This is a genomic window from Flagellimonas meridianipacifica (assembly GCF_003001695.1).
Classification (GTDB): Bacteria; Bacteroidota; Bacteroidia; order Flavobacteriales; family Flavobacteriaceae; genus Flagellimonas; species Flagellimonas meridianipacifica.
Map to the genome: position 1 here is coordinate 115343 of NZ_PVYX01000001.1, position 115343 is coordinate 230685.

The following is a 115343-nucleotide window of genomic DNA, read 5'->3' on the forward strand; positions in this document are numbered from 1 at the left end:
GCACTTACATAAGCGCCAGCCTCAAAGGCATTTTTCTGGTCTAATATCAAAGGGTTAACTGAAGAACTTGGGGTAGACGGCACGATCTCTCCTGGATTTAAATTATAGGAAATACCATTAAGGCCAAAATCTATTTTTAATTTATCGGTTGCATAATAGTTAAGGTCGTACTTTACATTGAAATTCTCTATATCTGAGATCCAATCCAATTGATCAAAATCTAGTATTATTTGATAATCGTACTTACTGTAAATAAGCGATAAGTTGGAGAAAAGTTTGTCATTAAAAATATGATTCCAACGCAGGTTGGCAGAGGCGTTACCATAATTACTGTCTAAAAGACCAGAAATATTAAATACATCCCTACCAAAATAACCTGACAAATAGACCTTATTGTTTTCGTTAATTTCATAGTTGGTTTTGAGATTTAAATCGTAAAAACTAATATTACTATTTCCCAAATCGTCCAACAATCCAGAAAAAAGCTGAGCATAAGTGGTTCTTCCTGCCAAAAGAAAGGAACCCTTTTTATTAAACATTGGGCTTTCTACTGCAAGCCTACTTGAAATTAATCCAATACCACCATTGAGTGCTAGGTCTTTATTATTACCTTCTTTCTGTCTTACATCCAATACCGAAGATGTCCTCCCTCCAAATTTTGCTGGAATGTCACCCTTATAAAGCTTCACATTTTTTATGGCATCATTATTAAAGACAGAAAATAATCCGAAAAAATGAGATGTGTTATATATAATGGCTTCGTCTAAGAGTACCAAATTCTGGTCTACTGCGCCACCTCTTACGTTAAAGCCTGCTGAACCTTCTCCATTGTTTGATACTCCCGGCAGAAGCTGTATGGTTTTTATAAGATCTACTTCACCCAATACAGCAGGTGCTAATTCAATTGTTTCCGCTTTTAAGGCAACAACTCCCATCTGCGGCTTTCTTACATTAAGTTTCTCTATGCCTTCATCTGCTGTAATAATTACCTCTTCTAAAGTGTTTGAGGCCTCTTCAAGCTCAAAATTTAACTTTATATCCTCGGTAAGTGATATTTCTTTCTTAATCTCTTTGTAACCTAAATAGGAAACAATTAGTGTATATGTCCCTTTTGGTGCTGTAATAGAATAAAAACCATACTCGTTTGTGGTTGCTCCTATAGTGGTTCCTTTTAAGTAAACCGATGCTCCCAATACTGTTTCGCCATTAATTATATCACTGATACTTCCCCGTATGGTATATTTCTCTTGGGCAAATAACGTGGTGTTAATTAAGATAAAAAGTAATGATAAAAATGGTTTCCTGAATAATTGAGTGGGATGTTTCATTTACAGTTTAATTGTTTTAAATTAGAATTATTTTACTCTGACACTAATCAGACAATAAAAATTAGATCATTGACTATTATGACGTGCTTAATAGACTTTAAAGAACGACAGGTAAGTGCACCAGATTATTTGCCTGTTGTCCAGAATGCTTATTCTGTACCGATTATCTTATTTTTAGGAATTGAATTCTTTAATTGTGTAGGCGTCAATCCCTTGACCTTCTTAAAAGTAGCATTGAATGAAGACTTAGAGCTAAAACCAACTTCCGGTGTGATTCCGAAAAGAGTATAATGCGCATATTGGTCTTTCGCTGGAGATTTTTCGCAAACGATTGGCTTTTTGGCTTTAGTGTGAAAACAACTATTAACTTCTTACAACCTATTTTAGAAGATTGCCTCCTTGATTCTTTCTAATATCTCGTTTATTTTAACAGAATTAGTATCTAAGGGTATGTTGTTACCTCCATAAGGTCCATAGGTTTTTGGGTCGGTAACATTAAACAAACCAAATGTAGTCGTATTTGTGGACGATGATAAATGCATTATACCGCTATCTGCTCCAATGAAAACAACAGAATTTTCAATTACCGAGGCTATTTCCCTAAGGTTATTACTATAAAAATGCACACTCTCGTAATTGATTTGAGATACATTTTCATTTGGCAATATTTCTAAAACGTTAAAATTGGTAAACTCAGTTTTTAGTTCTTTATAAAATTTTAACCACCATTTTTTCGATAGACATTTATTTCCTGTAGCAAAAGTGAAAATGCAAATAGTTTTTTTGTTGCTATTAAATAAGGCTTTAATTCGTTGATTTCCTTTTTCTATTTCTTGTCTAGATAGTTTTATTGATAGCTTCGGATACCTATCGGTGAGATAGTCTGATGGATCCAAAAATTTTCTTAAATTATAGATAGGGATTTTTGCAATATGTTCAGGTCTATTGAGCTTGGTAGTACCTGAGTTGTAAATCTTGAATTTAGCTCTTGACAACTTAACAAATATTTTGCTTGAATTCGAATCCTCACATCCCACAATTGCAATGTTATATTGATTTGAGATTAGGCTTATAGACTTTATCAAATAGTCTATAATATTATTAAATGGCTTTTTAGGAAGGTTAAAAATTGTCTCTACACAATGATAATTGGAGAGCAATATGTAAGAAAGGTTTCCATTGACTATTAAATGTATTTTACAGTTAGGAAATTGTTTATTAATCTCTTGTATTAAAGGGGTTATTAAGAGTTGATTACCTAACCTATGATTTGGTCTTGTAATTAAAACTTTAATTTCTGAATCTCTAGGAAGACTTTCTAATAGATTGATTCTTTTGGAGTTTCTAAAAGAACCCGTTAGTACCTTAAATATTTTATTTTTTAATGGATTTAGCTTTTTAATTGACAATTTTAGAAGGATTTAAATTCCTTCAAAGAACGACATCCAAGTATACAAGATTATCTGTCCGTTGTCCAGAATACTTATTCTATACCAGTTTCATTTTTTTTAGCAATGGAGTTCTTGAATTGCGAAGGGGTCAATCCCTTGACCTTCTTAAAAGTAGCATTAAATGAAGACTTAGAGCTGAAGCCAACTTCTGAGGCAATTCCGAAAAGAGTATAATGAGCATATTTCTTGTTTTGTAGGTTAACGACAAAGGCTTCAATCCTGTATCCATTAACAAAATCCTGAAAACTAATATTCATATGTACGTTCAGAACTTCAGAAATATATTGCCTTGGAATATTTAATTTTTTTGATACACTATGGATCGATAACCTAGGATCTAGATAAAGCTTTTCTTTTTCCATTATCTGTATCAAATCATTTTTATAGCTTTTAATTGATTCTGGTTTTAAGTTTGAGGACTTGTATTTGGTAATCTTGGTGCTTGGAATAAGCTCTTTAGGTTTCATTATTAAATAGAACGTTATTGCATAAAACAAGAATGCTACGATGAGAATCAAATAGGTGTTAAAATTATCATCATCAGAAAACACTATTGGCTCCATCTCAAACAAATCGAAAACACCATTTATGTATGAAATGCTCATTATTAAAATAATAGGAACAACGAAATACAAAACCCTATTAGCCCTTTTAGTTCTAAGCAAATTGTATAAGATATGGACTAAGTAACCCAAAAACACAAACTCGATCAATGTCTCTGCGATCTCTAAAAGATCGTTTTCCCGTTCTGAAAAAATTTCCAATGTTTCACTTAAGAATAAAAATATACTAGGTAAGAAAAACAAATAGTCCCTTTTTAAAAAAACCTCTTTATCAGAATTTAAATACTTGAAGTATAAAAAAAGAAATGTAAGAAATAATGAGCTGTCAAAGAAGAACCAATCTGCATCTTCGACGAAAAGGTTATTATCGTCATCACCAACTATGTATAACAGCACTGATATGATACTTCCACAAAAAAGCCAAAAGGTTATTTTTCTATATTTTCTTTTGTTCTTGTAAAAAACCAGGAGGAGGAAAAGGCCTTGTACCAAGGCAACTATTTGAATGATTTTAAGCATTGATTATAATTTAATTATACCACATTTGAACATTGTATAGCAGAAGCTTTTTAATAAAAATCTTGAACAAGATGCCTTTCACAAATCATTATGAGAGGCATCCATTTTGTGATAGACAAAAGTGTCCCAATTCAAATCTATTCTATAATTACATTAAAAGGTGCTGCAATGTCTGTATTACCGCCTGCATCATCAAGACCTGTGTTTGGTTTGATTGGCAAATGGCGTAGTGTAAAGGTCAACACTCCTGAACTTGCTGTCCCTGCAGTAAGCGTGAATTCTGTGCCAAGTGGATTGCCGTTACTATCAAAATTACCATACTCCGTTGTTACATCAAGTCCACCAGCAACTGTATAAAAAAATTGATGGTCTACATCTTCTTCTTCTATTTCTTCTGTTACATTTTCTGGTGGATTAACCGTTTCATTAAGAATTACAATCGTACCATTGTAGGTAACTCCAGCAGTTAGGTTGCGCGAAACAGTAACTACTGGTGGCTCTGGACCTTCGTCATCCAAGTCACGGGTCTGCAATGTAATGGTTGTTCCACCGCCTTGTGGTTCAAGTGTAACCGTTAAGGTTGTTAGCGGTTCTTCTTCATTTACCGGTTCTGGTGTATCATCATCATTCGAACAAGATGCGAACAAGATAGTTGCAAATATTACAGTAGCTAAAAGTTGTACATTTTTCATTTGTTTTTGATTTAAAAGGTTAAAATTTGTGTTCATTCTAAAAGGTTTAAAATTCATTTGATTATGTTTTAATGGTTGTTAGGTTATTCAAAAAGTTTTGCTCTCATATTTTTAATTGTTGTAATGATTAATAATTGAATTTCAGATTTAACAAAAAGTTCCTACCCAAATCATCTGCATAAAAGCGTAGGCGGTTTAAGTAGTTTCTGTAGCTGATATTTAATAAGTTTGAAATGCCAAAGCCTACCGTAAGTGTTGATTTTTTGTTGACTTTAAAATCAATACTGGAATTGAAATTGATTAAATGGTATGCCTCTGGCGGTGTACTCACATCCACAAGTTCCATTGTTTCTGTCTCTGGTATGAATACCTCAAAATTGTTGTTAGGAAATTCATTTTGTCGGAAGTAATACTCACTCTGTAACGACAGCCGAATGTTGTTGAACTCTGTTTTTTGATAAACGATTTCGTTCTTTATATTCAAGGGTGGCATACTAATCAGTGGCTCGTCTCTATTACGGTCGTAGCCCTTTACTAATGAAAACTGACTGTTGATTCGATAGTTTTTGGCGAAAGCGTAAAACGCATCAACATCTACACCAAGCAATTGGGCATTGGTTTGGCGGTATTCCCATACCTGATAATTACCCCTGATTGTTTGTCTAATCTCAGTAGGTTCAATGACGATAAAGTTTGAAATCGAATTGATAAACGGATTTACTGAAAAGCTAAACAAGCTATTATCCCTTTGAAATGTCATAGATACTTTGTGCCCTATTTCAGAATCAAATCTCAAATCACCCAGTTCGATTCTGGAAGCGGAATGGTGCAGACCTTCACTAAAAAGTTCTGAGGGATTGGGTGCACGTGATGCAATGGAATAATTAAAATAGAGATTGTAATCATTACCAAAAGAATAGGTTGTACCCAATGTGCCAGAAGCATTGTAGAAATTTAACTGGGGATTGGTCAGAATCTGATTTTCAAGTTCCTCAACAACTATTTCAGGAAATACTTGGTCATAATTGCGCGATTCCCAAAAAGAGGTTCGGTAGAATTTGAAAACGTCCATATAGATATAATCAAAACGTCCACCTGCTTCAAGAAGCCACTGGTCATTCAATCTATAATCTGCTATGGCATATAAACCCAAATCATATTTATCATAGTCCGGTATCAATCGCCGCACACCAGTATCTGGGTCTGCAAAATTGTTTTGATATCTTCCCATCACACCCGCTTTTAGATTTAATTCATCAGCTAAGCGTGAATTTAGGTCTAGCAATAGCGTGTGGGTGTCGAGCTGCAAATCCAACGATGCTCTTCCTCTGCCATCACCACGCCTGATATCGAATTCAAGACGATTATTTCTTTGAAAATCATACTGCAAGTTCAACTTTCCCAAGCCATCAACTCTTTTGAAGGCTTTTATTCTTGCCAAATGATGGGTTACATCTTGTTTGGGTTCATTGATTTCATATGTGAAATCGTTGACGATTAATGGTCTGAGGCTATTGATAGCTCGAATCTGGTCTCTTGCACCGCCTGCAACGGAAGCTCTTAAAATGCCGATTTCGTTTTTAAATAATGAATAATAGGCCTCTATGCCATAGTTAAAGCGGTTGATCCCCACTTGCAAAGAAGCGTTTCGTGCAAAAATACCCGTGTTGCTCAATATGTAATCCGGTGCCTCAAAATCCCCAAAGCGTTTTAATGTTCCCTGAACTGATGTATACCAGCCGTTTTGATAACTTTTGGTTAATTGGGATGTAATAGACGAACCACGTCCATTGTTAGCAGCAATAAGTAGCGTTTTGCCATAGAGGCTATCTTTTACAGGGACTTTTAAAGCTTCTGCTACAATTACGCCACCCACCGCATCACCACTGTATTGTAATGCCCCTGCTCCTTTTATCAAGGTTAGATTGCCAACGGCATTGATATCAACGTTGGGGGCGTGTTCTGCACCCCATTCTTGATCTTCCATTCGCACACCATTATTGATGATTACAACACGACTGCTGTGAAGACCATTTATAAGCGGTTTTACAACAGTGTTTCCTGTATTTAGAGAAGAAACCCCGCTTAGGCTATTAAGGGCATCGCCAAGCGAACCGCTACTAAAATTTTCCAAATCTTCTTTGGCCAGGGTGTTCTCAAAAGTTGTTTTGGATTTGTTACTGTAGGCCTTGCCTGCAACTACTACTTGGTTAAGTTCTTCAATATGATGTTCCAGCTTAAATGATGTGGTCGTGTTGCCTACTACCTTGACTGTAAAACCTTTGGTCAAACAGAAGGGGTGGGACACCTGTATGGAATAGGTGCCATCGCATAGGTTTGAAATAGCAAATCTCCCATCCAAACCTGTTTGCACAGCCTGTTCAGTACCCGCAACAATAAGGGTAGCCCCCACGAGCAATGAACCATCGTGAAGGTCGGTTATGGTACCAGAAAGTATATTATCACAATTTTGAGACAATGATGTAATACTGCTTAAGAGCAATATTAACAGTGCATATTTACACATATGATTCTTTGATTAAGTTGAAACTGATTTGTTCGCCTTTTAACAAAAGAATGGGGGTGCGCGTAATTGTGTGTTGGTTCTATTAAAGGAATGGAACTGTGATAAAACAAAGGCTTTGTGAACCTTTTCAAAAATTCTACTGAGCAATAAATCTGGATACTCGATTAGGTCGTAGTCTATGGAGGTTAGGTGGAAATTGCATATCTCACATTTTGTAACGGTTTCATGGATATGTGTCACTTTTTCTGCACAAGTGATATGCTCGTGACCTTCGAACATATGAAAAAACCGGATGGCGGCAGGTGCCATTAAGGCTAAGGCGAGCAATAACGCAACAATATTTTTTCCAATCTGTTTTTTGTATTGCATCGTTTTTCTAACGGTTAGGAAGAATTGGTTTCACATAATTAAGAACACCTACGGCAGATCTTGCTCCTTTACAAGGGAATTTATTAGTGTACTTCATCCAAAGAATTTCTGTTTTGAATGGCACTGTTCTTAAATTTCGTTGGTGTCATCCCAGTGATTTTTTTGAATTGGTTGCTTAAATAGGCAACACTACTGTAATCCAATTGATAAGCAATTTCTTTTAAGCTCAGCTCATCATAAATCAATAATTCCTTGACCCTTTCAATTTTTTGATTTATGATGTATTGTTCAAAAGTGATGCTCTCTACTGAAGAAAACAACGAGCTTAAATACTTGTGATCTAGATTCAATTCATCTGCCATATATTCGGGCCACTTCACACCATCGAGTGATTTGGAATGATGAACCTTATTTATAACCAAATTTTTCATCTGTTCAATGAGCTGTCCCTTACGGTCATTGATGATTGTAAATCCGATTTTTTCAAGCCTATTTTTTAATTCTTCCTTAATTTCACCCATAAGTTCATCTTTTAACGTTATTTCACCCAAGGTGACATTGGTATACGGAATTACCATTTTATCCAAAATTTCTTCAATGGCCATTATACACCGAGGGCAGACCATATTTTTTATGTATAAAATCGACTTCATACTATTTAAAAACTAAAATCCGTACTTAGCTCTGAATTCCCATATGGCCTTAAAGAAAATGGCAATTAGCGCTATAATAAAAAACAACACCAAGGCCAAAATACCGTATATTTTTGTCCTCCTGTCCTTTCTTTCCTTCTCAGGGTTTGGTTTGACTTTTTTTAAATCCCTCTCCTCCTTTCTTCTGTTTCTTCTACTATCGCTCATTATTCAACTATTTATCCTACAAATTGTAATCAGGGCCATCTTCCACGATTCTCAATCGCAACGCTCCGTAACATCTCCGGTGAATCAAAAATTTTACTTCCCGAAAAGGGCAAATAGAATAAGCGTAATCGTTAAGTATATTCCAAATAGTATAAGGATTGAAACAAAAAGATAGAGGCCCTCCTTTTGCCAGGAAACCCTTTTTGAGGACACCGGTTTCTTTCTCTTTTCATTTTCTTGACACTTATCTTCCATAACAAATCACTCTTCCCATACCGTTTTGAATTCTTCACATTAAGCTTCAAATCACTTTTTTGGTCTTTTTCAACCTTCTTACAGTTGGTGAACTCACGAACCACAACAAGAATCCGCTCAGAACCGTAATCAATCCAAGTAATGAAAATGCCCTTAGCAGAGTGGTGTTGAAATCATCACGTGTTTGATAGTCCATCGTATGGGTCATCCATAAAAAGTCGAACCATCTCCAGTTTCGGTGTCGAACCGTTTGGAATGCACCATTTTTCACCGCCACGTAGGCTTTAAGGTTCTGAGGAGTGTCGTAACTAATTTCGTAAGCAGGCAGGAGCCTACCACGGTATTCATGTTGGTCTCCCACCGTATTGATTATTTGAATCCCAGCCACTTGAAGTTCTGGAAGCATATGCCTTTCTGCAACCTGTAAAGCTTCTTGCTTCGTAACTTTAGTTTTCAATTTACCTGTTTTCGCGTCGTGGAGCTTGGATTTGTTGATCCAGTAATACGGCTTCCCGGCAATTTCAAGCAACTCCAATGATTCTATTGGATCCTGTAGTTGAAGACTTTGTGTACCCAACAGGTTACTGAATCCGGTTTGGCTTACTTTCTCCTTTTTGAAATGGTCACCATGTATCTCGTCGATGTCCGTCCAGCTAAAATACATGCCACTTATGGTCCACATCAGAAACTGGATTCCTAAGAAAATTCCAAGATACCGATGTACTTTTCTTATTTTCAGGGCTGAGTGCCTATTTACCATATTAGTTATTTACCTTAAAATTGAATTCTACAGATACTCTCTCCCAACTCAATGAAATTGCACCTTCTTTATCATTAACCTTGTTGATTTGATATTCTAGATGTTCGGTCAATTCATCCGAAATCAAGGGTTTTACCTTAAAACGAAGAACATCCTCCTTTTCATCGTACTCATCTTTTCCGTGTTGGTTCCAATTGGAATTGAAAATGATGGTCCATTCTTCTTTTGATGGAATCGTAAAAAAACCATATTTCCCGGCCGGAAGTATTTTATTATCGATTAGTAAATCTTTATTTGTTTCTATCCAAGTAGCCATATGCGCTCCTGCTTGCCAGACCTGGTCATAAGCCAATAAACCACCAAATATGATTCTACCCCTGACCCCTGGAGATGAATAGTCCATGTGTATGTGAGCATCACCTATCATTGCCATTGTTGAAGTAAGTGGGCTTAATACTTTTTTTGGAGGTTCGGTCGTTATTGCTCCTTTCGATTGCTCTGGCAATGATTTGGTTTTCTGCTCTTTACAATTTGCAAAAAGAAGGCCAAACACTACGATGCCTAAATAAATATATCGACTCATTTACTGTTACTTTTTATTTCTTGAAGATGAGTGGGTTTTAATTATTTTCCATTGGTCATCAGTTTTTTTCAATATTGAGGTGGCCACCCCTTTTCTATTAATAATGCGGGGTGATGCGCCTTTTTCAGCTTGAAGTTCTATGGTATAGGTGTACGTTTCCGTAGTAAATGCATAAGGAAGACCTACCTCGACTTGAATCATATAATCGGAGAACTCAAATCGATTGAAGTGTGAAAGTTCAGGCCCTAGGTGATGTTCGATATAATTCGCATAGGTACCCTCAATGCCTCCCTGCTCAAACACCTTTGAATCTGCGGAGAACAGTTCAAAAGTGCCTTCGGTGGTTTTGTTCTGTAAGGCCTCCTTGTATTTCTTCATGATTGCGACCACAGCCTCTTCTTCTGAGGATATCGTAGGTTCTTGGGCGTTGACCGCTGTTACTGCCAGTACCGCCAGCAATGGCAAGAAAATGATTTTGATTCTTTTCATTTTTATCGTTTTAAGGTTATTCATTATTTTTCTTATGTTTTGTAAATTATCAGTACTTCTAAACCCTACAAAAACTTGGTTTTTTCCCCTGATAATAGCAGTAGCTTCCAATTTTTGTGTTTACGTGGCCCACTTCTGCCACGTTTTCAAACCCAGCAGCCACCATAAAATCCGGTATAAGTCCTTTTACGTTGTCGGCCGTGGTCGCAAAACCGTCAAGAATTTGGACCGAATAGAACATACCTCTCATCAACCTGGATTTAGGTTTTCCCCAATCCCCAATGAGTAGTGCCCCATCGGGTTTGAGCACCCTGCAAATTTCATTTAGACAGGAAATCTTAGCCTCTTTGTCCAGTTGGTGGAACACCAACGAACTGAACACCTTATCATAGGTATTATCAGGATACGGAAATACGCCGCCCCCGTAAAGATCCAGCTGGATTTCAATATCATTTTTCGTGAACTTCTTTTTAGCAATATTTTTGACCTTGGGGTCAATATCCAAACCAATATAATTGGCATTTCCATTTTTAGTATTGGCCAAAATGAGATTCTGCCCGGTACCGAACCCAAATTCAAGAATTTCCTCACCGTCCAAAGGATCTAAAAAATCCATCAATTTATTTCTGAATTTCCTTTCAGGCATGGTGAACCTTATGGCCAAGTCATAGAACCCGGTCAACCAGTCATGGCCCAAAGCGGGAATAAATTCTTTTTTATCGTCCGTCATCCTACCCAATTTGACATCAATTTGCCGGCATTCACGTTTCAGTTGCTGCCGAATTGCTGGATTAGTGCCCAAAGGACTAAAAATCCTATTATGGCATAGAGGAAATAGTCCAATAGCCTTTTTAGCCTGTATCTATCTTTTTTACTGTTATCTCCCGACTTACAACAATCTTTCATAATGCTTAAATTTCATTGTGCCTGTCAAGGGAAGGGATTGCATACACCAATAATCAATTAGAAATCTCCCCTCCCATAACAGGACTTTGACTTTATAATTTTGCCTAGGTATCCATCAACATTGTCAACTAACTAATCAACCATTTTTACTTACAATGCGACAGCTACCTAGGGTTTTTTCATCTTTTTTACCACAGCTGAAAATATCAACCACGGCAATAGTGCAAACTGCACCACAGGGGATACCCCTACCTTTACAAAAGGAAGAAGGGGCATGTTGGCCGCGTAGGTCCAATCTCCTCTACTGGTATGCCATATTTCAGCCAAAATTGCGCCTATGGTTCCTACCGTGACCAACACTACCAAGCGCGGTATGTTCAGTTCCCCGAACCAATAAACATCCTTGTACAGGATGGCAAAGCCAAAAAAAAGCAGGAGCACCATGAGCATATCAGCAACCGAGGCGAGGGCACAAAATGTAATCTGTTTCAGGTCATATTCAAATCCTTTGTACAAAGTGCCATGGGCAATTTCCCAAAGCAGGTTTACCACAAAGGCAGTCGAGGCTATGTTAAGTACATACCGCCCATATTCTTTTACATCGGTGACTTTTCCCTGAAAATGAACATAAGCCAACACCACTAATAGGAGGACAATGGTCGGGATAACAAAAATATCTATGCTCAGTGCATCCATACTGGTTCAGGATTTTGGTTTTGATTACAAATTTTTCGCGTTATACCAGTTAAAGTAAGGGCTTCTGTGACCAATCGACTTCTAATCTTCCCTTCCCCAACAGATGTGCCTATCATTGGATTACTTCTTCTACCTTTCCACAGCTTAACATCCGCGCCCCATAGTAGGGATTGCGGATATTTTCAATAGAAGAGAGCCAATAAGCCCCTCCATTGAGTGCCATTGGGCAGAAATCCTTATAGATTTTTCCCGATGTAACGGTTCCTTTCAACAAGGCTTCCATTTCATTACTTAAATCGGAAAAAGCCTTTCGCTGTCTCTTTATATTATCCGTAGCAGCGATTTTTTGCGTGGCCGATAATGCAGCATCGGAACCCTCGACTTTTTCGAGTGCTTCGTTCAACATTACCGCTCCCTTTTGGGCATCGCCCGAATTAGAGCCGACCAAGTCATTTTTTATATGCACGTATTGTTCGTAGGCATTGGCGATGTTTTTGTCGTTAAATTCCAACTCGACCAGTTTGATTTCCATCTTGCTATGGTCATGGTTCAGCTCTATTTTGTGTTGTGCGTAGCCCATTGTAGTCCCCAACATGAGCAGGGTTACTGCACCATTTTTTAAATTCTTCATTTGTTGAATTTTTAGTTTATAAACTGTCCTTTAATTTTGAAACCCAATCGAGAACGGTGTTCCTCTCGTCCTCCAAAAGTTTTGCTTCCCTATGAATTAGTGTGTAAGACCAAAGGGGCATTTCTCCATTTTCTATCTGACTTATGATTGATTTTAACTTGCTGTTCTTTCTTCTGTTTGAATAATCAGCCCATTCGTTAAAATTCAATTCTTCCTTGCCATGGGTAACATGATCCTCCAAAAACCAGGCAACGGGTTGCACTTTGTTGTACCAAGGATAATCCGTGTTGTTGCTATGGCAATCATAGCAAGAGGTTGTGATGATGCGCTCCACTTGTTTCGGTACATCGTTTACTAGTATAAAATCAGTTTTTGGTATTGTGTTGCTTTGGTTTTGGGAAGTGGGAAAAAACTGAATCCCCACAAATCCGAGCAAAAGCACAAACACTATTATTTTTAGGCTTTTCTTCACTTAGTTGATTTCCTTTTGTACACTTCCGCAGCTCAACATTTTAGCCCCATAATATGGATTCTTTATTTCCTTCGTAGCACTCAACCATTGCGCTCCTTTGTTATTATTGTACATGGGGCAATAGGCCTGATAAAGCGTTCGATCTGAGCCTGTGATCGCCAAAAAGTCAATGACATCTTTGCTCAAGACGTCAAAATGCTCCCGCTGGTGCCCAATCTCACTTTTCGCAATATGCTCGGCGTGCTCGGTGGCGTCTTCAATGATTTCGTTCAACTCAGCCTGTTGATTACTGGTAAATTTGCTAGAATTAAAGCTTTTTAAGCTGCTCTCGAGTCTTTCCCCTGCCATCGCTGCCCCGTCTTGATCGTCAGACGCCAGGGCATTCTTTAGTGCAAGGTAGTCAGTTACTATATCAGACGATAGCATTGTCATTTCGTTATGAGGCATATCACCGTGATCCATTTGGGAGTGATCTTCCATAGTCCCGTCCATGTGGCCACCCTCCTCCATTTGTTCGGTATGGTGCCCTTCTTGGCCTTCCTGCTCTTTTTTCTTGTCTTTACAAGATGTGGCCGTTAGGGCTATCATCACTATGGCCAAAATTCCAGTTTTTACGTTTGCTTTTTTCATTTTGATTTGATTTATGATTAATATCGATTGTTTAAAACGTTCCTCAATTTTTTGTTCATACAGGTCCATAAAGGCTAAAATCGGACCAATAGACCACCACCCCAGCCATATCGATTGTTATAATTCCCTTGTAAGGAAAAGTTGCGGGAAAGGATATATGAAACTCCCACCAACCATTGTGTTTCACTTTCATAAGAGCTATCTCCTAAATCATTGACCCATCCAAAGTCTGCTCTATATTCATACTCACCTTCCAGAAAAATTCTTGGAAAAAGCAAAATTTCCCTGTCCAGACGTACTCTTGGGCGCAGTTGATGGTCCATACTCACATCTATATTGAACCTGTAAGGGGAAAAATATTTTACACCAACAAGACCAACTGTATTGAATTCATCAAAAGAATTTGGTAATTCTGTTTCTGTATTAACACCTACATAGAGACGTACCCAATCATTTAGGTATCTATCATAGTTCACTTCGGCTTCAAGATTTCTATCATAATCGAACTCTGCCCTTAAACCAAATCCATTTCGGATATTGCTTGACATAAAAAAGAGTTCGTTAAAATTTGAGCCTGCACGCAACAATCCCCAAGAATAGTAATGGTCTGTTTCATCAACGAGGTTTTGAGCGGGAAAATCCTTCATCCTTACATCCCTTGGGGTATCATAACTGAATACTCTTGCCATACCACCCATCATATGATATAGGACGTGACAATGAAAAATCCAATCACCATATTCTTCGTTGTAGAACTCGATGACCACTTTTTGCATTGGTGGCACATTAACGGTGTGCTTCAATGGTGAACGTTCGCCATTTTCGTTAATTACCCTGAAAAAATGTCCGTGAAGGTGCATCGGGTGGTGCATCATTGTTAGGTTGTTAAGCGTAATACGGGTCACCTCGCCACCCTTGATTTTAATATTATCGGTCTCTGAAAGTGGTACGCCATTCATACTCCAAACATAGCGTTGCATATTTCCGGTAAGGTTTAACAGAATATCGTTTATGAGTAAATCAGCCTTGTAGGTGGTATTTTCCTTCGCTTTTAAGAAATCATAGTTAAAATAGGTTTTACGTGTGCTGTAATCAAAGGATGCGGTATCCTTCTGCATCATAGACATATCGTGACCCATATGGCCATCCATCTCATGCGACGGTTGGGTGGATTTCATTGACATCGTATCTTTTTTCATTCCTGCCATACCGTCCATCTTTTTATCCGTCTCCATATGCATATGATTTTTATTCATATCCATAGGTTTTTGGTCTTCCATTTTCATTTTATCGTCCATTTGACCATTATTCATTGACATCTTATCGAGCATTCCCATTTGCATCTGCCCATCCTTCATATTCATCTTCATTCCGTACTTCTGCATCAAATATTTGGGTGTGTTCTTCTTTTTGTTGCCAGCCATTGCAGGTGCCCCCATTTTCATATCCATTTTGGCCATTTGCTTCATCATTGCGACTTTGTCCGGTCTCTCCATTCTTTTTGCTGGATATAGCGTTCCCTGACCCAATCGTAAGGAAGTGCTTCCAGACCCGTCCTGTGTTGTAGCGGTAACTTCTAAAGTACCATCGGGAATGGTTACGATAACATCGTAGGTTTCGGCAATACCAAATAGAAATCGGCTTTTGGATACGGGTTCCACATCGATACCGTCACTTGATACAACCATAGGGTTGCCACCGCCAAAGTCCATCCAATAATAGGTAGAGGCAGATGCATTGATAAAGCGAAGCCTTACTTTTTCACCTGGTTTGAATTCTGGATATTCTGCTAACGACTTTCCATTGGTTAGAAAGGCGGGATAGTAGATATCGCTAATATCAGCTCCTTCCATACGGTCTCTCCAAAATTTCAGTTGAGCACCAAAAGCACCTTCTGAAATGACTCCACTCAATGGTATTGCTGTACCTTTTTTAACTTGATACCACTCGTTACCTCTTTTAAGGTTTCGTAACACGTTCAATGGTTTTTCGTTAGTCCAATCAGAGAGTAGCACCACCAAATCTTTATCATATTCCAAAGTTTTTTCTTTTGGACGAATGATAATAGACCCATACACACCTTTCTGTTCTTGCAACATTGTATGGGAATGGTACCAATAGGTACCTGATTGGTTGATTGGGATTCTGTATTGAAAAGTCCCTCCTGGTTCTATTGGTGGTGTATTCAAATAAGGGACACCATCATAAAAATTGGGAAGGATTAAACCGTGCCAATGCACTGAGGTTTCCACGGCCATTTTATTGGTAACGTTGATTATGGCAAGGTCTCCCTCGTTAAACTCTAAAACCGGTCCGGGAATACCACCGTTGATGGTCATCGCATTGGCAGTGACCCCTCCAAGCATCATTTTATTTTCTTCAATGGTGAGGTTATATTCCTTAATAGGTCGTCCTTCTTCTTTTCTATCTTGCCCGTTGGTTCCTACTTGGGCAATAATTCCCGAACTTGAAATGAGGAGTCCCATTGACATTGTAATTTTCCTCAACATATTTTTCATTTCAATTTTCAAATTCATAATACCCCTTCGTTTGTATATCTATTGTCTTAATTACTATTGAAGTTGTCTCTTTTACTTTCTGTACTGAAAACATAAGCTTGGGGTGGGCAACCTTTCTTTTCAATCAAAGGCTTTTTTATCACTTGGAACGGTTTAACCATCCCTTATACTTGCCCCGGCTAATGAGATTATCAACACGAGGACACCAACGCCCAAAGCCCACCAGTACATGTCCATCATATCATGTTTTGTGTTCTTTTCTAATCATTTTTAGCATGTTTTTGTAAGATGGTAATCGAAAAAATTCCAATTTGCTATGGAAACTTCTCTTAATGGTTCATTCGGCCAACTTCTTTGAACTTTTTAAAATTATCCTCTGATTCGAAATAGGCCACTTTACCTTCAACGTCCATAAGCACAATAAATGCCTCGGTTTTATCTACTCTTTGTTTGCTAAAAGGGTCTATGCCAATTCTAGCTTCATCATTGTTGTTCAACGTCTTAACGCACATTTGACAACAACCATAGTAAGTCTTTCCATTGACGGGAACAGGCATCTGTAGTTTTCCCATATAGGCATCGTTCACCATACAGACCAGTTCAGTGGGCACTTGTGATCCTACCCGATAATTTTGGGCCATAGTCATCTTGGGCTGCGCCTCTTTGTTCTTGTTTTCGACCGTTGTCGGCCGTGGGTCCTCTGTATTCTTTGTTTTTCCTGTCTCAGTTTTACAGCCCATTAGAGCAACGGCGGCAAATGCATAAACAATTACATGTTTTATCATATTTTTAGGTTTATTTTAGGACTTATTGATCTATAGTCGATTCTGTCGTGCCACAGGTCAACATTTTGCCTCCCATGTAGGGATTTTGAATCGCCTCTTCCAGGCTGAGCCAATAAGCTCCCTTGTTATTGTCCGCCATCGGGCAGAATTGTTCATAGATCTTTTGGTTGACCCCGAACAGTCTAACACCTTTTGACAAATGGGCCGATAAGTGTTTGAAATGCCCCCGCTGTTCTTCAATATCCGCGGTTTCACTTATTGATTTCGAAGAACTCTTTATTTCCTTTGAGATTGTCATCCAATGATCGTGGGCGCCATGATCCGTCAATAATTTCATATCTACTTTCGCAAGGAAATCCAAGAGTGCCCCGGCCTGCGTTTTGGCCATATCCCCGTTATCCTTAACAAGGGCATCCTTGATACTCAAATAGGTATCAAACACATTTTCCAATTGTCCCTTAAATGTCTCAGAGACCTTTAGACGCCTATCCATCGCCGAATGGTCCGTCTTAGTTTCCATTTTGGAATGGTCCATGGAGGAATCGTCATCCATGGTCCCCTTTGTGTTGTTTCCATCACCCATATCCATTGCCCCATGGTTGTGTCCGGTCATCACGACTCCGCCCTCGGGATTCATCATGCTCTTTTGCCCTACCAGTTGAGCGGAGGCATCGATTCGAAAGACCCCATTTGTGGCAACGACCTCACCGGCTTCCAATCCCGATTCAACGATATAGTAATCCCCCATGTCCGCACCTAGTTCAATTTCTCGAAACACGAATGATATGGTTCTCTCGTGGGGCACTTTGACATATACCACGGCCCGCTTTCCCGTCCAGAGTACCGAGGATTTTGGTATTATAATGGCGTCCTCAACATTGGACATCTCTGCCGTGATACGACCATTGGCATACATTTCCGGCAACAATTTATTGTTGGGGTTTTTTACTTCCACCCTTACTTTTGCCACTCGGGTACTCGAAGAAACAAAGGGGTCCACATAGGTGACCTTTCCAGTAAAGGTCTTTCCAGGGAGTGCCTGTATCGCGAAAGTCACCTTGTCATCGATATTGATCCAAGGAATATCGGATTCATAGGCTTCGAACATGACCCAAACCGTACCCAAGTTGGCAATTTCAAAAAGCGTCTGTCCTTCCATGATGTAATTCCCCAATTCAACGTTACGTTGCATAACGTAACCCGAATGGTCTGACAAAATATCTATCTGCTCCTGAACTTTTCCAGATTTTTCAATGGCATCAATTTGTGCGTCGGACAGCTTCCAAAGCTTCAGTTTGTTTCTTGAAGCTGCATATAGTTGAGGATACACCTCCTTGGATTTGATGGTTTCAAAGAGTTCTTTTTGTGCGGAGATCAGTTCCGGGGAATAAATGCGCACAATCTTTTGCCCGGCATATACCTTTTCCCCAGTAAAGTTCACATATAAGCGCTCTATCCTACCAGGAATATGGGAAACTTGGGAAAATAAAAGACGTTCGTCAGGTTTTACCCGGCCCAACAAATGGATCTCTTTGGCTGCATCCGACTCTTTGACGACCGTGGTCTGTATGTTTGCCAATTGTATGGCTTCCTCCGTCATCACTATTTCATTGGAAGCGATACTTTCCGAAGCATCCGATTCCTCAAGAGGAATCAGTTCCATGCCACAAATGGGACAATTACCAGGTTTTTCCATTTTAATCTGTGGATGCATGGAGCAAGTCCATAGTTGGGTCTCCGGGTCCTGGACATATTCATGTTCACCATCTTTATGGGAATTCTCGGAACCTCCTCCTGAAAAAAGACTCCCTATAAGTATACCAACAATCAGAATGCCGGCAGCGATGAAATAATTTTTGTATTTCTGAAAGTATTCCATGTCTTGATTTTTTAGCGTTTAATTTCCTAGTAAGTAATATATGAATGCCACTGCGGCATTTTTATCCGTTAATGCCTTTTGATAGGCCAGTTCATATTGCAACAATTGCCTTTCTATTCGCAATACCTCCTCAAAATCCTTGGAATCCGTGGAATACGAGGTAATGAGGATGTCCAGTACCTTCTTGGCAATTTCAGATTGCCTTTTGTTAAGGGCAATCCTTCTATCCCCGTCATTGAAGTCCTTGGAAGTGTTCTCGTATATAGTGTTGAGGCTGTTTTTCTTGTCTTCCTTTTTTAGCATCTCGCCCTCTTGTAAATATTGCGCTTCCTTGACCATGGCCCTGTACTTTTTGCGGTACAGGGGAATCGAAATGCCGACCGATGGGAACAAAAAGGCATCTTCTCCGTTATCCGCCGCCGTTGACAAGGGGTTTTCCCCGACAATGGTGTAGCTCAATCCCACATTGAATTTGGGCATCCCCTCTTTTTTAGCTACCACTTCTTGATTTACAAAAGCATTTAACCTATGTTCAATGGCCTTCAATTGATGATTGGACGTATATATCTCATCAACGATATCCAATTGGCCTTCTGGCAGCCCGTCTTGCCACAAAACCTCCGGTATTGCTATTGGGTCCTGTGCATCTGTATTCAATAAATTATTGAATTTTACCTGTAAAGCGTATTTCATATCGCGGAACAAGGCCAATTGGTTTTCAAGGTCGTTCAGTTCTAGTTCCACTCTGAGCTCATCCACCACAGAGGCATTCCCCGCCTCTATTTTCACCAAGGACAAATTTTTGAAAATCTTGAGGATTTCTATATTCTCCTGGGTAATCCCAATGGCTTTTTCTATAAAATAATAATTATAATAGGCTGTTTTAACCTCAAAGAAGAGATTGGACTTTGAGTTCTCAAATTCCTCAAATTTGGCATTTGCCAACTCCGTGGCCACATCTTCTCTTGCGTTCAATAAACCAAACCATGGAAAACTTTGCGCCAGATTAAAACGCCATTCCTGGGGACCTACCCTAGTCTCCACGGGCTGTATAAAATATCCAAAGGCGACGGTGGGATCGGGCAAGGAGCCCACTTGGGGAACCTTTTCCATTGCCGCCATATAGTCATTGAACTTTCCTTTTAGTCCGGGATTTTTTTCAGCCGCAAGCTTTAGGTAGCCTTCGAGTTCAGATTGCCCGAATACGCAAGAACCTAATGCAAAAACGAATAGCATGAAAACAATGGTGTCCTTTATTGAAATAATCTTTGTTGATCTAAACATCGCTTTCTTTTAATTGTTTTATTAAATTTTTCTCTTTCCACATACTGTATAGTACCGGCACAACGAACATGGTCATTACCTGTAACAACATGCCACCGAAGGTCGGAATGGCCATGGGAATAACTACGTCCGAACCTTTACCGGTAGCGGTAAGAACGGGAATCAGAGCGATAATTGCAGTAGCTGCTGTCATCATTGCCGGACGGACCCTTTTGGAGCCCGCGTGCAGAACGGAAGTCCGTATTTCCTGTATGGTTTTGGGCTTTTCCTTTTCAAAGGTCTGCATGAGGTAGGTCCCCATAATGACTCCATCGTCCGTGGCGATGCCAAATAGTGCTATAAAGCCGACCCAGACGGCTACGCTCAGGTTTATCGTGTGCAGTTGGAACAGGTTTCGCATTTCTACACCGGCAATACCGAAGTTCAAGAACCAATCCTGGCCATAGAGCCAAATCATGATAAAACCACCGGCAAAAGCAACGAATATTCCCGTGAATACCATTAGGGCCGGGGTCATTGATTTAAACTGGAAATACAATATCAACAAGATGACGATCAATGAAATCGGCACCACAATCATCAATCGTTTTGAGGCCCTTATCTGATTTTCATAGTTGCCCGTAAAACGATAGGTTACCCCCGCAGGCAGCTGGAACTCACCACTTTCCATTTTTGCTTCGATCAACTCCTGGGCATCCTCTACTACATTCGTCTCGGCATAACCTTCCTTCATATCGAAGATGACATAGCCGGTCAAGAAAGTGTCCTCACTTTTGATGACCTGGGGGCCTCGGACGTATTCTATATCCGCTAATTCTCCCAGTTCTACCTGAACACCTGCGGGGGTAGGAATCAATATTTTCTTGAGGTCATCAGGGTTGTCCCTAAACTCCCGAGCATAGCGAACCCGAACAGGAAACCGCTCCCTACCCTCTACCGTAGTGGATAATTGTCTACCTCCTACTGCCACGGACAGTTGCATTTGCATGTCTTTGATTGTCAAGCCATATCGTGACATCGCCTGTCTGTTCAACTTCATTTCCAAATATGGTTTGCCAACCACCCTATCGGCAAAAACGGTAGGCGGGTTCACACTAGGGACTTCCTTTAGGATATTCTCCAGTTCAAAGCCCACTTTTTCGATAACCTCCAACGTAGGTCCGAATACCTTAATGCCCATAGGTGCTCGCATACCCGTCGAAAGCATGATCAATCTGGTTTGTATGGGCTGGAGTTTTGGTGCCGATGTAAGCCCGGGAAATTTGGAGTGCTTGACGATTTCATTCCAGATATCGTCAGGTCTCTTTATCTTTTCCCGCCATTGCCTGAAATTTTCTCCGTCCTTATCCAGTATGAGCTGCTCAACGCCAATTCTCCTAAATTCATCTTCCCCGTATTTATAGGTGGACCCATCCTTCAGTACAAAGGCATCTTCATCGTTTACCTTAAAGCGCATCCGATGGCCATCCTCGTCCAAAATATATTCGGGCAAATAGTTAATGGTGTTCTCGTACATGGAGGTGGGCGCAGGGTCCAAAGCAGAATTTACACGTCCCCATTTGCCCACGGCGGATGCAATTTCCGGTATGGAATTCAAGTGTTTGTCAACTGTTGCAATGACTTCCATGTTTTCAGTAATGCTCGAGTGCGGCATGGTGGTCGGCATCAATAGGAAAGAACCCTCGTCCAGTGCGGGCATGAACTCTTTGCCCAGCCCAGGGAACGTTTTGTCCAATTTATCCCAGACAACATTGTTTTTAGCAAATTCGGGCATAAACCCAAGAACTTGACCAAACCCCAACCAAATGTTCATCCCAAGGAAGACAACAAAGATGGGAATGAACAAAAACTTCCATTTATTGTTCAAACACCAAATCAAGATTCTCTGATAGAAATGCACGATTGCCATCAAGGCCCCAAGGACCAATCCAACAACCAAGATTACAAACATGAAGTTGATAAATGTCGAGTTTGCGACTCCCAAAGGCATCCATTCGATGGTCAATAGGTACACCAAAACAACAATGGCAATTGCAATGTTGATGTAATTGGCCAGTTTTTCAGAATAGGGCAATCTGATTTTCCCGCCAAAACCGTTCCAATTTGGTACTTGGGTCAATAGATTATTTATCCCAATGGCAATTAGGGCTATTGAAAGAAAGCTGCCATATGCAATAAGGGAAACAAGCCCAAAACCAATTAGAATGGCATTGAAAACCCTACTGGTTCTTTTGGTGTCTATTCTGATCGAAAACATAACTTTTGCCATCGCCGGAATGAACATGATCCCGATGAACAACGCTGAGACCAAGGCAAAGGTTTTGGTCCATGCCAGGGGCCTGAACAATTTTCCTTCGGCTGCCTGCATGGCAAATACAGGCAAGAAACTCACCACCGTAGTGGCGAGCGCCGTAATCACAGCGGTTGCCACCTCCACAGTGGCCACATATATGAGTTGAACCAGTTTCTTCCCCTTGGCCCCACGGTTTTCAGGCATTTCCAAATGCCTGACTATGTTTTCGGTAAAGACTATCCCGACATCGATCATTACGCCAATGGCAATGGCAATGCCCGATAAAGCCACAATATTGGCGTCCACCTTAAAATATTTCATCAGGATGAACGTCATCAACACTCCGACAGGCAATATACTTGAAATCAATACCGATGCCCTGAGATTAAGTACCAGGACGATTACAACCAGAATGCTTATCAATATTTCATGGGAAAGGGCCAATTCCAAAGTCCCCAAAGTTTCTTGGATAAGCCCTGAACGATCATAAAAGGGAACAATGGTTATCTTTGAAACCGTTCCATCGGCCAGGGTTTTTGATGGGAGACCTGGAGCCACTTCCGCTATTTTGTCCTTAAGGTTGTGGATTACCTCCTGTGGGTTTGCCCCGTACCTGGCAACTACGACCCCACCAACGGCCTCAACACCACTTTTGTCGAGACCGCCCCTTCGTCCCGCTGGGCCAAATTGTATTTTAGCAACGTCCTTGATACGAATGGGAACATTGTCCCTTACGGTGACAACGCTTTCCTCAAGATCCGATAAGTTTTTGATATACCCTAAGCCCCGAACTAGATATTCGGCCCTGTTGAACTCCAAAGTCCTCGCGCCGATATCAAGGTTGCTGTTCTTGACAGCGTTCATGATCATCCCTACATCGACATTGTTGGCCTTCATGGCATCGGGATCGATTTCAACCTGATACTCCTTTAAGAATCCACCGATGGAGGCCACCTCTGAGACACCGCTGGCCGCAGTTAGGTAATAGCGCACGTAAAAATCCTGGATTGTCCTAAGTTCCTGTGGGTCCCATCCACCTGCGGGCTTCCCGGTTTTGGGGTCCCTACCTTCCAAGGTGTACCAGTACACTTGGCCCAGGGCCGTGGCATCGGGTCCTAAGGCAGGGGTTACTTCATTGGGCACTGTACCTGGCGGCAGCGAATTCAGTTTTTCCAATATTCGGGTCCGACTCCAGTAAAAGTCCACATCGTCATCGAAAATGATATAAATACTGGAAAGACCAAAAATGGAATTGCTCCGGATGGTCTTTACCCCTGGAATACCCAATAACGCGGTGGTAAGCGGATAGGTAACTTGGTCCTCTATGTCCTGAGGTGATTGACCCATCCATTCTGTAAACACAATTTGTTGGTTCTCACCTATATCGGGAATGGCATCAACAGGTACCGGACTTCTGTCCATCCAAGAAAGTTCCCAGTTGAACGGGGCCGTTACGATTCCCCCAAAAACAAAGGCAAGGAGGAGCATAAATGTTATCAACCTGTTCTCAAGAAAATAACGGATTGTTTTATTTAGCATGGTATTTGATTATTAAATAATTGAAACTTGTGTTGAAAAATTCAACAAAAACGTACGTAGCCCCTGACGGTCAATCAACGGGCAATGTATTCAACTATTTAAGATCAAATAAGGAAAGTCTGGTCCAGAATCAAAATATCCTTTACCAACAAAGGTGGTGGATAAGTATTAAAAGATGTGTTGTTGTCAGTTGATTTGACGAACAGATTAAGAAAGGAATACGCATAGGAAGCAAGGAACTGTAGTTGCTCAAAGCTTAGACTTTCAAAGGTTATGTTTAATTTGTCCTGTCCATCAACCGCAAGTAGTTCGTCCTCACAACAGTCTTTTTTTGAAAAACCTGTTCCATCCGAATACATCAGATTTGAACCTTCGATATTACAAGATTCCGCTTCGCCAAAGAAGGAGAAATCAACCAAAACATCACAACAATAATGTTGCTTTACCGTATAGGAAAAGGTAGAAAACAGCACAATCAGTGCCATTAGAAAGGATGATATTTTAAATAGAATCCTCTTCATTCAAGTGACAAAACTACAAAAATTTTAACATGAAAACCGTGTTTAACATAATTTTAGAAACGGGAGGACGGTCGTATCATTCCTTTTGAACAACAGATTCAGCGATATTCAACACAAATTCCACAAGATCTTTGATTTCCTCTGGAGGGTTGCCATGATCAAAGCCGGGGGATTCGTAGGTGCGCTTTTTTAAGGAGATTTTTAATTTGGCGTGGGGGGCACCGTCAGCCAACCTTTTATCCGACGGGGGCTTCAAATAAGGCATCCCTTTCAAGGGTAAGCCTTCCAACAGTTCAACCAATTTTGCCCGTTGTTCATTTTTGATTTCCAAACTATCGGCGGTCTTGTGATTTCGCGTGGCGTGATAGACAAATATCTTATGCTTAACCACTACTCTTCTGGACATTCCTCTGGCAATGGCCCGGTATTCTATGACATAATCATCAAGTTCCTCCTGTGAAAAAAGAGAGAAATTTAAAAAGAGCACCATAAAAAGGGCAACTTCAATTTTGGCCATCATTTTTGTTTTTTGTTTTTCAAAGGTAGCCAAACAAGAACGTCACTAATCATGATATTGGTCATGGTGGGAATTTCGCACCATTGAAAAAGAAGACCCAAAAAACTAGTCGGAATCCTTCAAAATTATTTTGCCGTCACTAAAAACATCCCTAGGTTTGCAATTTATTTTTATCTAATCTAAATAAATATTAAATGCGGAATTTCTTGTTATCGGCCTCTGCGGTCCTGTTGGTAGCGCATAATAGCGTTTCCCAAGAAAATGAAATGGAAAAGGATTCGACCACAACTGGAATCGAGATGCTTAATGAGGTGGTAGTCAATGGAAATGCAATACTGGGGAGCGAATTCGAAGCAAGGAACAGGACGGGATCGGCTCAATTTATTTCAGAAAAGGAATTGAAAAGATTTGGTTACACCGATATCAACAGAACGTTGAAACGAGTTCCCGGGGTCAACATATATGAGGAGGATGGATTTGGTCTACGACCTAATATCAGCCTAAGGGGCACTTCACCCGAAAGGAGCGCAAAAATCAACCTTATGGAAGATGGGGTCCTAATTGCCCCTGCCCCCTACAGCGCACCTGCGGCGTACTACTTTCCCACTCTTGGCAGAATGCAGGCCTTGGAAATTCTAAAGGGAAGCAGTCAGATCCAATACGGCCCAAATACGACGGGTGGGGCGATCAATATGATCTCGGCACGGATTCCCGATCAATTTGGCGGTCAGGTTTCCCTATCCGCTGGCAATTACAACTCAAGGAACACCCAAGTTGTCATCGGAAATGATTTTGGGAATTTTGGATTTGTAAGTGAGTACTACAATTACAATTCCGATGGTTTCAAAAATCTGGACGGGGGCGGTAATACAGGTTTTGACAAATCTGACTACTTGGCAAAATTCCGAATAAATACAAATGAAGATGCCAGAATCTACCAAGCACTTGTATTCAAAATCCAATTTTCCGAGGAACGGGCCAACGAAACCTATTTGGGCTTGACCGATGCTGATTTTGACCTTGACCCGTATCGAAGATATCGGGCCTCTTCCGAGGACGTCATGGATTCAGAGCACCAGCAGTACCAATTCACGCATTTTCTTAAATTTTCTCCGGTATTCAGTATCAATACCACTGGATACGTGAACAAATTTAAACGTAATTGGTATAAATTGGACGACGTCAACCTGGGGCAGCGCGTTGGAATAAGCACGGTGCTCTCAGACCCTACCACATATAACATGGAATACGCTGCACTGCTGGGAAATACGGATACGGCGGCCGACGTGTTTGGAATTAAGGCCAATAACAGAGCATACCTTTCTAGGGGCATACAGTCCATTGCCAAGCTGCGCTGGGGAACGGATTGGGTCCAAAGCCTGGAGTTGGGGGTCAGGTACCACTCCGACGAGGAAGATAGATTCCAATGGGTGGACAGATATGCCTTCTCAAATAATAATCTCATACGCACAACAGTGGGGGCCAAGGGAGCCAATGCAAACAGAATCAACAATGCCAAAGCACTTTCGGCCCATGCGTTGTACAAACTAAATATCGGTAGGTTCACATTGACCCCGGGCCTACGATACGAGAACATTAAGATGGGGAGAATAGATTATGGGACCAACGACCCGACAAGATCGGGCACGGAGCTTTCAGAGCGATTCAACAGAGTGGATGTTTGGATCCCCGGAGTAGGGGCAAATTATACCTTTACCAATAGCCTGTCCGTTTTTGGCGGGGCACACAAAGGATTTTCTCCTCCCGGAACCGTCGACGGCCAGGATGCCGAAAAAAGCATCAATTACGAACTGGGAACCCGTTTTAACCATAAGGGAATTCGTGGCGAGGTAGTTCTGTTTTATAATGATTACCAAAATCTGTTGGGCAGCGATCTAGCCGCTAGTGGGGGCACCGGCAGTCTGGATCAGTTTAACGCGGGGGCTGTGAGGGTCAGTGGGGCGGAACTGTTGTTGGATTACAATCTCCTGAAGAATACTTCTGAAAAATTCAGGCTTCCGGTGTCCTTTACCTATACCTTGACGGATACGGAATTTCTAAGCTCCTTTGAAAGCGACAACGACATATTTGGATCGGTCACCGCAGGAGATGAAATACCCTACATAGCGAAAAACCAATTCAATCTGAATTTGGGACTGGAACATGAGAGATTTGTCCTTGATGTAGGGGCACGTTACACGGATGCTTTCAGAACCCGAGCTGGAACTGGCACTATTGCACCAAATCTAAGGGTGGAATCGAATTTTGTAATCGATATGACGGCAAAATATTTTTACAACAAACATTTTGTGTTTTCCGCCAATATCATAAACCTGTTGGATGAAGTTTACGCGGTATCAAGGGTTCCTGCCGGTTTAAGGCCTGGACATCCCTTTGGGGTCAATTTTTCAATGGCCTATGGGTTTTGACATATGGGAAGTTGTTGAACCGGGATATGGGACCAGTCGATGGTTTCCAGCAGCTTAGTACAAACGTCTGACGGCCAAAAATAGCACTTGGATTTTTTCATTTAACCTGTCCCTTAACGTCCTTAGAGCTTTGGTCAGATGCCCCTCCACAGTTTTTACGGAGATGCCCAAGTGTCCGGCAATTTCTATGTTGGTCAGACCTTCCATCTTGCTCAACCTAAATATTTGGCCACACCTATTGGGAAGTAGGTCAATCTCATTTTCCACCATTCTTATTTTTCGCTGTATTTCTTCCTGTTGGGCTTTTGAAACAACATCGTCCAAAGTATCGGCGAATGCTTTTTCCAGTAAATGGGTTTCTTTCTTGTATTTTTTTATATGGTCCAAGAACCCGTTGCGAACTGTTTTGTACAACCACCCTTTAATCAACACACCTTCCTTTAAATTCTTCCTTTTATTCCATAATTTAAAGAATGATTCTTGCGTCAGGTCCTTTGCCAAGGATTCGTTACGGCATAAACTTTGGGCGTAGCCGATAACCTGATCATAATAGCATTCTATAATAATTTCAAAGCCTTTATCATCTATGGCAGAAGCTGTTACCGTTTCGAAATTCCCATTTTGCAACACAAAATCCATAGGCAATTTTAACAAAAAAAAATATCATTGACGTTTTTTATCGTAAAAAACGAGGGTTTTATGGTATTCAGTCGTTTAAGGGATATCTATTGATTTTTCTTTAAAATATACAGATGAAAAATAGGGATATAAAAATTATCATCCATAAGTTTTTAAACTATTCGGCCACGGAAAAGGAGATAGGGTTGTTAATTGATTGGGCCAAAGAAAATAGATTGGCCTTTCGCCAAGAAGTAGAACTTCACCATGTAATAACGGGGGCAACGAAAAAAGAAAAGGCGGAACATTTGAAAGAAGAACTTTTGAAGAACTTCCATCAAGTAAACGCGGTTAAAATACGACGTGGGAAGAACCGATTGTTCAAATACGCGGCCATCTTTGTCGGTCTCATTACGTTTGGCATGTATTCCTATTATACTTTTATCGATTCAAAAACGACTATCCCTACACAAGAAGTAACGATTACTTTGGAAGATGGTTCCACAAGGGAAGCCTTGAATGAAGAAAATTCTGGTATAGTTTCTAAATCAAACACTTACATCGTAGAACAAAAAGGCACTAAAATTTCCTACAAAAAACTGGCTTCCAATCAAAACAGTGAGGGTCCCCTGATATATAATACGTTGGAGGTGCCCTATGGGAAAAAGTTTCAGGTAACACTGTCCGATGGAACGGATATTTATTTGAATTCCGGATCTTCCTTGACCTACCCGGTGGTCTTTAATGATGGAGGACCCAGAAATGTAGCATTACGGGGCGAGGCATATTTTACCGTTACCTCAGACTCGCTAAGACCATTTTCGGTAAGCACAGGACATCTGGAAGCCAACGTTTTGGGAACTGAATTTAACGTTTCAAATTATGCCGACGACAGCCATGTGAAAATCGTATTGGTGGAGGGAAGCCTTTCTGTCGATCAAAGGGACGTTTCGGATGGCAAGGCGGTGTTAATGGAACCCAATCAATTGGTTTCATACTCCAATTCCAATAAGAAGCTGTTCCTGGAGAATGTCGACATCAGTAGCTATGTCTCATGGAAAGAGGGCGTATTGCTGTTCAAAAACGAAGATTTCCAGAACATTATTAAGAAACTTGAAAGACATTATGACGTCCTAATTGAGCTCAAGGATTTAGGAGTGGGCAAGGAAACGTATACCGGCAGGTTCAAAACGGAAACTATAGAGGAAGTTTTAGGTGCATTTCAAAGGATTAAGCACTTTGACTTCACTATCACTAAAGAGAAGATAACAATAACCCTAAAAAATAAGCCTATGAACTGAATAAACCAAAAAAAGAATCAGGGATTGCGCTAACAACCCCATGATTCCAAACAAAGTTAAAAAACTGATTGACCAATTTTTAAACTATCTCAAAAGTATGAAAAACGCACTATGTAAAAACTATTTTACGACCAAAATAGACCTGAAAATGAAGATTACCGCGCTGTTTTTGTTTATTGCATTGTTCCAATTACATGCAAACGACGCGTATTCGCAAAAATCCAAAATTTCAATCAATATGGAGAATGCCACAATTGGGTCCATATTTGATGAAATTGAGAAAAATACGGACTATAATATCCTGTACAAGACTTCAGTTTTGGACATTGACAAAAGGATTACGGTCAAAGCGGACAAGGTGAAAATCGATACACTTATGGACTTGATTCTTAGGGACACCAAAGTGTCATTTGAAGTCAGGCGAAAGCTAATCGTATTAGTTGAAATCAATGAGAAACCCTTGTCGGATCCATCGCCCTTACCTCCGCGGAGCACACACATTTCGCAACAAACTGTTACCGTTACAGGTTTAGTTACCGACCAGGGAAACGTTCCGTTAGGCGGGGTGAGTGTCGTCGTTAAGGGTACTACCAAAGGTGTTTCCACCAACTTTGACGGAGAGTATGAGATTGAAGCTTCCGAGGGGGATATACTTGTGTTCTCCTATATCGGTTTTGCCAAACATGAAGTGGAAGTGACGCAACAAACGGCCATTAACGTAATCATGAAGCCCGATATGATGGATTTGAACGAGGTGGTGGTCACAGCGACCGGTGTACGCCGTAAGGTGGAAATGGGAAACTCAATTGCCAATCTCAATGTGAGCGATGACGTGAAGCAAAGACCTATCGGCAATGTTTCCGATTTGCTCCAAGGCCAGGCCAGTGGTGTCCAAATTAGTAGCAGTGGGGGTTCTGCGGGCATGGGTTCGCGAATCAGAATCAGGGGATCCAATAGTGCATCATTATCCAATGAGCCGGTAATCTATATAGATGGCGTTTTGATAAACAATGAGGCAAATTCAATTTCGTTCGAGACCGGAGGGCAGTCCCCGTCACGTTTGAACGATATCAATCCGGAAGATATCGAATCGATAGAAATTATAAAAGGCCCTTCTGCGGCAACACTCTATGGGTCCATTGCTGCCAATGGCGTCATAAGAATCACTACGAAAAAGGGGAAACAGGGAGAGCCAAGATGGTCCGCATTTCTAGAAAGCGGCTTGGTTGAAGATGTAATCACGTACCCTAGAAACTACCAAGCACTTGACGCTGATGGAAATCCAGGCTTCAATTTTGAGGCAGCGGAAGGCACCTTTGTACCCAGTGTGATCAACTCCTTCCAACCTTTGAACGACCCTCGCACCTCGCCGTTTCGCACAGGGCAGTCTTATGGTGCCGGGCTTAGCGTTTCAGGAGGGTCGGAAGCACTCTCCTATTTCCTTTCAGGAAACATAACCGATTCCGAAGGCGTACTTCCCGTAAATAATATACAACGAACCAATTTCAGGGGGAATTTTGGGGCAAAGATTACAGAGAGTCTAAAGGTCAATTTGAGCACAGGCTATACGAACAGCGACCTTGAACTTCCCTTGAACGATAATTTCGCATTGGGTCTGATGGGGCAGGGCCTGAACGGTACACCATCAATTGATATCAACAATGGTTGGGGAGAGTTCACCCCAGAGGAACTATTTACTATTGATACCCGCCAAAGAATAAATCGCTTTACCACAGGACTTGAAACGCTTTGGCAACCGAATGAAAAACTAAATATCAGGATTGCAGGTGGGCTTGATTTCACATCGCGGTGGGACAGCCAGTTCTTTCCTACGGGTGAAGCACCTGATTTTCTAAATTACGATGAAGGGGCCCGGTTCTCAAACAGGTTCAATGATTTTGTCTATACCTTAGATGCCGTAGGCTCATTCAAAACCGATCTAAATGAAAACATAAACTCTCGTACCTCTCTTGGGTTCCAATATTTGCAGAATCTTTCGCAGGGTACTTTTGCAACGGGCTTACAATTGGTAGCTGGAAGCAATTCGATTGCCGGCGCCGCAGTTACCCAAAGCAATGAACAGACTATCGAATCACGTACAGTCGGGGTGTTTTTGGAAGAACAGGTAAGTTTTAAGGACAAGTTATTTGTCACAGGAGCCGTAAGGGCCGATCGAGGTAGCTCTTTTGGGGCTTCATTCAGTTCCATTTTTTATCCCAAAGTAAGTGCTTCCTGGCTAATATCGGAAGAAGATTTCTTCAACAACTCAGAAAAATTCGGCATCAGCTCACTGCGGCTCAGGGGTGCTTGGGGTGCATCAGGGGTGCAACCAGGGACCAATGACGCCCTAAGATTTTTCAATCCCATTGCCGCTACATTGGATGGCCAGAGCGTCACGGGAGTTACGATAGGTAGTGTGGGCAATGAAGATTTAAGTCCTGAGGCATCCACGGAACTTGAATTGGGCTTTGACGCCAAGTTGCTGTCCAATCGGGTAGGTCTAGAAATGACCTATTTCTATAAAAAAACACGTGATGCTTTAATATTCCGGCAATTACCATTATCCCTTGGAGTAGGCGAAGGTCGTTTTGAAAATTTGGGGTCTGTCAAAAACTCAGGGCTTGAAATAGCGCTCAACACCAGGATCATTGAGACGGATAAGTTTTTCCTAGGATTGGATATCGTGAGCTCATTCATTGACAATGAGCTGGTTGAACTGGGTGAAGGGATAGAACCGGTCATATTTGGCCAGCAACGCCATGTCGAAGGTTTTCCGCTCGGTGGCTATTGGGATGAAACGTATACCTTCAGCGATGCCAATGGTGACGGTTTCATTGGGCAGGATGAGATACAGGTAGGTGAAGTGGCCTATTTGGGCACCCCTTTCGCGACTACCGATATTTCCTTCACACCGGTACTAAGCTTTTTTGAAAATCAATTTGTAATAAAAGGGCTATTAAACTATCGGGGCGGGCAAAAGCTCTACAATAACACTGGTGCCTGGAGAAACGGGAACAGTAATAACCGTGAACTGAACGACCCAAATGCATCATTGTTCGATCAGGCGAGGGCCGTGGCCTCAAAATTTTTGGGTACCAATGCGGGGTATATCGAGGACGCCTCTTTTTGGAGACTTCGTGAAATATCTTTGACATACAATACACCCAACAGTTTTTCAAACAAATTGGGTTTTGACCGAATCAGCCTGACACTTTCTGGGCAAAACTTAGGTGTTTGGACCGATTATACCGGGCTAGACCCTGAAATAAGTTCTGAAGGGCAGGCCAACTTTACCACAGAGGAGTTTCTTAGCCAACCCCCTGTACGTTCCTGGAAAGCCAGACTAAACCTTTCGTTCTAACTAAAATTAAAAGAAAATGAAAAAGATGTTGAAAACAAAAAACAACCTAACCAATTTGTGCTTTAGTGCACTTGTACTAATATTCGTTACATTGTTGAGCATATCTTGCGATTCAATCGTAGAGGTGACCGATCCTGATATAGTTACTCCTGAGTCGCTTGACAATGAGGCTGGCTTACAGACCCTCCGTGCAGGATCCTTGGGCGATCTTGCCGTTGCAATGAGCGGATCGGCCGCAGGCCATGGGGCAACTACGGGACTTATTGTTATGAGTGGACTTATGGCTGATGAATATGATTACTCCGGTACCTTTCCCACCAGGCGAGAGGCTGATACCCGAAACCTTCAAGATATCAACTTTGATATGAACAGGATATATGGAAATCTTCATTTAGCCAGGTCCGGGGCCGAGACGACCATTGACCTTCTTGCCAATTTTGGAGGAGACCCTGAAATTGAAAGCGAAATGCAAAGTATAGTCGGCTTTTCCTATATTCTATTCGCAGAAACGTTCTGTGGCGGAATTTCTTTCAGTAAAGCTCCTGCTGATGGGGGTGACCTTATCTTCGGTGAACCATTGAGTAAACAAGAAATGTTCACGACAGCCATAGATTGGTTTGACCAAGCCATGACCAATGCAAGCGGTAACGACAAATTGGCCAACGTGGCCCGAGTCGGTAAGGCACGTGCATTATTGGGTCTTGGCCAGATTGATGATGCGGCTAACGAAGTGGCAACCGTACCTACGGAATTTGTTTACAACATAGAGCATTCAGACAACAGCCGAAGACAAGAGAATGGAATTTACATCATGACCACTGTTCGACGTCAATTTTCCATTGCAGATGGTAAAGGTGGCAACGGCTTGATGTACAGATCTGCTATGGATCTCAGAGTACCTTGGGACGGTGGAACGGAGTTTGGTCAAGATGATATTACCCTCTATTACAACCAACTGAAATTCAACTCCTCCAGTGCACCAGTTGCCTTGGCCTCGGGAATAGAGGCACGGCTAATCGAAGCGGAGGCGGCTGCGAATGCCGATGACGCCGGCACCGTCCAAGATATTCACAACGGGCTTAGGGCTACAATGGGTCTATCAGATTTAGACCTTACAGGAATTAGCGGCGATGACCTATTGTTGGCCCACTTCGCAGAACGTGCCTTTTGGTTGTTCAGCACTGCCCACCGGCAAGGGGATCTCAGAAGACTGGTCGATGTTCATGGAATGCCCGCGTCAGAAGTTTTTCCATGGGGAGATTATTTCAAGGGAGGGCAATACAGTGCAAACCTTAAATTTCCCGTGCCACAATCCGAATCAAACAATCCCAATTATGTGGGTTGTTTGGATTAGCGACGTTTTGGATAATATCAATAAAGAGGCCTTTAAAAAGGCCTCTTTTTAATTTATTTTTATTACGTTCCAAGTAGGACCTGGCACATATTTTTATGAATAAAGAAATTCGTACGAAAGCACCTTTATGTGCTGACCATTTTATTTTGCTTTGCATATTGTTCTTTCTCTCCGGTACTGCCGGCCTAATATTCCAGGTGATTTGGATGTACAGGCTGGGTCTTGTTTTCGGGAATGCGGCATATGCTACCGCCGCAACCTTGTCCGCTTTTTTTCTTGGGCTGGCACTTGGAGGATGGTTTTTAGGCCGTGCCTCTGCCAAATTTAGGAGGCCCCTTAAGATGTATGGACTTATGGAGCTGGGCGTTGCGTTGACGGCTTTGTTGTTTGTTCCGGGTCTGGAATTCTATGAAATGTACTATGCGGAGAGCATTTCTTTTTTAGGGAATTCAAAGGGGATTCTTTTGCCAATGAAATTTATTTTCTCGGCCTTACTGCTTATACTTCCCTCTTTTCTTATGGGAGGTACTTTCCCAGTCCTGTCCCAGTACATTGGAAAAAATCGTACTCAACTTTCAAAACGAGGGACCGCTTTATATGCAGTAAATACAGTTGGGGCCGCCCTGGGTGCATTGCTGACCGGATTTTACCTCATTTTGGAGTATGGGGTAAGCTTTACATACTACCTGGCCGTGGCCCTGATGTTCTCCATAGGCCTTCTTGCCGTTGTTCTGGATAGCCTGTCAACACCTACCACCGTTGTTCGAAAAACATCAAGGACCTCCATAGCTCAGGGAAAATCTTTTGGAGGTCCGTCCAAACTGGGCAACCTCCAGTTTATCATAGTGGCCTTTTCATCAGGGGCACTAGCATTGTCGGCAGAAACATTATGGACCCAGATGTTTGCCCAAGTTTTGCAGAATTCGGTGTATTCCTTCGCTCTAATCCTTGTGGTGTTCCTTCTGGCGTTGGGGATGGGGGGCTTTTTATCACATCTACTGGTAAGGTCAAGAATGGGGTCAAACCGCGTTATAGTACTTCTATTGAGCATAGCAGCGGTATTCATCGGAATTTCCCCAACTATATTCAACCTTGCCACAAACGGACTTGAGTATGTAGCAATGGGCGCCTCTTGGAACACTTATGTATGGGCCGTTTTTAAATTGGCTCTTTTAGTTGTTTTGCCACCTACGGTTGTTTTGGGCGCAGTATTCCCTTTCTTGCTGAAAGCAGCTCCGGTTACCAATAGGCCGGCAGGGCGTATTGTAGGTGTGCTGGTGTTTTTCAATTCGCTGGGTAGCTTTGCCGGCCCAGCAATTGCGGGCTTTGTATTGCTCGATATCCTTGGACTGTGGAACAGTGTAAAGGTTATTGCCATTTTCTATGGCATCCTTGCTGTTTGGGTGTTTTTTTCTTTTTATGGCGAAAAGAAAAATGTTCGGTTGCTATTGCCGATTTTAATTGTGTCGGGGATACTTCTTTTGAAAAATCCTCCGTTGTTGCGATTGGAAACCGATGAAAAACTATTGGATTCATGGCAATCCAGTGATGGAGTGGTTTCCATCGTACGTAAATCCAAAAATATTCAGATGCGTTTGGATAACTTTTATGTGCTTGGGGATTCGGAATCGGTTTTGGTCGAACAAATGCAGGCCCATGTACCACTCATGATACATCCCGCCCCGAAAAAAGTGGCTTTCTTGGGTATGGGCACGGGAATTACCGCTGGGGCGGCACTTTACCATGATGTGGAAAAGGTCGTGGCCGTGGAATTGGTATCCAATGTCATTCCCGCTGCACAAGGCTATTTTTCACCTTGGGCCAATGGGCTCTTCCAAGATAGTCGGGCGAGCATAGTGGCCGACGACGGCAGAAATTTTCTTTTGGGCACCAAGGAACAGTTCGATGTCATTGTGGGCGACCTTTTTACCCCTTGGCATGCTGGCACGGGAAGTCTTTACTCCCTTGAGCATTTTGGGCAGGCAAAAAAGCGGTTGGGGGCCGGTGGGGTCTTTGCCCAATGGTTGCCCCTATACCAGCTTACCCCTGAAAACTTCTATACCATAGCCGCCACATTTGCGGCAGTTTTTCCCCATGTGACACTTTGGAGGGCCGATTTTTCCGCCACCCGTGCAAGCATTGTGCTAATTGGCCAAGAAGCTGGTGTACAGTTGGACGAGGATACCCTACGCCGCAATATTGTGCATGTCACCGGGGGACAGGACAATCAGGACAAAAGTCACATGGCCGGCCTATTTTATTTGGGCAACCTGAACAACATTGGAAACCGTTTATCCCATGTTGAACTGAACACCGATGACAGAAGGGCGATCGAATTTAAAGCCCCCATATTATCACAACAGGCCAATGCCGGGCGTGCAAACTATATCGTGGGCAAGGAGTTGGCAAACCTGTTTGTGGAGATTTCAGATAACTTTTCCCGTAATGACCCATATCTTTCGGGCCTACCAATTGACGAAATTAAATTTGTAGAAGTAGGGGCTCTATACTTTCGCTATCTTCAATATATAGACCAGCGGAAAGATGTGATGGCAAAAAAAACATATGACAAGATACAAACATTGGCACCTGGCTTTTTAAAGAAGGATATAAAAGCCGGTGAATAACGGGTGACGAAGAAACTTGACGGACCCAACCAGTGCCCAAAAACCAGTTCAGGTTTTTTTCAAATGCTCCCTTAGCGTTTTAAAGGCATTGGATATATGACCTTCCACCGTCTTAATTGAAATCTTCAAATATTGTGAAATCTCCTCATTCGTCAGGCCCTCCCTTTTGCTCAATATAAAAACCTCCTTGCACTTTTTCGGAAGGGTTTCTATTTCTTTTTTCATTTTTTCAATAGCTGATTCCAATTGCATGGTATCTTCTTGAAAAAAGGCATTTAAGGCAGTTGTGGAAAGGGTGTCCAAATAGTTCATTTCCTTCTTCTTTTTCCTATGGTGATTGACAAATTCGTGATAAATGGATTTGTATAAAAAGCTTTTTAAAGAAGTACTTATGTTAAGCATGCCTTTTCTAGCCCATATGTTGAGAAACACATCTTGCAATAGATCTTCGGCAACAGATTTTTCCTTGGTAAGATTGAGCGCATATAGATATAGAACAGTGTAATATTTATGGACCAAAATTTCAAAGGCACGCCGATCCCCCTTATTAAGGCCAATAATCAAGTCATACTCGTCTCCATACTTTAAATTCATATACTCAAATAACAGAGTTTTTACAATATCCTAAATATTTATTAAAAAAACCAAGGGTACAAAACTATTTCCCCGTCTTACTATTGGATTCTATCTTTTAGCATTAAAATCTGTAAAATGATTAATAAAAAAATCGAATCATTGATTTTTAAATATTTGAACGACACGGCCAGCACCGACGAACTTCGAATACTTAGCGACTGGGTCAAGGAAAACGAAGAGGAGTTTGCCGAATATATTCAGGTGAGCGCTCTGATTAAGGGCTCTTTTGAGTTGGACAATGCAAAAAAAGGGAAAGATGTTCTAATTGAAGCAGTCAAACGAAAAAGCACTAAAGAATCTTACAGAAGGCGAACAACGCTCTTCTTCCGGTATGCGGCTTTGTTCGCTGTTATTTTTGGCCTAATGTTTTTGTACGAGAACTCCGTTTCTGAAACAGGCCCTTCCCTTCGGACGATTTCAACTAGTACCGATGATAACATCAAATTAAAATTGAGCAATGGGGAGGTAAGGGTCATTTCAGCTCAATCAAAGGACAAGATCCTTACCCAAGGTGGAAAAGTTATCGGAACACAAAGGGGAAACACGATTCTTTATGAAGATTCCCAGGCACCAAAAAAACTTGATTACAATGAGTTGACGGTACCTTATGGAAAAATGTTCGAATTGGTTCTCTCCGACAAAACCAGGGTATACTTGAATGCGGGAAGCACACTTCGATATCCTGTCACCTTCATGGAGCAGGGCCCTAGAGAGGTGTTTTTAACGGGAGAGGCCTATTTTTCTGTTACCAAGGACAAGAAAAAGCCATTTGTAGTAAATGCGGACCAAATAAACATTGAGGTATTGGGTACTGAATTTAATGTATCAATCTACCCAGAGGATATGGCCATCAATACGGTTTTGGTGGAGGGTGCCGTAAAAGTATCGCGATCTGGTCATACCAGACCACCCTTGCTACTTGCCCCAAATCAAATGGCTGCCTATAACAAGGAAAAGCATATCATGAGCGTGAGTGAGGTCGATACCGATATGTACACGGCCTGGAAGGACGGCATTCTGCTTTTCCGGGGTACCCCGTTCTCAAGTATCAAAAAGAAGCTAGAACGCCATTTCAATGTTTCCATAGAAAACAATTATGGCTTTTTGGACACCCAAGTGTACACAGCCTCTTTTTATCGGGAAGAGGGCATAGAACAAATTTTAAAAGTCTTTCAGGAGGACACACCTTTTGAATATCAGATTGAAAACAATAGGATAATCATCAGTAAACCCCTATTAGTTAATTAAAATTAATGGTAAACCTAAAATACAAAGGCCAATGAAATAAAGCATTCTTATTAAGCATGTGAATCGTCGTCAAAAAAATCGGAAAATGCGCCAACATTTCCCGATTGTAAGGTGATTCAAATAAAATTATTGAACCACAAATAAACTAATCAAAATTATGAAAAAATTAGTGCCAGGTGCGCTTTTTGCACTAAAAAGAGCGCATAAATTTGACTTGAAAATGAAGATTACAACTTTTCTATTGGTCATATCACTGTTTAAAATTCATGCGAACACCTACTCCCAAAACACAAAAATAACGCTAAAGCAGGAAAACGTATCACTTGAAAAGGTACTTGATAAAATCGAATCCTTATCGGAGTTCAAGTTCACTTATAACCACAGAAAAGTCGATGTCAACAGAAAAATATCGATCAATGTAGACAAACAAACCATTTCCGAAATTTTAAAACAAGTGTTTTCGGGAACCCATGTCGATTATGTGGTCAGAAAAAAATATATCATCTTAAAAATTAAGAAGAACATAGACGTCCGGCCGCAAAAAAAGTCAATTGAACAACAAATAAAACAATTATCGGGAACGGTCACTGACAAGCAGGGGGTTCCCTTGGCTGGGGTAAATATTATAATCAAGGGCACTACAAAGGGCGCATCCACGAATTTTGATGGCAAATATAAGATAGCTGCCTCAACCGGGGATTTTTTGATCTTCTCATACATAGGCTTTCAGACAGTTGAGGTGCCCGTTGGTCAAGATGATGTCATCAACCTGGAGATGGTACCGAGTGCCAATCAATTAAATGAGGTAATCCTCACGGCCATCGGGACGAGACAGCTCAAGGATGAAACAGGTGCAACGAGTTCTTCCGTAGAACCTGAGCGAATAGTAAAATCCGGGGAAACAGGGGTCATCAATGCCCTCTCGGGAAAAGTTTCCGGTCTTCGTATTGCCAGACAAAACGGGGATCCCGGGGCAGGGGCCAATATACAGATCAGGGGAATAAACTCTATTGAAGGTGATAGCAACCCCTTAATTATTGTTGACGGTGTCCCTATTAGCAATGATTCTTTTGATGATGACGGTATAGGAGGCAGTACAAGTGTCACCCAGCAATCAAGATTGAACGACATCAACCAGAATGATATTGAAAATGTCCAGATTCTAAAAGGAGCTTCGGCTGCCGCTTTATGGGGTTCACGGGCGGCCAATGGCGTTATTTTGATTACGACCAAGGGAGGATCTTTTAATAGACGGCCAACCTTTACATACAGTTCCACCTATTCAATTGATGACATATCGGTAAGGGTCCCCTTGCAGGACAAGTTTGGACAAGGCCGGGACGGTGTTCGGGCCTTGAACAGGACTGAATCATGGGGAGACCGCATAGCGGATCGAGCGGGAGGAGAAGATGACCTTGACACCAGTGGAGAGTATTTTGTTACTCCTTCAGGTGAACTTTATTATCCCATTGCCACCAAAAATTCAAGGCAAACTTTCATCGATGAGAATTTTGATGCCGTATTTAGAAACGGTTCGTTTCTACAGCACGATTTTTCAGTTGCCGGAGGTGGGGAAAAAGCCTCCTATTTTTTTAGTTATGGCATCCTGGAACAGGACGGGATTGTTAAAAATGCCGATTATAACCGTCAGAACATTAGATTGAACACCAAAGTAAATCTCACTGATTGGTTGGATATCAGGAATAATGTGGCCTATACCTACACAAAATCCAACAGGATACGAGGAGGTGGAAGTATCACGGGTCTATACATTGGGCTCTTGAGAAATCCTGCGGACTTTGATATCCGTGGTCACATTGGGACCTATGTCGATGGAAATGGCGATGTTTTTCAGAACAGACAGCGATCTTATCGAAATCAGATTGGGGCCTCCAACAATGCAGGGTACAACAATCCATTATGGACAATATACGAGCAACGAAACGAGACCAGGGTAGACCGTTTTTTAATGACTCCAGAAATAAATATCCGGGCTTCAAACTGGCTTGACTTTACCCTTCGTGGCGGATTGGACTATTATTCCGATGAAAGGTTGCAATTTTTGCCAATCAATACAGCAGGTGGGTCGCGATTTGGTGACATGCGTTCAACGGTGGCCGTAAGTAAGGAGTACAATTTTGACCTTCTTATGAAAACCAAGCATAATCTCACTCCGGACATAAATATGAACACAACATTGGGTTTTAACTTCAATAACAGAAAAAGAGCGACATCATCCATAAGATTGACCCCATTTGTAGTGGATTCCAGACAACCTATATCAGATTTGAATCCGGACGATGCTTCCACAAGCTGGAGCAGGAATTTACGTCAAATCCGGACCAATAGAGGTTATGCGCTCATCAATTTTGGATTGTTCGAACAGTTGTTCGTCAATGCATCCGCCTCCTTAGAAGCATCTTCCACAATTGAAGGGGCCTTCTTTTATCCTTCAGTGGATATGGCATGGCAATTCAGCGACCTTTTTGAAAGTGATGAGCAGTTTTTTGGAAAGTTGAGGGCATCTTGGGGAAAGGTCGGGATCCAACCTGGGCCTTATCGTTTCGAGACGCTAGCAACCACCAATTTCCAAGATTTTGGTGGTGTTTTCGAGGTTTCGGATGTTCGCGGTAACCGCAATCTAAGGCCAGAAATAAAAACGGAATACGAGATTGGTGCAGACCTACGTTTTTTCGGAAACAAACTGAACCTCGGGGTGACCTATTATGAAAATGAAATAGATGACATTCTGTTCGAGGTCAAGACCAATCCCAGTTCGGGTTTCAACAACAGCTACAGAAATGCGGGTATCATAGAAAACAAAGGCTGGGAAATTGATCTCTTGGGCAAACTCATCGAAAAAGAGGATTTTTCACTATCATTCAATGCCAATTTTAATAACAACGAGAATTTGGTGGTAGATATCTTTGGGGCGGAGACGGTAGATATCGGGGGCACTTCAAAGGCTGTCAAAGGATTTCCAATGAGTTCGTTCTGGCTCCCTGCTTCGGTCTTGAACGAAGATGGAACCCGTGCACTGGATGAGAACGGGTTTCCTGAGGTGGATACCGAAAGAAGGGTCATAGGAGATCCCAATCCCGATTGGAGGGGCGGTGCCGGAATGCAACTGAACTTCAAGGGTTTTGACTTTAGCTTTCTCTTTGAACACTCACAGGGCGGAGATTTCATCAACCGTGGAAGAATCGTTATGTATGGGTTTGGCACCCATGCCGATGTGGGCAACGAAATCACCCTAACCGAGGATTTGGTAAATGTGAATGGTGATGTGTTCAGTGCCGGAACTACGGTGAGAGGCAATGTAGCCGATTTCGGAGCGGGCAACGTATTGCTCGATGAATACTTCTATAGAACACGTGGTGGGGGCCTTGGGTTCAACAAACTCAATGACCTGTACATCGAGGATGCCACATGGACCAAACTCCGGAACGTTACTTTGGGATACACATTTGATAGAAATAGGTACAAAAACTTTCCTTTGAAGAGTTTGCGGGTATCCTTGACGGGAAGGGATCTTATCCTATGGACCGACATTATCGGATCAGACCCGGAAACCAGTTATTATGGCATCAGCAATGCGTCTGGCATGGACTATTTTACGAACCCGTCGACACGTTCGGTTCTTTTTAACATAACTGCCACATTTTAATCCACCAACACTAAAACAGTACAAAATGAAAAAAGTATATAACAAACATGTCCTCTTGATACTAATTATCGGTTTTTTATTTGTTGGATGCGAAAAATTGGTAGACGATATCAACGAGAACCCGAACAACTTCACTTTGGACGAACTTGACCCAGGTCTTTTTCTAAATGGGGCCGAGCTAAACTCCATAAACATATTATTAGGTTCGACCAGCCGAATGGCGGGCTATTGGTCCGGTCAGTTGATTGGTTTTGACCAAACAGAGTTGGAGCGATACAATTACAATGTAACCTTTACAGACTTTGATTGGGACGGCTATCAAGAGGTCGTTACTCCGTTACGGGAAATAAGGTCCCGTACCCCCGACAATAAACTATACCAAGGTATTACTGGGGTCTTGGAAGCACAGATTATCGGAAACTATGCCTCTATGTACGGGGATATTGTTTATTCCAATGCCTTATTGGACATCGACAATCCCGAATTTGATGGCCAGGCCGAAGTATTCGATTCCTTACAGTCCCTATTGGATGACGCCATCAGCAACCTATCCAACGTCACCCCGCAAGATGTGGTCTTGGAGGATTTTCTGTTCAATGGCAACGCTATGAAATGGCTGCAGTCCGCTTGGACCCTAAAGGCAAGGTTCTATATGCTTACCCGCCAATATGACCAAGCCTATGCAGCGGCACAGAACGGAATATCCCTGCAAGAAAACAGTATGATTTTTGTTCCCCTTGATCTAGAGGATGTCACGAGCACGAAAAATAAGTTTTGGATCATACTGAACAATGCACCTAGCGTTGGAACGGGCAACAGTTACTTGATTCAACTCTTGGATACGAACAGCGGTATTTCGAGGAACAATGCAAAGACCGATGAAGCGGCCAGACTGTCATATTATCGGATAGATGAGACGAATCCCGATGGTAATTTGGGTATTGCCAATGAGTTGGAGCCACAACCCTTGGTCACCTATGGAGAAAATCTGTTGATCCTGGCCGAGGCAGGTGCCCGTGCCCAAGGCTTCAATATTGGCTTGGGGCATTTAAATGCCTGGAGATCAGCATTGGGAACTGGAAATTTTTTCAATTCCAGTGTTGCGGGGGAACCCATTTTGTATGATGCATATACCGCTGCGGACTTCGCCCCAGGGGGTATGGAGAATGCTGACAGCATAGATTCAGATACAGCATTATTGAGAGAGATCATTGAGGAACGTTATGTTACGGGCTTCACAACATTTATGCCATTTGATGACGCCAGAAGACTGCGAACAGAGAACGAGGTGGCAGTGCCATTTCCCAATAATACCTCAACGGCCCCTGGCAGAGTGGAGCGGTTTTTATATCCCGAGGATGAAGTATTGGCCAATACCAGCGTGCCAGAGGACCCAGGTCTTTTTGTTCCAAATCCCATTAATCAATAATAAATATCAATTTTCTTAAAATTAAAATTAAATGAAAAAGCAAGTGAAAAGTTTTGTGTCTTTAGTTATGGTCCTTTGTGCCGTGTTCTTGTCAAACGCACAGGAAAAATCAAGTGAGTTTGAGGTGTTGGGCAATTGTAATGGTTGCAAAAAACGTATCGAGAAGGCGGCCAATTCCTTGGAAGGGGTGGCAAGTGCAACATGGAACAAGGATACGAAAATTTTACAGGTGGCCTATGATTCCAATAAAACCTCGTTGGAAGAGGTTTCCAAGGCCATCAATGAAGTGGGACACGATACCAAGTTCGGCAGGGCGAGCGACGGTGCCTATGACGCGCTGCCAGGTTGTTGCCAGTACGACCGCAAATCGGATAGTAGTTCGGTTTCCACCGAAACTGCGGTAGCTTCCTTTGATTTTCAGGTATTGGGCAATTGTGGCATGTGCAAAAAAAGAATCGAGAAAGCGGCTAGAGCGGTCCCTGGGGTTACCAGTGCAGAATGGAACAAAGAAACCAAAATGGTAAATATCGATGTTTCTGACAAGGCCGTTTCCAAGGACAAGGTTTCCGAGGCCATTGCGGCGATAGGCCATGATACCGAGTTCCACAGGGCAGAGGTGTCTACTTATGATGATTTGCCGGGTTGCTGCCAGTACGATAGAATGCAATAAATCCTTGGTATAGGGCTGTCCTCTTAGTTGAACATCCAAATTGGCGATTAAAGCATAGAGGCAGGAAGTTTTGCTACAGATTTTGATTGTTTGAGTTAGTTACCTAGTCAATCTTGGAGTTCAATTAAGCAAGGGCGGCCTTTTATTTTTTCAAAGAGAAATGATAGCACAGGAAAAAGAAACCTTGGAATCTTATTTTTGGGATTTCAGAAAGGATACCATCGGCATTGATACAGAGATAAAGACACCCTTCGGCACAAAACCTTTGGTATACGCCGACTGGATCGCCAGCGGCAGATTGTATGGTCCGATTGAGGAAATTATGCGTGAAAGAATCGGCCCCATGGTCGGGAATACCCATTCAGAGACCAGCTACACGGGTAAGTTGATGACGGGCCTCTATGAGACGGCCAAACGCCAGATCAAGAAACACGTAAACGCTTCGCAAGAGGACGTCATTATCACTAGCGATACGGGCATGACAGGAGTGTTATGTAAATTTCAGCGTATTTTGGGACTTAAGGTTCCTGAAAAACTAAAAAAATCCTTTACCATCCCGAAAAACGAACGTCCAGTTGTTTTTCTTACCCACATGGAGCATCATTCCAACCAAACTACTTGGTTGGAAACAATTGCAGATGTGGTTGTAATGCAACCTACCAAGGATTTGTTTGTAGATGCAAAAGCCCTGAAAGAAGAGTTGGAAAAGCATAAGGATAAAAAGCTAAAAATAGGCTCTTTTACGGCCTGTTCGAACGTTACCGGAGTGAGTGCACCCTACCATGAACTGGCCGAGGTCATGCATGCCCACGGAGGTTTTTGTTTTGTGGATTTTGCAGCTTCCGCACCCTATGTCCATATTGATATGCATCCCAAAAAAAAGACACAAAGATTGGATGCCGTCTTCTTTTCACCCCATAAATTCCTGGGAGGTCCCGGAAGTTCGGGAGTATTGGTGTTCAATAAGGCGCTATACCAAAACCGCATTCCGGATAATCCCGGTGGCGGTACGGTCACTTGGACGGACCCCTGGGGCGGCCACAGCTTCTTTGAAAGTGTAGAAGCTCGCGAGGATGGTGGCACCCCCGGTTTTTTACAGACCATGAGAACGGCCTTGGCGATACAGCTAAAGGAGAAGATGGGTGTTGAAAAAATTCAACAGCGTGAAAACGAATTGGTACGCAAATGTTATGAAGAATTGCCCAAAATCAAAGGGCTGCACGTATTGGCAAAAGATGTGCGCTATCGGCTCGGAGTTTTCTCCTTTTACATGGAACATCTTCACTACAATTTGGTGGTAAAACTGTTGAACGACCATTTTGGCATTCAGGTAAGGGGCGGCTGCTCATGTGCTGGTACCTACGGGCATCTTCTTTTGGAAGTTTCCAAAGAACAATCCCAGAAAATTACGAGCCGAATAGACCAAGGCGACCTTACCGAAAAACCGGGATGGGTACGCCTCTCGCTTCACCCCACGATGACCAATGAAGAATTGGACTATATCCTGTCAGCCATAAAAGAGGTATCGGAAAAGGGAACGGAAATGGGCAGCGAATATGAATATAATAAACACACCAATGCCTTTCTCCACAAATCCGAAAAACAAATAAAAGAAGATTTGGCCCATTGGTTCGATATATAAGACTAACCTGAAATCACATTAGCCGCATGATTACTTTGAAAAAATTAAACTTCACGATAAACTGTTTATTTCTTTTAACCTTTTTGGCCGTCCATGGCCAACAGACTTTTCCCAAAAACGATATTTCCGATGAACGGCCGAAAGCTTTTGCATTTACCCATGCCACAATCGTAATTGATCCGGCAACCACGTTGGAGGATGCCACGTTGATAATAAAGGGCGGGGAAATCGAGGCTGTCGGAACCCAAATCAGAGTACCTGATGGTTACGCTGAAATACGAGCGGAAGGACACTTCATTTATCCCTCCTTTATAGATATGTTCAGCAATTACGGACAACCGGAAGTTGTCATTCCGAGAAGGGGCAATCCATATGTTAAAAGGGAACAAATCCAATCGGATACCAAAGGGGGGTACAATGCTAATGAGGCCATAAAATCAGAATATAACGGTGCCCACAATTTTGAGGTGGACAAGAAAATGGCCAAAAAATTAAGGTCGCAAGGGTTCGGAACCGTGGCGACCTTCAGACCCGATGGTATTGCCCGCGGCACAGCGGCACTCGTTGTTCTAGGGGAGGGTCATGAGAACAATATGCTCTTACAACCTAAGGTAGCCGCCCATTACTCTTTTAACAAAGGGAGCTCTACCCAAGATTATCCTGTGTCTCCCATGGGTGCTATCGCCCTGTTACGACAAACATTTTACGATGCCCAATGGTATGCCTCCCAAGAATGGAAACCTTTTACAGATCTATCCTTACAGGCCATCATCGACAATCGTAACCTACCCCAAATAATCGATACGGAAGGTTGGTTAACCGCACTTAGGGCAAACAAGGTAGCCAAGGAATTTAAGCTAGATTTTATTATTATGGGTGGGGGCGACGAATACCAGCGCATCGAAGAGATAAAGAGTATGAACGCTCCCTTGGTCATCCCCTTGAACTTTCCAAAGCCATTTGATGTCTCTGATCCCTATCTATTGCCAAAAATATCCCTGACCGACCTGAAGCATTGGGAACTGGCCCCTTTCAATCCCCTACTTTTGGCGGAAAACAATGTTCAATTTGCCATCACATCCCACCCTATCAACCAAGCTACCGATTTTTTACGGAATTTAAGAAAATCGGTCCTCCATGGCCTTAGCCAAGAAAAAGCACTGGCCGCCTTGACCACAATACCTGCCAACCTCTTAAAAGTATCCAATAGAATCGGTACGTTGGAAAAGGGTAAACTCGCCAATTTTATCGTCTTGGATGGAAATTTGTTCGATGATGGCACCATGTTGCTTGAGAACTACATTAAAGGTGAGGGTCATGCTGTGGTTCAACCGCCCAATAAAGCTGTTCTGGGCGAGTACCAATTGGAAGCAAGGGGTTTGTCGGCCACTCTTAAAATCCAACCAAAAAACAAGGGTTATTTGGCACAATTGGAGGCCCCTAAAGGTACTGTTCAAAATATAACCTTTTCAATTGATGGCGAGATGCTGGGACTTGCATTTGAGATTGATAAAAAAAAATACAATTTGGGCGGGTGGGTTTCTACATCCGGAAACCAAACCGTTTTGAAGGGCAACGGAACCGTAGATCTTCATAGAAATATTTCATGGAAAGCCATCAAAAAAAGTGATGATACAAACAACGGTACGAAAAAAGAAGTTTCAAAAATAGCCGTCCAGAAGGGAAAAGTCATTTATCCCTTTATGGCTTTTGGATCTGAGGAAAAAATAAGGCCCAAAACCATCCTAATCAAGAATACAACGGTCTGGACCAATGAAAAAGAAGGCATTCTCAAAAATTCAGATGTTCTTCTGGAAAACGGTAAGATTGCCAAAATCGGGAACGACCTGACCGTAAAAAACGCCACAATAATCGATGGTACGGGCAAACACTTGACCCCTGGCATTATTGATGAGCATTCACATATCGCCATTAGTTCGGTCAATGAAATTGCGGCTAATTCGGGTATGGTCAGAATGCAGGACGTTTTGGATTCCGAGGATGCAAGTATCTACAGGGCATTGGCAGGGGGTGTAGTGGCCGCACACCTCTTGCACGGTTCTTCCGACCCCATAGGAGGTCAGTCGGCATTGATCAAGCTTAAATGGGGAGAGAGCCCTGAAAATCTAAAAATCCAGAATGCCGCGCCTTTCATAAAATTTGCTTTGGGGGAAAACCCCAAACGATCCAAAAGTGCACCATCCGTTCGCTTTCCCAGAAGTCTTATGGGACTGGAGCAGTTTTATTCAAATGCGTTTTCCGAGGCCTTGGATTACAAAAAGGATTGGGCCATTTATGATCAACTTGATAGAAAACAAAAACAGAATACCGCAAAACCGAGAAAAGATATCTTAAAGGAGGCCATGCTAGAGGTCGTGGAGGGCAACAGACATATTTCATGCCATTCCTATCAACAAAAGGAGATGTTGATGTTAATGGACGTTGCCGAACGGTATGGATTTACCGTGAACACCTTTACCCATGCCTTAGAGGGTTATCGCATAGCGGATAAGATGAAGCTTCATGGCGTCGGCGGAAGTACTTTTTCCGATAAATGGAACTTCAAATGGGAAACCCGGAACGCCATTCCCTATAATGCCACCATCATGAACAAAGAGGGTGTTGTTACGGCCATAAACTCCGATAGCCGTGAAACCATACGGCACCTAAACCATGAGGCCGCCAAAGCGATCAAATATGGAGGGTCAAGTGCCGAAGATGCCTTGAAAATGATTACCCTTAACCCAGCGAAGCTATTGCACTTGGACGATACCATGGGTAGTATTAAAACGGGAAAATCGGCTGATGTTGTACTTTGGTCCGCCTCCCCCATGTCAATCTATTCGAAACCTGAAAAGACCATTATCGAGGGAGCCGTTTACTTTGACATCGAAACGGACAAACGCTTAAAAAAGCAGAACCAAAAAGAACGTACCCGTATCATCCAACTCATGCGTTCTAAAGGTTCAGCAGGAACTAAGTCTTTGAAAATTTCCAATACCAAGCCTGAGTTTCATTGTGAATATATCGAACAGGCACAAGCCGAATAAATTTAATTATACCTAGATGATGAAAAAGAGCATATCCATACTTCTCCCATTCACGATTTTATTTTTCCATTGTTCCAATGAACTTGTCGGGCAATTAATGCCAAAACCTGCCCAAACCCAAACCGAACCTATACTGCTAGTGGGCGCTACTGTACATACCGGAACGGGAGAAATTATTGCCAATGGGGCCGTAGGTTTTAAAAAAGGAAAAATCACCTATGTAGGTTCTCTAGAGGGAATAGGGGAACAAAAAGCCGATTATAAGACTAAAGATGTGAGCGGTCAACATATATACCCAGGGTTCATACTGTTGAATTCGTTGATCGGTATCGAAGAGATCGGCGGCGTGCCCCATTCCAATGATAAATTGGAGGAAGGGGATATCAACCCCAGCCTTAAAACGGTTTTTGCCTTTGACACTGGGTCGGAACACATCCCTACCTTACGTTTCAACGGTATTCTACATGTAGAGTCCATCCGATCTGGAGGATTGATTTCAGGAACTTCCGCTGTAATGGAAATGGACGGATGGAGCTGGCAGGAAGCTATATTAAAAGAAGAGGCTGCCCTACACCTGCATTGGCCCTCTTCAATATCAACTTCCTACGATAAGAGTACCAATACCAGAAATATCAAGAAAAATAGTTCCTACGATGAAAAAGTAATGCAACTTGAAAATTTGTTTTCCGCAGCCCATTCCTACAAGTCCATTGATGGAAAAAGGACCAATCTGAAGCTGGAGGCCCTACAAGGTCTTTTTGAGGGCAAGAAAGTATTGGCAGTGCATGCCGAGGAACCCAAAGAAATTATAGAGGGCATTACGTTTGCTAAATCACATCAGGTCAAGAATATTGTTTTGGTCGCCACTTACCCCGTGCTTTCGGTAAAGGAATTTATCAAGGAAAACAAAATACCCGTCGTACTGCCTCCCACCTACGATTATCCCGACCATGACGGTATGGATTATGATGCCTACTATTCCTTGCCCCATTTGCTCTCTCAAGAAGGAATTACCGTGGCACTGAACCACTATGGAATGCTTTCAACCTCCCGAAACCTACCCTTTTATGCGGGAATGGCGGTAGCCTTTGGGATGGAAAAGGAAGAGGCCCTTAAATTGATCACCCTGAACCCTGCAAAGATATTGGGTGTTGATGACCGCATCGGATCGATAGCCGTTGGCAAGGATGCGAGTATCTTTGTTTCACGTGGGGATGCGCTGGACGTTCAAACTAACGCGCTTTCCATGGCATTTATCCGTGGCAAGGAGATTGTGCTTGATGGAGCTCATCAAGAAAGCTATAAACGGTATTCTGCGAAGTATGGGCATGGTGAATAGTGTTCTGAAAAGCGTTGAGAACACCATTATTGACCTTAGCAATTGGATTTGGGACCTGCCATTATTATTGTTGCTCATGGGGGGTGGGATATTCTTTCTATTCTATTCCAGATTGTTGCCTTTCAAACACTTTTGGCATGCAATAGCCGTCGTTCGTGGAAAATATGACAGCACTTCGGGTGTTGGTCAGATCAGTGCCTTCAAGGCACTATCCACGGCCTTGTCATCTACTTTGGGGATGGGAAACATTGCCGGTGTAGCACTGGCAATAAGCATGGGAGGCCCTGGTGCACTTTTTTGGATGTGGGTGAGCGCAATAGTCGGTATGGCCACTAAATACTACACCTGCTCTTTGTCCATAATGTATCGGGGGACAGATGATTCCGGAATTGTACAGGGAGGGCCGATGTACGTAATTACAGAGGGATTGGGGAAAAGATGGAAGCCCCTTGCCATATTTTTTTCAATAGCGGGCATTTTTGGTTCGCTGCCCATTTTTACAGCGAACCAGCTTACCCAGGTTTTGAACGATGTATTAGTGCCGGTTTTTGACCTTACAAGCTCGGTCGGATCCTCTTTGCTGATAGGGGTAGTGATTAGCATTCTGGTATCCATCGTTATTTTTGGCGGTATTCAAAGAATTGCAAACTATGCCAGCAAATTGGTTCCTTTAATGGTCGTATTGTATTTTCTCTCGGTATCTTATATCCTATTTGTCAACCATACTCAGATCCTACCGGTTTTTCAACAGGTATTTTCAGATGCCATGACCGGTAATGCGGTTCTTGGTGGTAGCTTGGGTTCCATAATTATTGTGGGGGTACGTAGGGCGGCCTTTTCAAACGAAGCCGGTATTGGTACCGCCCCAATGGCCCATGGGGCCTCAAAAAATGTGGAGCCCGTAAAAGAGGGGTTGGTAGCCATGCTCGGGCCCTTTATAGATACTCTTGTGGTATGTACCTTGACCGCGATTGCCATATTGGTCACCGATAGCTGGAAAGACCCGAATATTGGCGGCGTGACGGTCACCTTATCTGCTTTTGTCAAGACCATGCCCCAATTCGGAGCGGTACTCTTGGTGTTTATTGTATCCATTTTTGCCCTGACATCATTGTTTACCTACTCCTATTATGGCGCTAAGTGTATCGCATTTGTTTTTGGTACCAGGTACAAAAAATTCTATAATTACATTTATGTGCTCAGTATCAGTTTGGGAGCGGTTTCCAGTATGGCAGGTGTCGTTGGTCTTTTCGACATCAGTTTTGCCTTGATGGCCATTCCAACCATGTTATCCGCCATTAGCCTATCAGCAAAAGTAAATCAGGCAACACGGGAATATTTCAAGAAATTATCGATGAACACAAACGTTATTTAAGTCATTTGCTATGAAAAAAAAAGTACTTTTTCTCTATCTACTGGGCTTGGCAGCAACTTATGCTCAAGAGCAGCGATTTCAGGGTCAACCCCCAATCGCAGCGGTCCCAACCAAAACCAGGGCGGTACAAAAGCAGTGGAAGGGCAATTTCAAATTCGCCCGCAACGGTATTACCTTTTCCAATGATTTTGTTGGGTCAAGGCTCAATGGTATTGTTCAAAATAACGACAGCACCTATACGGTATTGATAACCCCTGAAAACACTCCGATTAACACCAGTCCGTGGTACGCCTTCAAGGTATGGGCAAACAACAGGACACAGGTCAATGTGGTGCTGACCTATCAAGAATCGGGGAAGCACCGATACTTTCCAAAGCTCAGCAAGGATGGGGTCAATTGGTCCCTCCTTGATTCCACGAGATACAAGGAATATGACAAAGGCGAAAGAGCGTTCGGCCCAGGTTCGCTTCCGGTCAAAGTAAATATGAAACTGGAAATAGGCACCGATACACTTTGGGTTTCGGGCCAGGAGCTCCACACTTCGCATCATGTTTCCCGTTGGGTGGAAGACCTATCGACCAAACCTTTTATCACAAAAAAGAAAATTGGAAAAAGTAGGGAAAATAGGGATTTGGGGCTGTTGGCGATTGGTGACGAAAATGCAAGAAACATGTTGATGGTCATTTCACGGCAACACCCGCCCGAGGTAACAGGTTATCTGGCCATGAAAACCTTTGTAGAAACCATTGCATCGGATACAAAGCTAGCCAAAAATTTCAGAAAAAAGTTTACGACCTATGTAGTGCCATTGATGAACCCTGACGGGGTCGACAACGGACACTGGAGACACAATGCCGGCGGAGTCGATCTGAATCGGGACTGGGCGAATTTTAACCAACCGGAAACACGTTCGGTCAAGAACTTTATGGAAGGGAAAGTGAAACAGACGAAAGGAAAGTTTTATTTTGGTATCGATTTTCATTCCACCTGGGACGATATCTATTATACTGTGGACTCCAAATTGGAAGGAAATATGCCAGGTTTGGTGACTGATTGGCTGTCAGAAGTTAAAGCTGAGCTCGAAGGGTACGACCCCAATATCAGGCCAAGTGACAAGATGCGGCCAACCAATGTATCACGGAATTATTTTTTTGTGGAACATGGGGCCGAGGCCTTGGTCTTTGAAATTGGTGACAATACCCCAAGGGACTTTGTAAAGAAAAAGGCCCGTGTAAGTGCACAGATTTTGATGCAATTGATGTTAAAACGTATAAAGTAAGACCTAATGAGACCATTATTCCATTCTCAAATTTCCTTTTGGATGCTTTTAGGACTGTTGGCCTTTTTGAGTCCAAACTTCGGATTGGGGCAAGAGAGTATCATTGATAAGGCCATAAGACATTCCGGAGCCGAAAAACTAAAAAATGCCGAAGTCTCATTTGACTTTAGGGAGTATCACTATATCTACAAAAGGCACAAAGGACGGTTTGAATATACTAGAATTGACCGACGGTCTGATGGCACCAAAATACGTGATGTCTATACCAATGACGGACTGTTCCGCTATGTGGCAGATACTTTGGTAAGCCTTAGCGAGAAAAGAAAAAAGGCCTATGCCAATTCGGTCAATTCAGTAATCTATTTCGCTTTTCTTCCCCTATGGCTCAAAGACCCCGCTGTCATGTTTGAAAATATGGGAATATCCAAAATCCAAGACAAAGAATACCATAAAATACGCGTTACCTTTAAAAAGGAGGGTGGTGGTGATGATTTTGAGGACGTTTTTCTATACTGGTTCGATGCAGACGACTATAGTCTGGATTATCTTGCTTACAAATACTTCACAGGTAAAGGTGGGATGCGCTTCCGTGAGGCCTATAATCCCCGTACCATCGATGGTGTCAGAATCCAGGATTACCGAAACTTTGCACCTAAATTAAAGGGAAGCATTGACTTTGAACAAATCGATAGAGCCTTCGAGGATGGTAAATTGGAGGAACTGTCGATTATTGCACTAAAGAAGATGACAATAAGAGTTATACCCTAAACCATAAAAAAAAAAGCTCATTCAAAAACACGCAATAAATTTCCTGTCAATTCCGTACTGAAAATTTTCAATGGATTGGGTGTAATAGCGTTCAAAGGTTTTCCGGTCTGATCGAATCTAGCACCATGGGTTGCACAACGATAGATACCCCCATCTTCGGTAATGAAACGCACTTCTTCCGTTTGTTGATGGCTACAGATCTGGCTGGCGGCCACATACTGCCCCTCCAAGTTTTTGGCCACCACCACAAATTGCTTCAAGATAAAGCCCCCATTATTCTGTAAAGGGGCACCTTCCTGAGAGTCAAGATCGACTGTAAAATCAATTCCTGTAGGGACTGGAAGCCCCCCCACCGCACCGTCTTTTGAACATCCGTTCAAACAGGGAAAAACAAGGGCAAAGGCTGCACCTGCCCCTAGATTCTGTAAAAATTTCTTTCGTTCCATAGCTATTGCATATACTAAATCCAACGCTTTTTAGGCAAAAATCGTATGTAAGGTAGCACACAACCTTACCCTGATTGCTTCCTTGTATTGGTTTTGAGCCTGATTCTCCACAAATATGACATTTATCATATTTCTGTCTAACCTTATCTTTTAAATTTACCATGCCTAATATCCCATTTTTGAATATAAAGTATTGATAACATGTTTTTTATGTATTTTTTGTTAAAATCAATCAAATAAAAAAGATTAAACATTTTTACCTAATTTTATATAGTGGAACACCTTAACCGTAAAATAATTGCCTTTTTCCTAACTTGTATAGTGCTGTTCGCAGGCTCTTCCTTCACTGCGGATATGCATTTCTGTTGCGATAAGTTGGTAGATCTTGCGGTCTTAGGCAAAGCGAAACCTTGTGACGAGAAAATTGAGCGGCAAGAAGAAAGGCCTTCAAAGGAATGCTCCTTAGCAACACAAGAATGTTGTAGCAGTCAGTCTTTCGTGAAGTCGATAGATGAAAACCTAAAAAATGCCCAATTGGAATTGGGCACTGATACGTTTGTCTTCTTACAAACGTTTTTCCATACCTATATAAATCTTTTTGAAGGACTTGATACCAACATTGTCCCCTTTCGGGACTATGACCCCCCATGGATAGAGAGGGACATTCTTGTACTTCACGAAACTTTCTTAATTTGATTTATTCCTCGAGCTAATTACCTTAGGGTAATCAGCACTTTCCGTATTTGGCCATAATCCTTATTGGGCCAACCTTTTGCCGAACTCATGGTTCAATGGCAAACATTTCAGGCAACATCATCAATAAGAGCTTTTAGACTCTTAATGGTTTATCAGACGGGTAACATTAACACTAATACATATGGAATCCAACAGAGTATACTGGATCAAGAATATGGTTTGTAGACGTTGCCTTAAGGTCTTGAAACAAGAACTTGAGGAAGTACATATAAAGGTGCTTTCCCTTGAATTGGGAAGACTTTCCGTACGCATAATCGAGGGTACAAACAAGGATATTGATAGCAAAGTGCTACAAGTGATTCATTCCAACGGATTTGAAATTGCAAAAAGCGAAGAGGAAATGTTGGTCGAGGAAGTGAAGCTTACACTTATAGAGCTCATACAGGAGCTGCCGACCCATGTAAAGGAAAAGACTTCGGAATACCTGGCATCCACAATACGTCGTGATTATAAGGTTTTAAGTAGACTTTTTTCCAAAACCGAAAACACCACCATAGAAAAGTATTTCATAAAGCTAAAAATAGAGAAGGTCAAAGAATTGATACAATTACAGCAATATACCTTCTCCGACATAGCTTATATGCTTGATTATAGTAGTGTAAACCATTTGTCCAGACAATTTAAGCGCATTACGGGAATGAGCATGACGGACTTTAAAAATTCAGAACATTTAGAGCGTAATTTCTATGACGAAATTATATAAATAATATAGAAAATTATGCAGATAAACCTGAAGCAATAAAAATAGATTTGATAACAGCTTAATACCAAAAAATGAACAAAAAAAGAATTTTGCCTAACATGATGGCAATTGTGGCTATGTGCTTTCTGTTCGTGGGGTTCAACTCCCATGCACAAGAGAAGTGGACGGCGCCCTCCAGCGCCGATAATTTGGTCAACCCATTAAAGGGTGACGCGGGTGCAGCGGCATCCGGCAAGAGGACCTATAGAATGCTCTGTGTGATCTGCCACGGAGCAAAAGGAAAGGGAGATGGCATGGGAGGTGCGGGCCTAACCCCAAAGCCTACTGATTTTACCGATTCAGACGTACAGGCCCAAACCGACGGCGCACTATACTGGAAACTAACGGAAGGGCGATCCCCAATGGCTTCCTATAAGACAGCTCTGCCCGAAAAGAAAAGATGGGAACTTATTAATTATATCCGAACACTTAAGAAATGAAAAAGCTACTAGTAGTACTAACAGCAGTTGTATTTGGTGGTCAAATGTACGGCCAGACCTACAACACTTTTGAACCGAGCAAGACACAATTCATGTTGCGTGGTTATGGCCACACTGGTTTTGAATACATGGATTCGGGAGATGAAACGGAATCCACTTTTCTGGGATCGGCCTTTGCCCCGATTTTTCTTTACAAGCATTCGGATAGATTGATGTTCGAGGCCGAACTTGAGTTTGTGCTGGAAAGCGATGAGTTGGAAACCGGTCTTGAGTATGCCGATGTGATGTATGTGCTCAACAAGAACATGACCGTTCGGGCAGGAAAATTTCTTTTGCCCTTTGGCACATTTATGGAAAGATTACATCCCGCATGGATAAATAGATTGCCAAATGCTCCCTTGGGCTATGGACATGACGGAATCGCACCCTCTTCAGGCATTGGTGTAGAACTTCGGGGTGCATTTGATTTGGGAGGCCCCAAATTGAATTATTCGGTATACTCCACCAACGGTCCACGAATCAAAGATGGTTCAGAGGAACCTGAGGAGGCGGGTATTCTAGAATTTGAGAACTATGAAGATACTAACTTGGCCAAGGCCTATGGGGGTCGCCTTGGTCTATTGCCTTTCCCAGATTCTTCGACAGAAATCGGTTTTTCGGCCTATTCGACAAGTGGAACGGGCGAAGAAGACTCGGAATACGAGGACATTGGGGCATTTTTGTTCGCCCTTGACTTTTCTTTTGTAAAACAGATATCCGCGATTGGGGGGATAGTGGATGTAAAGTCCCAATTCAACAACTCGAACGTGGATACGGCAACGTTTATAGAAACGCACGAAGATGGCGATGAGGAAGAATACTCATTTGACAACCAAAGTAATTCCTTTTATGGACAATTGAGTTATCGTCCCACCATGTCCGGAAACAAATTCATAAAAAATCTGGAGTTCGTAGCCAGGTATTCGGATTTCAAAGCACCCGAAGGCGCGGAGTGGGAAGAAAAATCCACGCAATACGCATTTGGTCTAAACTACTGGTTGAGTTGGCGATCTGTCGTCAAGCTTAGCTATCAGACCACCGAAACCGAAGGGGGCCACGATGGAGACGGACTGACCAATACAGATGGCCTGTTTGTGCATTGGGCCATAGGATTCTAATCGAGAAACAAAGGCTGGAAAACATGAAAGCGAAAAATCAGTTAAATATCAAAGGCTTTTTTTCTGGCCATACACCATGGGATTGTAATAAGACTATTTAAAATCGGGTAAGATGAAAATAATGAACAAAATAGTGATTGGGGTCATACTTGTGACAACAATCGGGGCTACAGTTGTAAGCTGTTCCTCAACAAAGAAAGGATATTCTGATATTCCGGATTCCGAGACGGTTGTCGCGGAAGAAGGGTTTAAACTAGAAAAATCAGGGGCACAACTCTGGGGAGAAACCTGTAATAGGTGCCATATCGCTCCATCCCCTGCAGATTACAATGATACGGATTGGGAAACGATCAGCCTTCATATGCGGATCAGGGCCAACCTGACCGAACATGAAAGCAAGAAAATCGAGGAGTTTCTTAAGTCAGCCAATTGACGAGAAAATTGCTCCCATGGTGAACAAGTCAATTTGTCCATGGGAGTAAAATTTCCCGAACATAATATGGCAGGGGTTAACGATGCCATACGGATGTCACAGGGCAATCAAAAGATGATGGACAGTATGATGCGAATGATGTGCGAAAAAGTATAGCGAGCTATGATAGTATACGTTCCCGCATGAAAATCATCGTCCAAAAAGGGAACGAACATTCACAGATTTGGTAATGATGGGTGATAACCTTATGAAAACCAATGGAGGTGACCATCCCCGATACCAAAGATAGGTGGAAATTAATTTTAAAAACTGGAAAATATGAAAGGACATTGGATTTGGATGGTCATCGGTTGTGGCCTTCCATTATTGTTGATTTTTTTCGCACCCGCATTGGGCATCACGGGATACAACGGGCTTTTCGCCTTTATCATCGTAATGTTTTTGATACACCTTTTTATACCACACGGTGGTCACGGGCATGGTAGTCACGGTAAGCCAGATAAGAGCAAAAACCATGATAACAGTAAAGAACAAGTTTCCACCGAGACCCAAGAAGAACATCGAGGACATCGGCACCATTAAAAATTATGCTATAGCGATGAAGCATAGGTATCAAATTAACGGAATCAGCTGCGGTGGCTGTGTCACAAGGGTAAAGAAGACCTTGGAAGAACACCCGAATATAGAAAATGTAGAAATTTTTTTACAGCCCGTGGGCGCAACCATTGTAAAAATGAACAAGAAGCTTACGGTCGAAGAACTGCAAGGGCAACTCAACGAACTTGACGGCTATACCATTGCAGAGATTAATTAAAATCATAGAAACCTTAAAATTAAAAATATGTTTTACAAAGATGGATTTTTTTGGGGCATGCACCTTATCTGGTGGGCAATTTGGATCGTGGCCTTAGGCTGGATCTTCTTTGCCCCGTCCAGTTCCTCTTCCGAAGAAATTGAGGGAGACGACCCACTAATGCTGCTCAAAATTCGTTTCGCCAAGGGCGAGATTACCAAGGAGGAATATGAGCGATCAAAGATACTTTTAGAATAGGACAGCTAGTCCAGGAACAAACAACTATTAACCTTTAAACCTAAAACTATGCATTTTTTCGATGGACACTGGGGCGGTATGCACTTCGTATGGTGGATCATATGGTTGATCCTCTTGATATGGATATTCTTTGTGCCATACGACATCCCTTACCGAAAATCAAAGAAGGAAGACCCATTCGCAATTCTCAAAAAAAGATTTGCCAATGGGGAAATCACAAAAGAGGAATTTGAGGAAACAAAAAGGATTCTAAAATCCGAATAGTGTCATTTCAGCTTTGATTTGACACTAGGAAGTGGCTGCAATTAGTAATACTTAAAATGAATCAAAATGAAAACAAAAATCAAAAAAACAGTAGGAATTGTATTGGCCGTTTTCACATTATCGGCCTGTGCACAAAAACAAGAAAGTGCTGTAAAGGATATGCTCAAGGACCCGTCACAACAAGAGGAGGTTTTGACCTTGATGGTCGAAGACCACGATCTGGGCAAAAAATACATTGCCAACATGATGGATAACGACCATGCTATGGGAATGATGGTGGACGAACTCGTAAAAGCAGCGGCAAAGGATACCATACTAGCGAACAAATTGAGCGATATGATTACTAGATATCCTGACCTTATGCTACTGACCACCCACCATTTTATGCCGGTCATTGCTTCGGACAGCCTTTTGACCGATTCTTTTTGTGATCACACGCTAGAACACGAGGATCTCGCCAAGGCCATGCACAATAAAATGGAATACAAAAAGAGCCTTGAGCGCAACCATTGACTCCAACTTTGGTTTTTGCACATGAACAAACTCATAAATGAATAATAACAACAATAAACATTAAAACAAGAATCATGAATCGTATCAATGTAAAAAAATTCGGTTTTGCCATGGGGCTGACCGCTGCAATCCTCTACGCCGGCTGCATGATTGTTTTGGCGACAGCAGGACAAGAAGGAAGCATAACCTTTTTCAACAGCCTGCTGCACGGCTTGGACACTACCAGTATAATACGGGTAGACGTGCCAATTTGGGAGGCACTTATTGGCATTGTCCAGACTTTTATCATTGCTTGGCTCACAGGTGCCCTGATTGCCGCATTTTACAACACACAGATTAAGAGTAGATAATCTGAACAATAGATCGGAGAGACTTTTTAGGAACCGGTGTCGCATCGACCACAGGCAATTTGTTGGCGGAAAGTGCCAAAGAACTGAGCAATTGACAATAGAATCCCGGAATTGAACCTGGAGTACAACCATATAAAGTAGAATAAGTGAATAGTACTGCAAGAAATATCAAAACAATTTTCACCCAAACGGTAATATGGGGGGGCATTTTCTATTTCCTTGTCCATCCTTTTACCATGGTGCTTTATTGGTTTGAATTTAGCAATACACCATTTTCATTTTCCCTGTTTTGGGACGTCTTAAAGTCGCAGTTTTTAGAATCTTTCACTTTTGATATGAGAGGGATGAGCGTCTCGCTTACAATCCTTGGCATTTTCCTAGGGATAGTTTCCGGTCTATTTTTCATAACCCTCAGGCGAAAGAACAAGCTTATAGGCACACAACAGCAGTTGTTACTGCGCGATTTAGAAGAATTGATAGAGGCGGGTGAGAATGAACGGGTAGAATTTAAGTCTTCCATCCGCTATGATTATTTTAGGAAAACCACCAACCGCGAACTGGAACTGGTCATAGCCAAGACCATTACCGGTTTTATGAATGCAAAAGGGGGTAAATTAATTATTGGTGTTGATGACGACGGAAGCGTTTTGGGCCTGGAAAAGGATTTTAAAACACTTAAGCATAAAAACAGGGATGGCTACGAGCGGGAGGTATACCGGATTATATCCACTCAGTTGGGGCATGAAGCCTGTTTCAGCAATCACATATCATTCTATAGTTTAAATGAAAAGGAGGTGTGCGTAATAGATATCGAACCTTCCAAAAAACCCATATATGTCAACTATACCGGGGCCACTACTTTTTACGTCAGGACAGGAAATGCTACATACCCATTGACGGTCAAGGAAGCGGTCGATTATTTAGAAGCCCGAAAACCATAAAATTATGCAATATGTCTGGTTTATATGGTCCCTTATTATTCTAGCCCTCTGGGGCGTGGTCTATCTAATGAAGAAAGATTCTCGAAGAGAAATGCTGAAGATGAGTTGGATAACCATGCCCTTTGGGCTTACCGAACCCCTTTTTGTTCCCGAATATTGGCATCCGCCATCGCTTTTCGATTTGGCGATAAAGACAGGGTTCGATATTGAAAGCCTAATCTTTTCTTTTGCCATCGGTGGTATAGGTACGGTACTGTACAATCTTATTTTTAAGCGAAGGTATGTTGAAATACCGCATACCGAGCGCAAACATGCAAGGCACCGGTTGCACCTATATATCCTTTTCGTCCCGGCGGTCGTGTTTTTGGTATTGGCCCTGTTCACACCGTTGAATCATATCTACTGTGGCATTGCGGCCATGTTTTTGGGTGGAATGGCCACGCTGTACTGTCGTCCGGACCTAAAGACCAAAATCTGGATAAGTGGATTTCTGTTCACGGCATTGTACTTTGTTTATTTCGGAAGTATTCTCCCATTCTATCCCGATTATGTAGAACTTTTCTGGAATCTGGAAAACCTTAGTGATATTCTAGTGACCGGCATTCCAATAGAAGAGCTTTTGTTCGCTTTTACTTTCGGGATGTACTGGTCAGGCTTATACGAACACTTGTATTGGAGAAAATTAATGAGACCTATTACCATGAGTTAGATGGTAAAGCAAGTAGTATGAAATAAGATTTATGAACAATTAGATATAAGAAGATGAAAATAGTATTGGCAATAGATGGCTCCAAATTCAGTAGAGCCGCCATTAATGAACTTGCAGCAATGCGCTTGCTGGGGGGCACTGAAGTATGTATACTAAGTGTTTTTGAAAATCCTTTGCTGACCGCTCCTGGAGCAGCTACCCTTGGTAGTCCACTTGGTAATTATTATGAAGAAGCGGTGTCCAATGCACGAAAGTCAGCGGAAACTATTGTGAAAAATGCAGCCAAATCAGTTAAGGATAAGAACCCTGAAATCTCAATAACCACCGAAGTTATCCATGGCCTTCCGAAAAGCGCCATTCTCGAAAAGTCAGAAAACTTTGGCGCAGACCTTATTGTTGTTGGATCCCAGGGCCATGGTGCATTTTCCCGCTTTTTGCTTGGTTCGGTCTCCCAATCCATTGCCATGCACGCCAGTTGTTCGGTTCTGATTGTTAGAAAAAAAAGTGAAAAATAAGTTAGTGTATAATTGCTATCAAAAGCTATACAAATACGCTTATGGCAAAAAACCTTAAAACCCAAATGGGCATGAAGAGTAATTGCATACCGGAAAACAGTACAGAGGCCAGTTGCATAGTAACAGATTCGGTTTGTCTGCCCAACACCGTACTGCCGCGTATCGTGGTGGTGGGTGGTGGCTTTGCAGGGCTGGCCCTGGTAGAAGGCCTTAAAAACAAGGAGGTACAGGTCGTGCTGATAGACCGTAACAACTTCCACCAGTTTCAGCCCTTGTTCTATCAAGTGGCCACCAGCGGACTTGAACCGGACAGTATCGTATTTCCCTTCAGAAAACAGTTCAAGGGTTATGGTAATGTGAGCTTCAGACTGGCCGAAGTGACGCAAATCGAACCCGCTTCCAACACGGTTGTCACGGATAAAGGCAAGCTCACCTACGATTATCTGGTCTTGGCCATCGGAACAAAGACCAATTTCTTCGGTATGGAAGAAGTGGAAAGAAATAGTTTGGGCATGAAGGATATCCGGGATTCCCTCAATATCCGCCACATGATGTTGCAAAACTTGGAGCAGGCCGCGATTACTTGCGATGAGGATGAGCGCGATGCGCTGACCAATTTTGTGATTGTGGGCGGAGGCCCTGCCGGGGTCGAAATGGCAGGTGCCTTGGCGGAATTCTGTAAGTACATCCTGCCAAAAGACTATCCAGAGTATCCGAATACTATAATGAACATTTTCCTCATTGAAGCGCTGGATGAACTCTTGGCTTCGATGTCCGACAAGGCTTCGATAAAAACGCTTCAGTATCTAAAAAATCTCAATGTGCAAGTGTTATTGAACGAGGCCGTCAGCGGATACGACGGCAATGTGGTATCAACCAAAAGCGGAAGGAAAATTAGTGCCAAAAACCTGATTTGGACGGCAGGCGTAACAGGCCAGATTCCAGAGGGCATCAATCAAAAACATATAATTAAAGGGAACCGTTTAAAAACGGATACCCATCTAAAAGTCGAGGGTATGGATAATGTTTTCGCCATAGGGGACATTGCCGGGGTAATCACAGACGAGACCCCGAAAGGGCATCCACAGGTAGCCCAAACCGCCATACAACAGGGCCGTCATTTGGCAAAAGTGTTATTGAACACCGTTCAATCAAAGCCTTCCAAACCCTTTAGGTACAAGGATAAAGGTTCATTGGCCACTGTCGGTAAAAGAAAAGCGGTCGCTGATTTAGGGAAGCTCCACTTCGGGGGGTATGCTGCCTGGCTTTTGTGGTCCGTTGTTCACTTGCTTTCCATCAGTGGGTTTCGAAACAAATTTTTGGTGGGCTTCAATTGGGCCATCAGTTATTTTACCTATGAAAAAAGCAACCGGGTAATCATAAGAAGTTTCAAACGTGATGCTTATATGAAAGCCTCCTTAAAATATAGTTCCAATAATGAATTGGAAAAGGATGTAAATCCCAAAAAATCCAGCATCGATGCCTAGACTCGACTCAAATAGGGGTATTAAAAAATTCTTCGGCAGCTCGGCCAAAGGACTCAATAACAGTGGCATTGTTCTCTTTATCACTGTTGTTATTGCTATGGTGTGGGCCAACTCGCCATGGAAGGGGTATTATATCGACCTAATGCAAACCGAAATTGCCTTTAGCGTGGGTACACTTCAGCTATCGGAGTCGCTACTGTTATGGATAAACGACGGCTTAATGGCCTTTTTCTTTCTACAAGTCGGTTTGGAGTTGAAACGTGAAATAATCGGTGGTAAACTGTCGTCCCCCAAGGATGCAATACTGCCCATCGGTGCAGCAATAGGTGGTATGGTGTTCCCTGCCCTTATTTATTTTATGTTCAACAACTCGGGCGAAGCTTCCAATGGTTGGGGCATTCCGATGGCCACGGATATTGCATTTTCATTAGGGGTTCTGGCCCTTGTCGGGAAAAGACTGCCTTCTGCATTGAGAGTTTTTCTTATTACGTTGGCCATAGTGGATGATTTGGGCGGTGTCTTGGTCATTGCCCTTTTCTATACCTCCGGTATATCCGAGATGGATCTACTACATGGGTTATTGTTCTTCGGAGCTTTGATCATCGGCAATTATGCGGGAGTGAGAAGCACTTGGTTCTATGCCATTATTGGTATCGGCGGTGTTTGGCTGGCCTTCTTTTTTTCAGGAGTACATCCAACCATTGCCGGGATTCTGACCGCATTTGCCATTCCTGGTAGGGTAAAAATTAAGGAGAATACCTTTTTAGAGCGTTTAGACCGTTTGCATAAGAGATTTCAAGAAACCAAGTCTATAAAGGGAACACTTATCTCAAAAACGCAATTGGAGATATTGGAGGATATAAAGACTGCAAGTTCCGAGGCCGAAACTCCACTTCAAAAATTGGAAAGGACTTTAAACCCAATAGTGGGCTTTGTAATTCTTCCCTTGTTCGCTTTGGCAAATGCCGGAATACATCTTCATGGAGATTTGTTGAAAGTACTATCCAGCCCCGTTAGCTTGGGGATTGGTCTAGGTCTCATTTTTGGCAAGTTTATCGGTATTACTGCTTTTTCAAGACTACTCGTTGCATTTAAACTCGCCAAGCTTCCGGAAAACGTGAATTGGAACATGATTTATGGGACAGCCTTTCTTGGCGGTATCGGTTTTACCATGTCGTTGTTTATAAACGAACTGGCTTTTAGAGACGAGTCCCTAATATTTACGGCCAAGGTAAGCATCCTATTCGCTTCATTGACAGCGGGGGTAATGGGTGCTCTATTATTATACAGAAACAGTAAACAATTAAGAACAGTTAAACATAAAAGAACATGAAAAACATTGCAGTAGTAGGATACGGAGTTATCGGAAAAAGAGTAGCCGATGCCATTAATGTACAAGATGATATGAGCCTTATCGGGGTTTGTGATGTCATCAGCGATTGGCGCATACAAAACGCTGTAAGAAAGGGGTATGATATCTATGCCGCAACTGTAGATGCCGAAAACGAAATGAAGGCCTCAGGTATTACGGTAAAGGGTAACATGCAGCAGTTACTGAAAAAAACCGATCTGGTAGTAGATTGTACCCCCAAGAACATCGCCGCAAAGAATGTGGAAATATACAAAGGGCAAGGGATCAAGTTTATCGTACAGGGAGGGGAAAAACACAAGACCACAGGCCACTCCTTTAGTGCCGAGAACAATTATAGCACTGCGGTAAATCTAGATGCTACCCGGGTGGTTTCCTGTAATACCACATCTATCTTGAGGACATTGACCGCTTTAAAAAGGGCAGATCTGTTGGATTATGGAAGGGGAACATTATTAAGAAGGGCAACCGACCCGTGGGAAAGCCACTTGGGAGGTATTATGAACACCATGGTACCGGAAAAGGACATACCCAGCCATCAAGGTCCCGACGCGCAAAGTGTCGATCCGGATTTGGATGTCATTACTTCTGCGGTCAAAGTTCCCGAAACCCTAAGCCATATGCATTACTGGAACGTTAAGCTACGAAAAAAAGCCTCAAAGGAAGAGGTATTGAACGCCCTCAAAACCTCAAGTAGAATCAAGTTTATTCACTATGATCAGGGTCTGGTCTCCAACAACACGATAAAAGAAATGTTTATGGACATGGGCAGACCATGGGGCGATATGTACGAGGTGGCCCTATGGGAAGACATGCTCAAGGTTGTGGGCGATGAACTTTTTTATGCCTACGTGGTAGACAATCAAGCGATTGTAATCCCTGAGACCATTGACGCCATCAGGGCACTCACAGGCATTGAAACCGATGCACACAGATCCATCGAAAAAACCAATGCAAGTTTAGGAATCGGATAAAATTTCATTATGAAAACGTATGATAACATAGTCGCGCATTTAGGGGACAAAGCATCTTTCTATTTAGATCATGTAAGCCAGAAGGTCACCAAGGATGAACTGCGGTTGCCCGATAAGAATATTGTGGACAACGTATTCGTCAATAGTAATCGAAGCCCACAAGTGCTTCGTAGCCTTGCCCAATTGTACGGGCATGGCAATCTAAGAGATACTGGGTATCTGAGCATCCTTCCCGTAGATCAGGGCATTGAACATAGTGCCTCTTTTTCCTTCTTTAAAAACCCCGATTATTTTGATCCCGAGAACATTGTAAAGCTCGCCATCGAAGCCGGTTGCAACGGTGTGGCCTCCACTTTCGGGGTGTTGGGCCTTTGTTCTCGGAAATATGCGCATAAAGTCCCCTTCATTGTCAAGATAAACCACAATGAGTTATTGTCCTATCCCAACACTTATGACCAGAACCTGTTCGGAAAAGTCATGGAAGCGTGGAACATGGGCGCGGTTGCCATTGGGGCGACCATTTATTTTGGGTCCCAGGAAAGCAATCGACAGATAAGGGAGATTGCGGAAGCCTTTGCCGAGGCCCATAGCCTTGGTATGGCCACAATTTTGTGGTGCTACACCCGTAACGATGCTTTCAAAACAGACAAAGAGGACTATCACACCGCCGCGGATTTAACGGGTCAGGCCAACCACCTAGGGGTAACGATACAGGCCGATATCATCAAACAGAAACTGCCCACGACCAATTTTGGCTTCAAGAACCTGAAATTCGGCAAGTTTGATGATGCCATGTACGAAACACTGACCACGGAGCACCCCATAGATCTATGCCGGTTGCAGGTGGCCAATTGCTACATGGGCAAAATAGGTTTGATAAACTCAGGTGGCGGTTCACAAGGCGAGTCAGATATGTCGGATGCGGTCAGAACTGCGGTCATCAACAAAAGGGCAGGCGGAGCAGGATTGATCTTAGGGAGAAAGGCCTTTCAAAGACCTTTTAAGGACGGTGTGGAATTATTGCATGCCGTGCAGGGCGTTTACCTTGAAGAAAGAATAACAATAGCATAAATCATCTGATAAAAGAATGCTGGATACGGAAATAAAATCATTAAAATCATTAAACCACGGCCTACAAAGGTTGGTTGAGAACCGGCTATGGCTCAAAGTTATCATTGCTTTGTTTCTTGGTGTTGGAGTAGGCCTGTTGTTAAGTCCCCAAAACGGTTGGATCACCAAAAGTACCGCCGATGTTCTGGGGAATTGGCTGGCCCTGCCGGGCATGCTCTTTTTGAAATTGGTCCAGATGATCATGATACCACTGATCGTGGCCTCCATCATCACCGGCATAGCGAGTAACGACAAGGAAAATCTGAAAAGATTGGGCGGGGGCGTACTCTTATATTTTATATCGACAACGATTATATCGGTAACCATAGGTACGGTTCTGGCCTTGATCTTTAGACCGGGAAAGTTTCTCCACCAACAGGCGGAAGTCGATCATGCAAATGCTTTGGCCAATACGGACGAAAGTACGGAACTGTCGTTTGGAATAAACGATATACCGAATGCCATTACCGATCTACTGCCTGAAAACCCATTGGCCTCGATGGTCAGTGGTGAAATGTTGAGCATTGTGATTTTTACCATTATAATCGGGGTTGCCGTATTGTCGCTACCTGACGATTTGCTCAAACCTGTCAAGCTGCTCTTGGGTGCCGTACAGGAAATCTGCATGACCGTGGTCAAATGGGCCATGTTGTTGGTACCCATCGCAGTATTTGGTTTAATGGCGCAACTTACATCCAGTGTTGGTCTAAACTCCCTTTCAGGTTTGGGCTTTTATGTGCTCGTGGTACTGATAGGGTTATTCCTTTTGGTAGGTGTTTACCTGTTATTGGTAAGTCTATTGGGCCAGAGCAATCCGTTTAAATTTTTGAGAAAGATCACGGATGTTCAACTATTGGCATTCTCGACCACGAGTTCTGCTGCAGTGATGCCCCTTTCCTTAAAAACAGCGGAAGAAGAGCTCAAAGTGAACGGCTCCATCAGCAATTTCATTATTCCGATAGGGGCTACCGTGAACATGGATGGTACGGCACTTTACCAAACCATAACGACTTTGTTTATCGCTCAGGCTTATGGCCTTGAAATGGGCCTTCTGAATATTATTGTTGTCGTGGTCACCATAGTTGCTGCCTCCATCGGCACCCCTGCCATACCCGGTGGCGGTGTGGTGATTTTGGCTTCCGTTTTGTCAAGTGCCGGAATACCGGCTGAAGGCATTATCATAATTATAGGGGTAGAGCGCTTGCTCGGCATGTTCAGAACTGCGGTCAATGTTACCGGTGACCTAACGGCCTGTATGGTTTTCAACCGTTTTTATGGAGCAAGATCACAAGAAAGCAAAGAGGTAGATATAACTACAAATACACCATATTCCAATGTGAATGTTTAAAAACGAGATGATGTTAAAATCAATTGACGAAATAGAACTTTCACCTCGCCCAGACAAGAAATATTGGGTAAACTGCCATAGGGAATGGCGTGAGGAGATCATTTACTTTCTTATGGTTGACCGGTTTCATGATAGCAATGCACGGCACTCAAAGAATTTCGATATCCGGCACCCTGGTTTCGGGAATGAAGATCAATTGCGAAGGCCCTTTGGCGGTACTCTTAAGGGGATTATCAACAACATTGACTATATCAAAAACTTGGGCTGTACGGCCATCTGGCTAAGCCCCGTGTTTGAAAACAATCCAGAGTCCTACCATGGCTATGCCATTCAGAATTATATAGATGTGGACAAACGCTGGGGCACAAAGAAAGACTTGGAAAAACTCGTTGACAAGGCACACGGGCTTGATATACGGGTCTTTTTGGATGTCGTTCTGCATCATTCTGGCGATAATTGGTCCTATCCCTTTGATTACAGCTATTATTATTTCAAAGGAGAGCGTTTTCCGTTGGGTGATTGGCGAGAAAAGGAAAGACCGATACCCCTTGAACTGAGAAATCCCGAAATGTATAACCGTAAAGGGCTGATCAAGAATTTCGATGCGTATCCCGAGACCCAGGAAGGAGACTTCTTTACCTTAAAAACATTTCGGAACGATGGTTCCCCCGCCAGTGAAGACTTACAGGAGCTACTGGCCAAAATCCATTGTTACTGGATACGTGAGGTGGATGTTGATGGTTTTCGTTTGGATGCTGTCAAACATATGAAAGGGCAGGATATCAGCCGTTTTTGTTCGAGGATTCGGGAATATGCTTACTCTTTGGGCAAAAGAAACTTTTTCCTGTTCGGTGAAATTATCGGCAACGATGAAATGAGCAATCCCTATATAGGCCCTAAAGTACTGCCTGAAGACCGTAACATCTATTATGGGCTTGATTCTATCTTAGATCACCCCCTGCACAGTGTCTTGGCAGAAGTGATAAAGGGCAATTCATCACCGAACCTATTGATACGGCGCTATGAAGAACTGCGAAAGAATGCCCTTCACCGTGGCGAGTATGGCGAATTTCTGGTGACCTATATCGACGACCACGACCAGGTTGGGATGGATTTTAAGCACCGCTTTGGCCACAATGCCGCTCCCGAGCAAATTGTTGCGGGCATGGGCTTTCTCATTTGTGCCCTTGGCGCTCCATGTATTTATTACGGTACCGAACAAGGTTTTGAGGGCAACGGTACTGATGATCGATATATCAGGGAGGGCATGTTCAATCCCGATGATAAGGAGACCAACGTATTGAACCAAGGGTCATGGCTATTCAAGAGAATTTCGGTCTTGGCACATCTTAGGCAAAGGGAAGCCATTCTAAAATTCGGTAGAATGTATTTTAGGGAAACTTCAGAAAATGGGCTCGATTTTCGGTTTCCAGATTGTGAACAATGTCTTTTGGCATTTTCAAGGATCCTTTATCAGGGCGAGATACTTGTCGTCTATAATTCTTCTCCAAAGAATACCAAAGAAGAATACGTAACCATAGATAACGCTATCAACAAAGAAAATCTTCTTATGGAATGTATCTATGGGAACAAGAAAAAAGTCAAAATCGAAAAAAACACAGCTTTAGAAACCGATCGCCTTTTCATTAAGGTAAAACTAAGACCCATGGAGTTTTTGATCTTCAAGAACAATTGGGTGTAAGAAAAAACGAGGTCGGGTTCGACATAGGATAATGAAACATGCAATGATGAAAATAGCGAAAAAGACCTTTTGGGCAGTATTGGCGATTGTGGCACTCATCATGTCGGTAGCGGGATACCAATACCTTACGGTCGCCGTAGCTCCTGAATATGATCCAGAAACCATGCCCTTGAACTATGAAATAGTGGGTTCGGGAGATAAAAACATGGTCTTGATCCATGGTCTGGCAGGTTCAAAAAACTATTGGAAAAGGGGTTTGGAACAAATTACCGGAACGCATAGACTTCTTTTGGTCGATTTGTTGGGCTTTGGCGACTCTCCCAAGCCCCAAAGCGAATATACCCTCGAAATTCAACTTACGGCCCTTGAAAAGGTCATCTCGGCAGAGGGGTTTGACAAAGGAGGGAGCCTTATTGTCGGTCATTCCATGGGAGCCATAATATCGCTGGCATTATTCGAAAAACATCCTAACTGGTTTAAGGGAGCGACCGTAATCGGCTTTCCCGTCTTTGAAAGCAGAGATCAATTTTTGGAACAGATGCCCGATGGTTCTTATTTTGATACGCTCGCTGTAGGCCGATATGGAAAATTGTTCTGTATGCTACACCCCTTATACATTGTTAAATGGTTCAAGCCCGAAAATCTGACCGATGACGTTTTTGAAGACTCAAAAAAACATACTTGGCAGAGCTATTACAATTCGTTGAACGAAGTAATTCTCAACACAAATTTATTTGTACTTGCCAAAAACATACGTGACCGGAAGATCCTCTTTATCCAAGGCACAGACGATAAAATGGCACCCTACGTAAATGTAGAGAATTTTGCAAGGCCATTTACCAAGAGTAAGTTAATGCGTGTGGAGAATGGTGACCACCAACTCTTTCTAAAAGAACCCTTTAAGGTTTGGAAAGCGATAAGCGATTTTTTTAATCATTAACCGCAATGAACAATATTGGAAGAAATGTAAGGACAAAATGAAAATGTAAGAACAAAATGAAAATGAAAGAACAAAAAAATCATATTGATCAACCCTACGGATTGATACACACTGATGTCGAGGGAATCGATGACCTTTTGGAGCTTGCCCTGAACATTCGCTGGTCATGGAACCATGCCTCGGATAAACTATGGCAACAATTAGACCCCGAACTTTGGAAACTTACCCAAAATCCATGGGTAATCTTGCAGACCGTTTCACGCGACCGGCTTGAGGGGCATTTGAACGATCCAGAATTCCGGGCGAAAATCAAAAGCCTTTTGAATGAGAACGAAAAAGCACTATCGGCCCCGAACTGGTTTCAACAAAACTATGCCAAGACCCAGCTTAAGTGTGTTGCCTATTTCAGCATGGAGTATATGCTGAGCGAGGCACTGCCCATTTATGCAGGCGGCCTGGGCAACGTGGCCGGAGATCAGTTGAAATCGGCAAGTGACCTGGGCGTACCGGTCGTGGCCGTGGGGCTACTCTATGCCAAAGGGTATTTCCGTCAGGAAATCGACAAATTTGGCTCACAAAATGCCTTGTTCCCGCACAATGACCCAGGGCAATTGCCTGTTACACCCTTACGCCTACCCAACGGGGAGTGGCTTCGCATAAAGTTATCGTTGCCCGGTCACCCGCTATGGCTAAGGACATGGCAGGTACAGGTAGGAAGGTCAAAGCTATATCTATTGGATAGCAACGATGCCGCCAATTTGCCCCTCCATCGTGGTATTACCGACGAGCTATATGGAGGTGGCCCCGACCATCGCATAAAACAAGAGATTGTTCTGGGTATCGGGGGCTACAAATTACTTGAGGCCCTGAATATCCAGCCAGAAGTATGCCATATGAACGAAGGCCATGCAGCCTTTCTCGTGCTGGAACGTGCCAACGATTTCATGAAGATGAACGGAACTTCTTTTGAACGGGCACTTGCCGTTACCCGGGCAGGCAACCTGTTTACGACACATACGGCGGTCGCGGCCGGTTTTGATCATTTTAGTCCAATGCTAATGGAACAGTTTCTTGGCCAATACGCCAAAAACGAATTGGGTATCGATTTCAATGACCTGATGGCCTTGGGCAGGGCAGATTCCAATAATCATTGGGAGAGCTTCAACATGGCCTATCTGGCCATTCGCGGTAGCGGTGCGGTGAACGGCGTCAGTCGTTTGCACGGCGAGGTTAGCAGAAATCTTTTTCGAAATCTCTTTAAGCGATGGCCGATACAAGAAATACCTGTTGGCCATGTCACCAACGGGGTTCATATGCCCTCTTGGGATTCTGAATATGCGGACAAGGTATGGACGACAGCCTGCGGAAAAGATCGCTGGCGGGGCGAACTCGATGACCATTCGGCACATATTTCTAAGCTATCCGACGGAAAACTTTGGGAGTTTAGGAACCAATCCAGAAATCGTCTTGTCGATTTTATAAGGGAAAGGTTTGAGAGACAGGCAATAGTCTCGGGCCTACCATCTGAAGTGGTCGAAATCGCCGACCAAGTTCTTGACCCGGACACATTGACCTTGGGCTTTGCCCGCCGGTTTGTGCCTTACAAAAGACCGGATCTCTTATTGTACGATCCCGAACGTTTGGTCCGAATTCTGACCAATTCGGAACATCCGTTACAATTGGTTTTGGCCGGCAAAGCGCCCCCATTTGATGAAGCGGGAAAAGGGTTGATACAAAAGTGGGCGCAGTTCATCCAACAACATAATTTGTACAGGCATGTCCTTTTTCTAAGTGATTATGACATGATGTTGACGGAAAATTTGGTCCAGGGCGTTGATGTATGGCTCAATACCCCGAGACGGCCTTGGGAAGCCAGTGGTACCAGTGGCATGAAAGTACTTGTAAACGGTGGCCTCAACTTATCGGAACTGGACGGTTGGTGGGCCGAGGCATTCACCCCAGAAGTGGGCTGGGCATTGGGTGATGGACAAGAACATGGTGATGACCCTGCTTTGGATGCTGCCGAGGCGATAGCTTTATATGAAATTCTGGAGCAACAAATAGTACCCGAATTTTATTCACGTAACAAAAAAGGCATCCCTGAACAGTGGGTAGGGAGAATGCGAAAAAGTATTGCGACCCTAACGCCCCGTTTTTCGACCAATCGAACGGTAAGGGAGTACACAGAACAATTTTATCTGCCTGCAGCAGAAAAATACAAGAGGCGTGCGGCAAAAAAGGGAGCTGCGGGAAAAAGGATTTTAGACACGCAAAACGAACTTATGAAAAGATGGGATACCATAAAGTTCGGAAAAGTTCAGGTTGAAAGTGAGCGCCGTAAACATCATGTTAGAGTACCCATTTGGCTGAATGGTATTGACCCCAAGCATGTTCAGGTAGAACTGTTCGCAGAAGGTGTTAACGGCAAAACGCCCGAAAGAAACACGATGAAATTTGATTGGATGGGCGAAGAAGGGCAACATAACTTTTACGCACAGCTAAATACTGACCGGCCAATTGATCACTACACGGTTCGTATTGCACCGAACTACGAAAGCGTGTCCGTGCCGTTGGAGAACAACTTGATACGATGGCAACATTAAAGTAAATTTCAAATAATTGAAGAAATGAAAACACTGGAATATCACGAAACCATATTAAAAAAGGTCAGCTTCGACAAGAGGTTGTTGAGGATGGAATTGAAAAAGGCCGTTCGCAATACCACTTGTTCCGAACAGCCGGCCCTTCTCGAATGGTGCGGGGAGCACCTTGGCGAGGAATACAAAAAAATGGCTGCCGATTTTATGGAAAACAAGAGCTGTGCTTTTGAAGATAACGATAACCAATAAAATCACAAGTTAAAATGTACCTGCAAAACCCACTCCTTTTAACAATCAGTGCCGGGCCATCAAATATTAGGTTCACAATGTATGAAATGGCCGAAAATCCCGTGAAGGAACTTTTTGGTGATATTCGTCACATCGGATCCGGCAAAGAGGTTTTCAGAGTTACCCACGTTAAAGGCAATGAAAGGGAAAATTCACGGACATACGCTCCTGGCTTTTATCAAGCGACCGTTTTTTTAATAGGTTGGCTAAAAAACCAACCCGGCTTCGATCGTATTGGTTACATAGGACACAAGATAACATATGGATTGAACTATCCTGGGCCGAAAGTAATCGATACCGCCCTATTGAACGAACTGAAACAGACTGCGGACTATAATATTCCTACCTGTCTTTCAACTGAGATTGAGATTGTTGAAACGTTCGCAATGCGATTTCCGGCCTTACAGCAGGTAGCTTTTTTTGATACCAGTTTTCTGGTGAACTTGCCCAAGGCTGCCAAGATACCCCCTTTCATTCCAAGGCATTTTGAACGGGCACGCACGCACGGGCATGGCTTTCATGGGCTATCGTTTTCCCATATCATGATAGAACTTAAAAAAAGGATAGGTATTCAAAAAGCCAATGGAAGGCTCATTCTTGCACATCTTGGCAAAGAGGCCAGTATAACTGCCATCAAGGAGGGCAAGAGCATAGATGCCGGCATGGGGTTTACACCATTGGGTGGGTTCGTCATGGGTACAAGAAGCGGAGATTTAGATCTTGGCGATTTTGCGCATTTACTGAAAAAAGAACGGATGGGGGCAAAACGGCCCAACAGCTTGACAGATGATGAGGGCGGTTCGCCAAAAATTTCCGAAACAAGTACCGATATACTTGATTTACTTTTAAAAGAAGATGTTGACCGAAGGGCAACGGAAGCTGTAACTTTATTCTGCTATCAAGTAAGAAAGTGGATCGGGTCGTTTACCGCTGTCTTGGGCGGTTTGGATGTGCTGGTTTTCTCGGGTGACATCGGTGAAAATTCTCCAATAATACGATCCAGGATTTGTCAAGGACTTGACTTTTTAGGTATTGGGCTCGATGAAGGACAAAATAGAAAAAATTCATCTAAAATCTCTAAAGAGCACAGTAAAGTGCTGGTCATGGTAATTCATGCCGATGAAGAATTGGTTATTGCAGAGAGCTTGGCCAATCAATATTTTAAAGATAAAAGTGATGATAAAGTAATTTCACCTCAAAAGAGGGGAGGGCAAAAAAGGCCGAGGGTTTCCACTCGAAAAAATATTGACAAATTCACCATATGGGATGGGTAAACAGAATATTCCGGTTTCCCTGTTCCGATCCGGTGGTAAATATCCGTTTGTCAGAACGAAGCGTTGAAAACCGGGCTGGGTGATTTTCTTGTAATGTACCTGTAAAAAATTATGAAGAATAAGAGTATGAAGACTATTAAACACATAGGCGTATTCACATCTGGGGGCGATTCCCCGGGAATGAACGCCGCCTTGCACGGGGTGGCCAAAACGGCTGAGATGAACAACCTAAGGCTCAGCGGTTTTAAAAAAGGCTATGAAGGCCTAATCGACGGTGACCTAGTACAGTTGGATTCCAGTCAACTGAAAAAGAACGTTCACAGAGGCGGCACATTGTTGAAAACAGCAAGGAGCAAGCGATTTTTGACGTTGGAGGGAAGACAACGAGCTATGCAAATTCTTGAAATGAACAAGGTCGATGCCCTGATTGCTATAGGTGGTGATGGTACCTTCAAAGGGCTATTGGCATTTTCAGAAATCTGTGACCTGCCGTTCTTGGGCATTCCCGGCACCATCGATAATGATTTGGCAGGTACCGATTTTACACTCGGTTTCGATTCTGCAGTGAACACCGCAATTGAAAACATTGATAAGATCAGGGATACGGCGGAGTCCCATAACCGAATATTTCTGATAGAGGTAATGGGCAGGGACTGCGGGTATATTGCCATCCATTCCGGATTGGGTACGGGGGCAGATGCCATTCTGATACCTGAAAGCGGGCATGACTTTATTCAATTGTTGGAAAAGGCGGGAAGCTACGATCGTGAAGAGGCCTTTGTTGTGATTGTTTCTGAAGGGGATGAACTAGGGGTCGAGCCGGCAGCCAAAAAGATAAAGGAAATAAACCCTGAAGTGGACTTGCGCATTGCCAAACTGGGCCATGTACAACGCGGTGGAAACGCCTCGGCATTTGATCGAATGTTGGGCATACGGCTCGGCACTGCTGCCGTAGAGGCACTTTTACATGGAAGAAAGAATGTCATGGCGGGAATCTTGAACAACCAACTGAGCCTTACCCCGTTTGACCAAGTGGTAAAGGAACATCAAGTGAACGATGAACTGCGGAGTCTCTTGAAAATTTTCGGAAGCTAAAATTACAATGAAAAGAGCGGCGACCAACATAGCGATTATTTTCTTGCTGACTGCGGCTACCATAGTCTTCGAGATAAGTCTGTCAAGACTGTTTTCGTACCTTCTTAGTTTTCATTTCGTACTCATTATCATTGCATTTTCCATACTGGGTTTGGGTATTGGCCAGATAACGTATGCCAAATATTCCAAGATGATTAATCATTCATGGCTTTGGTGGATGGCACTACCGTCCGTCACGATGTTTCTCAGTTTTGCCCTTTTGCTCAGCCTTTCACAATTGGGCGTTTCGTCGTCCTCTGATTTTGGCCTGCCCATTTTTATATTCTTGTCAACTATTCCGTTCATAGCCATCGGAATAGTCTATGCCCATATTTTTGAAACGGATAATCGGTATGTGTCAACCTTATATGCCCTAGATCTTATAGGGGCGGCCACAGGTGCACTCACCTCCGTTTTTTTGCTCAACACGTTTGGCTTGGTACAGGTGGTGGCAATTGCAATTGGGTTACTGCTGCTGGCCCTGGTAGTAGCCTTGATAGCGCACAAGAACCGTTATTCAAAAATACTGGGGCCCTTAGTGCTTGGCGTTATTTTTCTAATGGGATTTGCAAAAGATGCCCTGAACTTCACTATACCCGTTGCCAAAGACCCGTCCAAGGATTTGTACCGATTGATGGCCAACCCCGCTTTTAAAAGCGAAAAAATCGAAAGCCGCTGGAGTGCTTTTGGTCAGACGGATCTTGTAAAGTTCACATATCCTGATGGTACCATGTCCAAATCAATGTTTATAGATGCCGCTGCGGGAACCAAAGTTATCGATATCGATGAACTTGCAAAGGATACTGTTAAAATGAGAAAAGTATTATCCGGATTTCCGGCCGTATTTGCTTTGAACTTTTTAAGCGAAAAGGAAAAGGATTCGGTGCTGATAATAGGTCCCGGCGGTGGAATAGATATTGCCACAACATACTTCATGGGCTTTAAATATATCGAGGCAGCAGAGGTCAACCCTTCCTTTGTAGCATTGATGGAAAAATACAATCCCTCTACCTTCCTCGATAAGGAGAACATAAAGGTACATGTGAACGAAGGAAGAAATTTCATAATTGAGAACAAGGGAAAATTTGATGCCATCATGTTGACCATTCCGGTGACCAAAAGTTCAAGGGGCACCGATTTCTACGGTCTTACCGAGAATTATCTGTTCACCATGGAGGCACTTGCCGATTATTTGGATGGTTTAACGGAAGACGGGGCCATCTATTTTACGATGCACGGAAGGCAGGAGGTATATAAAATGCTGGCGAACTTTTTGGAGCTTCAGGACCGGATGGGGGTCAATCAAATAGAGGCGTTAAAAAAGGTGTATATCTATTCCGACGAAATGAACCCTGTATTGGTCATTAAAAAGAACCCTTTCGAACAAAAAACAATGGAGGAGGCACATAATACCACACACTATTATGGATTGGACAAGGAACCGTTTTATTTTCCGAATATCAGACAGGAAAGTTTGGATACCATCGTGCAGAACGTAAACTATCAATGGTTCATGTTCGACAAACTGTTGTACGATATCTCCAACGGATCTTATGCGTATGATGAACTTTGGAAAGCCGCTTCCATAAACTTGAGTCCGGTTTCCGATGATTCCCCCTATTTTTTTAATTACAACAATGGCCTACCCGATGCCATGACCACCCCTTTATGGCTTGGTCTGTTCATCATCGGGTGGTTCATTTTCAATCATATGAACGGATGGAAATCGGTCTCTTTTTCAGAAAGCACCTCTTTATATATGCGAAGAAAATTTAGGACCTGGGCACTCGTGTCCTTTTTATTGGGGTTCTCATATATCCTCGTACAGGGATATCTTTTTCAGGTACTCAACTTAAAACTTTCCAATCCATCACAGTCTTTTTCATTGCTGCTTTTTACATTTTTGTTGGGCAATGGCTTGGGCAGCCTTGTGACGGGGGCTTTCAAAAAAAATCTTTCCCGAAAGCTCATCACATACACGGTCTTGATTATTTTGGTTTCCTTACTAACCGTTTACGTACTGCTCCCTATATGGTATAAACAACTATCTGAATTCTGGATCGCCCTATTTTTGCTGCTTCCGTCTTTCTTTATAGGAATCCCTTTTCCGGTATTGCTGAAAACGGCCTCCTCCCTGAAAGAGAAGAAAAGCATTCCCTATTTATTGGGTATATCAAGCGTGGCAGGCGTTGCCGCCTCGATCTTTGCCATTGTCATCTCCATCCTTTACGGTTATAGATTTGTATTCCTTCTTGCCCTGTTAGGATACGGTTTGGTGATAGTGCTGGCGTACAGATCAAAAACCCTTAAAATACAGAACACATGAAAAAATGGTCCCTCTTTATTGGAAGCTATGCGGGCATCAAGGTCTTCGTCCACTGGACGTTTTGGATCATTGTCGGATGGATATTCATGATGCATTTTGAAATGGGCCATGGTTGGACAGAAGGCATAAAGGGAGCATTTTTCATCATCGTTCTCTTTGCTTGCGTTGTCCTACACGAATTTGGCCATGCGCTCGCGGCCAAAAAATATAATATCCCAACGCGTGATATTACGCTCTATCCCATTGGTGGCGTCGCCAGTCTCAATAGAATGCCGGATAAACCTGCCCAGGAACTGGTGGTGGCACTGGCCGGCCCTGTAGTAAATATTGTGATTGCTGGGATCCTTTTTGTTCTTCTCTACGTTAACGATGAACTGTTGCCAATTTCGAAAATAGACCACATGAGCGGTGAAGATTTCTGGTTTAACATCATGGCTGCCAATGTGATCCTAGCGGTCTTTAATTTGATACCAGCTTTTCCAATGGACGGTGGAAGAGTGTTGAGGGCACTATTGGCATTCAGGTTAGATAAGCTGAAAGCAACGACCATTGCCGCACGGGTAGGCCAGTTTTTAGCCATAATATTCGTTTTTCTTGGTTTTTTCTCTAATTTCTGGTTGGTTTTTATTGGCCTGTTCATCTATCTAGGTGCCGGAGTCGAGCAAATGCACGAAAGTGGCAAATCTGCTCTGGTCGGATTTACCGTAAAGGATGTTTTGATTGCACAATATACCTGTTTATCGCCCACGGAAACCTTGGGAAACCTGGTGCAGATATTGCAAAGTACCCAAGAAGAGGTTTTTTTGGTCACAGAAAATAATCATGTGCATGGCGTGCTGACACGAAAGGACCTGATCAAGGGGCTTTCCTCATATGGCAATGGTTCCTATGTATCCGATCTTATGAGAAAAGATTTTGTAACAGTAGACACAAATATGCCCCTACAGCAGGTGTACGAAAAGCTCATGTCTAACAATTCCCAGTTTGCCACGGTCTTGGATGACGGGCAGCTAAAAGGAATTGTGACCCTGAAAGGAATTAATGAAATGATAATGGTTACAAGGGAAAGAAAAAAATAATGCAAACACATCAAAACATAAGTGAGCTATTAAGCCCCTACATTCTGGGGGTACTCCTAAGCACGGGTATAGGTCTTATCCTTGGACTGGAAAGGGAATATGACAAGCTAAAGGATGAGCAGGGGTTTGCCGGTATTCGAACATTTCCGATAACGGCCATAATCGGTTTTATGTTGGGCAGTTTGAACGAGACTTATACCCCTTGGCTTGTCATTGTTAGTTTGGCGACCATTATTTTGTTCTTTGCCATCAGCCATTTGTCCATTGTGCAGAAACATTCCATGACCGGTAATACCACAAATCTCGCTTTGATTGCCACATTTATTCTTGGTGTTATGGTTTCGGGCCATTTGTACAAAGAGTCTATTGCCACGGCCGTAATTGTGGTTACGTTGTTATCGCTCAAGACCACCTTCCGCTCGTTCATAAAGAATATCACATCCGAAGAACTGTTTGCCTTTATCAAATTCTCAATCATTGCCCTTTTGATATTACCGTTTCTGCCCGATAAGGATTATGGGCCAGAGGGCCTTCTGAACCCTTTTGAGATAGGGGCTATTATAGTCATTGTTTCCTTTTTGAACTTCATCGGCTACTTTTTGGTCAAATATGTTGGATCAAAAAAGGGAATCTTGTTGACGGCTATTCTGGGCGGTTTAATATCGAGTACGGCGGTAGCTTGGATCTATGCCTCCAGAAGTAAGGAGTCTCCCGAGCTTTCAAAAAAATACGCAGCGGGTATCATTATAGCTTCGGCAATCATGTTCCCTAGACTTGCGGCTCTTGCCTATATTTTCAATATTGCTATCCTGAGCTATCTTACAATTCCCTTTGCCCTGCTTACGGTGGTCTGTCTCGTAGCTTCCCTGCTTTTGATACGGAAGGATGACGATCAGCCGAACACCGACATCAATTTGGGGAATCCGCTTAACATCTGGAATGCGATCGGTTTTGGCGGCATCTATGTGGCCATCCTGTTCGCGGTTTTTTATGGAAACAAATTTTTTGGCGAAAGTGGCCTTTATTATTCGGCATTGATAGCAGGTTTGGCCGATACCGATGCGATAACTATCAGCATGGCAAAATTTGCCTTGCAGAATGAAAAGCTGATTTTGGCATCGAATGTCATCATTGCAGCGACCCTGAGCAATATGACCGTGAAATTGGGCATTACCTTTTTCAAGGGCTCTAAAAAAACAGGGCGACTAGTGGGCTATGCCTTTGGGGCGGTCGTCTTTTTGGGCATCCTTTATATTGTACTTAATTCTTGGATAAATTGAGATCTTAATAGCAGAAACCAAAATGAAAACAGCCGTATTCAGCACACACGAATTTGAAAGACCATATCTAATTCGCACCAATGGTAAAAAGCATGACCTTACTTATTATGAGGCCAGACTTACGGAAAAAACAGTGTCACTCGCAAAAGGACACAAGGCCATATGTCTTTTTACCGGCGATGACGCATCTGCGAGCATCATGAAAAAATTAAATGAATTTGGTGTCAAATACATAGCACTCCGTTCCGCAGGCTACAACCATGTTGCCGTTGAAAAAGCGGAAGACTTAGGTATTACGGTGGCCCGGGTACCCGCATATTCCCCCTATGCCATTGCCGAACACACCATAGCGTTGATACTTGCATTGAACAGAAAACTGATTAGGGCCCATAATAGGGTCAGGGACATGAATTTCTCGTTGAACGGGCTCACAGGGTTCGACCTGAATGGCAAAACGGTCGGGATATTGGGTACCGGGAAAATTGGCAAAGTACTCATCAAAATCTTATATGGCTTTGGCTGCAAGATACTGGCATACGACCTGGAGGAGGATAAGGAATTAAAAGAAATGTACGGCGTACGTTTTACAGACTGCCGAACACTCTGTAGTGAAGCCGATATCATCAGTCTTCATGTTCCCTTAACCCCTGAAACGAGGCATATCATCAGTGCCGAACAAATCGAACGCATGAAAAAAGGGGTAATGCTTATCAATACGAGCAGGGGCGCGCTGGTCGATACCAAAGCGGTCATAGAGGGACTGAAATCAAGGAAAATTGGCTATTTCGGTATTGATGTGTATGAAGAGGAAGAAGGGCTGTTCTTTGAAGACCATTCCGACGAGATTTTACAAGATGATGTAATTGCCCGATTAATGACCTTCCCCAATGTCTTGATTACCAGTCACCAGGCTTTTTTGACCAATACGGCCCTGACCAACATTGCTGAAACCACCATTTATAACCTTGATTGTTTCGAAAATGGAACCGTTTCAGGAAATGAAATAAAAACGAAGTGAAACAACCCATAAAATCCTAGTTAAGATGAAAAACATATTGGTACCCACAGACTTTTCAGAGAACTGCAACAAGGCGGCGGAGCTTGGAATCACGATGGCAAGGCTCTTTGACGCAGAAATTCATTTTTTCCATTTGTTGAAAACACCGGTGGATTGGGTAAAATTGGATAAGCAGAAAGAAAAGCGATATCCGGAGACCCTCAAAAAAATTGGGGAAGCAAAAGCCTCTTTACGTGCATTGGAAAAAAAGGCCGAAAAAGAGAATCTGAAATGTCAGACCTTCTTGCAATTTCACGTGGACCAGGAAAACATACTGAAACATTCTGGCCATTATGACCATGATTTCATTATTACGGGCAGTAGTGGCACCAAGGGTATGGTACGGGAACTTTTGGGAAGTAACGTCGAACGTTTGGTAAGAAGATCTGATGTGCCGGTCACTGTGGTAAAAGAAGATGATGTAAGGTTTCCTTTCAAGGATATCGTCTTCGTTTCGGATTTTGTGGAGGATGTCGGCAATGCCTTTAAAGAGGTGCTATCCATCGCAGAAAAATGCAATGCAAAAATTCACCTTTTGCGCATCAATACAGAATCGGACCGTAACAGTATTGCCCTCGGCCTAGACCCCATTCGAAAGTTTTTGGAGGGTTTTCCCAAACTCAAGAATTTCTCCATGAGCGTGTATAACGAAATGACGGTAGAGACGGGCATCAACACTTATTTGAAACATAACAAAGCTGACCTGATCGCCATGTGCACACATGGTAATACAGGTTTTTTGAGCTTGTTCTCCAAAAGTATCGCCGAAGGGGTCACGAACCATTCTTCCTTACCCGTGATGACTATCAAAATTTGAAAAGTATAACACTATGTCGGATAGCTTAGATCAAATACAGGAAAGACCCTTCTACAAAGTATTGCTGGGCAGAACGGTATTGCCCCTGGTTACCATTTTGGGAATAGGGATGCTGTATGTTGTTTTGATGTCGATGATAGACCACCCCTCTTTTCCATTCCACATAATTATCGTAGCGGCAGCACTTGGAAAGACCATTGTGATAACGGCAACTACCCTGAAACGCTTGTCAAAATTGATCAAGATCTGTCATTCTTTGGAACGATTGCTTTGGGTTTTTGGATTGATTATCATCATTAGCATTTTCTCCTATGCGACCGATTATGCCTGTCTTTTCCAATTTAACCATACCACATTTGAAGGCGTTCCTGATTATTCGAACTCGTATCTCTACAATTTGTATCACTTTTTTTACTTCAGTGTCATTACATTTTCAACGGTGGGCTACGGTGATATTGTTCCAACTTCCGATGTTGCCCGATTCGTTGTTATGCTCGAAATATTCCTAAGCTTTTTCTTGGTCGTCTTTGCTTTGGCCAATATTAAAAAAATACACATTAATGGATAAGATAACTATTATAAAAGCAAGCGGCGAGAAGGCACCTTTTCAAATGGAAAAAGTAAGGCGGTCATTGGAACGGGCCGGTGCGAATGAAATAATAATTGATGAGATCGTCAAAAATATTGAGGACATCGTTTTCGACGGAATGACCACCAAGAAGATATATCAAATGGCCTTTATGATGTTGAAAAGGAAATCTCGGGTAAGCGCATCAAAATACAAACTCAAAAAAGCGCTGATGGAACTGGGGCCTTCGGGCTACCCCTTTGAAAAGTTTGTCGGCAGATTGCTGGAACACGAAGGATTTCAGACACAAGTCGGTAGCATCATACAGGGAAGCTGTGTGACCCATGAAGTGGATGTCATTGCCCAAAAGGATAAGAAACATTATATGATAGAATGCAAATACCATAGCGACCAAGGCAGGTTTTGCAATGTCAAGATTCCACTATATATCCATTCAAGATTTTTGGATGTCGAAAAACAATGGGAAAAACAGCAAGGCCATAAAACAAAGTTTCATATAGGGGGTGTTTATACGAATACCCGTTTTACCACGGATGCCATACAATATGGCACCTGTGTTGGGCTGATGCTTACAAGTTGGGATTATCCGGAAGGAAACGGTCTGAAAGAACGCATAGACAAATCCGGCCTACATCCCTTAACCTCTTTAACAACCTTGACGAAGGCCGAGAAATCCAAACTATTGGATAAAGGCATTGTGCTCTGCAAAGAGCTTCACGAAACACCTACTTTATTAAATGAAATCGGAATAGATAAAACAAGGCACAAAAAGATTTTGGAGGATTCCGAAGCACTGTGCAAAAACCATTAAAAAAAATAAAATCTTAAAAATAACTATCATGAAAACAGAAGAATTAAAGAAACAAAAGAGTATTGATTTAGAACCATTTTACCAGGCATTGGAAGATGACTCCGAATTTCTTGAAGAAGCCTTTGAAATACTATTGGAGATGGTCAGCACCGATCCCAAATCTGCCAAGAATATGGCAGTACTCATAAAGAAAGACTTTCATGGGTTGTACAAAGAAATTGTTGCACTATCTGAAAAAGGCGAAAGCAAAGGAAACATGCCCTCATGTTGTGGGGGACATTAAAAATCTTAGAAAATTTTAAGGCTGTGCATTACAGCTGAGAACAATATCAATGAAAAATAACGAAATAACCACTCACTTTTTGGGCGCGGCAGGAACGGTAACCGGCTCAAAATATTTAGTAGATACAGGAGAGAGAAAAATACTCATAGACTGCGGACTTTTTCAAGGGTTAAAGGAATTGCGTCTCAAAAACTGGGAATATCCGCCCGTCGATGTTTCGGAAATTGATGCAGTTTTGCTTACTCACGGACATATGGACCATACGGGATATTTGCCAAGATTGGTTAAACAGGGGTTCAAGGGTCCGATTTACGGCACATATCCCACATTGGACATTGCAGAGATTATCCTCAACGACAGTGCCAAAATACAAGAACAGGAAGCCGAACGTGCCAACAAAGAGGGGTATTCCAAACACAGTCCTGCAGAACCTTTGTACACCTTAAACGATGTTGAAAAAACCGTACCTCGTTTTAAAGGGGTACCCCCTTCGCAATGGTTACCTATTCTCAAGGATGTAAAGGCACGATTTCAGTACAACGGACACATTCTTGGTGCTACCTACATCGAGTTGGACGTGCACGGAAAACGCTTTGTTTTTTCAGGCGACATCGGTAGAACCAATGATTTGCTCTTGTACCCACCTTTAAAACCGGCAAAGGCTGATGTATTATTTATTGAGTCCACCTATGGCGGAAGATTTCATCCTGAAGAAGAAGAGGCCATTCCGCAGATTGAAAAATTAGTAAATGACACCATCAATAGAGGTGGTAGCCTGTTTATCCCAAGCTTTTCAGTGGAACGTGCCCAACTGATGATGCTTATTTTCTGGAGGTTACTAAAGGAAGATAAAATCCCAAAAGTTGAAATGATAATGGATAGCCCTATGGGCGCTAATGTACTGGAACTCTTCCATCGCACAAGAGATTGGCACAGATTAGAGGACAATGAATGTGATGAAATGTGTTCACATTTCACGGTTGTAAGTAGTTATCGGGAAACTATGGAATTAAGAACAAACAACAAACCAAAAATTGTGATTGCCGGGAGTGGTATGCTAACTGGCGGACGTATGCTCAATTATTTGGAGACACAAGCGCAAAACCCAAATAACACCTTACTTTTTGTAGGATATCAAGCCGAAGGAACGCGTGGTAGAAAATTATTGGAAGGCGAAAAGGAACTAAAAGTGTATGGAAAATGGGTGCCATTTCATATGCAGGTAGCTGAGATTGAGGGACTATCTGCACACGCAGACCATAAAGAACTCATGGATTGGATGAGTGAGATACGAAACAAACCAAAGCGAATTTTTATTGTACACGGTGAAAAAGAAAGTGCGGAAGCATTACAAAAAGGCATCGAGGAAACGTATGGTTGGAACTCGGAAATCCCACAATTATATAGCATTGAAGAAATAGAATAAACTATGAAACAACATTCAAACATATTAAAATACAAGCATCTAGGGATTTATACCCAAAATGAAAATGTAGTGTATATGCGTGAGGATTGCCACGTTTGCATTTCAGAGGGCTTTGAGGCATTGACCAGAATTAGGGTTTCCACCGCAACCCATTCCATTGTCGCAAGCCTTAACGTTATAAACTCGGATATCCTGCTACCCAATGAAATAGGTCTATCAGACGCTGCTGCAAAAAAGTTGAATGTTTCCGAAAATGACACATTGTACGTTTCCCATTTGGAACCTATAGAATCGTTAAGCCACGTCAGGGCAAAAATCTATAACCAAAAACTGGATTACAACGCCTACAATCAAATTATCACGGACATCGTTGAAGGCGACTATTCCAACATCCATCTTTCAGCATTTATAACAGCCTGTGCAGGCGACCGAATGAATATTGATGAAATATCCGACCTCACAAAAGCTATGATTGCCTCTGGAAAGCAATTGAATTGGAATATGGAAATCGTTGTTGATAAACATTGTATTGGCGGATTACCAGGCAACAGAACCACACCCTTGGTAGTTGCTATAGTTGCTGCGTACGGACTTACAATGCCCAAAACATCGTCCCGAGCCATTACATCCCCAGCAGGTACGGCCGACACCATGGAAGTTCTCACCAACGTTACACTTTCTGCTGACGAGATAGAGACCGTAGTAAATCAAGAAGGTGGCTGTTTTGTTTGGGGCGGTACTGCCCAACTAAGTCCCGCAGATGATGTGCTCATTAAAATTGAAAAAGCCTTGGATATTGATAGTGAAGGGCAACTCATAGCCTCGGTATTATCTAAAAAGGCAGCAGCAGGTTCTACTCACGTTGTTATTGACATACCTGTGGGTGAAACGGCCAAGGTACGAAGTATGGAAATGGCTGAAAAACTACAAAACCATATGGAAACTGTGGGTGATGCCGTAGGCCTCAACGTGAAAGTGGTAATAACGGATGGCTCGCAGCCTGTAGGCTATGGCATCGGACCAACATTGGAAGCTATCGATATATTGAATGTGCTAAAAAATGAAGAAAATGCACCAAAGGACTTAAAAGAACGTGTTGTGCTGTTGGCTGGCGAACTGCTAGAACTTTCAGGAAAGGTCGAAAAAGGAAAAGGAATGGAGACCGCCAAAGAGGTACTTACATCTGGTAAGGCCTACGAAAAATTTCTTGCCATTTGTAAAGCCCAGGGACGTTTTACACAACCTGTTTTGGCACCTTATAAAATTGAAATCAGAGCGGAGACTTCCGGGATTTTGAAGCGTATTGACAATAGAAAGATAGCGAAGCTCGCAAAACTTTCAGGCGCACCCCAATCTAAATCTGCGGGAATTTTATTGAACGTCCATTTAAATGACAAAGTTGAAAAAGACGGCTTACTATACACGCTTTTTGCAGAATCGCAGGGTGAGCTAAATTATGCTTTAGAATACAAAAATCGCCATAACGATATCATAACCATTAAATAAATAACAAAATGAAAACTATATTATTCAGTCTTCCCGGAAACCAGGAACTCACCGAGTTGTTGGCTAAAAAAATGAAAGCGGAAATCGGGGAATGCAACATAAGAAAATTTCCCGACGGTGAATCCTATACACGCATACTGTCTGACGTAAAAGATAAATGTGTTGTCTTGGTCTGTACGCTACACGACCCTGATGAAAAACTATTACCACTCTATTTTTTAAGCCAAACGGCAAAATCCCTTGGTGCTGAGTGTACCTGTTTGGTAGCACCCTACTTGGCGTATATGCGACAAGATAAAATATTTAATGAGGGCGAAGGTGTGACCTCAACGTTCTTCGGAAAGCTGATTTCCGGTTTTGCTGATACGATTACAACCGTTGATCCCCATTTGCATAGAATACATTCGTTGGGCGAAGTATATAGCATTCCGAACAGGGTCATCCACGCCGCTGACGAAATCTCAAAATACATCAAGGAAAATATCCATAATCCGGTACTGATCGGTCCCGATTCCGAAAGCGAGCAGTGGGTTGCAGATGTGGCAGAAAAAGCGGAAGCACCATTTACGGTCTTACAAAAGACTCGCCATGGTGACCGTGATGTTGAAGTCTCGGTGCCTGAAGTAGACAAATTTAAGGACGCAACCCCTGTTTTGGTGGACGACATCATCTCTACGGCCCGTACCATGATCGAGACAACCGAACATCTAAAAAATGCAGGCATGAAACCCGCCATTTGTATCGGCATTCATGCCGTATTTTCAGGGAATGCCTATCAAGATCTCTGGGATGCCCATGTCAAGGATATCATTACCTGCAACACCATCCCCCATCAATCGAATAGCATCGATTTAAGCGATGCCATCGCCAGGGAAGTCAAAGAATTAATGCATCATATATGACAAAACAATGGTACATACCATTTTTTATCCTATTCCATCTCTCGATGTACGGACAAACCGAAATGCTTATTAAGCAGATTTCAGGCAGAACGGTAGTGCGTGAAAATTTTAACAAAGATGGTAAATTACTAAACAAGCAAATTTTTGAGGCAGGAAAAATAATTGAAGAAAATGGGTATTATCAGATTGAGGTGATTACTCAATTGTTTGATGATAAAGGGCAATCAGAAGAAAAGTACACGACAACCTATCGTTGCAAACCTGCTGAAGAAAGTGTTATGGTAATGGCATTTCCGTTTGCAAAACCCAAAGCTAAAGAAACAGAAATCAATACTACCTCGGCAGATTTTAAAGAGTTATATGATTTGGACAATCTCAAAGACATTAAACTAGAGATGAGTTTTGATTCCGGCTTACTGAACTTTTTTGGTTCTAAAAGCCTTATTAGAATATATGACCGCCAATTGAAAACTGATAAGGCAAACATAGAAATCGAGTCAAAAATTAATATTAAAGCCTATGCGTTGGGTATTCGCATCAAGCAACTTGATTATGATGTAGTAGAAAAGTTAAGCGATAAGGGTTTGTTGACCTTTCAAAAATTCACAGAGGTAGATGGCAGTTATTTTACAATGACTTATAACTAAAACAAAATGAAGAATTACGATACACTTTCAGAAGCAATTAACGATTTAAAACAAAGAGGCTATGGTTACGATTTTAACCTAAAACCTACGTGTTTGGAATGTGCCTCGCTTAAAATCGAAATCAAACCTGAAGAGTTTAAAGTCGATGAAATCTATCGTTTTGAAGGTATGAGCAGTACAGATGACAATAGCGTTTTATATGCCATATCTTCCAAAAACGGAGTTAAAGGCATCTTGGTAGATGCTTACGGAGTATATGCCGAGAACATCTCGGAAGAAATGAGAAAAAAATTACGATAACCCTTAAATAGAATACTATGGACAATCACAAAGAGCACAAGAACAAAAAAATGGACCATTCTAAGATGGATCACTCAAAAATGGATCACAGTAACCATGACCATGCTAAGATGGACTCCTCCAAAAAGCAACACCAAAAAGAAGACCATTCTAAAATGGATCACGGAAGTGGAGACCATTCGGGCCATAACCCCGCTCATGGACAAATGGGGCACGACCACCATAAAATGATGGTCAAGGATTTTAGAAAACGGTTTTGGATATCTTTAATCGTTACCATCCCAATATTATTCCTATCGCCTATGATACAGGAGTTTTTTGGGTATGACCTATTGCTTCCCGGTAATCCCTACATCCTGTTTGCATTATCAACATTTGTCTATTTCTGGGGAGCATACCCCTTCTTAAAGGGCTTCGTAAAAGAGATAAAGGCAAAAGGTCCTGGAATGATGACCCTGATTTCTATGGCTATTAGTGTTGCTTATTTTTATAGTACAGCCACTGTTTTTGGCCTTAAAGGAGAAGATTTTTTCTGGGAACTGAGCACCTTGATCGTCATCATGCTGTTGGGACATTGGTTGGAAATGAAATCGGTGCTGGGCGCATCCAAGGCACTTCAGCTTTTGGTCAGTATGCTACCCGCCGAGGCCCATAAAGTGGTTGGCGACAAAATCGAGGATGTTAGTCTTGAAGAGTTACTAAAGGACGACATTATCTTGATAAAGCCCGGTGAAAAAGTACCTGCCGATGGCATCATCACCGAAGGATCTAGCTACCTGAACGAGTCGATGCTGACAGGCGAGTCAAAACCGGTAAAAAAAGAAGTACAAGATAAGGTCATCGGAGGTTCCATAAACGGCAATAGCACCTTAAGGGTAAAGGTAGAGCATACTGGAAAGGACAGTTACCTGAACAAGGTGATCAAAATGGTAGACGAAGCACAGCGCACCAAATCTAAGATGCAAAATCTATCGGATAGAGCTGCCAAATGGTTGACCTATATTGCCTTGGCCATTGGGTTTGGCACCCTTGCAGTCTGGCTGATTTTAGGTTTTCCATTTGTTTTTGCATTAGAAAGAATGGTAACGGTTATGGTTATTGCTTGCCCACACGCATTAGGACTAGCCATTCCGTTGGTTGTCGCTATATCGACCGCAGTATCCGCACAAAATGGATTATTAATTAGAAATAGAACGGCTTTTGAAGAGTCAAGAAAAATCTCTGCTTTGTTATTTGATAAAACAGGAACGTTGACCAAAGGTGATTTTGGTGTTACGCGAGTTGAATCGGTTAATCAAGAATATACCCCAGAAGAAATCTTAAGGCTTTCAAGCGCCTTGGAAGAGAGTTCGGAACACCCCATTGCCGTAGGTATCATCAAAAAAGTCAAAGAAGAGAACATTGAGATTCCAAAGCCCAAAAACTTCAACGCCATAACGGGCAAGGGTGTAGAGGCAATCGTAGAGGGTAAAGAGGTCAAGGTAGTAAGTCCGGGATATCTTCGGGATGAAAAAATCGAAATTCCCGAAGATGCCTACAGCGATGCCGCAGAGACCGTAGTTTTTGTTCTAATAGATGGAAAATTAGCGGGATATATTGCTTTAGCCGATGAAATACGGCCAGAATCTGCCGATGCTATCAAAGTATTCAAAAAGAATAACATCAAAGTCTTAATGGCTACGGGCGATAATGAAAAAACAGCCAAAGCTGTGAGTGACAAACTTGGTTTGGATGGGTATTATGCCGAGGTGCTGCCCCATCAAAAAGTTGAAATTGTTGATGAATTAGAGGGCAAAGGAGAGTTTGTGGCCATGACAGGTGATGGCGTCAATGATGCACCTGCATTGGCAAAAGCCGATGTAGGTATTGCTGTTGGTTCCGGTACCGATGTTGCGGCGGAAACCGCCGATATCATTTTGGTAAACAGTAACCCAAAAGATATCGCCAATCTGATATTGTTCGGCAAGGCCACCTATAACAAAATGATTCAGAATCTTATTTGGGCAACCGGATATAATGTTGTTGCCATTCCTTTGGCAGCTGGTGTCTTATATACAACAGGTTTCGTTCTGGGCCCGGCGGTAGCTGCCGTTTTTATGAGCCTTAGTACCATCATAGTTGCTATTAATGCTCAGTTATTGAAGCGAAAAATCGGTAAAAAATAATGGAGAAAAAAGAGAAGCTCGGCAGGATATCCTTGATTCTGCTGAGTTTATTTGTGGTGATGTTGGGCTATGGCATTTTATTACCAACCCTTCCCTACTATACCGAAAGATTAGCACTTAAAGACAACCTTGACAGAGACTTAATCAACTTCCATATTGGATTGCTTACCAGTATTTATCCATTGTTCCAGCTCTTGTTCGTTATCGTCTGGGGCAAGCTTTCCGATAAACACGGCCGTAAACCTATAATACTATTGGGGCTTGTAGGTTTTGTCGTGATGAACTTGCTAACCGGTCTTGCCACCTCTCTGTCGATGCTATATATAGCCCGTATCATAGGGGGCATCTTTACGTCAGCGGTCATCCCGGTCAGTAATGCCTATTTAAGTGATATTACCTCTGAAAAGCGAAGGACCAAAATAATGGCCTGGTCTGGGGTCGCTATCAGTTCCGGTGTGATATTTGGCCCTGTTCTGGGGGGATTTCTGTCGCAAACGAACCTACACTATACATACTCTTTTGGAGTGTTCCACTTAGACCGTTTTTCGGTTCCCTTTATTTTGGCCGCTCTTTTGGGCTTTGTGGTATTGCTGATAATCATAAAATGGCTGAAGAATACCGAAATAAAAAATCGTATTGCTTCTGAGGCAGTCAAATTCAGTTTTTCCCTGAGTAACTATTTTATCATTTTGTTGCTCTTGTCCTTTGCGATGCAGTTTGTGGTTACCTTGTTCGAGACCGTGTTTTCAATTTATGGAAAGGATGAGTTGGCCTTTACAACCAATCAGGTGGGTATTGGTTTTATGCTCTGTGGTTCTGTAATGGCCGTTTTGCAGCCTGTGTTCGCGACCTATGGCGAAAAAGTGCTGACCTCAAAACAGCAAATAACATTAGGGTTATTAATATCCGGTGTTTCGTTAGTTGTCTTCCCCTTTGTGAGCGGTGAACTATACATTTATGGTACCATAATAATTTTCGCAGCTGGGGGAGCCATGGTGACACCAAACCTGCTTTCGGCAGTTTCTTTGATTTCCCAGGAAAATACGGGAAGGAATATATCCATTCAAAGTTCCACGAACAGTATCGGACAGATTTTGGGCCCGGTATTGGGGACTTGGCTGATAGCCGGTGGGTTTTATTACCCTTTTATTATTGCCGGTGCAACCATTTTGGGTGCTATGGGACTGGTTTACTTTTTGAAGCGACCAAATAAAGGGCTTGACGGGCCCTTATTGGCCGACCAGCATAAAAAACTATAGCGATGGACCATAGATATGCACTTAGAAAACGTAGTAAAACAGCACTTCAAAATGCTGCTGACAATTCGAAATATGTTGAATTGGTTCGTTCGGGAGAAGACTATTTTTTAAGGCTGGAAAAGTTAATCGATAAGGCAGAAAAAGAAATCCATTTACAGACCTACATTTTTGAAAACGATGAAACAGGAAACCGTATAGCCTCCTGTTTGAAGAAAGCCGCTCAACGAAAGGTAAAGGTATATGTCTTATTGGATGCCTATGGTAGCGCTGCATTACCCAATAGTTTTGCCCAGGATTTGGTGCAGCATGGTATTTTACTTCGTTTTTTTTCGCCTTTATTCTCTTTGAACAATTTTTATATCGGCAGGCGGATGCACCATAAAATTGCGGTCGCCGATGAAAAAATGGCACTGATAGGAGGTATCAATATTGCCGATAAATACCATGGAACCCAAGATGAAGAGCCTTGGCTAGATTACGCCGTTCAGTTAAACTGCCCAGCAGCCAAGAATCTACAAATATTGTGTAGCGATTATTTTTTCAAAAAAGGGAGTTCAAAAAAAATACCGCCAGTTTTACATTCGGCCGGTAGCGCACTCGTGGGAATTTTACAAAACGACTGGCTACAGCAAAAAACGGAAGTCTGTGATGCCTACACGAACGCCTTCATTCATGCCGAAAAGGAAATAGTAATCGTGGGCTCGTATTTTTTACCTGGAAACAGATTGGCAAAGGCTTTTAAAAAGGCGTGTAAAAGAGGAATAAGAACAACGGTGATCTTAGCGGGTATTAGCGATGTGCCTTTGGTGCGTAGGGCAACCGAACATTTGTACTCCTCTTTTCTAGACGGTCATATGAGAATTTTTGAATGGAACAAATCCGTAGTACACGGTAAAGCTGCGGTGGTTGACAACAAATGGTCTACCATAGGCTCATTTAACTTGAACAGTCTTAGTTGCTATGGTAGTATTGAAATGAACGTAGAAGTCCATTCCGGAGAATTTGCCGAAAACCTTCGGGCCGACTTTGAAATGGTCATAAGCCAGTGTAGCGAAATTACAAAGGGGAGCCTAAGACAAAGAGCCGGTTTATTCAATAAGTTGGGTAATTGGATTTCTTACCAAATGGTACGCACGACCATGCTTCTTCTAACCTTTCTTCCGCATTTAAGGTTTTTAAAAAATTATAGGTTATAAGGTGTTGGTAAAGGGGTGGCCGATGTATGGTGCTTAGTTAAAATATTGGATTTTAAGGAAAATGAAAGAAAAGTTATGATAAAAAGTTTAAGGACAAAGGAAGGCATTCGCCTGCTAAGGGATAATTATATCGGACACTTGGCATTTATATCACAAGGAAATCCTTACGTTGTTCCGATTACCTATTATTACGATGAAACAAGCAATAGTATTCTGGGATATTCTGCCGAAGGACATAAAATGAATGCTATGCGGGAAAACCGTTCGGTATCATTAGAAGTAGATGAAATAAGTTCCGTAAACAATTGGCGATCTATCTTAGCACACGGTGTTTTTGAAGAATTGCAGGGAAGCGAGGCCAAATTTCTCCTGCATCGGTTTGCCCAAGGTGTCAAAAATATTATCCTCCGTAAGGAGAAAATAATTCCCAAATCCATCAGTGAATTTTCAAGTAAAATGAATTCACCTGAAACCCCTATAGTCTTTCGAATCAGAATAGTTGAAATTACAGGAAAACAAAGGAAACCATAATCTATATACGAATATGACATAAGCTATTGTTGGCTTTAGATACGAACTATGAGCCCAAAGTCATTTAAACTTTTTAAGGAAGCGAAAGAATGAAGGGCCTATTAAAAGATTTGACGATGAAAAAATATTATTACAACGAAGAACAGGAATCCTATGATGCGATTGTTGTAGGCACTGGCATCAGTGGTGGCTGGGCCGCCAAGGAACTATGTGAGAAGGGTCTTAAGACCTTGGTTTTGGAGCGTGGAAGAATGGTGCGCCATATCACGGACTATCCCACGGCCTACAAAGACCCTTGGGATTTTCCGAACGGTGGGGAGCCGACGCAGGAAGACCTTAAAAAACAACCAAAACAAAATCGAACAGGTTACACGACCAATGTGGCAAGTGCACTTTGGTTCGTGAACGACCTGGAACACCCCTACAACGAAATCAAACGTTTTGACTGGATGCGTGGCTACCACGTAGGAGGGCGCTCGATCATGTGGGGGCGACATAGTTACCGTTGGAGCGATATCGATTTTACAGCCAACCGGCGAGAGGGAATCGCAGTGGATTGGCCCGTTAGATATAAGGATATCGCCCCTTGGTACGATAAAGTAGAAACCTTCATCGGCGTATCGGGAGAAAACCTGAGGCTGAAACAATTGCCCGATGGCCAGTTTTTACCGATGATGGAACTCAATTGTGTCGAACAACGTTTTCGGGAAAAGGTGAGCCAGAACTTTAATGGTCGGGTGGTGACGGCAGGAAGGGTCGCCAATATCACCGGAACCAAAAAATTCGAAGGGCGGCAACATTGCATGTTCCGAAACCGCTGTATACGTGGTTGCCCATTTGGGGCGTACTTTAGCAGTAATTCCTCGACCCTGCCTGCAGCCGAAAGAACCGGAAACCTGACGCTAAGACCCGATTCCATAGTACATGAAGTGATGTACGACCCCGATACCAAACGGGCCACCGGCGTAAAGGTCATCGATAGGGTCACCAAGGAAGCCCATGAGTTCAAGGCCAAGGTCATTTTCCTGTGCGCCTCGGCCGTTGCCTCTACATCAATATTGATGCAATCAAGATCCGATCGCTTCCCCAACGGTATGGGCAACGATTCCGATCAGTTGGGAAGGAACATTATGGACCATCATTTGGGTGTGGGAGCACAGGGCAAGTTTGACGGACTTGAAGACAAATATTATAAGGGGAGAAAACCGAATGGGGTATATATCCCGCGCTTTAGAAACCTTGGTGGTGATTCCGATCGTAAAGACTATAAGCGAGGTTTTGGCTATCAAGGCAGTGCCGGAAGGGGCAATTGGGACGATGCCGTCGCCGAACTATCTTTCGGGAAAGATCTAAAAGAGGCCATCCTAAAACCCGGTGGATGGACCATGGGCATTGGGGGCTTCGGCGAGGTGCTTCCGTACGAAGAAAACAGGATGACCTTGGATTATGATAAATTGGATGGATGGGGCCTGCCCACGGTAACCTTCGATGCGGAATTCAAGGAAAATGAATGGGCCATGCGGAAGGATATGAAGGAATCAGCTGTCGAAATGCTCGAAAAAGCCGGGCTGCGTGATGTGCAGCCTTTTGACAATCCAGGGGCCCTAGGTTTGGGCATTCATGAAATGGGCACCGCTCGTATGGGAAGGGATAAAAGGACATCGGTACTCAACGGCAACAACCAAATACATGAAGTGCCCAATGTATATGTGACCGACGGATCGTTTATGGCATCCGCAGCTTGTGTAAATCCATCTCTTACGTATATGGCATTTACCGCCAGAGCGGCAAACCATGCAGCACAACAACTTAAAAAAGGAAACATATAATATAATGGATAGAAGAAAAGCACTTAAGTATATGGGGCAAGCCTTGGGATATTACGTGGCCACCCCGACATTGATAGGTATGGTCCAAAGCTGCAAAAACGATAAGGCATCGGAATGGACCCCGGATTTCCTTACCCCGGATGAAGGGGAGGCATTGACAAAATTGGTGGATATTATCCTTCCCAAAACCGATACCCCTTCCGCTTCCGAAGTTCAGGTACACCTGTTCATTGACAAGTTCATTGATCAAGTAATGGAAAAGGAACAACAGGATTTTGTGAAAATGTCCATGGGCCAATTCTTGGAAAAAGCCTTGAAGGATTCCGGAAAGGAAAAAGCGGGCGATCTTACTTCAGGAGATTTGGAGCCCGTGCTCTCGGAAGCCCTGAAAGTGACTAAGGAAGATGATGTGAAAAACTTTGAGGCCATAGAGCAATACCATGAAGCCATTGCCGAAGGAAAAGAGCCCTTATTGGACGATGGTATCTCACGCTTTGCATTTGCCAACAACCTTAGAGGACTCACTATTTGGGGTTACAAGATTTCGGAATATGTAGGCGAGGAAGTACTGGCCTATCTCCCTATTCCAGCAGAATATATTCCATGTGAGGATGCACAAAAACTTACCGGAAGTATGGCATGGTCCTTATAAACAATCGCCCTGTTCCAAAACAGTCTTTAAAAAATTTGAAATTACAAAAACAATAACAATGACAGATTTAACAACTAGCGCGATTGAACGCGTACTCAGGAACAATTACCTCGGCCACTTGGCCTATCTATGGCAAGGGAAGCCCCATGTGATTCCCATTACCTATTATTTTGACCCTGCCGACAATACGATCATTAGCTATACCTCGGAAGGCCATAAAATCGATGCGATGCGAAAAAACAACTCGGTCACTGTACAGGTCGAAGAAATACAATCGATGTTCAACTGGGAATCGGCCATGGTGCACGGCACATTCGAAGAACTTGAGGGCGACATTGCAAAACAAAAGTTACACTCATTCATTGAAGGTGTGAAAAGCATTATTCGTCGAAAAGAACGGAGAGAGGTTGAGTTTATCAATGAGTTTTCGAGCAAATTATACTCTAGGGGGATTCCGATAGTTTATCAAGTCAAAATACTTGAGATTGCAGGTAAGCGACGGGAGACGTAAAAGCAACAGCGCTAATCGGACAGCCATTTTTGTCCTTGACAACCCAACAGGCTAAATTCCAATGCAAGAAACTTATTCACATTTTAAAATTGTTTAGCGGATGGCCTGGACATTTAAAACAACTTTTGAACCCCATCTGACTATAATTCTTTAAAATGGATGTACTAATGTAGGATAAGATGTAACTTTATATCAATCGAGTAATGACAAAACAAACAATTTACATAGTATCACTTTCCTTGTTGGTTATGTGGGCTTGCAAAAAAGATGACCAAAGTTCACAACAAGTCAACCTATTGTTTAACGAGAACAATTTGGCAGGAGATTGGCAAAGGATTGCAGAATTTAGAGGACAACCCAATGATTCATTGGGCATATTGGAGCCGTTGGAAGATTTGTTTGCCCAATTCGAAAATTGCCGAAAAGATGACATTATCAGATATGTTAAGGGCGACGAGCAAGAAGATAACCGCTATTTCTGGGGAATCGGGGAAATTGCCTGTCATAGCCAGATATCAAAAACTTTCACTGAAATTGGCACTTGGTCTCTCGAAGAATCAGGAAAACTGAGCCATGTTAACTCTAATACAAGTGAATACCATATTGTAATTCAATTAAATGCCCAACAATTACTTGTCAGAAGTGAATTAGATAAAGACGATAATGGCGACACTACGTTCGAATTTACGGAGTATGAACGCATTAGGTAGTTTTTATAAAAATATCCAATTGATATTACCTACCATAAAGGGATATAGAATTCTCCTTAAAATTGGCGATGAAAAGCCTTCCCTTTTCAAAGTGAACATCTGTCGGATAAAAAATGCTTTCCTTTAATATTTGCAGCAACTTCCCTTGATAGTCAAAAATTAATATCCGGCTATTTTCTTGGTCGGTAATTGCGAACCTATCTTCACCCAACGAAATACCGGAAGCCACATTGATTTTTTCATTTTGACCAATGGTTTTTTGGTGTGTTCCATCGAAACCAAAGACCTGAACCCTATTGTTATACGCATCGGCCACGTATATCCTTTTATCCTTCATCTTGACATCTATCGGATAGTACAGTTCCCCATCTTTATGCCCCTGTCTGCCGATTGTAAAACTTTTATTCGGGGTCTCTACGATGATTCGGTGGTTATAAAAATCGGCTATCAGAACAGTATCGCCGTATATCGAAACCCCTGCGGGGGCCTGTGGTCTTTTGGATATTTTCAACGGCCATCGTTTGTCATCTCTATATTGCCAGATGGTATCGGTCAAAAATTCAGGGATGAACAGTGTGCCATTATCAAAATGGATGTTCATCGGCCGCTGGATACCCGTAATGGAATCCAAGACCTTTCCATCCCCGTCAATTTTGTAAAGCCTAAAATAATCGGGGTCAGAAAACCACAGTGTTTCCCCATCTTTTGCCAAAGCCAAAGGTCGGGATTCCTCAGGAAGCATTATCTTCCGTTCGAACCTCCATTGTTTCTCAGGCTTTTCGCAGCTTGATGTAAGGAACAGCAAAAAAGCGACCGGAATAATATGTGACAATCTAAAATTCATATACATAGTTTACTATCGTAATTAGTAAGACCAGAAATGTAACAGTCCATAGCGCCCAAGAATTAATGTGGTGTTTTTTCCTATCGTTCTGACAGGAATCTCCATCACACTTTTTTGAGTGCTTACTATTTTTATAATGGGCGAACCCAAGGGCCCCGACCGAAAAGGTGGTCAGATAGGGCTGCACGGGATGCACCCATTCAAAATTTCCGCCCAAGAAGCCAAGTCCTGCCACAAACGATAACAATGCCGGGGCCAAACAGCACATTAGCGGAAGAATCGCAGCAACCAAACTGGTGCCCAATACCATTTTGAGAAAAGAATTCATAAGGCCTATTCGATTTTGGACAGTAGGATAACCCATTGTTCCGATAAGTTATCGTCTTCCTCATCTTGTACCGTACCACTTACCGATGTTTTACCGGCGGTCAATTTTTGTATCAATTCGACGGGGGTATCCTGCGAGACCGCAAACCGTTCGTTATCGGTCTCGATGAACCATTGGTCATCTTCTTTTGTTGCGTTACCCATTATGGTCACTTCGGCTTTTTTTGCCGAAAAACCATTCTTTTTGACCTCTTCCTGAATGCTGCGTAAGGTAAGTTTGTTCTCGTCGGCCAAGCCCAAATACGCTTTTCCATCGTTCAGGCTGACACGAACCTCTTGAAGCCCGTCCATCTTTTTCAGTCCACGTTCCAGTCCATAGGCACAGGGGGCACAGTCCATTCCATAGACTTCTTGGTCAACCTTGGTAATTTGGCCGCTTACCGTGCCTATTCCAAGAATACCGATTATGACCATTATTTTGATTTTTTTCATTTTATGTACGTTTTAAATTATACTGTGCTTACAACCAATAACTTAAATTTATCGCTATACGATACTTTTCTTTCACCGTACCCGGTGTCAAATCCTGTACTACCGGAAACATCGCACCAAATGATATTCCCCAGGCACCATACAGGCCGAGGAAAGAAGGCCCCACCAAAACCTTTGTACTGCGCGAATCGCTAAAATCCGGTTGTCCATCAAATTTGTTGTCACCGGGAAATTCCGCCAAGGATTCGATAAAGATGCGCCAATCGGGTTTTGGGTAGTCGCCCATAAAAATATTGGGGCGGTACCCCACAACGGCACTTGCATAGGGCAGGTCGCCCAACTGTTCGCCATCTTTCTCGAAATAATATTGGTAACCGCCGCCAATCCATCCGTACCAAGTGCGTGAGGCATAACCTGTTGAAATTGCCGCGTGTATCGAGTTGCCCACATTGACCTGCCCCCTGACATCATCGGTAGGTGCGGAAACGCCCAGGATGGCAGTTGACTCAAAGCGCTTTCCCACCCCAAAGGCATTCGAGAAAAAACGGTACCACAGGGAAGCCTCAATATCACCATTGGCTGGCATATTGCTATTGCCCCGCGTCCTTGGCGCATTCTCCAAGCGCTCTATCATCGTGGGCGTGGTCAGGTTTACCTGTAAGTCTTCAGTAATGCCATAGGAAAACAGGTAGCGGAGCATATAGGACGTTTCGGTCTCGGTACCCAAGCTCATCCCAGCTACGTTCAAATCGACCCCGCCTTTGGCAAGGGTCGGTGTTTGTAGCCCATAGAGCGGGCCGTGGCCTTGGGCCATCGCGGTTCCTGATATGGCCAACAACAATATTAATTTGACATAGTGAACCTTCAGCGATACTTTCGGGAATACTCTGTTGATCATACTCAAATACTTTACAATTAGGATTGTCCGATTCCAGCTTCCACCAATTTCTCCTCGGTGATGGCCGAATCCCTACAGCAATCCAAGAGTTCACCATTCACTACGACGGCAGGAACTTTCTTTATACCGTATTCATCCAACTTGTCAAGACAGGTCTTATCGTCACATTGCCTGACCAAATCATAGGTGGTTACCGCACATTTATCGCAGGCCAGTTCCTGTATCATTCTGACCACTGGGTCACAGACCGGACAATTGGCAGTAAAAACTTCTACTTGACGTTTCATATTTCTGTTTTTTAACTATTTAATATAATTTACGCGTCATTGAATTCAAACAACGGATCAAAGGTAGGCCGGTGGGTAGGGTGGTCTCCAAATAAAATTTCAAAAAAAATGGCCCGCATCGCGCGGGCCATCAAATCGGTTGTGATTGTGGGGGTCAATCATTTTTGTAGTTTTCGAGCTTGGCCTTTAACGCATCTATCTCCTTCATCTTTTCGGTCAGGCTGTCCAATTCCAAATCTGGAAATTGCTTTCGTATAAATTCGATACGTTCTTCGTTGCCGCAATTACCGGGGCAGGCCTCGACAGTCTCGGATATCTTGATAGCAAGGGTCTTTCGATATACTTCGTCCAACAGTAGGTAATGTGCTTTTTGGATTCCCTTGTCAATGGATTTGAATTGAATGTTTATTTGTTCAGGGTCTTCACCTTCATCGAGCATTTTTACGATTCCATTTATCTGGCCACTTAATGTTTTTAGTCTGGTCTTAATGTCCAAGATTAAGTCAGTGGGTAATTTTTGGAAATTTTTCATCTATTTAAAAATTCTTATTTTACTGAAAATGAAATAAATAAAATTTTTCTGCACAGATCAACCGCTCCGCTTTCGCATAAAAAATTTAATTGTTTTCGGTTGGTAAGCAAAAAATTAATTTTGTTCATGCCCATTTCATACTATGTATTTAACTCGCACAACAGCTCAATTTGGATACATCTTTTCCAAAAGTAATTGCGGCTAATTTTATGCCTTCGCCTAATGTTAAGTATGGATAAAAACTTTCAGCTAAAACTTTTACTGTTATGCCAAATTCAATCGCCATACTCAATTGTTGAATCAACTCGCCGCCCTCTGGTGCTATTACCCTTGCACCTATCAATTTATCAGTTTCAGGATTGCGGATCAGTTTTATAAAACCTCTGGTGTCTTGAGCGGCCAAAGCCCTTGGAACATGTATTAAATCTAATTTTGAAACTTCAAAGGGGATACCTGCCCTTTCAGCTTCCACTTCATCCATACCGGTACCCGCAATCTGTGGGTCGGTAAAGACAACCCAAGGTAAAGATGAATAATCTATACCGGTTTTTGAAAGAGAGAAGGCATTAGCTACAGCTGTACTCCCTTCAGTGGCAGCAGTATAAACAAAAGGTGGGGTTTGGGTTACATCCCCAGCAGCAAAAATGTTGGGAATATTGGTTTCCATCTTTTCGTTCACTAACACATGACCCATCCCTGAAAGCTCCACATTGACCTTATTCAGCCCTAATTTAGAAGTGTTGGGTCTTGTTCCTGTGGCAACTACTATTTTTCCTTTTTCAACAATCTTTGTTGTAGAATCATCGGGACAGTTGCAGTAAATAATGATGTCTGTTCCCCGTTTTTCGAATTTAAAAGCCCTGAAATTGGGCAATATTTCAATCCCCTCATGTTTCATTTGTGCTTCTAACAAATCAGTAATATCTTTAGTTTGAGTACGTAATGGTCTATCAGTAAATTCAATAATACGAACCTTTACACCTAAACGATTGTATGCCATGGCAATTTCCAACCCGATATAGCCCGCTCCCATAATGGTTAGGCTTTCCGGTTTTTCTTCTAAATCAAATAGGGAGACATTGGTTAAATATCCAACCTCGTTTAATCCTTGAATATTAGGAATATTCGTAGTTGCTCCTGTTGCAATAAGAATATTGGTAGCTGTGTAAGTGTCTTTGCCATCCACAAGAATGGTGTTTTTATCCACAAATTCCGCCCATCCCTTTAGCATCGTGAGGTTTTCAAAATCACGTACAACATCCATATACTTTTGTTGTTGCAGTGCAGTAACCAAGGCTTTTTTGTCTTTGATCACCTTTGGAAAATCTATTTCAACTCCTTTAGGTTTGACACCATTGAAATTTGAATACGACCCGTGATAAACAGTTTCTGCCGCCCTGATCAAATTTTTAGAAGGTACACAGCCAACATTTACGCAAGTGCCTCCAAAATCCAAGCCAGCATTTACCATTAATGTAGTAAGTCCTAACTCTTCAGCTTTTATGGCTGCGGAAAATGCTGCAGAACCACCACCAATGATAATTAAATCGTAATCATTTTTATCACTTGAACTATCTTTTATTGTAGTACTTTCAGAATTTGAAACAGCAGTGGTTTCCTTTTCAGCCTCATTAATGACCGAATAATCGCCAATGTTATTTACGGCATTGATTAATTCTTTTTTACCTATTTTAATGGTATCAATAATAAATTCTCCTATTCCTGTTTCGTGATTTACAGCACTGCTTATAACGCCATCTTTTGCGTTCATATCTTTTTCGACATGTGATGAGCATCCACTACAGGTCATCCCATCTATTTCCAATTGTATGGTTTCTATATTTTCTGGTTTATTGTTTTTCATAATTGAAGATGGCTATCAGAATTCATATTCTATCTTTTTGTAATTCTACTTTATATCCTTTTTTCTCAATAACAGCTTTTAAGGCTTCGATACTCGTCTTTGTCTTGTTAAATTGTATTACCGCAATGTCGCCTGGGTATTCTACCGAATGTTCTGTTACGCCATCAACTTCTTTAAGAACTTCATGAATAGTATTGGAACATCCAGCACAAGTAATACCAGTGATTTGAAATTTAACTGTTTTTACTATTTGTTGATTATTGCTTATTGTGACCTTTTTATCGCTTTTTGAAGTTGGGTAACATTGAGCATCTAGCTGAAATGAAATTAATGACAATACAAGAATTGGTAGAACTAATAATTTATTCACAACTATTTATTTTCTTCATGAATTACTATATAACCTGTTGAGTTTATTGCTTTCTCGATTTCCGTTTCATTGGTTTTGGTTTTGTCAAATTCAATGATTGCGTTTCCGTTTCCGTAGGACGTTTTTGAATTTATAATTCCGTCGAGTTTATTTACTTCGTGGTTGACGTGTTCTTCACAACCCGCACAGGTCATTCCGCTGATTTTAAATTCAGTGGTTTTGATGTCTGATTTGTCAACTACGATTATTTGCTTTTCTGTATTCGGATAAAAAATTCCTGAATAGTACGGGAAAGTCAACATTACCGCAGCAAAAATGGTAACTATGCCCAGAAATTTCTTTGATTGCAGAAAGGAAGGTTTCTCATCATCTTCACAGGCGCAATCAATTTCTTGTCGGGATTTTGGCTTCAGCTTTTGGTACCAGGCAAATGCAAGTACCAATAGGGTCAGGCCTATGAGATAAGGTCTAAGGGGCTCTACCCAAGAAAATGTCGAGGCAATTCCGCTTGTTCCTGCAATCAATGCCAAAACTGGGGTTATGCAGCATATTGATGCCGCTATTGCTGAAATTATTGCAGTGTACGCTGCTGTATTTGATGATTTTTCCATATTCATTCTATGCTACTTTTTTGTTTTCTTTAAGCCTACCGAAAATTCCTTCCAATACTTCGCTTGAATCTTTGACCAAAGAGTAATACAACGTTTGACCATCTCGTCTTGAAGTAATCAATCCGGCATCCTTCATCTTTCGAATGTGTTGTGAAATTGCTGGTACACTCATTCCAAGTATATCTGAAAAATCACACGGACAAAGCTCACCTTCTTCATTCAAAAGGAAAAGAATCTTCAGTCTGGTCTCATTACCGGCCAGGGCCAGTACCTTGCCAACACTATTGATTAATTCTGAACTTGTATACAACGTCTCACGACAGCGTATTAATTGCTTCTGGTCTGCCTCGGCACGAGTACAACTTAATTCAAGGGCCATAACTAAAATTTTTAGCAAAGTTACAATTATATAATTATTTAAGAAAATGCTTAAATATATTTTTATTCTTATTCTCAAGCTTTGTTTTTGCCGGAGTCGAATCTCATAGACAAATAACTAAAATCGATAGTAAGTCTATATCACTAAAAATATGTACTAAAACCGAAATACCAGGTGGCGGTTTTTGATGCCGGATTGTTCAGTATATCCTGCTGCCACTGGTATCTATAATTGATTCTTAGTACCGTTTGGGGCGATGGCCTGAAACTCAGGGCAGGTGTCAGGGCGATTAGGTCATCCCCAATTTTTGTGTCGGTTTGGGTAAACCTGCCGATATTGTAATCCACATAGTCTGTTCTGAGCGACAGGTTCAATATGGCATTTTCCCAATCGAATATTTCCGTTTTTAGTATGGGTTGGATGATATCGACAAAAAAGCCCATCTGCCGATTTCCGAATTGTTGAGTAAATGTATCCGGGACACCTACCCAAATGTAGGCCATCTCACCGATAAACTTTGTCCCTGTCTTAGCGATGGCAGTATTAATATCCAAAGCCAGAACATCCACCCTCCTAGTTTCAGTATCCACCTGAAGTCCGTCTATTTCCTCCCTGTTATAGTCTCCCCCCATATATGAAATGCCCATTTCACCTAATTTTGGATGTTTAATGGCCAACTTTCCATTTAAGAGGGGACGGCCGCTGAAATTCTCCTCAAATCGTGAGGGATTCTCTTTTACGGCAGGCAGAAATTTTCTTTGTTCTTCGTTATCGATAATGCTAGTATCAAATCCATTGGTCAGATAGGCTTCATACCCCAAGGTCCAATCTCCCCTGTTCGTCTTTCCATATAAACCGAAACCGGCATTTGAGAAAGTCGCAGGCAACAAATTCGTGCTCACGTCCGGTCGTTCAACGAATTCCCATTTTGGGCCGTCATGGTTTTGATTGAATGAGCCAATGGGATTCAGTACGATGCCCCCTCTAAGGTTTAGCAAAGGATGGAATGCAATGTCCATTGAAGCAAATTCTATTGCTATCTCCTTTGTGCCATCCTCAAATTCCAGTTCCGTCAAAAACTTAATGCGTTTCGATATGGATGCGGAAACAAAAAGGGTCAATCTTCTGGCTTGAAAAGAAAGCCCTTCGGTCAGACCATCCTCAATGCTATAAATCGAGTTAGCCTCCAGATAGCCGCCCAGATTTACAGGAAATTTATCGAAAGTTAGAAATGGGCGGTCATAAACCGCATCCATATTCATTGATTCTTGGATACTGTCTCTTTTAGTGACTTGCGAACTAAGGGTTAGGACGCAAATATTTGTCAAAATAAGGGCAGCATATATTTTACGAGACATGCACATAGATATTTTCGCTATCAGCGGTTATTTCAAATGACCTTAGATTTTCTTCAGCGGGTCCCTCTAAAACCTTGCCCGAGCGGTCGAACTCACTGCCGTGACATGGACAACTATAGGTGCTGCCCGCAATACTTAGCTCGCAGCCTCTATGTGTACATCGCATTAAACTGGCTTTATAGCCTCCGTCCGGCGTCCTGAATACACCAATGGGATATCCCATGGAGCGATTCTGAACCACCACCATTTCACGTTCGATTTGTTTTCCTCCTTTCTCCTGTAAAAACTCGCTCTTTGGAATGCGAAGCGCCCCATCTTCTTCAACAAATGATGCATAGTACAGACCTGCACAACTGTTGAACAAATAAGTAGAAGCTGGTAAGGCCACAGCCAGATATCCAAACTTCCTTATAAAATCTTTTCTATGCATTTAAAGTGAGTTGATGAATTTCAATAATTGCGACTTTTCTTTGGGCGTTAATGATGAGTACCGGTCCTTGGAATTATTTGCCTCACCACCATGCATTTCTATGGCTTCCTCAATACTTGAGGCCCTCCCATCATGCAACAGGAAGATCTGCCCGCCTTGCGAGTTGGCTGATAGGCCGATTCCCCATAGCGGTGGGGTTCTCCATTCAGAAGTCTCAACATTGCCTTCGGTGAATCCATCATCCAATTCGGGGCCCATATTATGTAACAATAAATCCGTGTAGGGATGAAATTCCTTAAAGGATAAGGATTCAATGTGGGAAAACCCTGTGGTCAAAGTGGGAGTGTGACAGGCAGCACATTGCGCGGATTCAAAGAGTTCTTTTCCGGCCATGACATCAGGGTCTGTCTGATTTCTAGGAATAGGTGCTTTCAAGGTTTTAAGGTAGAAAACGACATCATTCAAGGTTTGGGTACTAATTTCAGGATCCTCTTCAAGTCCGCTGAACGGGTCAATGGGGTCATAAAGGGATGTAATCCCTATGTCCTGGTTATATGCACCAATGGTTTGTTGCAACAAGTCATAACTACCCGCCTTTTTGCCAAATCTGAAGATGTAATTGTTGCCCTGGGGAATACTATTTTCACGAATCTCTGAGAATTCAGGAGGCAGATTGTAGTGCGGTCTTCCGCTAATGCCGTCCTGGTCTTCATCAAATGGGTCCGCAAGAGCCAAAATATCCGCATCAGGTACAGCATCCAACAAGCCCAATCCGGTAACCGCCGGGGCAACCAAAATGGTAAAAGGGAAACCATCCGGCACGCTCTCAGGTTCAAAACCCGGTATTGCTTTATTTTGAATTTGGTTCCTGCCATCACCAAAGGACAACATCGAGGGTATGGTCAAATCATTGTCACCGAACCTTATAAGTTGATTAAAGGGGTGCCCCTTGCCGTCCCCTGAATGGCAACTTGCACAGCTGGTTCCAACAAATATGGGGCCAAGGCCTTTTTCAATGGTGAAAACGTCATCATTAAAGGCTATGTCGCCGGCTAAAAACCGTTTTTGCTCGCTAATGGACAATCCATCCAAAGGGCCATCCAGCAACTCAAACTCCATCGGTTCTTCGGGCCCAAAATTTTCACAGCCAATCAGTGTGATCAAAGACAGGCCAAAAAACAAATAAAGACTTTTAGACATTGCTCTATAATTATTTATGTTAATTTAATTAAATTTTTAGATAGGACTAAAATTATCTATGTTAATCTTCCGACAAAGACGTAGCTGAATCTTAAAAGGCTTGTTGATTGGATCATGCAAATCCCGTAACGTGGGATTTTGCCGCTTGGCCTAAATGAATATATCTATTTCGATTTTTACTCGATAATCGAGATTTGAATGCTCCGAGGTCGTTTAATATGCGTTTATGTCCATTTCATCCGCTGTAACCGTACTGCATTAAAAATCGCTAATAACGCCACGCCGACATCCGCAAAAACGGCCTCCCACATAGTGGCAAGCCCACCAGCGCCAAGAATGAGCACAATAGCCTTAACACCAAAGGCCAAACCGATATTCTGCCAAACAATCCTGCGGGTAGAACGTCCTATTTTTATTGCCCTTGCTATTTTGCTCGGTTGGTCGGTCTGAATGATAACGTCTGCGGTCTCGATGGCCACATCGCTTCCAAGACCGCCCATAGCGATGCCTACATCACTGGCCGCCAACACCGGTGCATCATTAATGCCATCACCCATAAAGGCTACCGTCGTATCAGGTTGTTTTTTGAGTTCTTCAACTTCGTTCAGCTTGTCTTCCGGAAGCAAAGCGCCTTTCGCCCAATCGATGTCGAGTTCCTTGGAAACCTGCTGGGTAATGGAATCCTTGTCACCAGAGAGCATTATGATTGTAGATATGCCCGCTTCCCTAATGTGTTCGATCGCTTGGTGGGCATCTTCTTTCAACTTATCGGCGATCGTCACATAGCCTGCAAACCTTCCGTCTATGGCCACCATTACTATGGATTCAACAATCGCATCCGTCTCAGAGGAAACCCCAATGCCATTCGAGGTCATCAATGCCTTATTGCCAACCAAAACCTGACTGCCGTTGACCGTTCCCCTTAAACCTTTTCCGGCGACCTCGGAAACTTCAGTCGCTTCAAAGTCTGCACCATCTGCCTTGTATTCCAAGATTGCCTTTGCTATGGGATGGGTGGATTGTTCTTCCATCGCCATTAGGTATTGCATAAATTCCGCTTCGGTGAAAACGGACGTATTGACCACTTCCTTGATCTTAAAGACCCCCTTGGTCACGGTACCCGTTTTGTCCATAACTACGGTATTTACCTTGGTCATCGCATCGAGGAAGGATGCACCCTTGAACAATATGCCATTTCGGGATGCTGCACCAAGGCCACCAAAATATCCCAGAGGAATGGAAATAACCAGCGAACAGGGACAGGAAATCACCAAGAATATCAAGGCTCTGTACAACCAATCCCTGAACACGTAATCGTCCACAAAAAAGTAAGGCAAGAATGTGAGCCCAATTGCGAGGAAAACGACGATAGGGGTGTAAATCCTTGCAAATTTTCTAATGAACAGTTCGGTCTTTGATTTTCGGGCAGTGGCGTTCTGCACCATATCCAGGATTCGGGCGATGGAACTGTCCTTAAATTCCTTGGTGGTCTCCACTTCGATGACACCAATAAGGTTGATGCTCCCGGCAAAGACCTTTTCGTCCGTTATAATGGTATCGGGTTTGCTTTCACCGGTAATGGCAGCTCTATTCAGCGATGCCTTTTCGGACAAAAGAATCCCGTCCAAAGGAATTTTCTCGCCCACTCGTACCTGTATCTTTTCGCCAATCTCGACCGTTTCGGGATTGACAGAAACAAAATCCCCATTGCGATAAACCAGTGCTACATCAGGTCGCGCATCCAAGAGCGCCTTAATGTTCCCCTTGGCACGATTGACCGCTGCACTTTGGAACAGTTCGCCCACGGCATAAAATAACATTACCGCTACACCTTCGGGATATTCACCTATGGCAAATGCTCCCAACGTGGCAATGGACATCAAGAAGAATTCAGTGAAGAAATCACCGTTCCTGATACTGTTCCAACCTTCCCTGATAACGGGAAACCCAACGGGAATGTATGCCATCGAGTACCAAACGATCCTGACCCATTCATTGGATAAGGGAATGGCATCAAAATAATCAATGGCTATACCGGCAATCAGCATTACAAAGCTGAAAATGGCCGGTAGGTACGTGTTTAAATTGGATTTTTTCGGTGGATTGACATGGCTATGTCCATCATCGTGACTGTGCTTACCCTGATGCTGCTTGGGGTCTAAATCGCGCAAGTTTACTTTTTTTTTCATATTGGGTGTAAAATTCTTTAAAATAAGGATGCAACGGAAGTGCATTTATTGTCCACTGCATTTCTCACAAATACCCTTTAGCACCAGATTGGCATCTTCGGTAATATAACCCTCTGGCAAGTTGATATGTGGAATTTTGTGTTCTGTTAAACAAACGGTCTCGTCACAGTTAGTGCAATGAAAATGCAGGTGCAGATCCTGTTCGAGTTCGCAATTACAACCTGGTTCACACAGGGCATATTTCTGAACGCCCGTACCATCGTCTATTTGATGCACCACGCCCTTCTGTTCAAAGGTTTTCAGGGTTCTAAATAGGGTTGTCCTATCAGCTTTGGCAAAAGCGTTTTCAATATCCGTCAATGCAATGGCCGCATCCTTTTGGGCCAGGTATTTGTAAATCAGCATCCGCATTGCGGTCGGGCGAACGCCATTTTCGGTAAGTCTTTGCTCTATTTCTTTCATGGTTTGATCGTGTTTATCAATGTCCGTGTTCTTCCGATTCCCCTTTTTTCATTTCTGCCATTAAATAGTAGGCATTGTTTTGTGCGTATTCCACGTCGGTTTTTTGTTCGGCTAGAAAATCAATGGCGATCCATTCACCATCTTGGGTGCCCTTGGTTACTTCATAGGGTATAAAGGCCCAATTATCACCTTCCCTTTCAACCGAGAACACAAAGAACCTTTCGCCGTCGGCTGCTATGGCACTCTCGGGCAATGCCAATGTTTTGGTATTGTCCGTTTGGATCCGCCCCTGAATGTACATCCCGGGGATCAGGTTGCCTTCCTTGTTCTCGATTTCGGCGTGGACGTGAACCGCTTTTGGATTCTGCTCAAAAGTCTTTCCCACAGAATAGATTTCCGCGGTCAGCTCCTTCCCGGGAATGGATTGGACATTGAAAGTGACTTTTTGCCCTTCCTTGACCTTGTACACATCCTTTTCAAAGACCATTAGATCTGCGTGCACGTGGTGGGTGTCCACGATTTCAATTAGGTCGGTCTGGGGTTCCACGTACTGGCCGGTTTTGATTTCCACCTTTTGGACAAACCCTTCAATGGGGCTTCTTAGGGCCACCCGCTGATAGATCGTTCCGTTTCTTACACCGGATGCGCTGATGCTCAACTGTTGAAGTTGTGCTTCAAGACCGTTTACCATGCTTCGGGATGCCTGGTATTCGGCTTCCGCCTTTTGAAAATTGGCTCCGCTGCCCACACCTGCATCGTACAGGGTCTTTTGCCGTTCATATTCCTTTTTGAGAAACCGAATGTTGCTGTATGCATTGAGATAATCCGTCTGTTTCTGGATGATGTTGGGATGGGACAGATAGGCGACCGTTTGGCCCTTGTTGACCTTATCACCCTCAATGACCTCGATGGACACTACATTTGCACCCACCACCGTTGTGATGGTGGCCTCGTTCTGTGGCGGGACCTCCAACTGACCATTGGCTTTAACGTACCCGCTCATATTTCGCATTTGCAAGGTGTCGGTCTGCATTTTTAAAGCATCGAACTGCTTTGCCGTCAATAGTACTTCCTCGGCCCCACCTTCGGAATGTTCCTTTTCCATTTCGGAATTTGCCTCCTTGTTCGCTGCGGTTTTGTTTTTGGAATCGCCACAAGAGCTCATCCCCAAAAGCATTACCAATAACCCGATAGCTGTGTATTTAGATAGATTTTTCATTTTATTGTTTGAAATATTGTAGTTCGAAAACTGATTTTAGATAATTGTCGAGCGCCTCCAGTGCATCCATTTCGGTCTGTATGGCATCCCTTATGATTTGGGTAAATGCCGCATAATCGACCGCACCTTCCTTGTAAGCTACCAATGCGCCCTGTCGTTGCTCCTGGGCAAGCGGCAGGGCTTTGTTCTTGTAAAATTGCCAGGATGTTTCCCATTTTTGATAGGCTTGTACGGCCTGTCGATCTTCCGATTGCAATTGCAATTTCAAAAATTCTGCGTTGGTCTTGGCAATTTCGCCGTCGATTTTAGCGGCCTTGGCCTGACTACGTTCCGTGCCAGAGAACAGGGGAACGGATATTCCTGCCTGATAGGTATAGAAACCGCTGCTTCCGTTGACTTGTTGCAATCCACCCTGAAGGTTGAGATTGGGCAACAAATCAGAACGGGCGGCTCTGTAGCTGGCTTCGGCCTCATCGATTCGCTTTTGTGAAAGTTCCAGTTCGGGATGGTTTTCTATACTTGAGGATGTGCCCAAGACTGACACTTCACTTTCGTCCATCGTGTTGGGAACGGTATAATACGTATCCGAGACCAACCAAAGATTGAGCTTATGCAGGGCAATGGCATAGTCGCTCTCGGCCTGTTGCAGTTTATTGTTGATTTGCAACGACTGGTTGATAGCGGATGAATATTCCAAACGTGAAATGGCCTCTACCTCGAAATTGAGTTCAATCGCTTTTTCAAACTGTGAATAGATGGAATCCAGTTCACGGTAGAGTTCAAATTTCTGTCGCTGTTGGTATGCCAGGGACCACGCCTTTTTCACTTCCTGTTCCAATTGCAGTCCGGAAAGGTCGAAGGCGGTCTCTGCCAAGGCAATCCGTTGTTTCTGCAAACGCTTCTTTGCGCTGATGCCGAACAGATTGATGTTCTGCTGGCCCACGCCCACCAAAGTGTAGATGCCCTGGCCGTCGCTCACTTCCTCACCTCCTGTGAAAACTTGTGTGTTCCCCAGGTCATAGGCCATGCCTTTAAGTGCGTTCTGCTTTTGGATTTCCAACTGTTTTGCTTTTAACAGTGGATAATTTTCTTTGGAAATTTCCACCGCTCTCCCCAATGGGATGGCAGGCAAGGTTTCGTCTTGTTGAACTTGTTGTGCTTTCGCGGTAACGGAAGTGAAGAGCATGCAAACCACTGCAGTTGTTGTTACGAATTTCGGATTGAGTTTAACCTTTAGTTCCGAACGCTTTTCAACCCATTGATAAAAAATGGGAAGGATAAAGAGCGTCAATAGCGTAGAAGTAATAAGGCCACCGATAACCACGGTCGCGAGCGGTCGCTGTACTTCAGCCCCTGCGGATGCAGAAATGGCCATAGGCAGAAAACCGAGGATATCGGTAAAGGCCGTTAGCATAATGGGGCGCACCCTTCGTTTGGTGCCCTCGACGATACGTTCCTTGAGGTCGGTAACACCTTCCTCTTTCAGCTCGTTGAGCCCACTGATCATTACCAGGCCGTTCAATACGGCGACACCGAATAAAACGATAAAGCCCACCCCAGCGGAAATACTAAAGGGCATATCCCTGAGCCAAAGGGCGAACACCCCACCTATGGTGGCCATTGGGATGGCCAGATAAATCATCAAGGTCTGTGGAAAGGATTTTAGGGCAAAGTAAATCAGGATGAATATTAGGAACAAGGCAATGGGAACAACGGTCTGCAATCGATTACTGGCCCTTTCCAGATTCTCGAACGCACCGCCATAACGGATAAAATATCCCGGGGGCAAATCAAGGTTGACATCCAGCTTGACCTTGATCTCATTGACCAACGATTCCACATCACGCCCACGTACATTTACACCAACATAGGTCCTGCGGTTGGTATTGTCACGGCTTATCTGCATCGGCCCCGGTGTGTACTCGATAGCGGCCAGTTCTTGAAGCGGAATCTGGGAGCCGTTCGGTAAATTGATGTACAGGTTCCTAATGTCGTTGATGTCCGCGCGGTTCCGTTCGTCGAGCCTAACGACGAGATCGAACCGTTTTTCGCCCTCAAAGATGACCCCTGCATATCCACCGGCAAATGCAGATTGCACAATTGTATTGAGTTGGTCGATGCTAACGCCGTATTGTGCCAGTTTGTCGCGATTGTACTTAATCGTCATCTGCGGTAAGCCAGAAGTGGCTTCCGCCCTCATATCACCTATACCCGCCGTACCAGCTATGATTTTGGTGATCTCGTCCGCTTTGGCGGCAAGCACATCGATATCCTCACCATAGATTTTAATGGCCACATCCTCACGGATGCCTTCCAAAAGTTCGTTGAAACGCATTTCGATGGGTTGGGTAAACTCATAATTGACACCGGGTATGATACTTACGGCATCCTTCATCTTATCGATAAGTTCGTCCTTTGATTCAGCTGACACCCATTCTTCCTGTGGTTTCAGTATAACAAACACATCGGCAAAGTCCATCGGCATAGGGTCGGTAGGAACTTCGGCGACACCGATGCGGCTCACAATTTTTTCCACTTCGGGAAACTCGGCTTTTACGATGCGCTCTATCTTGGTGGTGGTCCCGATGGTCTCGCTGAGAGAACTACCGGGTTTAAGAATGGCGTGGAAGGCTATATCGCCCTCATCCAATTGTGGGATGAACTCGCCGCCCATTTTGGTGAACATGAAGATCGCTACCGCAAATATGGCAACCGCACCACCTACGATCCATTTTCCTTTTATCAGAGCGCGCAGCAATAGGGGTTCATACCTGTCTTGCACCCAAAGCACAAAACGGTCGCCCCACGATTTATTTTCCGTCTTTGGCGGTTTTAAAAATAAGGCCGACATCATAGGTACATAGGTCAGGCACAGGAACATTGCTCCTATCATCGCAAAAATGAACGTTAACGCCATTGGCTGGAACATCTTTCCCTCTACACCTTCCAATGCCAAAATGGGCAGGAATACAATTAGGATTATCAACTGTCCGAAAAAGGCGGCGTTCATCATCTTCTTGGAGGCGTTGGCGGCTATTGAATCCCGGTCTTCTTTTTTCAAACCATTCTTTTTAAGTACATAACCGGCCATAAGAAACACGCTTGCCTCCACAATGATGACGGCCCCATCTACGATGATTCCAAAATCAATGGCACCCAGGCTCATCAGGTTTGCCCATACATCAAAAACGTTCATCAGTATAAAGGCGAACAAAAGGGATAACGGAATTGTGGAAGCAACAATCAACCCACCTCGCCAGTTCCCTAACAAGAAAACCAGTACGAAAATTACGATGAGTGCGCCTTCCAGCAGATTGTTGCGCACAGTTCCCGTGGTCTCGCTTATGAGCTTGCTTCTGTCCAACAAGGGCTGAATGACGACCCCTTCCGGAAGGGATTTCTGGATTTCTGTCATCCTGTCTTTTACACGGACTATGACCTCGTTTGAGTTTGCCCCTTTGAGCATCATTACCAGTCCACCGACGACCTCTCCTTCGCCATCCTGTGTCAATGCCCCATAGCGCACAGCAGAGCCGAAGCGTACATCGGCAACATCACCTACCGTGATTGGAAGGCCGTTTTCATTTTTGACAATGATTTT

Annotated in this window: 105 protein-coding genes (2 of these 105 running past the window's edge); 62 read left to right on the plus strand and 43 right to left on the minus strand. The window is 42.8% G+C overall.

All coding sequences use genetic code 11. From position 1 onward, the window contains the following. Window positions 1–1328: the 5' portion of a TonB-dependent receptor gene (locus tag CLV81_RS00505; RefSeq protein WP_106143124.1), read on the minus strand. The gene continues 1075 nt to the left of window position 1, outside the view; 1328 of the gene's 2403 nt are visible here — the first part of the coding sequence; its start codon is at window positions 1326–1328; its stop codon lies beyond the left edge, outside the window. A gap of 78 nt (window positions 1329–1406) precedes the next feature. On the opposite strand from CLV81_RS00505, the gene CLV81_RS00510 reads away from it, so the two are divergent. Next, entirely contained in the window at window positions 1407–1619 is a 213-nt protein-coding gene (locus tag CLV81_RS00510) for a hypothetical protein (RefSeq protein ID WP_146129795.1), read from the plus strand. A gap of 92 nt (window positions 1620–1711) precedes the next feature. Here the strand turns inward: CLV81_RS00510 and CLV81_RS00515 are convergent, their stop codons facing one another. From CLV81_RS00515 to CLV81_RS00620, 22 genes are all read right to left on the minus strand, one after another. Beyond that, complete coding sequence (locus CLV81_RS00515) at window positions 1712–2737, minus strand: glycosyltransferase family 9 protein (protein ID WP_158259048.1); 1026 nt, start codon at window positions 2735–2737, stop codon at window positions 1712–1714. A gap of 74 nt (window positions 2738–2811) precedes the next feature. Next, window positions 2812–3861, minus strand: coding sequence for a helix-turn-helix domain-containing protein (locus CLV81_RS00520; RefSeq protein ID WP_106143127.1), 1050 nt, complete (start codon window positions 3859–3861; stop codon window positions 2812–2814). Between the two features lie 137 nt (window positions 3862–3998). After that, window positions 3999–4610 (minus strand): SRPBCC family protein, encoded by a 612-nt coding sequence (locus tag CLV81_RS00525; protein WP_245911870.1) that lies wholly within the window; start codon window positions 4608–4610, stop codon window positions 3999–4001. A gap of 70 nt (window positions 4611–4680) precedes the next feature. Further along, window positions 4681–7080 (minus strand): TonB-dependent receptor, encoded by a 2400-nt coding sequence (locus tag CLV81_RS00530; protein WP_106143128.1) that lies wholly within the window; start codon window positions 7078–7080, stop codon window positions 4681–4683. A 39-nt stretch (window positions 7081–7119) separates the two neighbouring features. After that, window positions 7120–7449 (minus strand): hypothetical protein, encoded by a 330-nt coding sequence (locus CLV81_RS00535; RefSeq protein ID WP_106143129.1) that lies wholly within the window; start codon window positions 7447–7449, stop codon window positions 7120–7122. Window positions 7450–7532: 83 nt separating this feature from the next. Further along, on the minus strand, window positions 7533–8054 hold the full coding sequence (locus tag CLV81_RS00540; protein WP_313790273.1) for a helix-turn-helix domain-containing protein: 522 nt from the start codon (window positions 8052–8054) through the stop codon (window positions 7533–7535). A gap of 60 nt (window positions 8055–8114) precedes the next feature. Continuing rightward, a complete protein-coding gene (locus CLV81_RS00545; protein ID WP_106143131.1) occupies window positions 8115–8309 on the minus strand; it encodes a hypothetical protein in 195 nt (64 codons plus the stop codon). Window positions 8310–8610: 301 nt separating this feature from the next. After that, a complete protein-coding gene (locus CLV81_RS00550; RefSeq protein WP_106143132.1) occupies window positions 8611–9324 on the minus strand; it encodes a PepSY domain-containing protein in 714 nt (237 codons plus the stop codon). Window position 9325: 1 nt separating this feature from the next. Continuing rightward, window positions 9326–9907 carry a DUF2911 domain-containing protein gene (locus CLV81_RS00555; RefSeq protein ID WP_106143133.1) on the minus strand — a complete coding sequence of 194 codons (582 nt, stop codon included), beginning with the start codon at window positions 9905–9907 and terminating at the stop codon, window positions 9326–9328. Window positions 9908–9913: 6 nt separating this feature from the next. Then, a complete protein-coding gene (locus CLV81_RS00560) occupies window positions 9914–10396 on the minus strand; it encodes a nuclear transport factor 2 family protein (protein WP_106144841.1) in 483 nt (160 codons plus the stop codon). Between the two features lie 58 nt (window positions 10397–10454). Continuing rightward, window positions 10455–11126 (minus strand): class I SAM-dependent methyltransferase, encoded by a 672-nt coding sequence (locus CLV81_RS00565; protein WP_106143134.1) that lies wholly within the window; start codon window positions 11124–11126, stop codon window positions 10455–10457. 344 nt (window positions 11127–11470) lie between these two features. Beyond that, window positions 11471–11998 carry a hypothetical protein gene (locus tag CLV81_RS00570; protein WP_106143135.1) on the minus strand — a complete coding sequence of 176 codons (528 nt, stop codon included), beginning with the start codon at window positions 11996–11998 and terminating at the stop codon, window positions 11471–11473. A gap of 112 nt (window positions 11999–12110) precedes the next feature. Continuing rightward, window positions 12111–12629 (minus strand): DUF3347 domain-containing protein, encoded by a 519-nt coding sequence (locus CLV81_RS00575; protein ID WP_106143136.1) that lies wholly within the window; start codon window positions 12627–12629, stop codon window positions 12111–12113. Between the two features lie 16 nt (window positions 12630–12645). Next, window positions 12646–13101 (minus strand): heme-binding domain-containing protein, encoded by a 456-nt coding sequence (locus CLV81_RS00580; RefSeq protein WP_106143137.1) that lies wholly within the window; start codon window positions 13099–13101, stop codon window positions 12646–12648. Beyond that, complete coding sequence (locus tag CLV81_RS00585; protein ID WP_313790274.1) at window positions 13102–13800, minus strand: DUF3347 domain-containing protein; 699 nt, start codon at window positions 13798–13800, stop codon at window positions 13102–13104. Between the two features lie 5 nt (window positions 13801–13805). Beyond that, on the minus strand, window positions 13806–16217 hold the full coding sequence (locus CLV81_RS00590; RefSeq protein WP_245911872.1) for a multicopper oxidase domain-containing protein: 2412 nt from the start codon (window positions 16215–16217) through the stop codon (window positions 13806–13808). A 362-nt stretch (window positions 16218–16579) separates the two neighbouring features. Next, a complete protein-coding gene (locus tag CLV81_RS20695; protein WP_211297976.1) occupies window positions 16580–17035 on the minus strand; it encodes a hypothetical protein in 456 nt (151 codons plus the stop codon). Window positions 17036–17057: 22 nt separating this feature from the next. Next, the gene (locus tag CLV81_RS00600; protein WP_106143138.1) at window positions 17058–18914 is read right to left on the minus strand and encodes an efflux RND transporter periplasmic adaptor subunit; all 1857 of its coding nucleotides are present in this window, start codon (window positions 18912–18914) and stop codon (window positions 17058–17060) included. 18 nt (window positions 18915–18932) lie between these two features. After that, window positions 18933–20198, minus strand: a complete 1266-nt coding sequence (locus CLV81_RS00605; RefSeq protein WP_106143139.1) for a TolC family protein — start codon at window positions 20196–20198, stop codon at window positions 18933–18935. Then, a complete protein-coding gene (locus CLV81_RS00610; RefSeq protein ID WP_106143140.1) occupies window positions 20191–24030 on the minus strand; it encodes an efflux RND transporter permease subunit in 3840 nt (1279 codons plus the stop codon). The genes CLV81_RS00605 and CLV81_RS00610 overlap by 8 nt, the downstream gene beginning before the upstream one ends. Window positions 24031–24134: 104 nt before the next feature. Beyond that, the gene (locus CLV81_RS00615; RefSeq protein WP_417935386.1) at window positions 24135–24551 is read right to left on the minus strand and encodes an HYC_CC_PP family protein; all 417 of its coding nucleotides are present in this window, start codon (window positions 24549–24551) and stop codon (window positions 24135–24137) included. Window positions 24552–24627: 76 nt separating this feature from the next. Next, a complete protein-coding gene (locus CLV81_RS00620) occupies window positions 24628–25071 on the minus strand; it encodes a hypothetical protein (protein WP_106143141.1) in 444 nt (147 codons plus the stop codon). A 191-nt stretch (window positions 25072–25262) separates the two neighbouring features. Between CLV81_RS00620 and CLV81_RS00625 the strand changes: the two genes are divergently transcribed. Beyond that, entirely contained in the window at window positions 25263–27497 is a 2235-nt protein-coding gene (locus tag CLV81_RS00625; protein ID WP_106143142.1) for a TonB-dependent receptor family protein, read from the plus strand. A gap of 54 nt (window positions 27498–27551) precedes the next feature. On the opposite strand, the gene CLV81_RS00630 is transcribed toward CLV81_RS00625, so the two are convergent. Continuing rightward, a complete protein-coding gene (locus CLV81_RS00630; RefSeq protein ID WP_106143143.1) occupies window positions 27552–28136 on the minus strand; it encodes an RNA polymerase sigma factor in 585 nt (194 codons plus the stop codon). 113 nt (window positions 28137–28249) lie between these two features. Between CLV81_RS00630 and CLV81_RS00635 the strand changes: the two genes are divergently transcribed. From CLV81_RS00635 to CLV81_RS00650, 4 genes are all read left to right on the plus strand, one after another. Beyond that, window positions 28250–29416, plus strand: coding sequence for a FecR family protein (locus CLV81_RS00635; RefSeq protein WP_106143144.1), 1167 nt, complete (start codon window positions 28250–28252; stop codon window positions 29414–29416). Window positions 29417–29513: 97 nt separating this feature from the next. Then, on the plus strand, window positions 29514–32777 hold the full coding sequence (locus CLV81_RS00640; RefSeq protein WP_158259049.1) for a SusC/RagA family TonB-linked outer membrane protein: 3264 nt from the start codon (window positions 29514–29516) through the stop codon (window positions 32775–32777). 25 nt (window positions 32778–32802) lie between these two features. Next, window positions 32803–34131 (plus strand): tetratricopeptide repeat protein, encoded by a 1329-nt coding sequence (locus CLV81_RS00645; RefSeq protein ID WP_146129796.1) that lies wholly within the window; start codon window positions 32803–32805, stop codon window positions 34129–34131. A gap of 95 nt (window positions 34132–34226) precedes the next feature. Continuing rightward, window positions 34227–36758 (plus strand): fused MFS/spermidine synthase, encoded by a 2532-nt coding sequence (locus CLV81_RS00650; protein WP_106143147.1) that lies wholly within the window; start codon window positions 34227–34229, stop codon window positions 36756–36758. Window positions 36759–36806: 48 nt separating this feature from the next. Here the strand turns inward: CLV81_RS00650 and CLV81_RS00655 are convergent, their stop codons facing one another. Then, window positions 36807–37352 carry an RNA polymerase sigma factor gene (locus CLV81_RS00655; RefSeq protein WP_106143148.1) on the minus strand — a complete coding sequence of 182 codons (546 nt, stop codon included), beginning with the start codon at window positions 37350–37352 and terminating at the stop codon, window positions 36807–36809. Window positions 37353–37469: 117 nt separating this feature from the next. Here CLV81_RS00655 and CLV81_RS00660 point away from each other — a divergent pair, with 117 nt between their 5' ends. The 10 genes from CLV81_RS00660 to CLV81_RS00705 all read left to right on the plus strand — a co-directional run bounded on the left by CLV81_RS00660 (window position 37470) and on the right by CLV81_RS00705 (window position 53861). Next, a complete protein-coding gene (locus tag CLV81_RS00660) occupies window positions 37470–38642 on the plus strand; it encodes a FecR family protein (RefSeq protein ID WP_106143149.1) in 1173 nt (390 codons plus the stop codon). A gap of 157 nt (window positions 38643–38799) precedes the next feature. After that, window positions 38800–42309 carry a SusC/RagA family TonB-linked outer membrane protein gene (locus CLV81_RS00665; protein ID WP_106143150.1) on the plus strand — a complete coding sequence of 1170 codons (3510 nt, stop codon included), beginning with the start codon at window positions 38800–38802 and terminating at the stop codon, window positions 42307–42309. A 25-nt stretch (window positions 42310–42334) separates the two neighbouring features. After that, entirely contained in the window at window positions 42335–43738 is a 1404-nt protein-coding gene (locus CLV81_RS00670; protein WP_106143151.1) for a SusD/RagB family nutrient-binding outer membrane lipoprotein, read from the plus strand. A gap of 31 nt (window positions 43739–43769) precedes the next feature. Next, the gene (locus CLV81_RS00675; RefSeq protein WP_106143152.1) at window positions 43770–44408 is read left to right on the plus strand and encodes a heavy-metal-associated domain-containing protein; all 639 of its coding nucleotides are present in this window, start codon (window positions 43770–43772) and stop codon (window positions 44406–44408) included. Window positions 44409–44568: 160 nt separating this feature from the next. Further along, window positions 44569–46050 carry an aminotransferase class V-fold PLP-dependent enzyme gene (locus CLV81_RS00680; protein WP_106143153.1) on the plus strand — a complete coding sequence of 494 codons (1482 nt, stop codon included), beginning with the start codon at window positions 44569–44571 and terminating at the stop codon, window positions 46048–46050. Window positions 46051–46076: 26 nt separating this feature from the next. After that, complete coding sequence (locus CLV81_RS00685; protein ID WP_106143154.1) at window positions 46077–49100, plus strand: amidohydrolase family protein; 3024 nt, start codon at window positions 46077–46079, stop codon at window positions 49098–49100. Between the two features lie 16 nt (window positions 49101–49116). Continuing rightward, window positions 49117–50439, plus strand: a complete 1323-nt coding sequence (locus CLV81_RS00690; protein WP_106143155.1) for an amidohydrolase family protein — start codon at window positions 49117–49119, stop codon at window positions 50437–50439. Next, the gene (locus tag CLV81_RS00695; protein WP_245911874.1) at window positions 50381–51814 is read left to right on the plus strand and encodes an alanine/glycine:cation symporter family protein; all 1434 of its coding nucleotides are present in this window, start codon (window positions 50381–50383) and stop codon (window positions 51812–51814) included. The genes CLV81_RS00690 and CLV81_RS00695 overlap by 59 nt, the downstream gene beginning before the upstream one ends. 10 nt (window positions 51815–51824) lie before the next feature. Beyond that, window positions 51825–53093 (plus strand): M14 family metallopeptidase, encoded by a 1269-nt coding sequence (locus tag CLV81_RS00700; RefSeq protein ID WP_106143156.1) that lies wholly within the window; start codon window positions 51825–51827, stop codon window positions 53091–53093. Between the two features lie 6 nt (window positions 53094–53099). Then, a complete protein-coding gene (locus CLV81_RS00705; protein WP_146129797.1) occupies window positions 53100–53861 on the plus strand; it encodes a DUF6503 family protein in 762 nt (253 codons plus the stop codon). A 17-nt stretch (window positions 53862–53878) separates the two neighbouring features. On the opposite strand, the gene CLV81_RS00710 is transcribed toward CLV81_RS00705, so the two are convergent. After that, complete coding sequence (locus CLV81_RS00710) at window positions 53879–54307, minus strand: QcrA and Rieske domain-containing protein (protein WP_106143158.1); 429 nt, start codon at window positions 54305–54307, stop codon at window positions 53879–53881. A 273-nt stretch (window positions 54308–54580) separates the two neighbouring features. Between CLV81_RS00710 and CLV81_RS00715 the strand changes: the two genes are divergently transcribed. From CLV81_RS00715 to CLV81_RS00940, 46 genes are all read left to right on the plus strand, one after another. After that, window positions 54581–55003: an HYC_CC_PP family protein gene (locus CLV81_RS00715; protein ID WP_106143159.1), complete on the plus strand. Its 423-nt coding sequence runs from the start codon at window positions 54581–54583 to the stop codon at window positions 55001–55003. Window positions 55004–55184: 181 nt separating this feature from the next. Further along, window positions 55185–55766, plus strand: a complete 582-nt coding sequence (locus tag CLV81_RS00720) for a helix-turn-helix domain-containing protein (protein WP_106143160.1) — start codon at window positions 55185–55187, stop codon at window positions 55764–55766. A 71-nt stretch (window positions 55767–55837) separates the two neighbouring features. Further along, window positions 55838–56245 carry a c-type cytochrome gene (locus CLV81_RS00725; RefSeq protein ID WP_106143161.1) on the plus strand — a complete coding sequence of 136 codons (408 nt, stop codon included), beginning with the start codon at window positions 55838–55840 and terminating at the stop codon, window positions 56243–56245. Continuing rightward, on the plus strand, window positions 56242–57402 hold the full coding sequence (locus tag CLV81_RS00730; protein ID WP_106143162.1) for a porin family protein: 1161 nt from the start codon (window positions 56242–56244) through the stop codon (window positions 57400–57402). Before CLV81_RS00725 ends, CLV81_RS00730 begins: the two co-directional genes overlap by 4 nt. A gap of 121 nt (window positions 57403–57523) precedes the next feature. Then, complete coding sequence (locus CLV81_RS00735) at window positions 57524–57835, plus strand: hypothetical protein (RefSeq protein ID WP_106143163.1); 312 nt, start codon at window positions 57524–57526, stop codon at window positions 57833–57835. A gap of 318 nt (window positions 57836–58153) precedes the next feature. Then, entirely contained in the window at window positions 58154–58417 is a 264-nt protein-coding gene (locus tag CLV81_RS00740; RefSeq protein ID WP_106143164.1) for a hypothetical protein, read from the plus strand. Beyond that, the gene (locus tag CLV81_RS00745; RefSeq protein WP_237685877.1) at window positions 58350–58649 is read left to right on the plus strand and encodes a heavy-metal-associated domain-containing protein; all 300 of its coding nucleotides are present in this window, start codon (window positions 58350–58352) and stop codon (window positions 58647–58649) included. Before CLV81_RS00740 ends, CLV81_RS00745 begins: the two co-directional genes overlap by 68 nt. 27 nt (window positions 58650–58676) lie before the next feature. Next, complete coding sequence (locus CLV81_RS00750) at window positions 58677–58886, plus strand: SHOCT domain-containing protein (protein ID WP_106143166.1); 210 nt, start codon at window positions 58677–58679, stop codon at window positions 58884–58886. A 48-nt stretch (window positions 58887–58934) separates the two neighbouring features. Next, entirely contained in the window at window positions 58935–59150 is a 216-nt protein-coding gene (locus CLV81_RS00755; RefSeq protein WP_106143167.1) for an SHOCT domain-containing protein, read from the plus strand. A 66-nt stretch (window positions 59151–59216) separates the two neighbouring features. Continuing rightward, window positions 59217–59663: a hypothetical protein gene (locus tag CLV81_RS00760; RefSeq protein WP_106143168.1), complete on the plus strand. Its 447-nt coding sequence runs from the start codon at window positions 59217–59219 to the stop codon at window positions 59661–59663. Between the two features lie 74 nt (window positions 59664–59737). Next, window positions 59738–60013: a DUF5676 family membrane protein gene (locus tag CLV81_RS00765; RefSeq protein WP_036378938.1), complete on the plus strand. Its 276-nt coding sequence runs from the start codon at window positions 59738–59740 to the stop codon at window positions 60011–60013. A 146-nt stretch (window positions 60014–60159) separates the two neighbouring features. Beyond that, on the plus strand, window positions 60160–60954 hold the full coding sequence (locus CLV81_RS00770) for an AlbA family DNA-binding domain-containing protein (protein WP_106143169.1): 795 nt from the start codon (window positions 60160–60162) through the stop codon (window positions 60952–60954). A gap of 4 nt (window positions 60955–60958) precedes the next feature. Next, a complete protein-coding gene (locus CLV81_RS00775) occupies window positions 60959–61663 on the plus strand; it encodes a lycopene cyclase domain-containing protein (RefSeq protein ID WP_106143170.1) in 705 nt (234 codons plus the stop codon). A 53-nt stretch (window positions 61664–61716) separates the two neighbouring features. Further along, entirely contained in the window at window positions 61717–62178 is a 462-nt protein-coding gene (locus tag CLV81_RS00780) for a universal stress protein (protein WP_106143171.1), read from the plus strand. A 71-nt stretch (window positions 62179–62249) separates the two neighbouring features. Continuing rightward, on the plus strand, window positions 62250–63665 hold the full coding sequence (locus tag CLV81_RS00785) for an NAD(P)/FAD-dependent oxidoreductase (RefSeq protein WP_106144846.1): 1416 nt from the start codon (window positions 62250–62252) through the stop codon (window positions 63663–63665). Further along, window positions 63658–64998 carry a Na+/H+ antiporter NhaA gene (nhaA, locus tag CLV81_RS00790; RefSeq protein WP_106143172.1) on the plus strand — a complete coding sequence of 447 codons (1341 nt, stop codon included), beginning with the start codon at window positions 63658–63660 and terminating at the stop codon, window positions 64996–64998. Before CLV81_RS00785 ends, nhaA begins: the two co-directional genes overlap by 8 nt. Then, entirely contained in the window at window positions 64995–66008 is a 1014-nt protein-coding gene (locus CLV81_RS00795) for a type II glyceraldehyde-3-phosphate dehydrogenase (protein ID WP_106143173.1), read from the plus strand. The genes nhaA and CLV81_RS00795 overlap by 4 nt, the downstream gene beginning before the upstream one ends. Before the next feature lie 9 nt (window positions 66009–66017). Beyond that, on the plus strand, window positions 66018–67079 hold the full coding sequence (locus tag CLV81_RS00800) for a class I fructose-bisphosphate aldolase (RefSeq protein WP_106143174.1): 1062 nt from the start codon (window positions 66018–66020) through the stop codon (window positions 67077–67079). A 16-nt stretch (window positions 67080–67095) separates the two neighbouring features. Beyond that, window positions 67096–68466 carry a dicarboxylate/amino acid:cation symporter gene (locus CLV81_RS00805; RefSeq protein ID WP_106143175.1) on the plus strand — a complete coding sequence of 457 codons (1371 nt, stop codon included), beginning with the start codon at window positions 67096–67098 and terminating at the stop codon, window positions 68464–68466. 7 nt (window positions 68467–68473) lie between these two features. After that, a complete protein-coding gene (locus CLV81_RS00810) occupies window positions 68474–70168 on the plus strand; it encodes an alpha-amylase family glycosyl hydrolase (protein WP_211297977.1) in 1695 nt (564 codons plus the stop codon). A 43-nt stretch (window positions 70169–70211) separates the two neighbouring features. Further along, the gene (locus CLV81_RS00815; protein WP_245911875.1) at window positions 70212–71108 is read left to right on the plus strand and encodes an alpha/beta fold hydrolase; all 897 of its coding nucleotides are present in this window, start codon (window positions 70212–70214) and stop codon (window positions 71106–71108) included. Between the two features lie 62 nt (window positions 71109–71170). Continuing rightward, entirely contained in the window at window positions 71171–73711 is a 2541-nt protein-coding gene (gene glgP / locus CLV81_RS00820; protein ID WP_106144849.1) for an alpha-glucan family phosphorylase, read from the plus strand. A gap of 24 nt (window positions 73712–73735) precedes the next feature. After that, on the plus strand, window positions 73736–73957 hold the full coding sequence (locus CLV81_RS00825; protein WP_106143176.1) for a hypothetical protein: 222 nt from the start codon (window positions 73736–73738) through the stop codon (window positions 73955–73957). Window positions 73958–73971: 14 nt separating this feature from the next. After that, complete coding sequence (locus CLV81_RS00830; protein ID WP_106143177.1) at window positions 73972–75270, plus strand: acetate/propionate family kinase; 1299 nt, start codon at window positions 73972–73974, stop codon at window positions 75268–75270. 126 nt (window positions 75271–75396) lie between these two features. Further along, entirely contained in the window at window positions 75397–76365 is a 969-nt protein-coding gene (locus CLV81_RS00835) for an ATP-dependent 6-phosphofructokinase (RefSeq protein ID WP_106144850.1), read from the plus strand. Between the two features lie 7 nt (window positions 76366–76372). Beyond that, entirely contained in the window at window positions 76373–78730 is a 2358-nt protein-coding gene (locus tag CLV81_RS00840) for an MFS transporter (protein ID WP_106143178.1), read from the plus strand. Beyond that, window positions 78727–79809, plus strand: coding sequence for a site-2 protease family protein (locus tag CLV81_RS00845; protein WP_106143179.1), 1083 nt, complete (start codon window positions 78727–78729; stop codon window positions 79807–79809). Before CLV81_RS00840 ends, CLV81_RS00845 begins: the two co-directional genes overlap by 4 nt. Next, window positions 79809–81089: an MgtC/SapB family protein gene (locus CLV81_RS00850; protein ID WP_245911877.1), complete on the plus strand. Its 1281-nt coding sequence runs from the start codon at window positions 79809–79811 to the stop codon at window positions 81087–81089. The genes CLV81_RS00845 and CLV81_RS00850 overlap by 1 nt, the downstream gene beginning before the upstream one ends. Before the next feature lie 22 nt (window positions 81090–81111). Next, entirely contained in the window at window positions 81112–82107 is a 996-nt protein-coding gene (locus CLV81_RS00855; RefSeq protein ID WP_106143181.1) for a 2-hydroxyacid dehydrogenase, read from the plus strand. A 25-nt stretch (window positions 82108–82132) separates the two neighbouring features. Further along, window positions 82133–82963: a universal stress protein gene (locus CLV81_RS00860; RefSeq protein ID WP_106143182.1), complete on the plus strand. Its 831-nt coding sequence runs from the start codon at window positions 82133–82135 to the stop codon at window positions 82961–82963. Window positions 82964–82976: 13 nt separating this feature from the next. Beyond that, complete coding sequence (locus tag CLV81_RS00865) at window positions 82977–83531, plus strand: potassium channel family protein (RefSeq protein WP_106143183.1); 555 nt, start codon at window positions 82977–82979, stop codon at window positions 83529–83531. After that, complete coding sequence (locus CLV81_RS00870; protein ID WP_106143184.1) at window positions 83524–84363, plus strand: ATP cone domain-containing protein; 840 nt, start codon at window positions 83524–83526, stop codon at window positions 84361–84363. Before CLV81_RS00865 ends, CLV81_RS00870 begins: the two co-directional genes overlap by 8 nt. 28 nt (window positions 84364–84391) lie before the next feature. Beyond that, window positions 84392–84646, plus strand: a complete 255-nt coding sequence (locus CLV81_RS00875; protein WP_106143185.1) for a hypothetical protein — start codon at window positions 84392–84394, stop codon at window positions 84644–84646. Window positions 84647–84695: 49 nt separating this feature from the next. Next, the gene (locus tag CLV81_RS00880; protein ID WP_106143186.1) at window positions 84696–86072 is read left to right on the plus strand and encodes an MBL fold metallo-hydrolase RNA specificity domain-containing protein; all 1377 of its coding nucleotides are present in this window, start codon (window positions 84696–84698) and stop codon (window positions 86070–86072) included. Between the two features lie 3 nt (window positions 86073–86075). Further along, window positions 86076–87578: a thymidine phosphorylase family protein gene (locus CLV81_RS00885; protein ID WP_106143187.1), complete on the plus strand. Its 1503-nt coding sequence runs from the start codon at window positions 86076–86078 to the stop codon at window positions 87576–87578. Window positions 87579–87586: 8 nt separating this feature from the next. Next, a complete protein-coding gene (locus tag CLV81_RS00890; protein WP_106143188.1) occupies window positions 87587–88480 on the plus strand; it encodes a ribose-phosphate pyrophosphokinase in 894 nt (297 codons plus the stop codon). 62 nt (window positions 88481–88542) lie between these two features. Further along, window positions 88543–89127, plus strand: coding sequence for a hypothetical protein (locus CLV81_RS00895; RefSeq protein ID WP_245911878.1), 585 nt, complete (start codon window positions 88543–88545; stop codon window positions 89125–89127). A 6-nt stretch (window positions 89128–89133) separates the two neighbouring features. Further along, window positions 89134–89427 carry a phosphoribosylpyrophosphate synthetase gene (locus CLV81_RS00900; protein WP_106143190.1) on the plus strand — a complete coding sequence of 98 codons (294 nt, stop codon included), beginning with the start codon at window positions 89134–89136 and terminating at the stop codon, window positions 89425–89427. Between the two features lie 17 nt (window positions 89428–89444). After that, window positions 89445–91592, plus strand: a complete 2148-nt coding sequence (locus CLV81_RS00905) for a copper-translocating P-type ATPase (protein WP_106143191.1) — start codon at window positions 89445–89447, stop codon at window positions 91590–91592. After that, on the plus strand, window positions 91592–92851 hold the full coding sequence (locus CLV81_RS00910) for an MFS transporter (protein WP_106143192.1): 1260 nt from the start codon (window positions 91592–91594) through the stop codon (window positions 92849–92851). Before CLV81_RS00905 ends, CLV81_RS00910 begins: the two co-directional genes overlap by 1 nt. Window positions 92852–92853: 2 nt before the next feature. Continuing rightward, window positions 92854–94047, plus strand: coding sequence for a phospholipase D-like domain-containing protein (locus CLV81_RS00915; RefSeq protein WP_106143193.1), 1194 nt, complete (start codon window positions 92854–92856; stop codon window positions 94045–94047). A 75-nt stretch (window positions 94048–94122) separates the two neighbouring features. Continuing rightward, the gene (locus CLV81_RS00920) at window positions 94123–94578 is read left to right on the plus strand and encodes a pyridoxamine 5'-phosphate oxidase family protein (RefSeq protein WP_106144851.1); all 456 of its coding nucleotides are present in this window, start codon (window positions 94123–94125) and stop codon (window positions 94576–94578) included. Window positions 94579–94694: 116 nt separating this feature from the next. Next, complete coding sequence (locus CLV81_RS00925; RefSeq protein ID WP_106144852.1) at window positions 94695–96407, plus strand: GMC oxidoreductase; 1713 nt, start codon at window positions 94695–94697, stop codon at window positions 96405–96407. A gap of 4 nt (window positions 96408–96411) precedes the next feature. After that, the gene (locus CLV81_RS00930; RefSeq protein ID WP_106144853.1) at window positions 96412–97059 is read left to right on the plus strand and encodes a gluconate 2-dehydrogenase subunit 3 family protein; all 648 of its coding nucleotides are present in this window, start codon (window positions 96412–96414) and stop codon (window positions 97057–97059) included. Between the two features lie 58 nt (window positions 97060–97117). Continuing rightward, on the plus strand, window positions 97118–97570 hold the full coding sequence (locus CLV81_RS00935) for a pyridoxamine 5'-phosphate oxidase family protein (RefSeq protein WP_106143194.1): 453 nt from the start codon (window positions 97118–97120) through the stop codon (window positions 97568–97570). Between the two features lie 203 nt (window positions 97571–97773). Beyond that, window positions 97774–98280 (plus strand): hypothetical protein, encoded by a 507-nt coding sequence (locus CLV81_RS00940; RefSeq protein ID WP_106143195.1) that lies wholly within the window; start codon window positions 97774–97776, stop codon window positions 98278–98280. A gap of 25 nt (window positions 98281–98305) precedes the next feature. Here the strand turns inward: CLV81_RS00940 and CLV81_RS00945 are convergent, their stop codons facing one another. From CLV81_RS00945 to CLV81_RS01025, 17 genes are all read right to left on the minus strand, one after another. Next, window positions 98306–99124, minus strand: a complete 819-nt coding sequence (locus CLV81_RS00945) for an NHL repeat-containing protein (protein ID WP_106143196.1) — start codon at window positions 99122–99124, stop codon at window positions 98306–98308. Then, the gene (locus CLV81_RS00950) at window positions 99114–99452 is read right to left on the minus strand and encodes a mercuric transporter MerT family protein (protein ID WP_158259050.1); all 339 of its coding nucleotides are present in this window, start codon (window positions 99450–99452) and stop codon (window positions 99114–99116) included. The genes CLV81_RS00945 and CLV81_RS00950 overlap by 11 nt, the downstream gene beginning before the upstream one ends. Before the next feature lie 5 nt (window positions 99453–99457). Beyond that, window positions 99458–99943 (minus strand): heavy-metal-associated domain-containing protein, encoded by a 486-nt coding sequence (locus CLV81_RS00955; protein ID WP_106143198.1) that lies wholly within the window; start codon window positions 99941–99943, stop codon window positions 99458–99460. Window positions 99944–99971: 28 nt separating this feature from the next. Then, window positions 99972–100841 (minus strand): hypothetical protein, encoded by an 870-nt coding sequence (locus CLV81_RS00960; protein WP_245911880.1) that lies wholly within the window; start codon window positions 100839–100841, stop codon window positions 99972–99974. Window positions 100842–100858: 17 nt separating this feature from the next. Beyond that, window positions 100859–101128 carry a thioredoxin family protein gene (locus tag CLV81_RS00965; protein ID WP_106143199.1) on the minus strand — a complete coding sequence of 90 codons (270 nt, stop codon included), beginning with the start codon at window positions 101126–101128 and terminating at the stop codon, window positions 100859–100861. A gap of 154 nt (window positions 101129–101282) precedes the next feature. Then, window positions 101283–101660, minus strand: coding sequence for a metal-sensing transcriptional repressor (locus CLV81_RS00970; protein WP_106143200.1), 378 nt, complete (start codon window positions 101658–101660; stop codon window positions 101283–101285). A gap of 148 nt (window positions 101661–101808) precedes the next feature. Next, a complete protein-coding gene (merA, locus tag CLV81_RS00975) occupies window positions 101809–103524 on the minus strand; it encodes a mercury(II) reductase (protein ID WP_106143201.1) in 1716 nt (571 codons plus the stop codon). Window positions 103525–103546: 22 nt separating this feature from the next. Next, on the minus strand, window positions 103547–103894 hold the full coding sequence (locus tag CLV81_RS00980) for a heavy-metal-associated domain-containing protein (protein ID WP_245911882.1): 348 nt from the start codon (window positions 103892–103894) through the stop codon (window positions 103547–103549). Between the two features lie 2 nt (window positions 103895–103896). Next, window positions 103897–104511 (minus strand): mercuric transport protein MerTP, encoded by a 615-nt coding sequence (merTP, locus tag CLV81_RS00985; RefSeq protein WP_211297978.1) that lies wholly within the window; start codon window positions 104509–104511, stop codon window positions 103897–103899. A 1-nt stretch (window position 104512) separates the two neighbouring features. Next, complete coding sequence (locus CLV81_RS00990) at window positions 104513–104884, minus strand: ArsR/SmtB family transcription factor (protein ID WP_106143203.1); 372 nt, start codon at window positions 104882–104884, stop codon at window positions 104513–104515. A 143-nt stretch (window positions 104885–105027) separates the two neighbouring features. Continuing rightward, window positions 105028–106242 (minus strand): hypothetical protein, encoded by a 1215-nt coding sequence (locus CLV81_RS00995; protein WP_106143204.1) that lies wholly within the window; start codon window positions 106240–106242, stop codon window positions 105028–105030. Beyond that, entirely contained in the window at window positions 106232–106672 is a 441-nt protein-coding gene (locus CLV81_RS20700) for a QcrA and Rieske domain-containing protein (RefSeq protein ID WP_106143205.1), read from the minus strand. The genes CLV81_RS00995 and CLV81_RS20700 overlap by 11 nt, the downstream gene beginning before the upstream one ends. After that, the gene (locus tag CLV81_RS01005) at window positions 106673–107872 is read right to left on the minus strand and encodes a di-heme oxidoredictase family protein (RefSeq protein ID WP_106143206.1); all 1200 of its coding nucleotides are present in this window, start codon (window positions 107870–107872) and stop codon (window positions 106673–106675) included. It abuts the gene before it with no gap. A gap of 224 nt (window positions 107873–108096) precedes the next feature. Then, window positions 108097–110061 (minus strand): heavy metal translocating P-type ATPase, encoded by a 1965-nt coding sequence (locus CLV81_RS01010; protein WP_106144856.1) that lies wholly within the window; start codon window positions 110059–110061, stop codon window positions 108097–108099. Window positions 110062–110106: 45 nt separating this feature from the next. Then, window positions 110107–110523 carry a Fur family transcriptional regulator gene (locus tag CLV81_RS01015; RefSeq protein WP_106143208.1) on the minus strand — a complete coding sequence of 139 codons (417 nt, stop codon included), beginning with the start codon at window positions 110521–110523 and terminating at the stop codon, window positions 110107–110109. Between the two features lie 16 nt (window positions 110524–110539). Beyond that, a complete protein-coding gene (locus CLV81_RS01020; RefSeq protein WP_106143209.1) occupies window positions 110540–111742 on the minus strand; it encodes an efflux RND transporter periplasmic adaptor subunit in 1203 nt (400 codons plus the stop codon). Between the two features lies 1 nt (window position 111743). Further along, window positions 111744–115343 carry the 3' portion of a CusA/CzcA family heavy metal efflux RND transporter gene (locus CLV81_RS01025; protein WP_106143210.1) on the minus strand. The gene runs 744 nt beyond the window's last position, so the window shows 3600 of its 4344 coding nt (coding positions 745–4344); its start codon lies beyond the right edge, outside the window; it ends in the stop codon at window positions 111744–111746.

What these genes read in the sequence shown, in the direction of transcription:
- CLV81_RS00510 (WP_146129795.1), top strand. Translation starts at nt 1,407, where the DNA reads ATGACGTGCTTAATAGACTTTAAAGAACGACAGGTAAGTGCACCAGAT.
- CLV81_RS00520 (WP_106143127.1), bottom strand. Translation starts at nt 3,861, where the DNA reads ATGCTTAAAATCATTCAAATAGTTGCCTTGGTACAAGGCCTTTTCCTC.
- CLV81_RS00525 (WP_245911870.1), bottom strand. Translation starts at nt 4,610, where the DNA reads ATGAATTTTAAACCTTTTAGAATGAACACAAATTTTAACCTTTTAAAT.
- CLV81_RS00530 (WP_106143128.1), bottom strand. Translation starts at nt 7,080, where the DNA reads ATGTGTAAATATGCACTGTTAATATTGCTCTTAAGCAGTATTACATCA.
- CLV81_RS00535 (WP_106143129.1), bottom strand. Translation starts at nt 7,449, where the DNA reads ATGCAATACAAAAAACAGATTGGAAAAAATATTGTTGCGTTATTGCTC.
- CLV81_RS00540 (WP_313790273.1), bottom strand. Translation starts at nt 8,054, where the DNA reads ATGGCCATTGAAGAAATTTTGGATAAAATGGTAATTCCGTATACCAAT.
- CLV81_RS00545 (WP_106143131.1), bottom strand. Translation starts at nt 8,309, where the DNA reads ATGAGCGATAGTAGAAGAAACAGAAGAAAGGAGGAGAGGGATTTAAAA.
- CLV81_RS00550 (WP_106143132.1), bottom strand. Translation starts at nt 9,324, where the DNA reads ATGGTAAATAGGCACTCAGCCCTGAAAATAAGAAAAGTACATCGGTAT.
- CLV81_RS00555 (WP_106143133.1), bottom strand. Translation starts at nt 9,907, where the DNA reads ATGAGTCGATATATTTATTTAGGCATCGTAGTGTTTGGCCTTCTTTTT.
- CLV81_RS00560 (WP_106144841.1), bottom strand. Translation starts at nt 10,396, where the DNA reads ATGAAAAGAATCAAAATCATTTTCTTGCCATTGCTGGCGGTACTGGCA.
- CLV81_RS00565 (WP_106143134.1), bottom strand. Translation starts at nt 11,126, where the DNA reads ATGACGGACGATAAAAAAGAATTTATTCCCGCTTTGGGCCATGACTGG.
- CLV81_RS00570 (WP_106143135.1), bottom strand. Translation starts at nt 11,998, where the DNA reads ATGGATGCACTGAGCATAGATATTTTTGTTATCCCGACCATTGTCCTC.
- CLV81_RS00575 (WP_106143136.1), bottom strand. Translation starts at nt 12,629, where the DNA reads ATGAAGAATTTAAAAAATGGTGCAGTAACCCTGCTCATGTTGGGGACT.
- CLV81_RS00585 (WP_313790274.1), bottom strand. Translation starts at nt 13,800, where the DNA reads ATGGACCTGTATGAACAAAAAATTGAGGAACGTTTTAAACAATCGATA.
- CLV81_RS00590 (WP_245911872.1), bottom strand. Translation starts at nt 16,217, where the DNA reads ATGGGACTCCTCATTTCAAGTTCGGGAATTATTGCCCAAGTAGGAACC.
- CLV81_RS20695 (WP_211297976.1), bottom strand. Translation starts at nt 17,035, where the DNA reads ATGATAAAACATGTAATTGTTTATGCATTTGCCGCCGTTGCTCTAATG.
- CLV81_RS00600 (WP_106143138.1), bottom strand. Translation starts at nt 18,914, where the DNA reads ATGGAATACTTTCAGAAATACAAAAATTATTTCATCGCTGCCGGCATT.
- CLV81_RS00605 (WP_106143139.1), bottom strand. Translation starts at nt 20,198, where the DNA reads ATGTTTAGATCAACAAAGATTATTTCAATAAAGGACACCATTGTTTTC.
- CLV81_RS00610 (WP_106143140.1), bottom strand. Translation starts at nt 24,030, where the DNA reads ATGCTAAATAAAACAATCCGTTATTTTCTTGAGAACAGGTTGATAACA.
- CLV81_RS00615 (WP_417935386.1), bottom strand. Translation starts at nt 24,551, where the DNA reads ATGAAGAGGATTCTATTTAAAATATCATCCTTTCTAATGGCACTGATT.
- CLV81_RS00620 (WP_106143141.1), bottom strand. Translation starts at nt 25,071, where the DNA reads ATGATGGCCAAAATTGAAGTTGCCCTTTTTATGGTGCTCTTTTTAAAT.
- CLV81_RS00625 (WP_106143142.1), top strand. Translation starts at nt 25,263, where the DNA reads ATGCGGAATTTCTTGTTATCGGCCTCTGCGGTCCTGTTGGTAGCGCAT.
- CLV81_RS00630 (WP_106143143.1), bottom strand. Translation starts at nt 28,136, where the DNA reads ATGGATTTTGTGTTGCAAAATGGGAATTTCGAAACGGTAACAGCTTCT.
- CLV81_RS00635 (WP_106143144.1), top strand. Translation starts at nt 28,250, where the DNA reads ATGAAAAATAGGGATATAAAAATTATCATCCATAAGTTTTTAAACTAT.
- CLV81_RS00640 (WP_158259049.1), top strand. Translation starts at nt 29,514, where the DNA reads ATGAAAAACGCACTATGTAAAAACTATTTTACGACCAAAATAGACCTG.
- CLV81_RS00645 (WP_146129796.1), top strand. Translation starts at nt 32,803, where the DNA reads ATGTTGAAAACAAAAAACAACCTAACCAATTTGTGCTTTAGTGCACTT.
- CLV81_RS00650 (WP_106143147.1), top strand. Translation starts at nt 34,227, where the DNA reads ATGAATAAAGAAATTCGTACGAAAGCACCTTTATGTGCTGACCATTTT.
- CLV81_RS00655 (WP_106143148.1), bottom strand. Translation starts at nt 37,352, where the DNA reads ATGAATTTAAAGTATGGAGACGAGTATGACTTGATTATTGGCCTTAAT.
- CLV81_RS00660 (WP_106143149.1), top strand. Translation starts at nt 37,470, where the DNA reads ATGATTAATAAAAAAATCGAATCATTGATTTTTAAATATTTGAACGAC.
- CLV81_RS00665 (WP_106143150.1), top strand. Translation starts at nt 38,800, where the DNA reads ATGAAAAAATTAGTGCCAGGTGCGCTTTTTGCACTAAAAAGAGCGCAT.
- CLV81_RS00670 (WP_106143151.1), top strand. Translation starts at nt 42,335, where the DNA reads ATGAAAAAAGTATATAACAAACATGTCCTCTTGATACTAATTATCGGT.
- CLV81_RS00675 (WP_106143152.1), top strand. Translation starts at nt 43,770, where the DNA reads ATGAAAAAGCAAGTGAAAAGTTTTGTGTCTTTAGTTATGGTCCTTTGT.
- CLV81_RS00680 (WP_106143153.1), top strand. Translation starts at nt 44,569, where the DNA reads ATGATAGCACAGGAAAAAGAAACCTTGGAATCTTATTTTTGGGATTTC.
- CLV81_RS00685 (WP_106143154.1), top strand. Translation starts at nt 46,077, where the DNA reads ATGATTACTTTGAAAAAATTAAACTTCACGATAAACTGTTTATTTCTT.
- CLV81_RS00690 (WP_106143155.1), top strand. Translation starts at nt 49,117, where the DNA reads ATGATGAAAAAGAGCATATCCATACTTCTCCCATTCACGATTTTATTT.
- CLV81_RS00695 (WP_245911874.1), top strand. Translation starts at nt 50,381, where the DNA reads ATGGAGCTCATCAAGAAAGCTATAAACGGTATTCTGCGAAGTATGGGC.
- CLV81_RS00700 (WP_106143156.1), top strand. Translation starts at nt 51,825, where the DNA reads ATGAAAAAAAAAGTACTTTTTCTCTATCTACTGGGCTTGGCAGCAACT.
- CLV81_RS00705 (WP_146129797.1), top strand. Translation starts at nt 53,100, where the DNA reads ATGAGACCATTATTCCATTCTCAAATTTCCTTTTGGATGCTTTTAGGA.
- CLV81_RS00710 (WP_106143158.1), bottom strand. Translation starts at nt 54,307, where the DNA reads ATGGAACGAAAGAAATTTTTACAGAATCTAGGGGCAGGTGCAGCCTTT.
- CLV81_RS00720 (WP_106143160.1), top strand. Translation starts at nt 55,185, where the DNA reads ATGGAATCCAACAGAGTATACTGGATCAAGAATATGGTTTGTAGACGT.
- CLV81_RS00725 (WP_106143161.1), top strand. Translation starts at nt 55,838, where the DNA reads ATGAACAAAAAAAGAATTTTGCCTAACATGATGGCAATTGTGGCTATG.
- CLV81_RS00730 (WP_106143162.1), top strand. Translation starts at nt 56,242, where the DNA reads ATGAAAAAGCTACTAGTAGTACTAACAGCAGTTGTATTTGGTGGTCAA.
- CLV81_RS00735 (WP_106143163.1), top strand. Translation starts at nt 57,524, where the DNA reads ATGAACAAAATAGTGATTGGGGTCATACTTGTGACAACAATCGGGGCT.
- CLV81_RS00740 (WP_106143164.1), top strand. Translation starts at nt 58,154, where the DNA reads ATGAAAGGACATTGGATTTGGATGGTCATCGGTTGTGGCCTTCCATTA.
- CLV81_RS00745 (WP_237685877.1), top strand. Translation starts at nt 58,350, where the DNA reads ATGATAACAGTAAAGAACAAGTTTCCACCGAGACCCAAGAAGAACATC.
- CLV81_RS00750 (WP_106143166.1), top strand. Translation starts at nt 58,677, where the DNA reads ATGTTTTACAAAGATGGATTTTTTTGGGGCATGCACCTTATCTGGTGG.
- CLV81_RS00755 (WP_106143167.1), top strand. Translation starts at nt 58,935, where the DNA reads ATGCATTTTTTCGATGGACACTGGGGCGGTATGCACTTCGTATGGTGG.
- CLV81_RS00760 (WP_106143168.1), top strand. Translation starts at nt 59,217, where the DNA reads ATGAAAACAAAAATCAAAAAAACAGTAGGAATTGTATTGGCCGTTTTC.
- CLV81_RS00765 (WP_036378938.1), top strand. Translation starts at nt 59,738, where the DNA reads ATGAATCGTATCAATGTAAAAAAATTCGGTTTTGCCATGGGGCTGACC.
- CLV81_RS00775 (WP_106143170.1), top strand. Translation starts at nt 60,959, where the DNA reads ATGCAATATGTCTGGTTTATATGGTCCCTTATTATTCTAGCCCTCTGG.
- CLV81_RS00780 (WP_106143171.1), top strand. Translation starts at nt 61,717, where the DNA reads ATGAAAATAGTATTGGCAATAGATGGCTCCAAATTCAGTAGAGCCGCC.
- CLV81_RS00785 (WP_106144846.1), top strand. Translation starts at nt 62,250, where the DNA reads ATGAAGAGTAATTGCATACCGGAAAACAGTACAGAGGCCAGTTGCATA.
- nhaA (WP_106143172.1), top strand. Translation starts at nt 63,658, where the DNA reads ATGCCTAGACTCGACTCAAATAGGGGTATTAAAAAATTCTTCGGCAGC.
- CLV81_RS00795 (WP_106143173.1), top strand. Translation starts at nt 64,995, where the DNA reads ATGAAAAACATTGCAGTAGTAGGATACGGAGTTATCGGAAAAAGAGTA.
- CLV81_RS00800 (WP_106143174.1), top strand. Translation starts at nt 66,018, where the DNA reads ATGAAAACGTATGATAACATAGTCGCGCATTTAGGGGACAAAGCATCT.
- CLV81_RS00805 (WP_106143175.1), top strand. Translation starts at nt 67,096, where the DNA reads ATGCTGGATACGGAAATAAAATCATTAAAATCATTAAACCACGGCCTA.
- CLV81_RS00810 (WP_211297977.1), top strand. Translation starts at nt 68,474, where the DNA reads ATGATGTTAAAATCAATTGACGAAATAGAACTTTCACCTCGCCCAGAC.
- CLV81_RS00815 (WP_245911875.1), top strand. Translation starts at nt 70,212, where the DNA reads ATGATGAAAATAGCGAAAAAGACCTTTTGGGCAGTATTGGCGATTGTG.
- glgP (WP_106144849.1), top strand. Translation starts at nt 71,171, where the DNA reads ATGAAAGAACAAAAAAATCATATTGATCAACCCTACGGATTGATACAC.
- CLV81_RS00825 (WP_106143176.1), top strand. Translation starts at nt 73,736, where the DNA reads ATGAAAACACTGGAATATCACGAAACCATATTAAAAAAGGTCAGCTTC.
- CLV81_RS00830 (WP_106143177.1), top strand. Translation starts at nt 73,972, where the DNA reads ATGTACCTGCAAAACCCACTCCTTTTAACAATCAGTGCCGGGCCATCA.
- CLV81_RS00835 (WP_106144850.1), top strand. Translation starts at nt 75,397, where the DNA reads ATGAAGACTATTAAACACATAGGCGTATTCACATCTGGGGGCGATTCC.
- CLV81_RS00840 (WP_106143178.1), top strand. Translation starts at nt 76,373, where the DNA reads ATGAAAAGAGCGGCGACCAACATAGCGATTATTTTCTTGCTGACTGCG.
- CLV81_RS00845 (WP_106143179.1), top strand. Translation starts at nt 78,727, where the DNA reads ATGAAAAAATGGTCCCTCTTTATTGGAAGCTATGCGGGCATCAAGGTC.
- CLV81_RS00850 (WP_245911877.1), top strand. Translation starts at nt 79,809, where the DNA reads ATGCAAACACATCAAAACATAAGTGAGCTATTAAGCCCCTACATTCTG.
- CLV81_RS00855 (WP_106143181.1), top strand. Translation starts at nt 81,112, where the DNA reads ATGAAAACAGCCGTATTCAGCACACACGAATTTGAAAGACCATATCTA.
- CLV81_RS00860 (WP_106143182.1), top strand. Translation starts at nt 82,133, where the DNA reads ATGAAAAACATATTGGTACCCACAGACTTTTCAGAGAACTGCAACAAG.
- CLV81_RS00865 (WP_106143183.1), top strand. Translation starts at nt 82,977, where the DNA reads ATGTCGGATAGCTTAGATCAAATACAGGAAAGACCCTTCTACAAAGTA.
- CLV81_RS00870 (WP_106143184.1), top strand. Translation starts at nt 83,524, where the DNA reads ATGGATAAGATAACTATTATAAAAGCAAGCGGCGAGAAGGCACCTTTT.
- CLV81_RS00875 (WP_106143185.1), top strand. Translation starts at nt 84,392, where the DNA reads ATGAAAACAGAAGAATTAAAGAAACAAAAGAGTATTGATTTAGAACCA.
- CLV81_RS00880 (WP_106143186.1), top strand. Translation starts at nt 84,696, where the DNA reads ATGAAAAATAACGAAATAACCACTCACTTTTTGGGCGCGGCAGGAACG.
- CLV81_RS00885 (WP_106143187.1), top strand. Translation starts at nt 86,076, where the DNA reads ATGAAACAACATTCAAACATATTAAAATACAAGCATCTAGGGATTTAT.
- CLV81_RS00890 (WP_106143188.1), top strand. Translation starts at nt 87,587, where the DNA reads ATGAAAACTATATTATTCAGTCTTCCCGGAAACCAGGAACTCACCGAG.
- CLV81_RS00895 (WP_245911878.1), top strand. Translation starts at nt 88,543, where the DNA reads ATGCTTATTAAGCAGATTTCAGGCAGAACGGTAGTGCGTGAAAATTTT.
- CLV81_RS00900 (WP_106143190.1), top strand. Translation starts at nt 89,134, where the DNA reads ATGAAGAATTACGATACACTTTCAGAAGCAATTAACGATTTAAAACAA.
- CLV81_RS00905 (WP_106143191.1), top strand. Translation starts at nt 89,445, where the DNA reads ATGGACAATCACAAAGAGCACAAGAACAAAAAAATGGACCATTCTAAG.
- CLV81_RS00910 (WP_106143192.1), top strand. Translation starts at nt 91,592, where the DNA reads ATGGAGAAAAAAGAGAAGCTCGGCAGGATATCCTTGATTCTGCTGAGT.
- CLV81_RS00915 (WP_106143193.1), top strand. Translation starts at nt 92,854, where the DNA reads ATGGACCATAGATATGCACTTAGAAAACGTAGTAAAACAGCACTTCAA.
- CLV81_RS00920 (WP_106144851.1), top strand. Translation starts at nt 94,123, where the DNA reads ATGATAAAAAGTTTAAGGACAAAGGAAGGCATTCGCCTGCTAAGGGAT.
- CLV81_RS00925 (WP_106144852.1), top strand. Translation starts at nt 94,695, where the DNA reads ATGAAAAAATATTATTACAACGAAGAACAGGAATCCTATGATGCGATT.
- CLV81_RS00930 (WP_106144853.1), top strand. Translation starts at nt 96,412, where the DNA reads ATGGATAGAAGAAAAGCACTTAAGTATATGGGGCAAGCCTTGGGATAT.
- CLV81_RS00935 (WP_106143194.1), top strand. Translation starts at nt 97,118, where the DNA reads ATGACAGATTTAACAACTAGCGCGATTGAACGCGTACTCAGGAACAAT.
- CLV81_RS00940 (WP_106143195.1), top strand. Translation starts at nt 97,774, where the DNA reads ATGACAAAACAAACAATTTACATAGTATCACTTTCCTTGTTGGTTATG.
- CLV81_RS00945 (WP_106143196.1), bottom strand. Translation starts at nt 99,124, where the DNA reads ATGAATTTTAGATTGTCACATATTATTCCGGTCGCTTTTTTGCTGTTC.
- CLV81_RS00950 (WP_158259050.1), bottom strand. Translation starts at nt 99,452, where the DNA reads ATGAATTCTTTTCTCAAAATGGTATTGGGCACCAGTTTGGTTGCTGCG.
- CLV81_RS00955 (WP_106143198.1), bottom strand. Translation starts at nt 99,943, where the DNA reads ATGAAAAAAATCAAAATAATGGTCATAATCGGTATTCTTGGAATAGGC.
- CLV81_RS00960 (WP_245911880.1), bottom strand. Translation starts at nt 100,841, where the DNA reads ATGATCAACAGAGTATTCCCGAAAGTATCGCTGAAGGTTCACTATGTC.
- CLV81_RS00965 (WP_106143199.1), bottom strand. Translation starts at nt 101,128, where the DNA reads ATGAAACGTCAAGTAGAAGTTTTTACTGCCAATTGTCCGGTCTGTGAC.
- CLV81_RS00970 (WP_106143200.1), bottom strand. Translation starts at nt 101,660, where the DNA reads ATGAAAAATTTCCAAAAATTACCCACTGACTTAATCTTGGACATTAAG.
- merA (WP_106143201.1), bottom strand. Translation starts at nt 103,524, where the DNA reads ATGAAAAACAATAAACCAGAAAATATAGAAACCATACAATTGGAAATA.
- merTP (WP_211297978.1), bottom strand. Translation starts at nt 104,511, where the DNA reads ATGAATATGGAAAAATCATCAAATACAGCAGCGTACACTGCAATAATT.
- CLV81_RS00990 (WP_106143203.1), bottom strand. Translation starts at nt 104,884, where the DNA reads ATGGCCCTTGAATTAAGTTGTACTCGTGCCGAGGCAGACCAGAAGCAA.
- CLV81_RS00995 (WP_106143204.1), bottom strand. Translation starts at nt 106,242, where the DNA reads ATGTCTCGTAAAATATATGCTGCCCTTATTTTGACAAATATTTGCGTC.
- CLV81_RS20700 (WP_106143205.1), bottom strand. Translation starts at nt 106,672, where the DNA reads ATGCATAGAAAAGATTTTATAAGGAAGTTTGGATATCTGGCTGTGGCC.
- CLV81_RS01005 (WP_106143206.1), bottom strand. Translation starts at nt 107,872, where the DNA reads ATGTCTAAAAGTCTTTATTTGTTTTTTGGCCTGTCTTTGATCACACTG.
- CLV81_RS01010 (WP_106144856.1), bottom strand. Translation starts at nt 110,061, where the DNA reads ATGAAAAAAAAAGTAAACTTGCGCGATTTAGACCCCAAGCAGCATCAG.
- CLV81_RS01015 (WP_106143208.1), bottom strand. Translation starts at nt 110,523, where the DNA reads ATGAAAGAAATAGAGCAAAGACTTACCGAAAATGGCGTTCGCCCGACC.
- CLV81_RS01020 (WP_106143209.1), bottom strand. Translation starts at nt 111,742, where the DNA reads ATGAAAAATCTATCTAAATACACAGCTATCGGGTTATTGGTAATGCTT.